Genomic DNA, 100,699 nt, shown 5'->3' on the forward strand with positions numbered 1-100,699 from the left:
AAGTATTAATATCGCGCATAAGAACGCCGGTTTGTTAGATGTGTTTGCTCGCACGAACATCATCAATCAAATCGGCGTTCTTGTTTCTGTGTTTCCCAGGATTCCGTGATGAACCAAAAAAAAGGGGCGGTTCGACCCGCCCACTTTTTTCCCTATTCCCTGTATTCCCTTTTCATCATCCTGATGAATCGCTTCCTGCGATGTTCCTTCCCCCTCGTCCGTGAAGGGCGTGTCAGTCCGTAGACACAACCTCGATACTAGAGTGTTTACCGTCAGGAGCAATCGCTCGTCTGGCACCAAATGGCTTGTCACATCCTCTTCATATAGAAAAATCCGCCAGCTATTCAGATAGATAGATTTAACCTCTGACGAATATGGACGACTGCCAACCTGTAAAAATAGTGAACACTTACGAAAAGAGTAAGCGATGACTTACACCGTGAAGCTACAAAGCTGCGCTATCGCCCAAAAACGAAAAGCCCCGAACCAGTCGGGGCTTTTCAGTGAGCGCTAACGAATGGCTTATTGGAACAGCGACTCGCTGGACAGCCCATTTTTCTCCAGGATCTCCCGCAGGCGTTTCAGACCTTCAACCTGAATCTGTCTGACTCGCTCGCGGGTCAGGCCAATTTCCAGGCCTACATCTTCCAGGGTGCTGCTCTCGTGGCCGCGCAGGCCGAAGCGGCGTACAACCACCTCGCGCTGCTTGTCGGTCAACTCCGAGAGCCACTGGTCGATGCTTTGAGACAGGTCATCATCCTGCAGCAGCTCGCATGGATCGGTTGGGCGATCGTCGGTCAGGGTGTCCAGCAGGGTTTTATCCGAATCCGGACCCAGCGAGACGTCGACCGAAGAAACCCGCTCGTTGAGGCCGAGCATGCGCTTGACCTCCGCTACCGGTTTTTCCAGCAGGTTGGCGATCTCTTCGGGGGAGGGTTCATGATCGAGTTTTTGCGTCAGCTCCCGTGCAGCCCGAAGGTACACGTTGAGCTCCTTGACCACATGGATCGGCAACCGGATGGTCCGGGTCTGATTCATGATCGCGCGCTCGATGGTCTGACGGATCCACCAGGTTGCGTAGGTCGAGAAGCGGAAGCCACGTTCAGGGTCGAACTTCTCCACCGCCCGGATCAAGCCGAGGTTGCCCTCTTCGATCAGATCGAGCAGCGAAAGACCCCGATTGACGTAACGCCGGGCGATTTTCACGACCAGCCGCAGGTTACTTTCAATCATGCGTTTGCGCCCGGCCGGATCACCACTTTGCGACAGGCGCGCGAAATGGACTTCTTCTTCGGGGGACAGTAGAGGGGAAAAGCCGATTTCATTGAGGTACAGCTGCGTGGCATCAAGTGCCCGCGTGTAATCGATGTACTTGTGTTGCTTCAATGTCGCGGAGTGTTTGGATTTGGCACGAACGGAAGGTGGAGCCGCCCCTTCATCATTCGACATCGAATCCGTGCCGATGCCGGTCTCCATCAGGAGAACCTCATCGTCGATGTCAAACTCCGGCACTTCTTTACTGAGAGCCATTGTTATAGTCCTTTGGTGAGTTCGACCTCAAGCTCAAGCGGCGCCCTTATCCTTGGCAACGCTGGAGCCTGTCCCCTCTACGTGACGGAACAGGCTGGAAGCGATCAACGACGTGGCAGGAATTGCAGTGGATCTACAGGTTTACCTTGGCGGCGAATCTCAAAATGCAGTTTCACCCGGTCTGTACCCGTTGACCCCATTTCGGCAATTGTCTGTCCGACCTTGACCTGCTGCCCCTCCCGAACCAACAGCCTGCGGTTATGTCCGTAGGCACTGACGTAGGTTTCACTGTGCTTGATGATGACTAATTCGCCGTAGCCCCTTAAGCCACTCCCGGCGTATACCACCGTCCCATCAGACGCAGCTAAAACAGGCTGTCCCAAATCCCCTGCGATATCAATTCCTTTATTCAAACTACCGTTTGATGAGAATTTGCCAATTAAAATGCCATTAGATGGCCACCCCCAGCCGGTCGGGGCTGGGCCCGGTGGAGGCAGTGGAGCGGGTGCCGGCTTGTTGGCGACGGACGGTACAACCACCGGTGTGGTCGTGGTCGTACCGTCCGCAGAGCGACGGATGACCGTGGTTTTACTCGAGGATGAAGGCGAGGAACTGGACGAGCTGACCACTGCGGTCGGCGTTGAACCGCTGCGTCCATCGAAGCGAATCGTCTGACCTGGATGGATGGTGTACGGCGGCGCAATGTTGTTGCGCGCCGCCAGCGCCTTGTAGTCCCAGCCATAGCGAAAGGCGATGGAGAACAGGGTGTCTTTGGGTCGAACGACGTACTGCCCCGTGGTCACGGCCGGACGCTGGGCGGCTGCATTGTTACGATCGACAACGCGGACATCGCTGGATTTGTTACTGGAGCAACCAACCAGCAAGGTGCTCATGACAAGGCCAGTCACCAGGCGCTGAAAGCTCGTTGTACCCATACGCTGCGCTATGACTGTGAGACTCACCCGCCGCTCCCTTTGTGGTGGCTGAAAATGTGATTTGCCGTGTTTCGGCACGAAGTGTCGCAAGTATAACGGGCCGTGCCGGCTTTACCCTTAATGAAGCGAAATGGCTTGGCGCACACGTTTGCTGTCTGACAAAACTTCCCGTTTATTCAATCGACGCCGCTGTAAGACAGAGGCAATCGAAGAGAATTCAGCGGTTTAAAACAAATGCTCAGGCCAGTGGACCATTGAGTAACGGAACGAAACGCACCGACCCCAGGACGCGCCTGGAAAAGCCATGTTCTTCACGGATGATCAGCATCAGTTGTTGCACTTCGCCGGAGCCCACCGGGATCACCAGACGCCCTCCTGGGGCCAGTTGATCGAGCAGCGCCTGGGGTACGTCGGTTGCCACTGCCGTCACGATAATGCCGTTGTAGGGCGCCAGTGCTGGCCATCCCTCCCAGCCATCGCCCCAGCGAAATACCACGTTGCGCAGGTTCAGCTCGACCAGGCGCTCCTTGGCCCGATCTTGCAGTACCTTGATACGCTCCACGGAAAAAACCCGCTCGACCAGTTGCGACAGCACCGCCGTCTGATAGCCCGAGCCCGTGCCTATTTCCATGACCTTGTCCAGCGGCCCGGCTTCGAGCAGCAACTCGCTCATGCGAGCCACCATATAAGGCTGGGAGATGGTCTGGTTATGGCCGATGGGCAGCGCCGTGTCTTCGTACGCACGGTGCGCCAGCGCCTCGTCGACGAACAGGTGACGCGGTGTTCGACGAATGACTTCCAGCACCTTGGCGTTGGAAATCCCCTCTTCGTACAGACGCTGAATCAACCGCTCGCGGGTCCGCTGCGAGGTCATGCCGATGCCTCGATGCAACATGTCGTCTTGTCCACGGGTCATGGGTGCAACCCCTCCAGCCAGCCGTCGAGGCTTCTGAAGGCATCATTGAAGGTGCGATCCAGTTGCAACGGGGTGATGGAAACATAGCCCTGCATCACCGCATGGAAATCGGTACCGGGTCCGCCATCCTCAGCGTCTCCCGCCGCCGCGATCCAGTACCCGGACCGGCCTCGCGGGTCGACCACTTTCACCGGTGCTGCGGCGCGGGCACGATGCCCGAGGCGGGTCAACTGGATGCCGCGGATGTGCTCCAGCGGCAAATTGGGAATGTTCACGTTCAGTACCGTACGCGGTGGCAGTTCGAGATCCGCATGGGCCTCGACCAGTTTGCGCGCAAAGTAGGCTGCCGTGGCCAGGTTGTCGACCTGTCGCGAGACCAGCGAAAAGGCAAACGCGGGACGCGCCAGGAACCGACCTTCGAGTGCCGCCGCCACGGTACCCGAGTACAGCACGTCGTCCCCCAGGTTGGCGCCCAGGTTGATGCCGGACACCACCATGTCCGCCTCACGTTCCAGCAGGCCGTTGAGGCCCAGGTGCACGCAATCGGTCGGCGTACCATTGACGCTGATAAAGCCGTTGGCAAGCGTGTGCGGATGTAACGGACGGTCGAGCGTGAGCGAACTGCTCGCGCCGCTTTTGTCCTGGTCCGGGGCAATCACCACGCACTCGGTGTAATCCGCCAGCGCAGCATAAAGCGCGGCAAGTCCGGGTGCGGTTACCCCGTCGTCGTTAGAAATCAGAATACGCATGGGCTGTCCGTCTGCCCCACCGGCACCAGATCAACAAGCTCGCGCACCAATACGGTGGCGAAGCATCCGGCCGGCAGGACGAATTCCAGTTGCAGAATGTCAGGCTCGGGATAATGCCACGTCAACCCGGCAATGGGCAGCCGCAGGATGCGACGTTCGTGGCTCATTCCGGCGTTGATCAACCAATCGCGAAGGTCGGCTTCGCGTGCGGCGATCGCCTGCTCCAGTTCATGGACAGCGCCCGTGGCCGGCGAGTCACCTTCGCCCCACTGCGGACCGGTCGGGTGCAGATCGAGAATCGCCAGTCGCGGGTCGCTGCATTCGGCCTCTCCGGCCGGAAAGAAGCTGCGGCTATCGGTGAACGCCAGCAGATCGCCGACCAGTGCGTGCTGCCAGGAACCGTCGGCGACACGCGCGGCCAACACCTGGTTGAACAGGAAACTGCGAGCGGTCGAGAGTAGGCGCGAACGCACGTTGCGCTGCTCCGGCAAGGCCTTGCGCGCGGCCCAGGCACGGGCGTCGACGACGTTGCCGCCGTCATGTCCGAAACGCTGGGCGCCGAAATAGTTGGGGATGCCTTGTATGGCGATCAGCTGCAGGCGCTCTTCGATCGCCGCCTTGTCGCCAGCGAATTGCGTCAGGCGCAATGTGAAGCCATTGGCCGAATGCGCACCGCGTTGCAGCTTGCGTTTGTGCCGGCTGGTCTTGAGGATTTTCAGCGTATCGTTTTCTGCCGCCGACAGATCCGGATCGGCCTTGCCCGGCAGCTGCACGCTGAACCACTGGCGCGTCAGCGCCTGACGATCCTTGAGCCCGGCATAGCTGACAGTACGCAATGACACGCCCGCCGCCTTGGCGATCCGGCGTGCTGCCTCTTCAGTATTCAGACCGCGTTTTTCCACCCAGATCCACAGGTGTTCGCCGTCACCGCTCAAGGGAATATCCAGGACCTCGTCGACCTGGAAATCTTCGGCGATGGCTTTCAGTACAGCGGTGCCGAGTGCTTCACCATAGGCCCGCGGGCCGAGCAATTGCAGTTCGTTCATGCGCGCAGCAACAAGGCAACGGAATGCACGGCGATGCCCTCTTCTCGACCGACAAAGCCTAGCTTTTCGGTGGTGGTAGCTTTCACGTTCACTTGATCCAACTCAACTTGAAGATCCGCGGCGATCAGCGCGCGCATCGATTCGATATGCGGCGCCATTTTCGGTGCCTGGGCAACGATAGTGTTGTCGACGTTACCGACTTTCCAGCCTTTGGCATGGATTAATGCGACGACATGACGCAACAGCATACGGCTGTCGGCGCCCTTGAATTGCGGGTCGGTGTCCGGGAAATGCTTGCCGATGTCACCCAGCGCGGCAGCGCCGAGCAAGGCATCGCTCAAGGCGTGCAGCAGGACGTCACCGTCGGAGTGAGCGAGCAGCCCGAAGCCGTGTGCAATGCGCACGCCGCCCAGAGTGATGAAATCGCCTTCAGCGAAACGGTGCACATCATAGCCGTGGCCAATACGCATAAAAAAACGCCCCGAATTTTGTCAGGGCGTGATTCTACCTGCATTAGGCATCTAGAGCATGCGCGTGATGCCGCAAGTGGTCTTCGATGAAACTGGCGATGAAGAAATAGCTGTGGTCGTAACCCGGTTGCAGGCGCAACGTCAGCGGATGACCGGCCAGTTTGGTCGCCTGTTGCAAGGCTTCAGGCTTGAGCTGGGTGGCGAGGAAATCGTCACGATCGCCTTGGTCGACCAGCAGCGGCAGCTTTTCGTCAGCCTCGGCAATCAACGCGCAGGCATCCCATTCGCGCCATTTCGAGCGGTCCTCTCCCAAGTAGCGGGAGAACGCTTTCTGGCCCCACGGGCAGTCCATCGGATTGTTGATCGGCGAGAACGCCGACACCGACCGATATCGCCCCGGATTGCGCAAGGCACAGACCAGCGCGCCGTGGCCACCCATGGAGTGACCGCTGATGCCGCGCTTGTCCGACGCCGGGAAATGCGCTTCGACCAATGCCGGCAATTCCTGCACGACATAATCATGCATCCGATAGTGCCGCGACCAGGGTTCCTGGGTGGCGTTCAGGTAAAACCCGGCGCCAAGGCCGAAGTCCCAGGCACCGTCTGGATCGCCCGGCACGTCGGGACCACGGGGGCTGGTGTCCGGCGCGACGATGATCAATCCAAGTTCGGCGGCCATGCGCATGGCGCCGGCCTTCTGCATGAAGTTCTCGTCAGTGCAGGTCAGGCCGGACAACCAGTACAGCACCGGCAACTTGCCGCCCTGCTCCGCTTGCGGCGGCAGGTACACCGCGAACACCATGTCGCAGCCGAGCGTTTGCGAGCGATGGCGATAACGCTTGTGCCAGCCGCCGAAGCTTTTCTGGCAGGAGATGTTTTCCAGGCTCATGGCGGACCTCAGAAATGAATGACGGAACGGATGCTTTTTCCTTCATGCATCAGGTCGAACGCCTTGTTGATATCTTCCAGGCCCATGGTGTGGGTGATGAAGGTATCCAGTGGGATTTCGCCGGTCTCGGCCATTTCCACATAGCTTGGCAATTCGGTACGGCCACGCACGCCACCGAACGCCGAACCGCGCCAGACGCGACCGGTGACCAGCTGGAACGGACGGGTGGAGATTTCCTGGCCAGCCCCGGCGACGCCGATGATCACCGACTCGCCCCAACCCTTGTGGCAGCACTCAAGGGCAGCACGCATCAATTGCACGTTGCCGATGCATTCGAAGGAGAAGTCGACGCCGCCATCGGTCATGTCGATGATGACTTCCTGGATCGGGCGATCGAAATCTTTCGGGTTGACGCAATCGGTTGCACCCAGCTGCTTGGCGATCTCGAATTTGGCCGGGTTGATGTCGATGGCAATGATACGACCAGCCTTGGCTTTGACCGCACCGATGATCGCCGACAGACCGATGCCGCCGAGGCCGAAAATGGCCACGGTATCACCAGGTTTCACCTTGGCGGTATTGAGCACCGCACCGATGCCGGTGGTGACACCACAACCGAGCAGGCAGACTTTTTCCAGTGGCGCCTCTTTGGCGATCTTGGCCACGGAGATTTCCGGCAGCACGGTGTACTCCGAAAAAGTGGAGGTACCCATGTAGTGGAAAATCGGCTGACCCTTGTAGGAAAAACGCGAAGTGCCATCCGGCATCAGGCCTTTGCCCTGGGTCGCACGAATCGCCTGGCAGAGGTTGGTTTTGCCCGAAAGGCAGAATTTGCACTGACGGCATTCCGGGGTGTACAGCGGGATCACATGATCGCCCACCGCCACCGAGGTCACACCTTCGCCGATGGCTTCAACGATCGCGCCACCCTCGTGCCCGAGGATCGACGGGAAAATACCTTCCGGGTCAGCGCCCGACAGGGTGTAGGCATCGGTATGGCAGACACCGGAAGCCACCACGCGCAGCAACACTTCACCGGCCTTGGGCATGGCGACATCGACTTCAACGATCTCAAGCGGTTTCTTGGCCTCGAAGGCAACGGCGGCGCGCGACTTGATCATGGTGGTTCTCCAGTGAATAAAAACGAGTCAAGGAGTGTAATACATGCCTCAACGATGAATAATCGAGGCAAATGCAAAATATTATTGCTGTACAGGGATAATCCTTCATGTCTGAAAATCGCTGGGAAGGGATCGACGAATTCGTTGCCGTCGCCGAGTGCAGCCAGTTCACCGCTGCCGCTGAACGCCTTGGGGTTTCGTCCTCACATATCAGTCGACAAATCGTACGCCTGGAAGAGCGCCTGCAAACCCGCCTGCTCTATCGCAGTACTCGCCGGGTCACGCTGACCGAGGCCGGGCAAACTTTCCTGCAACATTGCCAGCGCTTGCAGGATGGCCGCGAAGAGGCGCTGCGGGCGGTCGGCGACTTGACCAGCGAACCCAAGGGCATGCTGCGCATGACCTGTGCCGTGGCGTACGGCGAACGTTTCATAGTACCCCTGGTGACTCGCTACATGGGGCTTTATCCACAACTGCGGATCGACATCGAACTGAGCAACCGCCAACTCGACCTGGTGCACGAAGGCCTGGACCTGGCGATCCGCCTGGGTCGCCTGCAGGACTCACGGCTGGTGGCCACGCGCCTGGCGCCTCGGCGCATGTACCTGTGCGCGTCGCCTTCCTACCTGGAGCGGTATGGTCGGCCACACAGCTTGTCGGAATTGAGCCAGCACAATTGTCTCGTTGGCAGTTCGGACCTTTGGCAACTGGAACAGAACGGGCGGGAATTTTCCCAGCGGGTGCAGGGAAATTGGCGCTGCAACAGCGGGCAAGCGGTGCTGGATGCGGCGCTACAGGGCGTGGGGTTGTGTCAGCTGCCGGATTATTACGTGCTGGAGCATCTGAAAAGTGGCGCGCTGATTTCGCTGCTGGAGGCGCATCAACCGCCCAATACGGCGGTTTGGGCGTTGTATCCGCAGCAGCGGCATTTGTCGCCCAAGGTGCGCAAGCTGGTGGATTATTTGAAGGAGGGGTTGGCCGAGTGGCCTGAATACCGAAGCTAGAAGATCGCAGGAGTGTCAGCAAAATGTCGGCTGCCTGGGCCACCGCATTCGCGAGCAAGCCCGCACACACTTGGTCAGCGGCGCACACCGATTTGATATGTATCGCAGATCCCCTGTGGGAGCGGGCTTGCTCGCGACAGCAATCTGACAGTCAGCGCAGCAGTCAGCGGCGGTTGGCCCAGCGCAGGCGCAACCATTCAAGGTCTTCGGGGCGCGTAACCTTGAGATTATCCGCCCGCCCTTCAATCAGGCGCGGCGCGATCCCGGACCATTCCATGGCCGATGCTTCATCGGTGATGACAGCGTCTGCGACCAGGCTGTCCGCCAACGCCCGATGCAGTGCACCGAGGCGAAACATCTGTGGTGTGTAGGCCTGCCAGATCACACTGCGATCCACGGTCTCAACGACACGACCCTGTTTGTCGACCCGTTTAAGCGTATCCCGCGCCGGAACCGCCAACAGCCCGCCCACCGGGTCATCCGCCAGTTCGCCCAACAACTTGTCCAGGTCATCGCGACTCAGGTTGGGCCGGGCGGCATCGTGTACCAGCACCCAATCCTCATCGTCCGCGCCCAACGCATGCAAGTGCAGCAACGCATTGAGCACCGATCCGGAACGCTCGGCGCCGCCGTCAACGCGTTGAATGCGTTTATCGCCAGCACACACCAGGCTCGGCCAATAAGGATCATCAACAGCAAGACTGACCACCAGGCCCTTCAGGCAAGGATGATCGAGGAAACAGCCGAGGCTGTGTTCGAGAATAGTGCGCCCGCCCAATTGCAGGTATTGCTTGGGACGGTCCGCGGCCATACGGGCACCGACGCCCGCGGCAGGAATCACGGCCCAGAAGGCCGGCAGAGACAGGTTCATTGTGCCAACTGGTAAAGGGTTTCACCGTCCTTGACCATGCCCAATTCATGGCGAGCCCGCTCTTCAACGGTCTCCATGCCCTTTTTCAACTCACTGACTTCAGCGTCCATCACCCGATTGCGCTCCAGCAACGTCTGGTTCTCGGCTTGCTGATCGGCAATCTGCTGAGTCAGCTCGGCCACTTGCGCCAGACTGCCATTTCCCACCCACAGGCGGTACTGCAGGCCAGCCAGCAGCAGGAGCAAGACGAGGAACAACCAATTGGGACTGCGCATCGAATATCAGGTATCCAGTGAAAAAAGACAGCCACACCAAAACATGAAGCTACTGATAGCACGAAGCCTGGAAGAACCAGGCTTGTGCTTGTAAGGCATCAGATTAGTGGCAAAAACGTCGCTGTAGCGATTTTTCCGACACAATCCGGTGTCTTTTTACCAGCAATTGCTCAACCGCGGAATTCGCCGCGACCGTTGTACTTGGCCTTGCCATTCAACTGCTCTTCGATACGCAGCAGTTGGTTGTACTTGGAAACGCGATCGGAACGGCACAGCGAGCCAGTCTTGATCTGGCCAGCCGCAGTGCCCACCGCCAGGTCGGCAATGGTCGAATCTTCGGTTTCCCCGGAGCGGTGCGAGATCACGGCGGTGTAACCAGCGGCCTTGGCCATCTGGATGGCTTCCAGGGTTTCGGTCAGGGTGCCGATCTGGTTGAACTTGATCAGGATCGAGTTGGCGATCTTTTTATCGATGCCTTCTTTCAGGATCTTGGTGTTGGTCACGAACAGGTCGTCGCCTACCAGCTGGGTCTTCTCGCCGATCTTGTCAGTGAGGATTTTCCAGCCAGCCCAGTCGGATTCGTCCAGGCCATCTTCGATGGAGATGATCGGGTAGCGCTCGGTCAGGCCTTTCAGGTAGTCAGCGAAACCTTCAGCGGTGAACACCTGGCCTTCGCCGGACAGGTTGTACTTGCCGTCTTCGTAGAATTCGCTGGCTGCGCAGTCCAGGGCCAGGGTCACGTCGGTGCCCAGCTTGTAACCGGCGTTGGCCACCGCTTCGGAGATCACTTTCAAAGCATCTTCGTTGGAAGCCAGGTTCGGCGCGAAACCACCTTCGTCACCGACAGCAGTGCTCAGGCCACGAGCCTTCAGCACAGCTTTGAGGTGATGGAATATTTCGGTGCCCATGCGCAGGCCTTCCGAGAAAGACTTGGCGCCAACCGGCTGCACCATGAATTCCTGGATGTCGACGTTGTTATCGGCGTGCTCGCCACCGTTGATGATGTTCATCATCGGAACCGGCATCGAGTAGACACCCGGGGTGCCGTTCAAGTTGGCGATGTGAGCGTACAGCGGCAGGTCCTGGTCCTGTGCTGCTGCCTTGGCCGCGGCCAGGGAAACAGCGAGGATCGCGTTGGCGCCCAGGGTTGCCTTGTTTTCGGTACCGTCGAGCTTGATCATCGCGTGATCCAGCGCTTTCTGGTCGCTTGGGTCCATGCCTTTCAACAGGTCGCGGATCGGACCGTTGATGTTGGCGACGGCTTTCAGAACGCCCTTGCCCAGGTAACGGCTCTTGTCGCCATCACGCAGCTCGAGCGCTTCACGCGAGCCAGTGGAAGCACCGGACGGCGCGCAAGCGCTGCCGATGATGCCGTTGTCGAGAAGCACGTCCGCTTCCACGGTGGGATTGCCACGGGAGTCGAGAACTTCACGACCTTTGATGTCGACGATTTTAGCCATTGTTGTAAACACTCCAAAGTTGACGAAAACGCTGTACCGCTCGATTTATAACTTTCGCATTACTTTGTGGGAGCCGGCTTGCTGGCGATGGCGTCCTTTCGGGCCCCTTCGCTGGCAAGCCAGCTCCTACAGGTCACATTTGTGGGAGCCGGCTTGCTGGCGATGGCGTCCTTTCGGGCCTATTCGCTGGCAAGCCAGCTCCTACACAGGTCGGGGTTGCCGATATTACGCGGTTTCTATGGCAGGAAAACTCTTCACCAGTTCGTCCAGGGCTTTGAGCTGGGCCAGGAATGGCTCCAGTTTGTCCAGACGCAAGGCGCAAGGGCCGTCGCATTTGGCGTTGTCCGGATCCGGGTGGGCTTCCAGGAACAGGCCCGCCAGGGACTGGCTCATGCCGGCTTTAGCCAGGTCGAGGACTTGGGCACGACGGCCGCCGGCGGAATCGGCGCGACCGCCAGGCATTTGCAGCGCATGGGTCACGTCGAAGAACACCGGGTATTCGAACTGCTTCATGATGCCGAAGCCCAGCATGTCGACGACCAGGTTGTTGTAGCCGAAGCTCGAACCGCGCTCGCAGAGAATCAACTGGTCGTTACCCGCTTCCACGCATTTGTTCAGGATGTGTTTCATTTCCTGAGGGGCGAGGAACTGGGCTTTCTTGATGTTGATCACCGCACCGGTCTTGGCCATCGCGACAACGAGGTCGGTCTGGCGCGACAGGAAGGCCGGCAGCTGGATGATGTCGCAGACTTCAGCGACGACCGCGGCCTGCTCAGGCTCGTGGACGTCGGTGATGATCGGCACGCCGAAGGCTTGCTTGATGTCCTGGAAAATCCGCATGCCCTCTTCCAGGCCGGGGCCACGGTAAGAGGTCACGGAAGAGCGGTTGGCTTTGTCGAAGCTGGCCTTGAACACGTAAGGGATACCCAGTTTCTGGGTAACCTTCACGTACTCTTCGCAGACCTGCATCGCCATGTCGCGGCTTTCCAGCACGTTCATGCCACCGAACAGCACCATTGGCTTGTCGTTGGCAATCTCGATATCGCCTACGCGGATGATCTTCTGCGCCATGAGGTTCAAGCCTTCTTCTGGTGTTGAGCCAAAGCGGCCTTGACGAAACCGCTGAACAACGGGTGACCGTCGCGAGGCGTCGAGGTGAATTCAGGGTGGAACTGGCAAGCGACGAACCAAGGATGATCCGGTGCTTCTACCACTTCAACCAGCGCGCCATCACCGGAACGACCGGAGATTTTCAGGCCGGCTTCGATGATTTGCGGCAGCAGGTTGTTGTTCACTTCGTAACGATGACGGTGACGTTCAACGATCACGTCCTTGCCGTAGCAGTCGTGAACCAGGGAACCCGGCTCCAGCAGGCAATCCTGCGCGCCGAGGCGCATGGTGCCGCCCAGGTCGGACGCTTCGGTACGGGTTTCGACGGCGCCGGTGGCATCTTCCCACTCGGTGATCAGGCCCACGACCGGGTGACCGCTGGCACGATCGAACTCGGTGGAGTTGGCGTCTTTCCAGCCCAGCACGTTACGCGCAAACTCGATCACGGCCACTTGCATGCCCAGGCAGATGCCCAGGTATGGAACCTTGTTTTCGCGAGCGTATTGAACGGCGGTGATCTTGCCTTCCACGCCTCGCAGACCGAAGCCGCCCGGCACCAGGATAGCGTCGACACCTTCCAGCAGCGCGGTACCCTGGTTTTCGATGTCTTCGGAATCGATGTAGCGCAGGTTGACCTTGGTACGGTTGCTGATGCCGGCGTGACTCATTGCTTCGATCAGCGACTTGTAGGCGTCCAGCAGCTCCATGTACTTGCCGACCATGGCGATGGTGACTTCGTGCTCAGGGTTGAGCTTGGCATCGACCACGGCTTCCCATTCAGACAGGTCGGCACCGCCGCATTGCAGGCCGAAACGCTCGACGACGAAATCGTCCAGACCCTGGGAGTGCAGGATGCCCGGGATCTTGTAGATGGTGTCGGCATCTTCCAGCGCAATTACCGCACGTTCTTCAACGTTGGTGAACTGCGCGATCTTGCGACGCGAGGACACATCGATCGGGTGGTCGGAGCGGCAGACCAGCACGTCCGGCTGCAGGCCGATGGAACGCAATTCCTTGACCGAGTGCTGGGTTGGCTTGGTCTTGGTTTCGCCGGCAGTGGCGATGTACGGCACCAGTGTCAGGTGCATCAGCATCGCGCGCTTGGCGCCGACTTCGAAACGCAGCTGGCGGATGGCCTCGAGGAACGGTTGCGATTCGATGTCACCCACGGTGCCACCGATCTCGACCATCGCCACGTCGGCATCGCCGGCGCCCTTGATGATGCGGCGCTTGATTTCATCGGTGATGTGCGGAATCACCTGGATGGTTGCACCCAGGTAGTCACCACGGCGCTCTTTGCGCAGCACATGTTCATAGACACGGCCGGTGGTGAAGTTGTTGTTCTGGGTCATGGTCGTGCGGATGAACCGCTCGTAGTGGCCCAGGTCCAGGTCGGTCTCGGCGCCGTCGTGGGTGACGAACACCTCACCGTGCTGGAACGGGCTCATGGTGCCCGGGTCGACGTTGATGTACGGGTCCAGCTTCAGCATGGTGACCTTAAGTCCCCGCGCCTCCAGGATGGCCGCCAATGATGCCGATGCAATGCCTTTCCCCAATGAAGAAACAACACCGCCCGTGACGAATATGTAGCGCGTCATGAAAAACCCTAGAAGTCTGCGTTAAAGCGGTCCGAGCCGCCGGGGAAAGCGAAGGAAGGCCGAAGCCCCCGATCACCTGCATTAATCACAGTGCACCTTTCAAAAAAACCGCCGCGTTGGGACAGACCGGGAGATGAAACACCGGTTCGTTGCTCGCTACACATTTTTTGGAATCGCCCAGCAAAGACTGCTTGGTAATCGGCAACTCCTGCAATTCAGGCGAATCCACAGAAGTTGTATCAAGAAGGGAGCGTAGTCTACCGGAAAGCCCCTTTCAGCTCAAACCTTGATCTTCGCCTGGCGGATGCCAATGTAATTTCCAGCCTCCCGCCGCTTCGCCATCCAGCCCCGCTAGGTTAGCCACTGCCAGCAAATGCTCGCCCTTGTACAGCAGCGGCAATCTGCCGCGCACGAACAGCGGCACCTCCCGTTCGTTGAGCAAACGCTTGAGGTCGCGATGGCCGCGGCCCGGTAGTTCCATCACTTCTCCCCCTTCACGATAGCGGATCTGCAAGGGGCCATCGGGGATTTGCCCACTGAGCGTGAGCACGCCGTTGTCGGGTAACGCCAGCGGCTGCGCGGGTTCCAGCCATGCACCCACTACTGGCGCTGCGCGCAGCCAGCTAGCGGATAACCACCAGATACGCCCGCCCGCCCGGTGCAGTTCGCCGTCAGCCAGGCACCAGATCGGCCGGGCGTCGCCGGTGGCATCGCGTAAATCGAGCCAACCCGACCAATGGTCGCTGTCTGGCAGTCGAGTCAGGGGTTCGAGCCAGTGGCTGAGGGCATTGCGCTGGCGAGCATCGGAGAGTTTTTCCAGCGATGCCAATTTCAGAGATGGCAATTTCAGCCAATCGAATTCGCTGGCGGCGCTGGCCTGGCTCAAGTCAATTTGCGCCAGCTCATCGAGCAGCCCCTGCGCCTCGCTCAAGTGCGCGGCACTGCGAGCCATGGTCGCCATCGCCTGCGGCCAGCGTTGGGTCAATGTCGGGAACACCTGGTGACGCAGGTAATTGCGTGAGAATTGCCGATCCTGGTTGGAAGGGTCCTCGATCCACTTCAATTGATGCTCCGCCGCATACGCCTCAAGCTCGGCCCGGGTAACATCGAGCAAGGGCCGCAGCAGGTATCCCTTGCCCAGCGGGCGCTGGCGTGGCATCCCTGACAACCCTCTTACGCCCGCCCCACGCAACAGGCGAAACAGCAAGGTTTCCGCCTGATCGTCACGGTGCTGGGCGGTCAGCAGGACTTCATTGGCTTGAGTGGCCTCGATGAACGCCGCGTAGCGCGCATCGCGGGCGGCCCGCTCGAGACTGGCGCCGGGTTGCACCTGAACGCGAACGACTTGCAGCGGTACTCCCAACACACTACAGATCGACTGACAGTGATCCGGCCACGTGTCAGCCGCAGCCTGGAGGCCGTGATGTACATGGATGGCGCTCAGCGCTGGCAGGGACTGGGATTTAGCGAGCGTTGCGAGAAGGTGCAGGAGGACGGTGGAGTCGAGGCCACCGGAGAAAGCGATGTGCCAGGCTGTGGCGTTGCGCCAGGGCTGAAGATTGAGCAACAGCCTGCCAGGAAGATTCATCATGGGATGACTCATATCGATCACCTAGCGCAAATCAAATGTGGGAGCGGGCTTGCTCGAAGGCGGCTTAACATCCAACAAATTTGTCGATTGTCATACCGCTTTCGCGAGCAAGCCCGCTCCCACATGGTTACCGCGAGGTCGGTTAGAGACCGTAGCTCATCAGACGCTCGTAACGACGATCCAGCAGCGCCTTGTGGTCGAGCTTCTTCAGCATCGCCAGCTGCGTGCTCAGCTCGGCACGGATCGACGCGGCAGCAGCCGCTGGATCACGGTGCGCGCCGCCCAGAGGTTCGCCGATCACCTTGTCCACGATGCCCAGACCTTTGAGGCGCTCGGCGGTGATGCCCATGGCTTCAGCGGCGTCCGGTGCTTTCTCGGCGGTTTTCCACAGGATCGAAGCGCAACCTTCCGGCGAGATCACCGCGTAGGTCGAGTACTGCAGCATGTTCAGCTGATCGCAAACACCGATGGCCAGTGCACCACCGGAACCACCCTCACCGATCACGGTGGCGATGATTGGGGTTTTCAGGCGAGCCATGACGCGCAGGTTCCAGGCAATCGCTTCGCTCTGGTTGCGCTCTTCAGCGTCGATGCCAGGGTAAGCGCCCGGGGTGTCGATGAAGGTCAGGATCGGCATCTTGAAACGCTCGGCCATCTCCATCAAGCGACAGGCCTTGCGGTAGCCTTCCGGACGCGGCATGCCGAAGTTGCGGCGAACCTTTTCGCGCACTTCGCGGCCTTTCTGGTGACCGATGACCATCACTGGCGCATCGTCCAGACGGGCAATACCGCCGACGATGGCGGCGTCGTCGGAGAAGTGACGGTCACCATGCAGCTCATCGAACTCGGTGAAGATGTGTTCGATGTAGTCCAGGGTATACGGACGCTTCGGGTGACGCGCCAGGCGCGCGATCTGCCAGCTGGTCAGCTTGCCGAAGATGTCCTCGGTCAGCGTGCTGCTCTTGTCCTGCAGGCGGGAAATCTCATCGCCGATATTCAGCGAATTGTCATTACCGACCAAGCGCAACTCTTCGATCTTGGCTTGCAGGTCGGCGATCGGCTGTTCGAAATCTAGAAAATTCGGGTTCATAGGCGTCCGTCTTGGGTCGACGTCCAAGAGAGCTTGGGCCGGCCGGTTGTCTATTCGCGCCCTACCTTAAGGGACAGGCGCGTTCAGGTCGAGATTAAATTCTGGTCAAGCTCAGGGTCCTGCTCAAGTTAAAAAGCAGAACCCTGACCGTTAACGGTATTGGAGGAAGACGTTGTCTCGCCCGAACTGGTCACGCAGGGCTTGAATCAACGCATCCGCCGGGTCGATTCGCCAGCCTTCGCCGAACTGCAGCAAGGCTTTCGCATCGGGACTGGTGTAGTCCATGGTGATCGGGCACGCACCGCGGTGACGCTTCAACAGCTCACCCAGCCAGCGTAGCTGATCGCCCTTGAGATCCTTGGCATGCAACTTCAGGCGCAGGCTTTCGGCCAGGTTGGTGCGCGCATCTTCCATGCTCATCACCCGCTTGACCCGCAAGCGCAGGCCGCCGGAGAAGTCGTCGTTGCTGACTTCGCCTTCGACCACCACCATCGCATCGGTCTGCAACAGCGATTGCGCGGAATGGAACGCATCGGCGAACAGCGATGCTTCGATTCGCCCCGAACGGTCGTCGAGAGTGATGAAGCCCATCTTGTCGCCCTTTTTGTTCTTCATCACCCGCAGGGCGATGATCATGCCGGCAACGGTCTGGGTGTCACGCGCCGGTTTCAGGTCGATGATGCGCTGACGGGCGAAACGGCGGATCTCACCTTCGTATTCGTCGATCGGGTGACCGGTCAGGTAGAGGCCCAGGGTGTCCTTCTCGCCCTTGAGCCGTTCCTTGAGGGTCAGTTCCTTGGCCTTGCGATGGTTGGCGTAGACGTCGGCGTCTTCTTCGACGAACAGCCCGCCAAACAGGTCGGCATGGCCGCTGTCGTGGGTCCGGGCGGTTTGCTCGGCAGCCTTGATCGCCTCCTCCATCGCGGTCAGCAGGACTGCGCGATTGCGGTCGATATTGGCCTGATAGGCCTTGGCTTCGTCGTGGAAATACGGGCCCAGGCGATCCAGCGCACCGCTGCGGATCAAGCCGTCGAGGGTGCGCTTGTTGATGCGCTTGAGGTCGACCCGGGCGCAGAAATCGAACAAGTCCTTGAACGGACCGGCCAGACGCGCCTCGGTAATCGCTTCCACTGGGCCCTCGCCCACGCCCTTGATCGCGCCCAGGCCATAAATGATCCGGCCTTCGTCGTTCACCGTGAACTTGAACTCGGAAGTGTTCACGTCCGGCGCATCGAGACGCAGCTTCATCGTGCGCACTTCTTCGATCAAGGTCACGACCTTGTCGGTGTTGTGCATGTCCGCCGAGAGTACCGCGGCCATGAACGGTGCCGGGTAGTGCGCTTTCAGCCACGCGGTCTGGTACGACACCAGGCCATAGGCGGCGGAGTGGGATTTGTTGAAGCCGTAACCGGCGAATTTTTCCACCAGGTCGAAGATGTTACCGGCCAGGTCCGCATCGATGTTGTTGGTCGCACAACCTTCGATGAAACCGCCGCGCTGCTTGGCCATTTCCTCGGGTTTTTTCTTACCCATGGCCCGACGCAGCATGTCCGCACCGCCGAGGGTATAGCCGGCCATGACCTGGGCGATCTGCATCACCTGTTCTTGATACAGGATGATGCCGTAGGTTGGGGCCAATACTGGCTTGAGGCCTTCGTACTGGTAGTCCGAGTGCGGATACGCCAGTTCGGCGCGACCGTGCTTACGGTTGATGAAGTCATCCACCATGCCCGATTGCAGCGGGCCGGGACGGAACAGTGCTACCAGTGCGATCAAGTCTTCCAGGCAGTCGGGCTTGAGCTTCTTGATCAGCTCTTTCATGCCGCGTGATTCAAGCTGGAACACGGCCGTGGTTTCGGCTTTTTGCAGCAGCGAATAGGTCGGCTTGTCATCCAGCGGGATGAACGCGATGTCCAGCGGCGGCTCGTTGACCTTGGCGCGGTCGCGGTTGATGGTTTTCAGCGCCCAGTCGATGATCGTCAGGGTCCGCAGGCCCAGGAAGTCGAACTTCACCAGGCCGGCCGCTTCAACGTCGTCCTTGTCGAACTGGGTTACCAGGCCATCGCCTGCTTCGTCGCAATAGATGGGCGAGAAGTCAGTCAGTTTGGTCGGCGCGATTACCACGCCACCGGCGTGCTTGCCGACGTTACGCACAACGCCCTCGAGCTTGCGGGCCATCTCCCAGATTTCCGCGGCTTCTTCATCGACCTTGATGAAGTCACGCAGGATTTCTTCCTGCTCGTAGGCCTTTTCCAGGGTCATGCCGACTTCGAACGGAATCATCTTCGACAGGCGATCCGCCAGGCCGTAGGACTTGCCCTGCACCCGTGCCACGTCACGGACCACCGCCTTGGCGGCCATGGAACCGAAAGTGATGATCTGGCTTACCGCGTTGCGGCCGTATTTCTCGGCCACATAGTCGATCACCCGGTCACGACCGTCCATGCAGAAGTCAACGTCGAAGTCGGGCATGGAGACCCGTTCCGGGTTGAGGAAACGTTCGAACAGCAGGTCATATTCCAGTGGGTCGAGGTCGGTGATCTTCTGCACATAGGCCACCAGCGACCCGGCACCCGACCCCCGGCCAGGACCTACCGGCACGCCGTTGCTCTTGGCCCACTGGATAAAGTCCATCACGATCAGGAAGTAACCGGGGAACCCCATCTGGATGATGATATCCAGCTCGAAATTCAAACGATCAACGTAAACCTGGCGCTTGGCTTCATAGTCTTCGGTGGTGTCCTTGGGCAGCAGCACGGACAGCCGTTCTTCCAGGCCATCGAAGGACACTTTGCGGAAGTACTCGTCGATGGTCATGCCATCAGGGATCGGGAAGTTGGGCAGGAAGTGCGTGCCCAGCTTGACTTCGATGTTGCAGCGCTTGGCGATCTCGACGGTGTTTTCCAGCGCCTCGGGAATGTCGCTGAACAGCTCGGCCATTTCCTCGGCGCTTTTGAGGTACTGCTGATCGCTGTAGTTCTTCGAACGCCGCGGGTCATCGAGGGCCCGGCCCTCGCCGATGCACACGCGAGTTTCGTGGGCGGCGAAATCTTCCTGCTTGATGAAGCGCACGTCGTTGGTCGCGACCAGCGGTGCGCCGATTTTCTCGGCCAGCGCCACGGCGCCGTGCAGTTGCTCTTCATCGTTGGGGCGGTTGGTGCGCTGGATTTCCAGGTAGAAACGATCCGGGAACACCGCCATCCACTCACGCGCCAGGTTTTCCGCTTCGTCGGGGTTGCCGCTGAGCATGGCCTGGCCGATCTCGCCCTCTTTGGCCGCCGACAGCATGATCAGGCCGTCGCTGGCTTCGGCCACCCATTCGCGCTCGATGATGATCGAGCCATTGCGCTGACCATCGATGAAACCGCGGGAGATCAATTCGGTGAGGTTGCGATAACCCGCGGCATTCATCACCAGCAGGCTGATCCGGCTCAGGGGGTTGTCCGGATCCTTGTTCGACAGCCACAGGTCGGCGCCGCAGATCGGCTTGATCCCGGCACCCATGGCGTTTTTGTAGAATTTGACCAGGGAACACATGTTGTTCTGGTCAGTGACCGCGACGGCAGGCATGTTCATGCCAACCAGGGTCTTGACCAGCGGCTTGATCCGCACCAGACCGTCGACCAGGGAGTATTCAGTGTGCAGGCGTAGGTGAACGAATGAAGCCGGCATAGTGATCCTGCGTTGAGTCATGAAAACAACAAGGCCCGGATTGTACCGGGCCTTGGTAAAAAAAATCAGCCTTGAAACTAACTCTCGATGAGACTCTCCCGAGCCTCATAGGCCAGGCGCACCGGGGCAAACGAGCGCCGGTGAATCGGGGTCGGCCCCAGGCGTGCCAGCGCTTCCAGATGAACGGGCGTCGGGTAGCCCTTGTGCCCACCGATCCCGTAACCTGGGTAGATCAATTCGAAAGCAGCCATTTCACGGTCGCGACTGACCTTGGCCAGAATCGATGCCGCGGCGATCGCCGGGACCTTGCCATCGCCCTGCACCACCGCTTCGGCACGCATCGACAGCTTCGGGCAACGGTTGCCGTCGATCATCGCCAGTTTCGGCTGGATGTGCAGCCCGGCGACGGCGCGTTGCATGGCCAGCATGGTGGCGTGGAGGATGTTCAGTTCATCGATCTCTTCGACTTCCGCCCGGGCTATGCACCAGCTCAGGGCTTTTTCGCAGATTTCGTCGTAGAGCTTTTCGCGACGGGCCTCGGTGAGTTTCTTCGAGTCGTTCAGGCCGAGGATCGGACGGTTCGGATCAAGAATCACAGCCGCTGTCACCACGGCGCCGCATAGCGGGCCGCGACCGACTTCATCGACACCGGCAACCAATTCTTCCACTTCAGCGACCAAGGTGAAATCCAGCCCCATCTGCATGCTTGTCTTACTCATTTTACTTGGCCGATCAGGTTCAGCACTGCATCCGCAGCCTGGTTGGAGGCATCCAGACGAAGGGTCCGGTGAATTTCATCAAAACCGCGGGTTTGCTCCTGGCCACCTTCGATCAGAGGCGACAAGGTCTGGGCCAGGGCTTCGACCGTGGCATCGTCTTGCAACAATTCAGGCACCAACAGGCGCTGGGCCAGCAGGTTCGGCAAGGAGACGTAAGGACTTTTCACCATGCGCTTGAGAATCCAGAACGTCAGCGGTGCCAGGCGATAGGCAACCACCATCGGCCGCTTGTACAACAGGGCTTCAAGTGTCGCCGTACCGGAGGCGATCAGCACGGCATTACAGGCCGCCAAGGCCAGATGAGACTTGCCGTCGAGCAAGGTCAGCGGCAAATCGCGACCGGCCAACAGCTCTTCAAGCTGTGCCCGGCGCTGTGGGTTGGCACAAGGCACGACAAACCGCACACCGGGGCGCAGGGCCCGCAGGCGTTGGGCGGTATCGAGAAACAAGGCGCCCAGACGGCCGACTTCGCCGCCACGACTGCCGGGCATCAGTGCCACCAACGGCCCGTCAGGCAATCCCAGTTCGGCCCGCGCTGCTGCGCGGTCGGCTTCGAGCGGAATGGCATCGGCCAGGGTGTGTCCGACAAACCGCACCGGCACACCCTTCTCTTCGTAGAATTTCGCTTCGAACGGGAACAGCGTAAGCATCAGGTCGCAACCTTCGCGAATCTTCAGCACCCGCTTCTGCCGCCAGGCCCAGACCGACGGGCTTACGTAATGCACGGTCTTGATCCCGGCCTGACGCAGCTTGAGTTCGATGTTGAGGTTGAAGTCCGGGGCATCGATACCGATGAACACGTCCGGCTTCTCGGCGATCAGGTCGGCCACCAGCTTTTTGCGGCGCGCCAGTAATTCCCGCAAACGTCCCAGCACTTCCACCAGGCCCATGACCGACAGCCGTTCCATGGGAAAGTAGGACGTCAGGCCTTCTGCCTGCATCAAGGGGCCGCCGACTCCGATGAACTCGACCGCCGGATGGCGAGCCTTGAGCGCGCGCATCAGACCCGCGCCCAGAATGTCGCCGGAAGCCTCGCCCGCCACCAGCGCAATACGCAAATTGGCCATGATTAGCGGGTGATGCCGCGGGTCGAGGACTGTATGGAGTCGCGGAACACCGCCACTTCCGGGAACTGGGCAGAGGATTCGGCCAGCTCGGCAAGCGCCTGCTCAACCGTCAGGCCCTGGCGATAGACCACCTTGTAGGCACGACGCAGGGCATGGATCGCGTCTTCGCTGAAACCGCGACGGCGCATGCCTTCGAAGTTCATGCTGCGGGCTTCGGCCGGGTTGCCGAACACCGTGACATACGCTGGTACGTCCTTGCCAATCGCCGTACCCATGCCGGAAAAGCTGTGGGCACCGATGTGGCAATACTGGTGAACCAGGGTAAAACCGGACAGGATCGCCCAGTCTTCCACATGCACATGGCCAGCCAATGCCGTGTTGTTGACCAGGATGCAGTGGTTGCCAATGACACTGTCGTGACCGATGTGGGCGTAGGCCATGATCAGGTTGTGATCGCCCAGGGTGGTTTCCGAACGGTCCTGAATGGTCCCACGGTGAATCGTCACGCCTTCACGGATGACGTTGTGGTCGCCCATCACCAGGCGGGTTTCCTCGCCTTTGTATTTCAGATCGGGCGTGTCCTCACCTACCGAAGAAAACTGGTAGATACGGTTGTGCTTACCGATTCGGGTTGGCCCCTTGAGAATCACATGCGGCCCGATCACGGTCCCCTCGCCGATTTCCACACCTGCGCCGATGATCGACCACGGGCCGACCTCGACACCGTCAGCCAGGACGGCCGTCGGATCGATGATTGCGCGAGGGTCGATCAAACTCATAGTTTGCGTTCCGCGCAGATGATTTCAGCGGAGCAGACCGGCTTGCCATCGACCGAAGCCTGGCACTCGAACTTCCAGATCTGACGCTTGCAGCTGATGAACTTGGCTTCCAGGATCAGCTGGTCGCCCGGCAGTACAGGCTGGCGGAAGCGCAGCTTGTCGGAGCCGACGAAGTAATAAAGAGTGCCATCGGCGGGTTTCACGTCGAGCATTTTGAAACCAAGGATCCCTGCAGCCTGAGCCATCGCTTCGATGATCAGTACGCCCGGCATGATTGGATGCGCAGGAAAGTGACCATTGAAGAACGGTTCGTTGATGCTGACATTCTTGTAGGCGCGAATGCGCTTGCCTTCCACATCCAGATCCACGACCCGATCCACCAGCAGGAACGGGTAACGGTGAGGCAGGTATTCGCGAATCTCGTTGATGTCCATCATTTCGGGGGGAAGCCTATGTAAAGATTGGGAGCGCGCGACTGATGCACACTCCTCTAGCAAATCAAGGACGCAGTCTAGCGGCTGTGCACACTTGATATGGAAATGGTATCAGCCATCTGATGAAGCATTACCGCCAGGGGTCACTTCCCCTGCTTGCTTTTCCAGCTGTCGCAGACGCCGCGCGATGTCATCGAGCTGACGAATACGGGCCGCGCTTTTGCGCCACTCGGCGGCTGGCTGCATCGCCGTACCGGAAGAATAGGCACCCGGCTCGGTGATCGAGTGGGTCACCATGGTCATCCCGGTGATGAAAACGTTGTCGCAAATATCGATATGCCCCACCAGCCCTACGCCACCGGCGAGCATGCAATGCTTGCCGATTTTGGTGCTGCCGGAGATGCCCACGCAGGCCGCCATGGCGGTGTGATCACCGACCTGGACGTTGTGGGCGATCTGGATCTGGTTGTCGAGCTTCACACCATTACCAATCACGGTATCGGCCAGCGCGCCACGGTCAATGGCCGTATTCACGCCGATTTCCACGTCGTCGCCGACCAGGACACCACCGATCTGGGCGATCTTCTGCCAGACGCCTTTCTCGTTGGCAAAGCCGAAGCCTTCACCACCGAGCACCGCACCGGACTGAATCACCACCCGCTTGCCGACGCGCACGTCGTGATACAGCGTGACGCGCGGTGCCAGCCAGCCACCTTCGCCCACGACGCTACGGGCGCCGATGAAGCAATGCGCGCCAATGGTCGTACCGCCAGCAATATGCGCCCCACTTTCGATGACCGCAAATGCACCGATACTCGCCGCCGGATCGACCACCGCATCCGCGGCAATCACTGCCGTCGGATGAACACCGGCTGCCGCCTTGGGCTTGGGGTCGAACAGGTGGGAAATACGCGCGTACGCGGCGTACGGATCAGGCACCACCAGGCAATCCCCGGCAAAACCTTCGGCGTCAGCGGCTTTTAGCAACAACGCTGCCGCCTGACTGCCTGCCAGGTATTTGCGGTATTGGGGGTTTGCGAGAAAGCTCAACTGAGCTGGGCCAGCCTCCTGCAAGGTGGCTAGCCCAGTAATTGCTTTCTCCGGGTCACCACGTAGCGTGGCGCCGAGGAACTCGGCCAACTGGCCGAGCTTAATGGTCACTGTCATGGATTACTTCAGCTGATTCATGCGCTCGATAACCTGGCGCGTGATGTCGTACTGAGGCTTGACATCAATCACTGCACCACGCTCGAAGACCAGGTCAAAAGCACCTTTCTTGATGACTTCTTCCACAGCGCTGTCCAGTTTCGGCTTGAGCTGCTTCAGCATTTCACGGTCGGCAACGGCTTTGGCTTCGTTCAGCTCCTTGGACTGGAACTGGAAGTCACGAGCCTTTTGCTTGAATTCAAGCTCCAGACGTTCACGCTCGCCTTGCTGCATTTTGTCGCCACCGGCCATCAGGCGATCCTGGATGCCCTTGGCGCTGCTTTCCAGCGTCTTGAGCTTGGTCAGTTGAGGACCGAATTTCTTCTCGGCGTCCACGGCGTATTTCTTGGCCGCATCGGATTCCAGCAGGGCCATCTGATAGTTCAGGACGGCGATTTTCATGTCGGCAAATGCCGGACCTGCAACCAGTACGGAAGCCAGGAGAACCAATTGAGTCAACTTACGCACGATGCACTCCTACAAAATCCATTGTCGTTATCTTGGGTCAGACGCTTAGAACGTCTGGCCGAGGGAGAATTGGAACACTTGAGTTTCAGCGTCATCCGGTTTCTTGACTGGCATGGCCAGCGCGAAACTCAGAGGACCCAGTGCGGTGACCCAGGTCACACCCACACCGACGGAACTGGCCATATTGCTCAGACTGATGTCATTGCACTTGGTGTTGGACTTCGTGCCATCGGCGTTCACAGTATCGGAGCACGATGAATCGAATACGTTACCCACATCCCAGAATACCGAAGTGCGCAGGGAACGCTGGTCCTTGACGAACGGCAGAGGGAACAGGACTTCCACACCACCCTGGATCAGCACGTTACCACCGAACGGCAGCGGATCCTGGTCCGGATCACGCGCAGTGCCGGGGTTATTGCCGGTACTTGGCGTACTGCGAGGACCCAGGGTGCTGTCCTTGAAGCCACGAACCGAGTTGAAACCACCAGCATAGTAGTTTTCATAGAATGGCAAGCCATCGGTCGAACCGTAACCATCGCCATAACCCAATTCGGTATGCAGGCGCATGGTGTAGTTGTCGCTCAACGGCTGGAACAACTGGCCACGGTAGTCGAGCTTGAAGAACGACAGGTCGCTGCCTGGAACCGTGGACTCCAGCACGAGGCTCTGGGAATGACCACGAGTCGCCAGTACGCCCTTGTTCAGGGTGGACTCGGACCAACCGGCCGAAGCCTTGAAGTTCAGGTACTTGTCGCCTTCCTTGTTAACGAAGTCGAAGATCTCGTCGACGGTATACACGCCGGTCTTGATCTCGTCCTGCTGGGCCGTCAGGCCGAAGGTCAGGCGCGAAGTCTCGCTGATCGGATAACCGACACTCACGCCGGCGCCCAGGCTGTCCACGGCATAGCTGGCTACGTCGACGTCGAGGTCATCGTAGTCAGTTGTACGGTAGAACGCGTTGTAGCCCAGGCTCACGCCATCGGCAGTCCAGTAGGGGTCGACGTAACCAAAGTTGTAGCGGCTCTGGTATTCGCTGCGGGTCAAGCCGATGCTGACCTTGTTACCGGTACCGAGGAAGTTGTTCTGGGTGATCGAACCACCGAGGATCAGGCCCGCGCTCTGGGCGAAACCGACGCTGGCGGTAATCGAACCGGATGCTTGTTCTTCGACGCTGTAGTTGACGTCGACCTGGTCATCGACACCCGGTACGGCCGGGGTTTCAACGTTGACTTCCTTGAAGAAGCCCAGACGTTCCAGACGGGTCTTGGACTGGTCGATCAGGTAGGTCGAAGCCCAGCCACCTTCCATCTGACGCATTTCACGACGCAGCACTTCGTCTTCGGACTTGGTGTTGCCACGGAAGTTGATACGGTTCACGTAGGCACGCTTGCCTGGATCGACGGCGAAGGTGATGTCTACCGTGTGGTCGTCATCGTGGGGCTGAGGCACGCCGTTGACGTTGGCGAAAGTGTAGCCCTCGTTACCCAGGCGACGGGTGATCAGTTCGGACGTGGTGGTCATCAGCTTGCGCGAGAACACCTGGCCTTTCTGGACCAGCAGCAGGGACTTGACCTGGTCTTCAGGGACTTTCAGGTCACCGCTGAGCTTCACGTCGCGAACGGTGTACTTGTCACCTTCGTTGATGTTGACGGTGATGTAGACGTGCTTCTTGTCCGGCGTAATGGACACCTGGGTCGAAGCGATGTCCATGTTGATGTAGCCACGGTCCAGGTAGTAGGAACGCAGGCGCTCAAGGTCACCGGAGAGTTTTTCACGGGCGTACTTGTCATCGTTCTTGAAGAACGACAGCCAGTTGGTGGTCTTGAGTTCGAACAGGTCGATCAGGTCTTCATCAGGGAAGACCGTGTTGCCCACCACGTTGATGTGCTGGATAGCGGCAACGGTGCCTTCGTTGATGTTGACCTTCAAGCCGACGCGGTTGCGCGGCTGCGGGATCACTTCAGTGTCGACGGTAGCCGAGTAGCGACCCTGGGCGACGTACTGGCGTTGCAGTTCGTTACGCACGCCTTCAAGGGTGGCGCGCTGGAAGATCTCGCCTTCGGCCAGACCGGATTGCTTGAGGCCCTTCATCAGGTCTTCGGTGGAGATCGCCTTGTTACCTTCGATCTCGATACTGGCAACCGATGGACGCTCGACTACCGTGATAACCAGGACGTTACCATCGCGGCCCAGCTGGATATCTTGAAAGAAGCCGGTTTTGAACAGCGCACGAGTGGATTCCACCAGGCGTCGATCATCCGCCTGTTCACCGACGTTCAACGGCAAAGCACCAAAGACGCTACCCGCGGAGACCCGCTGGAGGCCATTGACGCGAATATCAGAGATAGTGAAGGACTCGGCGTGAACTTCGGCGATCATCAATACGGTGAGAACCGCAGTTAGCAGCAGACGTTTCATGAAGTCCTTTCTTATTCCAACTGGCAATAAAAACTGCCGCAAAATGCGGCAGATTCGCAATTCAGCGAAGCGTTACAGTCGACCCAGATCATTAACCAGAGCAAGCAACATCACCCCGATCACCAAACTGATGCCGATCTGTATCCCCCAACCTTGCACCCGATCCGACAAGGGACGACCACGCGCCCACTCGATCAGATAAAACAACAAATGCCCCCCATCCAGCACAGGAATGGGCAGCAAATTCAGAACCCCCAGGCTAATACTCAGATAAGCAAGGAAATTCAGGAAATCAGCGACACCCGACTGGGCCGAAGCGCCCGCCACTTTAGCAATGGTTATCGGTCCACTCAAGTTTTTTACCGAGAGCTCGCCGAACAACATTTTCTTCAGCGAATCGAGGGTCAGCACGCTCATCGTCCAGGTGCGTCGAGCCCCTTCCCCCACGGCTGCCAACGGCCCGAAACTGACCTCGCGAATCATCTCTGGTGGCCAGTCGACTGCTTTTACCCCCGCCCCCAGGTAACCACTGGGTGCCTTTTTTTCGCCACGGGCAGCCAACATCACCGGGACATCGATTTGAGCACCGTCTCGTTCGACTCGCAGCATGATTTTGGTATCAGGATGCATACGGACCGTATCGACAACCTGCTGCCAGTCATCCAGCGCCTTGCCATCGAGCGCCAACAGCCGGTCACCGGTCTTCAGGCCGGCAGCCTGGGCCGGGCCTTTGGAATCCAGTTCAGCCAGGACGGGCGGCAATGCCGGGCGCCACGGGCGAATACCCAGGGAATGAATCGGATCCGGCTCATCGGCACCCTTGAGCCACTCGTCCAGCACCAGCTCACGAGGCGAATCCACAGTGGAGCCCTGCTCACGAACCAGAAGCTGCAGGGAACCGCTTTCACCCAGGCGACGGACCAATTGCAAATTGACCGCAGCCCAACCGGAAGTGGGCTCGCCGTCGATGGCAATGATTTCCTGACCCGCGTTCAGGCCAGCCTTGGCAGCCAGGCTGCCGGACTCGACAGCACCGATGACCGGACGAACCTGCTCGGTCCCCAGCATCGCCAGCGCCCAGAAAAACACCATCGCCAACAAGAAGTTGGCAATCGGCCCCGCCGCCACGATGGCAATGCGCTGGCGCACGGATTTGCGGTTGAAGGATTGATCGAGCTGATCGGCCGGCACTTCGCCTTCACGTTCGTCGAGCATCTTCACGTAGCCACCCAGCGGAATGGCAGCCACCACGAATTCGGTACCCTTCTTGTCGTGCCAGCGCAGCAGCGGCATGCCGAAGCCCACGGAGAAACGCAGCACCTTGACCCCACAGCGACGCGCGACCCAGAAATGGCCGAACTCGTGGAAGGTAACCAGCACGCCCAAAGCGACCAGGGTGCCGACAATCATATAGAGCGCGCTCATCTATCTTCTCCGCATTCCTATTCAGTGCTGCATCAGTGCTGCATGGCCCAGCGCATTGCAACACTTACCGCCCGTGACGACTCAACCATTGCTCGGCCAGCAGACGCGCCTTGGCGTCCGCCGTGAACACCGCCTCAAGATCATTCACCGCAACCACAGGCTCGAGACTGAGTACTTCCTCGATGATACTCGCGATTTCCAGGTAACGAACCCGTCCGTCGAGAAAGGCCGCGACAGCGACTTCATTTGCCGCATTCAACATCGCCGGAGCGCTGTTGCCCGCCTCGGCTGCCTGGCGGGCCAGGCGCAGGCACGGGAATCGTTCTTCGTCCGGGGCCTGGAAGTCCAGGCGCGCAACGGCAAACAGGTCCAATGGCGGCACACCCGAGTCAATTCGCTCGGGCCAGGCCAGCGCGTTGGCGATCGGCGTGCGCATGTCCGGATTACCCAACTGGGCCAACACCGAGCCATCGATATAGTCGACCAGCGAATGAATCACGCTTTGCGGGTGGATCACCACTTCAACCTGGGACGGCTTGGCATCGAACAGCCAGCAAGCCTCGATCAGCTCAAGCCCTTTATTCATCATGCTGGCAGAATCAACCGAGATCTTGCGCCCCATGGACCAATTAGGGTGGGCACAGGCCTGCTCGGGCGAAACATGCGCCAGCTCTGCCATGGGCGTCTGCCGGAACGGACCGCCAGAGGCGGTCAGCAGGATCCGGCGCACGCCGACCGCGTCCAGGCCTCGGGCAATATCCCGGGGCATGCACTGGAAAATCGCGTTGTGCTCACTGTCGATCGGCAGCAATACCGAGCCGCTTTTGCGCACGGCCTGCATGAACAAGGCGCCGGACATGACCAGCGCTTCCTTGTTGGCCAGGAGGATCTTCTTGCCAGCCTCGACGGCCGCCAGCGTCGGGCGCAAGCCTGCCGCGCCGACAATGGCCGCCATGACCGCATCGACCTCAGGGTCGGCAGCCACCTGGCACAACCCCTCCTCCCCCACCAGCACGCGGGTCGAAAGACCGGCGGCGTGCAGATCATCCTGCAAGCCACGGGCAGCAGCGGCTTCAGGCACCACGGCAAACCGCGGGGTATGACGCACGCACAGCGCCAGCAGCTCGCTCAGGCGACTGAAACCGCTCAAGGCGAAGACCTGATAGCGCTCCGGGTGGCGGGCGATGACATCCAGGGTGCTTAATCCGATCGAACCGGTCGCCCCCAGGACAGTAATCTGCTGAGGGCGGCTCACGGTGCAGCCATCCACAACAGCACCGCAAACACCGGGATCGCCGCGGTCAGACTGTCGATGCGATCCAGCACGCCGCCATGCCCCGGCAGCAGGTTGCTGCTGTCCTTGATCCCGGACTGGCGCTTGAACATGCTTTCGGTGAGGTCACCCACCACCGAGACGAACACGATCAGCGCGGCGCCGATCAAACCCTTGAACAATTGGGCCACCGTCCAGTCGCGCACCAGCGCAACCAGGGTGGTGATTACCAGGCTCAGGGCCAGGCCGCCGTACACGCCTTCCCAGCTTTTGCCCGGACTGACCTGCGGCGCCAGCTTGCGCTTGCCGAACGCACGCCCGGAGAAATAGGCACCGATATCGGCGCCCCAGACCAGCACCATCACCGCCATGATCAACCAGTTGCCCAGTGGGTACTGCTTGATCTGCACCAGGCCTTGCCAGGCCGGCAACAGGATCAGCAGGCCGATCAGCAGCTTGCAGGCGGCGCTCGCCCAATGCTCACTGGAGCGCGGATAGGTCAGCACCAGGTAGGTCGCCAGCGCCCACCAGAGCACCGAAGCCCCCAACACCCAGGGCGCAAGGCCAGGCAGGATGTACATGACGAACAGCATCAATGCGACGACGGCGGCATAGCCGGCACGAAACGCTTGCGCAGTGAAACCGGCCAGCCGCGCCCATTCCCAGGCGCCCAGAGTCACGACCAGGCCGATGAACAGCGCAAAAGCGGAACCCTCCAGCAGAAAAAACCCACCCAGGGCAATCGGCAGCAGGATCAGCGCGGTGATGATTCGTTGTTTAAGCATTAAACCCGGGCTCCAGCCTCGACCTGCTCGCTCGTTTTACCGAAGCGGCGCTGGCGAGATGCGAAATCGGCCAGCGCATTGCGCATGGCATCGTGTTTGAAGTCCGGCCAGAACAGGTCGGAGAAATACAACTCGGCGTAGGCCAGCTGCCACAGCAGGAAGTTACTGATGCGATGTTCGCCACCGGTACGGATGCACAAGTCAGGCAACGGCAGATCGCCGGTGGCCAGACAGGTTTGCAGCAGTTCCGGAGTAATGTCTTCCGGACGCAGATGCCCAGCCTGGACTTCACGCGCCAGGCGCTGTGCGGCTTGTGCGATATCCCACTGACCGCCGTAGTTGGCGGCGATCTGCAGGACAAAGCGATTGGCGCCAGCTGTCATTGCCTCGGCTTCACGCATGGCAGCCTGAAGCTCCGGATGGAAGCGCGAACGGTCGCCAATGATGCGCAAGCTGATGTTGTTGTCGTTGAGGCGCTTGGCCTCTCGACGCAATGCCCTGAAGAACAGATCCATCAAGGCACTGACTTCATCGGCAGGACGCTGCCAGTTCTCGCTGGAGAACGCGAACAGGGTCAGCACTTCCACCTTGGCTTCAGCACACACCTCGATGACCGCCCGAACCGCATCCACACCCGCTTTATGCCCGGCGACACCCGGCATAAAGCGTTTTTTCGCCCAGCGATTATTACCATCCATGATGATCGCGACATGGCGCGGCACCGTGGAAGGTGCAATCTGCTTGGTCTTTTCCATGAAAACGCGACCCTTATACGGCCATCAGGTCTTTTTCTTTCTGCGCCAGGTTCGCGTCGATTTGAGCCACATACTTCTTGGTCAGATCATCGATTTCGCCGGTTGCACGACGTTCTTCGTCTTCGCTGATTTCCTTTTCCTTGACCAGATCCTTGAGTTGGCTGTTGGCATCGCGACGAATGTTGCGCACGGCAACACGAGCATCTTCTGCCACGTCACGAGCCTGCTTGGTGAAGCCCTTGCGGGTTTCCTCGGTCAGGGCCGGCATGGAGATCAGCAGCAACTCGCCCAGGTTGGTCGGGTTGAGGTTCAGGCCCGCACTGCCGATGGCCTTGTCGACGGCGCCCAGCATGTTGCGCTCAAAGGCAACGACTTGCAGGGTACGCGCGTCCTTGACGGTGATGTTCGCCACCTGCTTGATCGGGGTATCGGCACCGTAATACGGAACCATCACACCTTCCAGGATGCTTGGGTGCGCCTGGCCGGTACGGATCCGACCGAAGTTGTGCGCCAGCGATTCCACGGACTTCTGCATGCGCTCTTGAGCGTCTTTCTTGATTTCGTTGATCATTGTTGGCCTTCCTCGATCAGGGTCCCTTCAGCGCCACCATGCACGATGTTCAGCAGGGCGCCGGGCTTGTTCATGTTAAATACGCGCAGCGGCATCTTGTGGTCGCGGCACAGGCAAATGGCCGTCAGATCCATCACGCCCAGCTTGCGATCCAGTACTTCATCGTAGGTCAGATGATCGAACTTCTCGGCATGCGGGTCTTTGAATGGGTCAGCGGTGTAGACGCCATCGACCTTGGTAGCCTTGAGCACGACATCGGCGTCGATTTCGATTGCACGCAGGCAAGCTGCCGAATCCGTGGTGAAGAACGGGTTGCCGGTGCCGGCCGCGAAAATCACCACGTCCTTGGAGTTCAGGTGGCGCATGGCCTTGCGGCGATCGTAGTGATCAGTCACGCCAACCATGGAAATGGCCGACATCACGATGGCCGAGATATTGGCGCGCTCCAGCGCGTCGCGCATGGCCAAGGCGTTCATCACAGTGGCCAGCATGCCCATGTGGTCGCCGGTGACCCGATCCATGCCGGCCTTGCTCAGCGCTTCGCCGCGGAACAGGTTGCCGCCGCCGATCACCAGGCCGACCTGGACACCGATACCGACCAGTTGGCCGACTTCCAGTGCCATGCGATCCAGAACCTTCGGGTCGATCCCGAACTCTTCCGAGCCCATCAGGGCTTCGCCGCTAAGCTTGAGTAGAATGCGTTTATAGCGAGCCTGATAACCACTGCCCTGCTGAGCCATTGCGAATCTCTCCTGCGGCGTATTTTAAAAATTCTTTGCGAGCTGTTTTCAGCTGGCGTTCACTCTAGCGTGGCGCTGCTTCAGCGCCATCGGAACATGGCTTTGTAAGCCAGTTCCAAAGGGAAGCCAATTAAAATTTGGCACCCCATCTGAAAAGAGGCTGCGCGCGTGAGCGGGCAGCCTCTTCAGGGCGACAGTTAAAAAAACCGTCTTATTGCTTGGCGGCAGCCAGTTGTGCGGCAACTTCTTCTGCGAAGTTGTCTACTGGCTTCTCGATGCCTTCGCCAACCTTGAAGTAGGTGAAGGAAACGATTTCAGCGCCGGCTTTCTTGGCCAGGGCACCTACGGTGACTTCCGGGTTCATCACGAAAGCTTGCTCAACCAGGCTCGCTTCGGCCAGGAACTTGGTGATACGGCCAGCAATCATCTTCTCGACGATTTCAGCTGGCTTGCCTTTCATCTTGTCTTCGTTCAAGGACAGGAAAACGCCCTTTTCACGCTCGATGGCTTCTGGCGAAACCTGCGATGGCAGCAGGAACTCAGGGTTGCTTGCCGCCACGTGCATGGCGATCTCTTTGGCCAGCTGAACATCGCCGCCCTTGAGGACAACAGCAACACCGATCTTGTTACCGTGCAGGTAAGTACCGACCACGTCACCTTCAACGCGAACCAGGCGACGGATGTTGACGTTTTCGCCAACTTTGGCCACCAGGGCTTCACGAGCCGATTCCTGAGCGGCGATCAGCGGAGCTGCATCGGTCAGTTTTTCAGCAAAGGCTTTTTCTACGCTGGCAGCAACGAAGTTCTTGAAGTCGTCTTGCAGGGCCAGGAAGTCGGTCTGCGAGTTCACTTCCAGCAGTACGGCGCACTTGTCGTCAGCCTTGATGGCGATGGCGCCTTCAGCGGCAACGTTGCCCGCTTTCTTGGCAGCCTTGATGGCGCCCGAAGCACGCATGTCATCAATGGCTTTCTCGATGTCGCCGCCAGCCTTGGTCAAGGCCTTTTTGCAGTCCATCATGCCTTCGCCAGTACGCTCGCGCAGTTCTTTGACCAACGCTGCAGTAATCTCTGCCATTTCAAAATTCCTCTTGGATAGGTTATCAACCATTCCACCCGATCGAACGGGCGTTCAATTCGTCCCGAACCACCCTTGTTAGCTGCCGCACGTTACAGATAGAGCAGTGGGCGCCGACAAATGGTTTTCGAGGTGGCAAAAAGGGGGCCAAGCCCCCTTTTTGCTTACTGAGTCAACGCCAGGGCGTCAATTACTCAGCTGCAGCCTGAGTTTCTTCAGCTGCGAACTCTACGGTGCCGCCGGCAACGTTGTTGCGACCACGGATCACAGCGTCAGCCATCGAACCCATGTACAGCTGGATAGCGCGGATTGCGTCATCGTTGCCTGGGATGATGTAGTCAACGCCTTCCGGGCTGCTGTTGGTATCGACTACGCCGATAACCGGGATGCCCAGCTTGTTGGCTTCGGTGATCGCGATGCGCTCGTGATCAACGTCGATAACGAACAGAGCGTCTGGCAGACCGCCCATGTCCTTGATACCACCCAGGGAACGATCCAGCTTTTCCAGGTCACGGGAGCGCATCAGCGCTTCTTTCTTGGTCAGCTTGGCGAAAGTACCGTCTTCGGCTTGAACTTCAAGGTCACGCAGACGCTTGATGGAAGCACGGATGGTCTTGAAGTTGGTCAGCATGCCGCCCAACCAGCGGTGATCGACGTACGGCGAACCGCAACGTGCTGCTTCTTCAGCAACGATCTTGCCAGCGGAACGCTTGGTGCCGACGAACAGAATCTTGTTTTTGCCCTGGGCCAGACGCTCTACGAAAGTCAGAGCTTCGTTGAACATTGGCAGGGTTTTTTCAAGGTTGATGATGTGGATCTTGTTACGCGCGCCGAAAATGTATTTACCCATTTTCGGGTTCCAGTAACGGGTCTGGTGACCGAAGTGCACACCGGCCTTCAGCATATCGCGCATGTTGACTTGGGACATGATAGTTCCTTAATAAGTCGGGTTTGGCCTCCACGTATCCCAATGACCAACCACCAGCATTTCGCTTGCGGCACCCAGGTCATCGTGTCGACACGTGTGTGGATTTAGGCTTTTCGGGGCATCCCCGGAAAGCGGCGCATTTTATATCACAAGGAAGGGAAAAACGGAACCCGGATTCTCAAATCGAGGCGAACGCACATCGCGCGCCCTTGGAATCCGCCCAGAATGCACCATTCTATAAGGAGAAGCGATGCACAGAGCCACGGATTTGCGCTGATCGTCTGATAGAATCGCGTTTTTCAGGGCTGCGAAGAACAATCGCGCAACGCCCTTTTCGTCAAGAAAGCGCCATCGAGCGCAGAGAGAGCCTGTATGACCGTCACCCTCAAAACCCCCGAGGACATCGCAAAAATGCGCGTCGCCGGCAAACTGGCCGCCGATGTGCTGGAAATGATTGCTGAACATGTCAAACCGGGCGTTACCACCGATCAACTGAACCAGATCTGTCACGACTATATCGTCAACGAACAGAAGGCCATCCCTGCCCCGCTGAACTACAAGGGTTATCCCAAGTCGATCTGCACCTCGATCAACCATGTGGTCTGCCACGGCATCCCGAACGACAAGCCGCTCAAGGATGGCGACACCTTGAACATCGACGTCACCGTCATCAAGGACGGCTACCACGGCGACACCAGCCGCATGTTCCACGTCGGTACCGTGCCGGTCTGGGCCGAGCGCCTGTCGCAAGTGACCCAGGAATGCATGTACAAGGCGATTGAAATCGTCAAGCCTGGCTGCCGCCTGGGCGACATCGGGGAAATCATCCAGAAGCACGCCGAGAAAAACGGCTTCTCGGTGGTTCGCGAGTTCTGCGGCCACGGCATCGGCAAGGTGTTCCATGAAGAGCCGCAGATCCTGCACTACGGCCGTGCCGGCACCGGCATGGAACTGAAGGCCGGCATGACCTTCACCATCGAGCCGATGATCAACCAGGGCAAGGCCGACACCAAGGTGTTGGGCGACGGCTGGACCGCGATCACCAAGGACCGCAAGCTGTCGGCACAGTGGGAGCACACCCTGCTGGTGACCGAAACCGGCTACGAGATCTTCACCCTGCGCGCCGATGACACCATCCCCCGCGTTTCGGCCTGATCCCGTCACCGAACCCAGCCTATAGAAAGGAAAGCCAATCAATGCCGCAGGTGGATCCCGAACTCTTCGATCGTGGCCAGTTCCAGGCTGAACTGGCCCTGAAGGCCAGCCCGATCGCGGCCTTCAAGAAGGCAATCCGCCAGGCTCGCGAAGTGCTCGACGGGCGCTTTCGCAGCGGCCGGGACATTCGCCGATTGATCGAGGACCGTGCCTGGTTCGTCGATAACCTGCTGCAAAAGGCCTGGGAGCAGTTCGACTGGAGTGAAGACGCCGACATCGCGCTGGTCGCGGTCGGCGGCTACGGTCGTGGCGAGCTGCACCCCTATTCCGACATCGACCTGTTGATCCTCCTTGACAGCGCCGACCACGAGGTTTTCCGCGATTCAATAGAGCGTTTCCTGACCCTGCTGTGGGACATCGGCCTGGAAGTCGGCCAGAGCGTGCGCTCGGTCGAGGAGTGTGCCATCGAAGCCCGCGCCGACCTGACGGTGGTCACCAACCTGATGGAAAGCCGCACCATCTGCGGCCCGGAGCACTTGCGCCAGCGCATGCTGGATGTCACCAGCACCGCGCACATGTGGCCGAGCAAGGACTTCTTCCTGGCCAAGCGCGCCGAGCAGAAAGCCCGCCACCACAAGTACAACGACACCGAGTACAACCTGGAACCCAACGTCAAGGGCTCGCCCGGCGGCCTGCGGGATATCCAGACGATTCTCTGGGTGGCCCGTCGCGAATACGGCACCTTGAACCTGCGGGCACTGGCCGGCGAAGGTTTCCTGGTCGAAAGCGAGAACGCCTTGCTGGCCTCCTCCCAGGAGTTCCTGTGGAAAGTGCGCTATGCGTTGCACATGCTCGCCGGGCGCGCCGAGGACCGCCTGCTGTTCGATCACCAGCGCGCCATTGCCGGGCTGCTGGGCTTTGAAGGGGACGACGCCAAGCAGGCCGTCGAGAACTTCATGCAGCAGTATTTCCGCGTGGTCATGAGCATTGCCCAGCTCAGCGACCTGATCATCCAGCATTTCGAGGAAGTCATCCTCGCGCCGGAGGATGCCGCACCGCCACAGCCGGTCAATTCGCGCTTCCAGCTGCACGACGGCTACATCGAGGCGCGCAACGACAATGTGTTCCGGCGCACGCCGTTCGCCATGCTCGAGATCTTCGTGCTGATGGCCCAGCAACCGGAAATCAAGGGAGTGCGCGCCGACACCATTCGTCTGCTGCGCGAAAATCGCCACTTGATCGACGACAACTTTCGCAACGACATTCGCAACACCAGCCTGTTCATCGAGCTGTTCAAATGCAAGATCGGCATCCATCGCAACCTGCGCCGGATGAACCGTTACGGCATTCTCGGGCGCTATCTGCCGGAATTTGGTTTCATCGTCGGCCAGATGCAGCACGACCTGTTCCACATCTATACGGTCGACGCCCACACCCTGAACCTGATCAAGCACCTGCGTAAGTTGCAGTACACCCAGGTCTCGGAAAAATTCCCGCTGGCCGCCAAGCTCATGGCCAAGCTGCCCAAGCCAGAACTGATCTACATGGCGGGCCTGTACCACGACATCGGCAAGGGCCGGCATGGCGATCACTCGGAAATCGGCGCGGTGGACGCCGCTGCCTTCTGCCAGCGCCATCAACTACCGGTGTGGGATAGCCGCCTGATCGTCTGGCTGGTGCAAAACCATCTGGTGATGTCGACCACGGCCCAGCGCAAGGATCTGTCCGATCCGCAGGTGATCCATGACTTCGCCCTGGCGGTGGGCGATGAAACCCGCCTCGACTACCTGTACGTGCTGACGGTCGCCGACATCAACGCCACCAACCCGACGCTGTGGAATTCCTGGCGGGCCAGCCTGCTGCGCCAGCTCTACACCGAAACCAAGCGCGCCCTGCGTCGCGGCCTGGAAAACCCGGTGGACCGCGAAGAACAGATCCGCCAGACCCAGAGCGCCGCGCTGGACATCCTCGTGCGCGGTGGCACCGACCCGGACGACGTCGAGCAATTGTGGGCGCAGTTGGGTGATGACTATTTCCTGCGCCACACCGCCGGCGACGTCGCCTGGCACAGCGATGCGATCCTCCAGCAGCCGGCCGATGGAGGGCCGCTGGTGCTGATCAAGGAGACCACCCAACGCGAATTCGAGGGCGGCACACAGATCTTCATCTACGCGCCGGACCAGCATGACTTCTTCGCCGTGACCGTGGCCGCGATGGACCAGCTCAACCTGAACATCCATGACGCCCGCGTCATCACCTCCAGCAGTCAGTTCACCCTCGACACCTACATTGTGCTCGACACCGATGGCGACTCGATCGGCGATAATCCGGCCCGGGTCAAGAAGATCCGTGACGGTCTGACCGAAGCCCTGCGCAATCCGGACGATTACCCGACCATCATCCAGCGTCGGGTGCCGCGTCAGCTCAAGCATTTCGCCTTTGCGCCGCAGGTGACGATCCACAACGACGCCCAGCGTCCGGTGACCGTACTGGAACTGACCGCCCCCGACCGCCCCGGCCTGCTGGCGCGGGTGGGCACGATCTTTCTGGAGTTCGACCTGTCGCTGCAGAACGCCAAGATCGCCACCCTCGGCGAGCGCGTGGAAGACGTGTTCTTCATTACCGACGCGAACAACCAACCGTTGTCCGACCCGTTACTGTGCAGTCGTTTGCAGGATGCAATCGTCGAACAATTGAGCGTCAACCAGGAGCCTGATATCAAGCTGTCGCGCATCAGCATTTGAATCAAAAAACCGCCCCCTGTAGGAGCTGGCTTGCCAGCGATGGACTAATAGGCGCCGCGTTTACCCTGTAAAAACGCGCTTTCGTTAACGACCATCGCTGGCAAGCCAGCTCCTACAAAGGGCCGGCCAGCCGCCACACCGAACGAGATCCATCAATGAACAACGCCCTGTCCCAGCTCCAGCCCTACCCGTTCGAAAAGCTCCGCGCCCTGCTCGGCAGCGTCACGCCCAACCCGGACAAGCGCCCTATCGCGCTGTCGATCGGCGAACCCAAGCACCGCTCGCCAAGCTTCGTCGCCGAGGCCCTGGCCAGCAACCTGGATAAGATGGCCGTGTACCCGACCACCCTTGGCATCCCGGCACTGCGCGAAGCCATCGCCGCCTGGTGCGAGCGTCGTTTCGGCGTACCGAATGGCTGGATCGACCCGGCGCGCAACGTGCTGCCGGTCAACGGTACCCGTGAAGCGCTGTTCGCCTTCACCCAGACCGTGGTCAATCGTGGCGACGACGCCCTGGTGGTCAGCCCGAACCCGTTCTACCAGATCTACGAAGGTGCGGCGTTCCTCGCCGGGGCCAAGCCGCACTACCTGCCGTGCCTGGACGAAAACGGCTTCAACCCGGATTTCGATGCCGTTTCCCCCGACATCTGGAAACGCTGCCAGATCCTGTTCCTGTGCTCGCCAGGTAACCCGACCGGCGCACTGATCCCGGTAGATGTACTGAAAAAACTGATCGCCCTGGCCGACGAATATGACTTCGTGATCGCCGCCGACGAGTGCTACAGCGAGCTGTACTTCGACGAACAGTCTCCGCCACCGGGCCTGCTCACTGCCTGCGTCGAACTGGGCCGCAAGGATTTCAAGCGCTGCGTGGTGTTCCACAGCCTGTCCAAACGTTCCAACCTGCCGGGCCTGCGTTCGGGCTTCGTGGCCGGTGACGCCGAAATCCTCAAGGGCTTCCTGCTCTATCGCACCTACCACGGCTGCGCGATGCCGGTTCAGACCCAACTGGCCAGCGTCGCCGCGTGGAACGACGAAGTGCACGTGCGCGCCAACCGTGCGCTGTATCGCGAGAAATTCGATGCCGTACTGGAAATCCTCAGCCCCGTGATGGATGTGCAGCGTCCGGATGGCAGCTTCTATCTGTGGCCAAATGTCCAGGGTGATGACGCCGCGTTCTGCCGCGATCTGTTTGCCGAAGAACACGTCACCGTGGTGCCGGGCTCCTACCTGTCCCGCGATGTGGACGGGGTCAATCCGGGAGCCGGCCGTGTGCGCATGGCACTGGTTGCACCATTGGCCGAATGCGTAGAAGCCGCAGAACGAATTCGCGACTTCATTATTCGCCACAAGTAAGAGCCCAGTACCCGCGCCAGGCAATCTGGCGCGTCGGCTTAATTGCCGAGTTACATATCCAATTATTTCCCGCCTTTATCCTCCCCCCCGCCAGAAGCTAGCCTGAAGTTGAGGTTTACCCCACCCAACAAACCCTCCAAGCGGCAGCCCGCCAGTTCGATTTACACAGTTTCACCCAATAAGGACATTGGAAATGCACAACTATCCTTTCGTAAAAATGCAAAAACAGAACACAACTACCGAACCGAAGACTAATGACGACAGCAACAGATCCGCTACCCGTACTAAACGTTCGGTTGGCAAACCCAGCGCGTACTGGGACAACGCCAGCACCATTACCTTCTCTTTCATGGAGCAATTACCTGACTCCGTGGCATATCGGATCGAGGTTGCCATCCGCCGCTGGGAGCCGTTTGTCAACCTGGCATTCGAACTGGTCGAGAATGGAAAAGGTCAGATCCGCATCGCTCTCGGCGGTGCTGATAATCATTCGGCGGTCGGCACCGATGCTTTAATGTTAGATCCCGACGAGCCAACCCTGGTAGTGAGTGTAGAGCCGGACAACCCCTACTTTGAATACGTACTGACGCACGAATTCGGACATGCCCTGGGGTTTCATCACGCGCACCTTCATCCTGATGCTGAAATCCCATGGGACAAAGAAGCGGTGTACGAGTACTACATCAACCACCTTGGCTGGAACGAAGAGGAGGTCGATGCCAACCTCTTCACCTTCGACAGCGAAAAACACACGCTCTTTTTCCCCTACGACAAACTGTCCATCATGCATTACTCGATTCCTGGCTTTCTGACCCTGAATAAAGTCGAGATCGGCATCAACATGAGGATCAGCGAAGGGGACCAGCTCTTTGCCAGAGCGATCTACCCTCCCATCAATTAACGCGCAGTACCTATTTGACCTGCCCCAGCTTGGCCTCACTCAAATCAAGGTCTGCCAGTACTTCCCTGAGCACGTCATCGCCGACCTGGTGATGACGGCTCAGACTGTAAAGCTCCAGGCGCTGCGCCCGCAGCGCCTTCAATCGCAAGCGACGCTCAAGCAGATCCATCTGGAACGCCAGCGCCTGGGCTTCGGCGGAGTCGTTGAAGACATCGAGCTGATGGCGATATTCGGACATGATCCGCGCCTTGAGTTCCGCCGCCAGCGCCGCTTGCGCCGCATCCTGCGGGGCGACTTCTTCGGTTTCCAATGCGTGAATCGCCGCCTCGGCAGTTTTGCGCCAGGCGTCACGCACTTCCTGGCGACGTTTGTCGTCCGGGCTTTTCTCGATGCCGCGCAGCAGCAACGGCAACGCGACACATGCCGATATCAGCGAAAGCAGAATCACCCCGGCGGCAATGAAGATCAGCAGGTCGCGCTCGGGAAATTCATCCGCACCCATCAACATCGGAACCGACATCACACCCGCCAGCGTCACCGCCCCGCGCACGCCACCGACGGTCAGCAGCCAGCAGGAGCGCGCGGTCGGCACCTGCGTCAGGTCGCCTTTACCGCGTAAACGCCGCAGCAAAACCGACAAACGCCAGATGCTCTGCACCCAGACAAAACGCAAGAGCACCAACGCGAGGAAAATCGCGACCACATCAAGGCAGCGATACAGCAATGTCGGCCACAACGTCGGTTCGTGGCTGACCACGGCCTTGATGATGTCTGGCAACTGCAAGCCCAGCAGCAGGAAAATCAAGCCATTGAAGGCGAACTCGAGCAATGACCAGACGCTACGGTTGAGCAGCCGCGTGTTGGTCTGGCGCGGCAGCAGATCGAGCCAGCTCTGCATCATCCCCGCCGCGACCGCCGACAGGATGCCCGACGCCCCCACGCGCTCCGCCAGCACGTAGGCGGCAAACGGCAGCAACAACATGAAGACGACGTGGGTGGCCGGGTCATCCCAGCCACGGGCGATCATCCACGAGCGCAGCCGTCCCACCAGCCAGCTCAACGCCACGCCGATGGCCAGGCCGCCGACCGCCACCAGTACGAACGTGACACTGGCGTTGGCCAGCGAGAACGCCCCAGTGATTGCCGCCACAAGAGCGAACTTGAACGTCACAAGACCCGAGGCATCGTTCATCAAGGCCTCGCCCTGGAGGATGTGCATCAAGGGCGTCGGCAAGCGATTCTGCGAGATCGCCGAGACCGCCACGGCGTCCGTGGGCGACAGCACCGCCGCCAAGGCAAACGCCACCGGCAGTGGAATGCTCGGTAATAACCAGTGAATGAAATACCCGGCGCCGACCACGGTAAACAGCACCAGACCCACGGCCAGTGTCAGGATCGGGCCACGCAGGTGCCAGAATTCCCGCTTGGGCATACGCCAACCGTCGGAAAACAACAACGGTGGCAGGAACAGGAACAGAAACAGTTCAGGGTCCAGCGCCACATGCAGGCCGAGGGTCGGCCAGGCCAGCAAGGCGCCCGCGGCAATTTGCACCAAGGGCAATGGCAGCGGGATCACCCGGCCGAGCAAGCGCGAAACGCCCACCAGCATCAACAGGATCAGGACGGTGTAGGCGGTTTGCATAAAACGGGGTTCCCGGACAATCGACAGCATTGAAGTGCCATATTAGCCGCTTAGACTGCGCACATGCCCTTGTACCTATGTCGCACCCCCCTCGTGGGAGCCAGCCTGCTGGCGATGGCGGCGCCAAATTCGATACCGATGCCGGCAGATCCGACGCTATCGCCAGCAGGCTGGCTCCCACAGGTTTTGCGGTGGGAAATCGACCTCAAGCGCCGCGAAACCGTCCGGTCATGGCATAATCCGACACCTTTTATTTCCGACACCTGTAAAGGGGGCGATTCCTTGACCGTTTCAAGTAAAACGTTGCACCTTTTCGGCATCAAGGCCTGCGACACCATGAAAAAGGCGCGCACCTGGCTCGATGAACACGCTGTCAGCTATGACTTCCATGATTACAAAGCGGTTGGTATCGACCGTGAACACCTGACCCAATGGTGCAACGAGCACGGCTGGGAAGTGGTGTTGAACCGTGCAGGCACGACCTTTCGCAAGCTCGACGACGAACGCAAAGCCGATCTCGACCAGCGCAAAGCCATCGAACTGATGCTCGCACAACCTTCGATGATCAAGCGCCCGGTGCTCGATCTCGGTGACCGAACCCTGATTGGCTTCAAGCCAGATATCTACGCGGCCGCACTCAAGTAAGCAGCCCGTTTCAATTTTGTTAGAGGTATCAACATGTCCACTACCCCGTTCAGCCTGGCCTTTGGTGTCGGCACTCAAAATCGTCAAGGTGCCTGGCTGGAAGTATTTTACGCACAGCCACTGCTCAACCCATCGGCCGAACTGGTCGCTGCCATCGCGCCGATCCTCGGCTACAGCGAAGGCAACCAGGCCATCACCTTCACCACCGCGCAAGCCTCGCAACTGGCTGAAGCCGTGAAAGGCGTCGACGCTGCCCAAGCCGCCCTGCTGACCCGCCTGGCCGAGAGCCACAAGCCGCTGGTTGCCACCATCCTGGCCGAAGACGCGCAACTGACCTCCACGCCTGAGGCCTACCTCAAGCTGCACCTGCTGTCCCACCGCCTGGTCAAGCCCCACGGCCTGAACCTGGCTGGCGTGTTCCCGCTGCTGCCAAACGTAGCCTGGACCAGCCAGGGCGCCATCGACCTGGCCGAACTGGCCGAGCACCAACTCGAAGCCCGCCTGCGCGGCGAGCTGCTGGAAGTGTTCTCGGTGGACAAGTTCCCGAAAATGACCGACTACGTCGTACCGGCCGGCGTGCGTATCGCTGACGCGGCACGTCTGCGCCTGGGCGCCTACGTGGGCGAAGGCACCACCGTGATGCACGAAGGCTTCATCAACTTCAATGCCGGCACCGAAGGCCCGGGCATGATCGAAGGCCGCGTCTCCGCTGGCGTATTCGTCGGCAAGGGTTCGGACCTGGGCGGCGGTTGCTCGACCATGGGCACCCTGTCGGGCGGCGGCAACATCGTGATCAAGGTTGGCGAAGGCTGCCTGATCGGCGCCAACGCCGGTATCGGCATCCCGTTGGGCGACCGCAACACCGTTGAGTCGGGCCTGTACGTGACGGCCGGTACCAAGGTCGCGCTGTTGGATGAGAACAACAAGCTGGTCAAGGTCGTGAAGGCCCGTGAACTGGCCGGCCAGACCGACCTGCTGTTCCGTCGCAATTCGGAGACCGGTGCCGTGGAATGCAAAACCCACAAATCGGCCATCGAACTGAACGAAGCGCTGCACGCTCACAACTAAGCCTGTGGGAGCGAGCCTGCTCGCGATGGACGTCAACGATAACGCGCGGCACCAGACAGTCCGCGTTATCCTTGCGTTCTTCGCGAGCAAGCTCGCTCCTACACAGGGGGCTGGCGTACACCCCGCCCATGTTCACCAGGGCCCGATAGCATGATGATTCTCTCTCCCTGGCGCGCCGACTTTCCGGCCATCGCCGCCCTGCAACGGCAAGGCCAGACGTATCTGGACAACGCCGCCACCACGCAAAAACCCCAAGCCCTGCTGGATGCCCTGGCGCATTACTACGCCAACGGCGCGGCCAACGTGCATCGCGCGCAACACCTGCCCGGCGCCCACGCCACCCAGGCGTTCGAGGACAGCCGGCGCAAAGCCGCGCAATGGCTCAATGCCGGCGACAGCGGTCAGATTGTCTTTACCCACGGTGCGACTAGCGCACTGAACCTCCTGGCCTATGGCCTGGAGCATCATTTCATTCCAGGCGACGAGATTGTCATCAGCGCTCTGGAACACCACGCCAACCTCCTGCCGTGGCAACAACTGGCGCGCCGTCGCGACCTGAAGCTGGTGATTCTGCCGCTGGATGCGGACGGAGTGATCGACCTTGAAGCCGCCGGACGCTTGATCGGCCCTCGCACACGTCTGCTGGCAGTCAGCCAGTTGTCCAACGTCATCGGTGCCTGGCAGCCACTACCCGCGCTGCTGGCGCTAGCCAAGGCACACAACGCGCTTACCGTGATCGACGGCGCCCAGGGCGTGGTCCATGGCCGCCACGACGTGCAGGCGCTGGGCTGCGACTTCTATGTATTTTCCAGCCACAAGCTCTACGGCCCCGATGGCCTGGGCGTGCTGTTCGGGCGCAACGAGGCGCTCACGCAACTGCGCCATTGGCAGTTCGGCGGCGAAATGGTGCTGGACGCGGATTACCTCAGCGCCCGTTTCCGCCCTGCCCCGCTGGGCTTCGAAGCCGGAACGCCCCCCATTTCCAGTGTCATCGGGCTGGGCGCAACCCTGGATTACCTCGCCGGCCTCGACCAGGACGCGGTCTCGGCCCATGAGGCGGCGTTGCATGCCTGCCTGCTGAAAGGCCTTGGGGCACGCACTGGCATTCGGTTGCTGGGCAGGCCGCAAGTGGCACTGGCCAGTTTTATCGTCGAAGGGGTGCATAACTCGGATCTGGCGCACCTGCTGACCGAACAGGGCATCGCCGTGCGCGCCGGTCATCACTGCGCCATGCCGTTGCTCAAAAGCTACAAATTGGCCGGTGCGATTCGGGTGTCGTTGGCGTTGTACAACGATTCCGAGGATCTGCAACGGTTCTTTGAAGCGCTGGACCAGGCACTGGAGTTGCTGCGATGAACTTGCCCGCCGATGCCGTAACCGCACTCGCAACCTTTCAGGCTGCCGCTGGCTGGGAACAACGCGCGCGCCTGCTGATGCAATGGGGCGAGCGCCTGCCCGCCTTGAGCGACGCGCACATGTGCGACGCCAACCGGGTGCACGGCTGTGAAAGCCAGGTGTGGCTGGTGGGTGAGTTGCAGGGCGGTCACTGGCAGTTCAGCGCCAACAGCGATGCGCGGTTGATTCGCGGGTTGGTGGCGTTGCTGCTGGCGCGGGTCAACGGGTTGTCAGCGGCTGAGTTGCGGCAGGTTGATTTGCCGGACTGGTTCAATCAGTTGGGGTTGGGGCGACAGTTGTCGCAGTCGCGTAGTAACGGCTTGAATGCGGTGCTTCAGCGGATGCGGGAGCTGGCCGGTTAATCGCCTTCGCGAGCAAGCCCGCTCCCACAGGGGATTTGTGTTCGGCTCATTTCCAATGTGGGAGCGGGCTTGCTCGCGAAGAGGCCATCAGCAACAACCTCAGGCTTGAGGTTTAATGCGCTCCGCCGGCCGCCGCACGCCTGCTACGATCTTGTCCACCGCCTTGGTCGCCGCGACCATGCCGAAGGTCGCCGTCACCATCATCACCGCGCCAAAACCACCGGCACAGTCGAGCTTCACGCCGTCACCGACAAAACTCTTCTGCAAACAAATGCTGCCGTCCGGTTTCGGATAGCGCAGTTGCTCGGTGGAGAACACGCACGGCACGCTGTAATGACGAGTCACCGTGCGCGAGAAGCCATAGTCGCGGCGCAAGGTGGAGCGCACTTTCGACGCCAGCGGGTCATTGAACGTGCGGTTGAGGTCGCAGACCTGGATCAGCGTCGGGTCGATCTGCCCGCCCGCGCCGCCAGTGGTGATGATCTGGATCTTGCGCCGCTTGCACCAGGCGATCAGCGCCGCTTTGGCGTTGACGCTGTCGATGCAGTCGATCACGCAGTCGATGTTCGGCGTGATGTACTCAGCCATGGTCTCGCGGGTGACGAAATCCGGCACCGCGTGCACCGTGCAATCCGGGTTGATCCCGCGCAGGCGCTCGGCCATCACCTCGACCTTGGGTTTGCCGACGGTACTGTCCAGCGCATGCAACTGGCGGTTGGCGTTGCTGACGCAGATATCGTCCAGGTCGAACAACGAAATCTCGCCGACCCCGCAACGGGCCATGGCTTCCGCCGCCCAGGACCCAACGCCACCGACGCCGACGATCGCCACATGCGCAGCTTTCAAGCGCTCAAGGCCTTCGATGCCATACAATCGGGCGATGCCTGCAAACCGCGGATCTTCTGTACTCATGACCATAACCCCAAAAACCGGCGCGCATTATAGGGCGATATGAAGACAAAATCAGTTACATGAAAAACTGAAAGAACTTTAACGGAATCAGATTGCCCAAAGTCCGGTATTTCCCTGTCCGCTGTACGAGCAGTGAACCGCCAGTGTAGGAAGCGCGCCCTTTCGCGGCCGCCGAATGTCCCCTCGTTCCACAGCCTTTGGAACCCGAAATAGCTATGTCATCGCGTAAATTTGGACTCAACCTGGTGGTGGTGCTCGCCATCGCTGCCTTGTTTACCGGCTTCTGGGCGCTGATCAACCGCCCGGTGACCGCCCCCAACTGGCCCGAACAGATCTCCGGCTTCTCGTACTCACCTTTCCAGCAGGGTCAATTCCCACAGAAGGAGCAGTACCCGACCGACGATCAAATGCGTCGTGACCTGGAGATCATGAGCAAGTTGACGGACAACATCCGTACTTACTCGGTCGACGGTACGCTGGAGAACATTCCCAAGCTGGCGGAAGAGTTTGGCCTGCGAGTGACGCTGGGGATCTGGATCAGCCCGGACCAGGAGCGCAACGAGCGCGAAATCACCCGCGCCATCGACATCGCCAACTCCTCGCGCAGCGTGGTTCGCGTGGTGGTCGGTAACGAAGCGCTCTTTCGCAAGGAAATCACTGCCCAGGAACTCAGCGTCCTGCTCGACCGCGTCCGCGCTGCCGTGAAGGTACCGGTGACCACGTCCGAACAGTGGCACGTCTGGGAAGAACACCCTGAACTGGCCAAGCACGTCGACCTGATCGCCGCCCACGTACTGCCGTACTGGGAATTCATCCCGATGGACAAGGCCGGGCAGTTTGTCCTCGATCGCGCCCGCGACCTGAAAAAGATGTTCCCGAAAAAACCGCTGCTGCTCTCCGAGGTGGGCTGGCCGAGCAACGGCCGCATGCGCGGGGGCGCCGATGCGTCGCCGGCAGACCAGGCCATCTACCTGCGAACCCTGGTCAACAAGCTCAATCGCCAAGGCTTCAACTACTTCGTGATCGAAGCGTTCGACCAGCCGTGGAAGGCCAGTGACGAAGGCTCGGTGGGTGCTTATTGGGGCGTGTTCAACGCCGCGCGCCAACAGAAATTCAACTTCGAAGGCCCGGTGGTCGCCATTCCGCAATGGCGCGTGCTGGCCATCGGCTCGGTGGTGCTGGCCTTGCTGTCACTGACCCTGTTGATGATCGACGGTTCGGCCCTGCGTCAACGCGGCCGGACCTTCCTGACCTTCATCGCGTTTCTCTGCGGTTCGGTGCTGGTGTGGATCGGTTATGACTACAGCCAGCAATACAGCACCTGGTTCAGCCTGACAGTGGGGTTCCTGCTCGCCCTTGGTGCGCTCGGGGTGTTCATCGTGTTGCTGACCGAGGCCCATGAACTGGCCGAAGCCGTGTGGGTGCACAAGCGCCGGCGCGAGTTCCTGCCGGTGGAGGGCGACTCGAGCTACCGTCCGAAAGTGTCGATCCACGTGCCTTGCTACAACGAACCGCCGGAGATGGTCAAACAGACCCTCAACGCCCTGGCCAAACTCGACTATCCCGACTTCGAAGTCCTGATCATCGACAACAACACCAAGGACCCTGCGGTCTGGGAACCGGTGCGCGATTACTGCGAAACCCTCGGCCCGCGCTTCAAGTTCTTCCACGTCGCGCCCTTGGCCGGTTTCAAGGGCGGTGCGCTGAACTACCTGATTCCGCACACCGCCAAGGACGCCGAAGTGATCGCGGTGATCGACTCCGACTACTGCGTGCACCCCAACTGGCTCAAGCACATGGTGCCGCATTTCGCCGATCCGAAGATCGCCGTGGTGCAGTCGCCGCAGGACTACCGCGACCAGAACGAAAGTACCTTCAAGAGGCTCTGCTACGCCGAGTACAAAGGTTTCTTCCACATCGGCATGGTCACCCGCAACGACCGTGACGCGATCATCCAGCATGGCACCATGACCATGACCCGCCGCTCGGTGCTCGAAGAACTGGGTTGGGCCGACTGGTGCATCTGCGAAGACGCCGAACTCGGTCTGCGGGTGTTTGAAAAAGGCCTGTCGGCGGCGTATTACCACGACAGCTACGGCAAGGGCTTGATGCCCGACACCTTCATCGACTTCAAGAAACAGCGTTTCCGCTGGGCCTACGGCGCGATCCAGATCATCAAGCGCCACACCGCCAGCCTGCTGCGCGGCAAGGACACCGAGCTGACGCGCGGCCAGCGCTACCACTTCCTCGCGGGCTGGTTGCCGTGGGTAGCCGATGGCATGAACATCTTCTTCACCGTCGGCGCGCTGTTGTGGTCGGCGGCGATGATCATCGTGCCACAACGGGTCGACCCGCCGCTGCTGATTTTCGCCATCCCGCCCCTGGCGCTGTTCGTGTTCAAGGTCGGCAAGATCATCTTCCTCTACCGTCGTGCGGTGGGCGTGAACCTCAAGGATGCATTCTGCGCGGCGCTGGCCGGGCTGGCGTTGTCGCACACCATCGCCAAGGCGGTGCTGTACGGTTTCTTCACCAGCAGCATTCCGTTCTTCCGCACGCCCAAGAACGCCGATAACCACGGCTTCTGGGTGGCGATTTCCGAGGCTCGCGAAGAGCTGTTCATCATGCTGCTGTTGTGGGGCGCAGCCCTGGGGATCTACCTGGTGAACGGCATGCCGAGCAACGACATGCGCTTCTGGGTGACCATGTTGCTGGTGCAGTCGCTGCCATACCTGGCCGCGCTGATAATGGCGTTCCTGTCGTCTCTGCCCAAGCCGTCGGTCGAGGCGCAAACGGCACCCGTGGTTTAAATCAGCCCGGATGCACTAAACGGCGGCCAATGGTCGCCGTTTTGCTTTAAGATAACCGCCATTTTGCGGGGCTGGTTCAAGGGCCAAGCCCAATACCTGTAGGAGCGAGCCTGCTCGCGAGAAACGTAAGGGCAACGCGGTCATCCAAATCGCACGCGTAATCGTTAACGTCCATCGCGAGCAAGCTCGCTCCTACACATTTACAGCTTCCGGAGTTTTCCATGACGGCCCACGCCGACCTTTCGCCGACCCTTCAACTCGCCATCGACCTGATCCGCCGTCCGTCCGTGACCCCGGTCGACGCCGATTGCCAGAAGCAGATGATGCAGCGCCTGGGCGATGCCGGCTTTGCCCTGGAACCGATGCGCATCGAAGATGTGGATAACTTCTGGGCCACCCACGGCAAACACGATGGCCCGGTGCTGTGCTTCGCCGGCCACACCGACGTGGTACCGACCGGCCCGGTGACGGCCTGGCAGATCGACCCGTTCAACGCGGTGATCGACGAGCACGGCATGCTCTGTGGCCGTGGCGCGGCGGACATGAAAGGCAGCCTGGCGTCGATGACCGTGGCCGCCGAGCGTTTCGTCGCCGACTACCCGGATCACAAGGGCAAGGTTGCCTTCCTGATCACCAGCGATGAAGAAGGCCCGGCGCATCACGGCACCAAGGCGGTGATTGAACGCCTGGCTGCGCGCAAGGAGCGCCTGGACTGGTGCATCGTCGGGGAACCGTCGAGCACCACCCTGGTCGGTGACGTGGTCAAGAACGGTCGTCGCGGCTCCCTCGGCGCCAAGCTGACCGTGCGCGGTGTGCAGGGCCATGTGGCCTATCCGCACCTGGCGAAGAACCCGATCCACCTCGCCGCTCCGGCGCTGGCGGAACTGGCCGCCGAGCATTGGGACCACGGCAACGACTTCTTCCCGCCAACCAGTTTCCAGATTTCCAATGTCAACTCCGGCACCGGTGCGACCAACGTGATCCCGGGTGACCTGGTTGCCGTGTTCAACTTCCGCTTCTCCACCGAGTCCACCGTCGAAGGCCTGCAAAAGCGCGTCGCCGACATCCTCGACAAGCACGGCCTGGACTGGCACATCGACTGGGCATTGTCGGGCCTGCCGTTCCTCACCGAACCGGGCGCGCTGCTCGATGCGGTGTCTTCGAGCATCAAGGACATCACCGGTCGGGAAACCAAGGCGTCCACCAGCGGCGGTACTTCCGATGGCCGCTTCATCGCGACCATGGGCACGCAAGTGGTTGAACTGGGGCCGGTCAACGCGACCATCCACCAGGTCAACGAACGCGTACTGGCCGCAGACCTCGACGTGCTAACCGAGATCTACTACCAGACCCTGATCAAGTTGCTCGCCTGATGCTCGCGTGTCCGATCTGCAGCGAACCGCTGGGCGCGGTGGACAATGGCGTGGCCTGCCCCGCCGGGCATCGTTTCGACCGCGCGCGCCAGGGTTACCTGAACCTGTTGCCGGTGCAGCACAAGAACAGCCGTGACCCTGGGGATAACCAGGCAATGGTCCAAGCCCGCCGTGACTTCCTCAACGCCGGCCATTACGCGCCGGTGGCCAAGCGCCTGGCGGAGCTGGCAGCCGGTTACGCGCCACAGCGCTGGGTCGACATCGGCTGCGGCGAGGGCTACTACACCGCGCAAATCGCCGACGCCTTGCCCAACGCCGACGGCTACGCCCTGGACATCTCCCGGGAAGCGGTCAAGCGTGCCTGCAAACGCAACCCCGGGCTCACCTGGTTGATCGCCAGCATGGCCCGCGTGCCACTGGCGTCGGGCAGCTGTCAGTTCCTCGCCAGCGTCTTCAGCCCGCTGGATTGGGACGAAGCCAAGCGCCTGCTCAGCCCCGGCGGCGGCCTGATGAAAGTCGGACCGACCAGCGGCCACCTGATGGAACTGCGCGAGCGGCTGTACGACGAAGTCCGCGAGTACATCGACGACAAGCACCTGGATCTGGTGCCCGAAGGCATGGCGCTGGCGCACAGCGAAACCCTGACATTCAAACTGACGCTTGCCAGCGGCCAGGACCGGGCGAACCTGTTGGCCATGACGCCCCACGGCTGGCGCGCCAGTGCCGAACGCCGGGCTGCGGTCATCGAGCAGGTCGAACCCTTCGAGGTCACCGTGTCGATGCGCTACGATTATTTCGTACTTCAATAACTTCAAACATTTTTGGTCTCGGGCAACGGCCCGGGGCCGGCTAAATCCGCGAATGGATTTTTCAGACACGCAGTGAGGACATCCATGCGCCAACCCGATATCGAGATTTACCTCAAAGACGCCGACGTCGACCACAAGGCCATCTCGGCCTGGCTCGGCACGGCACTGGGCCCTTGCACCGACTGGGTACAGAAAGGCCAGACCTACAAGTGCAAGGCGGGCAACGTGCCAGTGACCTGGTTGCCCAAGGCCGTAGGAAAGTGGAACAGTCTGTACCTGGAAAGCGATCAGACGCCGTGGGACGACGACATCGCCTGCGCCCGCGCCGCGTTCGCCGCGCTGAACGTCGAAGTGCGCTGCGCACCGGGTAGCTGGGTCGAGGAAGAAGGTGAAGAGACGGCGGATCGCTGGATTCGCATCAGCGCCGATGGTGAAGAAGAGATCACCTGGAAGACCGCATAACGTGTAGGAGCGAGCTTGCTCGCGAAGGTCGTCAACGATGACGCGCGAATACGGGAAAGCGCGGTGTCCCTGAGTTCTGTAGGAGCCGGCTTGCGGGCGAATCAGACGACGCGGTTTTTCAGGCACACCGCCTTCGCTGGCAAGCCAGCTCCTACAGGGTCCGTTTACAAACCAATCACATCCTCAGCCTGCAAGCCCTTCTCGCCGGTCACCACCCCATATTCAACCTGCTGGCCTTCGGTCAGCGAACGATGCCCTTCGCCGCGAATCGCGCGGTAATGCACGAACACGTCCACCCCGTCCTCGCGTTGAATGAAGCCGTAGCCCTTGGCATCGTTGAACCACTTCACACTGCCGGTTTCGCGCGTAGCCATTTCAGTACCCCCATTGTTTTTATTTTGAGCGGCCGAGTATATGACAGGCACAGAAACTCTCAACTACAGATTGGTTGACTGCTTTTTTGCCGATTTTCAGCGAATCCGGCACACTATCGACCACCCGAGCAATTGCTCGGTTTTATTCACTCACGCAGAAGCCGTATGACCCGCTCCCCGTTCCGCCGTCTTGTGTTTGGCACCCTGCGCCGACTGTTGTACCTCTGGGTTCGCTCGGAGACGATCAACCAGTCGTCGTTCACCCTCAACCTCGACCGCAGTCGTCCGGTGTTCTACGTCCTGCAAAACCCTTCGCTGACTGACCTTGCCGTGGTCGACACCGAATGCACCAAGGCCGGCCTGCCGCGCCCGGTGTTGCCGGTATCGGTGGGCAACCTGCTGGAGCCGGCGGCGTTCTTCTACCTGACCCCGGACCCTGACTGGCTCGGCCGCCAGGACAAGCGCGGCGCGCCACCCACCCTGACCCGCCTGGTCAGCGCCTTGAGCCAGAACGCCGCCGAAGACGCGCAGATCATTCCGGTCAGCGTGTTCTGGGGCCAGTCGCCGGACAGCGAAAACAGTCCATGGAAACTGTTGTTCGCCGACAGCTGGGCAGTCACCGGACGCCTGCGTCGCTTGCTCAGCATCATCGTGCTGGGACGCAAGACCCGCGTGCAGTTCTCCGCGCCGATTCACCTGCGCGAACTGATCGAGCACAACAAGGGCCACGAGCGCACCGTGCGCATGGCCCAGCGCATCCTTCGAGTGCATTTCCGCAACCTCAAAGCCGCAGTGATCGGCCCGGACATTTCCCACCGCCGCAACCTGGTCAAGGGCCTGGTCAATCAGCCCCTGGTCAGGCAAGCGATCCTCGACGAAGCCGAGCGCGAGAACATCTCGCCGGAGAAAGCCAAGGCCCAGGCCCTACGCTACGGCAACGAGATCGCCTCGGACTACACCTACACCGCGATCCGTTTCCTGGAAGTGGTGCTGAGCTGGTTCTGGAACAAGATCTACGACGGCATCAAGGTCAACCACATCGAAGGCGTGCAGAAAGTCGCCCAGGGTCACGAAGTGATCTACGTACCCTGCCACCGCAGCCATATCGACTACCTGTTGCTGTCGTACCTGCTGTTTCGCAACGGTTTGACCCCGCCGCACATCGCCGCCGGCATCAACCTGAACATGCCGGTGATCGGCAGCCTGCTGCGCCGTGGCGGCGCGTTCTTCATGCGCCGCACGTTCAAGGGCAACCCGCTGTACACCTCGGTGTTCAACGAATACCTGCACACCCTGTTCACCAAGGGCTTCCCGGTGGAGTACTTCGTCGAGGGCGGTCGGTCGCGCACCGGGCGCATGCTGCAGCCGAAGACCGGGATGCTGGCGATCACCCTGCGCAGCTTCCTGCGTTCGTCGCGCATGCCCATCGTCTTCGTGCCGGTGTACATCGGCTACGAGCGCGTGCTGGAAGGCCGCACTTACCTGGGCGAGTTGCGTGGCGCGACCAAGAAGAAAGAATCGATCTTCGACATCTTCAAAGTCATCGGCGCGCTCAAGCAGCGCTTCGGTCAAGTCGCGGTGAACTTCGGGGAGCCGATCAAACTCGCGGAATTTCTCGACAGCGAGCAGCCGGACTGGCGCAAGCAGGAACTGGGCCCGCAGTTCAAACCGGCCTGGCTCAATGAAACCACCAACCGCCTCGGTGAAAAAGTCGCCCAGCACTTGAACGAAGCGGCGGCGATCAACCCGGTCAACCTGGTCGCGCTGGCACTGCTGTCCACCAGCCGCCTGGCCCTGGACGACCGCGCCATGGCACGGGTCCTCGACCTGTACCTGGCGTTGTTGCGCAAGGTTCCGTACTCGCCGCACACCACGCTACCGGACGGTGACGGTCGAGCGTTGATCGAGCATGTGAAGGACATGGACTTGCTCTCGGAGCAAAGCGACGCCCTGGGCAAAATTCTCTATCTGGACGAGCAGAACGCCGTCCTGATGACCTACTATCGCAACAACGTACTGCACATCTTTGCGCTGCCGGCGCTGCTGGCGAGTTTCTTCCAGAGCGCATCGCGCATGAGCCGCGAACAGATCCTGCGCTACACCCGTGCGCTGTACCCCTACCTGCAAGCGGAGTTGTTCATTCGCTGGTCGCTGGACGAACTCGATGCGGTGATCGACCAATGGCTGCAAGCCTTCGTCGAGCAAGGCCTGCTGCGCTTCGAAAATGACGTCTACTTGCGCCCGGCGCCAAGCTCACGACACTTCGTGCTGCTGACGCTATTGTCGAAAAGCATCGCCCAGACCTTGCAGCGCTTCTACATGACCGTGTCCCTGCTGCTCAACAGCGGCCAGAACAGCATCAGCGCCGAAGAACTGGAAGACCTGTGCACGGTCATGGCCCAGCGTCTGTCGATCCTGCATGGCCTGAACGCCCCGGAATTCTTCGACAAGAGCCTGTTCCGCCACTTCATCCAGACGATGCTCGACCTTGAAGTATTCAAGCGCGACGAGACGGGCAAGCTGAGCTATCACGAGCTGCTCGGCGAATTGGCAGAAGGCGCGGCGAAGCGGGTGTTGCCGGCGGAGATTCGCTTGTCGATCCGTCAGGTGGCGTTGCATCGCAGTGAAGATGCGGCGGATCAACTGCCATCCACTGCACCCTGATATCCCTGAGGCCCCTGAACACGGATGTTCAGGAAGATTCGTCGCGGATTTGCAGAAATTACCTACAAGAGTTTGCCTACCTCAACCCCTATGCTTGGCGCTCGTCATCTTCGACGAATCATTGGATAAGGAAATCATGATGAGTAACGAAAACACCAAGAGCATCAGCGGTACCGTTCACTACCTGCGAAAGATCGGGCTGGCACCGAACTCCACACTTCAAGTCAGCCTGCAGGATGTCTCTGTGGCTGATGCCCCGGCCAAGCAACTTGCCACCCAGGTTATCCGCAATGCTGAAACCGCCGGGTTGAGTTTCAACCTGGAATACAGCACCGCGGATATCCAGGCAGGTCACACCTATGCAATCAGTGCACAAATCGAAAGCGAAGGACGGCTGATCTTTATCAACACTGAACACTTCCCGGTAGAGTTGGGTGTCGACTATCTGCAACCACTGGACATACGGGTCGATAACATCGCCGCGATTGCGCAACCGGATGCCTGACGTGATGCCAGGTGCCTGAAACAGTTTGCGAGGCGATATTGCTGGCAAAATCCGTTAAATTGTCGTTGGCGCCGCTCTTCTTCAGGCGCCAATGACAAGGATCCGCCTCATGAAAAAACTCCGTTTTACCGCCCTGTGCGCAGGTTTGATGATTTCTGCCAGCGCCTTCGCGCTGTCCCTCAGCGACCTGTCGCAGAAAGACGCCACCGGCGGACTCAAGGACGCCCTGACCCAAGGCGCGCAACTGGCCGTGAAACAACTCGGCACCCCGGGCGGCTTCAGCAACAACCCGGACGTAAAGATCGAACTGCCGGGCAAACTGGGCAAAGTCGCCAGCAAAATGAAACAGTTCGGCATGGGTGATCAAGTCGATCAACTGGAAACCAGCATGAACAAAGCGGCGGAAACCGCCGTGACCCAGGCCCAGCCGATCCTCGTCGACGCAGTGAAGAAAATGTCCGTTGCAGACGCCAAGGGCATTCTCAGCGGCGGCAATGACTCAGCCACCCAATACCTGAACAAGACCAGCCGCGAACAAATCCGCGCCAAGTTCTTGCCAATCGTCAAGCAAGCCACCGACCAGGTTGGCCTGGCCCAACAATACAACTCGTTCGCCGGCCAAGCCGCGACCATGGGCGTGATCGACGCAAAGAACGCCAACGTCGAAAACTATGTGACCGAACAGGCGTTGAACGGCTTGTTCGAGATGATCGGCAAACAGGAAGAAACCATCCGCCAGAACCCGGCGGCTGCGGCGACCAGTTTGGCCAAGAAGGTGTTTGGTACTTTGTAATTTTTAGCTGACGGCTACACCAGAAAAGCCCGCTGAACCTGTGAAGGTCAGCGGGTTATTTCGTTGTCTATTGCTGCGGGTCAAGGTGATCCAGCACGTCAGGCCGGTTCTTTCTTGATCCGGAACCAGGCCGCATACAATGCCGGCAGGAACAACAGCGTCAACGCCGTCGCCACAATCAAGCCGCCCATGATCGCCACCGCCATCGGCCCGAAGAACACACTGCGCGACAGCGGAATCATGGCCAGAACAGCCGCCAGTGCCGTCAACACAATCGGCCGGAACCGCCGCACCGTAGCCTCGATGATTGCCTGCCAGGGCTTCAACCCGGCAGCGATGTCCTGCTCGATCTGATCCACCAGGATCACCGAGTTACGCATGATCATCCCCGACAACGCGATGGTCCCGAGCATGGCCACGAAGCCGAACGGCTGGCGGAACACCATCAGGAACAGCGTCACCCCGATCAAGCCCAAGGGCGCCGTCAGGAACACCATTGCCGTGCGTGAGAAACTGCGCAACTGCAGCATCAGCAAGGTCAACACCACAACGATGAACAACGGCACGCCAGCCTTCACCGAGTTCTGCCCGCGTGCAGAGTCTTCCACGGTACCGCCGACATCCAGCAAGTAGCCGTCGGGCAGTTCAGCGCGGATCGGATCAAGTGTCGGCATGATCTGCTGCACCAAAGTCGCCGGTTGCTCCTTGCCATAGATGTCGGCACGTACAGTGACATTGGGCAGGCGATTGCGGTGCCAGATCACGCCTTCTTCGAAGCCGTATTCCAGCGTCGCAATCTGCGACAGGGCCACGCTGCGACCATTGTCGGTCGGCACCGCCAGGCTTGGCAGCAGCGACAGCTCGGTGCGCTCATGCAAGGTGCCGCGCAACAGGATCTCGATCAACTCGTTGTCTTCGCGGTACTGGCTGACGCTGGAACCGGTCAGCGAGCTCTGCAAGAACTTAGACAGGTTCGCCGTGCTCACACCCAGTGCCCGCGCACGGTCCTGATCGATGTTCAGGTACACCACCTTGCTAGGCTCTTCCCAGTCCAGGTGGACGTTGACCACATGGGGATTTTCGCGAACCTTGGCCGCGACCTTGCGGGCCAGTGCGCGGACTTCCTCGATGTGCTCACCGGTCACCCGGAATTGCACCGGATAGCCAACCGGCGGGCCGTTTTCCAGGCGCGTGACCCGCGAGCGCAAGGCCGGGAATTGTTCGTTGAGGGTGGTGATCAGCCAGGTGCGCAGGGGTTCGCGATCCTCGATGGTTTTCGCCAGGACGACAAACTGGGCGAAGCTCGCGGCGGGCAGCTGCTGATCCAACGGCAGGTAAAAACGCGGCGAACCGGTGCCGACGTAGGCCACGTAGTTGTCGATTCCGGCTTTGTCCTTGAGCAACGCTTCGAGGCGCTTGACCTCTTCGGCCGTATTGCTCAGGGATGCGCCTTCGGCCAGCTTCAGGTCGACCATCAACTCCAAACGGCCGGAGGCCGGGAAGAACTGTTGCGGCACGAAGCGGAACAGCACGATGGAGGCAATGAACAGCACCACGGTCGCGGTGATCACGGTTTTACGCCAGCGCACGCACCATTCCACCAGGTGCCGAACGCGCTGATAAAACGGCGTAGCGTAGGGATCGGGTTGGCCGGCTCCGTGTTTGGCTGCATGAATTTTCGCCAGGTCCGGCAGGAGTTTTTCCCCCAGGTACGGCACGAAGAGCACCGCCGCCACCCAGGATGCCAGCAGCGCAATGGTCACCACTTCGAAAATCGAACGGGTGTATTCGCCGGTGCCCGATTGCGCGGTGGCGATCGGCAGGAAACCGGCGGCGGTGATCAGCGTGCCGGTGAGCATCGGGAAGGCGGTACTGGTCCAGGCATAGCTCGCCGCCTTGATCCGGTCGAAGCCCTGCTCCATTTTGATCGCCATCATTTCCACGGCGATGATGGCGTCGTCCACCAGCAAGCCCAGCGCCAACACCAGTGCGCCGAGGGAAATCTTGTGCAGGCCAATCCCCAGGTAATACATGCAGGCGAACGTCATCGCCAGCACCAGCGGAATGGCCAGGGCCACCACCATGCCGGTGCGCACACCGAGGGAGAAGAAGCTCACCAGCAACACGATGGCCAGCGCTTCGACCAACACCTGGACGAACTCGCCGACCCCGGTTTTCACCGCGGCCGGTTGGTCGGAGACCTTGCGCAATTGCATGCCGGCCGGGAGATTCTTCTGGATGCGGGCAAACTCGATTTCCAGGGCCTTGCCCAGCACCAGGATGTCACCACCGTCCTTCATCGCCACGGCAAGGCCGATGGCGTCTTCAGCCATGAAGCGCATGCGCGGTGCCGGTGGATCGTTGAAGCCGCGACGCACGTTGGCGACATCCGAAATGCGGAACGTCCGATCGCCGACGCGAATCGGGAAGTTCTTGATCTCTTCGACCGTCTGAAAATTCCCCGAGACCCGTAGCTGCAATCGCTCGCTGGTGGTTTCAAAGAAGCCGGCGGTGGACACCGCATTCTGTTCTTCAAGGGCTTGTTGCACCGCCGCCAAGGGCAGCCCGAGGGTGGCGAGCTTGACGTTGGACAACTCGATCCAGATCTTTTCGTCCTGCAAGCCGAGCAGGTCGACCTTGCCCACGTCCTTGACCCGCTGCAGCTGGATCTGGATGCGGTCGGCGTAGTCCTTGAGCACGGCGTAATCGAAACCCTCGCCGGTCAGCGCGTAGATATTGCCGAAGGTGGTGCCGAATTCATCGTTGAAGAACGGCCCTTGAATGCCCGGCGGCAAAGTATGACGAATGTCGCTGACCTTCTTGCGCACCTGATACCAAAGTTCCGGGATCTCCACCGAGTGCATGGAGTCACGGGCGATGAACGTCACCTGGGATTCACCCGGGCGGGAGAACGACACGATGCGCTCGTACTCGCCGGTTTCCATCAGCTTCTTTTCAATGCGTTCGGTGACCTGCCGCGAGACTTCCTGCGCGGTCGCTCCCGGCCAGTTGGTGCGGATGACCATGGCCTTGAAGGTGAATGGAGGGTCTTCGCTTTGACCCAGCTTGGTGTAGGACAGTGCGCCGACGATCGCCAGCAAAAGCATCAGGAACAGGACGATCTGGCGATTGCGCAGTGCCCAGGCGGAAAGATTGAAACCCATCGGGGATTACTCCTTGTCCGCCAGATTGACCACGCGGTTGGAGCGATCCACCGGGCGTACGGCCTGCCCGTCGAGAAGCACATGGACGCCGGCGGCCACCACCCAGTCGCTGGCATTGAGGCCTTCGAGCACCGGAACGGTTTTCTCACCGAAGGCGCCGACCCGCACCGGGGTCTTCTTCAAGGTGTTGTTGGCGCTGACGACCCAGACGTAGGTCACGCCGTTTTCCGCAGTCAGCGCTGACAGTGGCACCGACAACGCCACGGCTTCGGCCGTCTGCACGAAGACACGGGCGCTCTGGCCGAGTTCGGCCGGCACCTTGCCGGCATTGAAGGCGATACGTGCAGCGAAGGTGCGGGACTTGGGATCAGCGGCCGGCGACAGCTCGCGGATGTGTCCGGCGAAGCGTTGATCAGGTTGCGTCCACAACTCCACCGCCACCGGCTGGCCGACCTTGAAGCGGCCGAAGCTTTGCTCCGGCAGGCTGATCAACACTTCACGCTCGCCATCGGTGGCCAGGGTGAACACCGTTTGCCCGGCCGCGACCACTTGCCCGACTTCCACCGCACGCTTGGCAACGATGCCATCCTGCGGCGCGCGCAATACCGCGTAACTGGCCTGATTGGTCGAGACGTTGAATTCGGCCTTGATCTGTTTAAGGCGCGCTTCACCGGAGCGGTACAGGTTTTCATGATTGTCGTACTGCGAGCGGCTGACCAGCTGACGTTCCATCAGGGTTTTGTAACGATCACGTTCGGCGCGCACCATGTTCAGGTTGGCCTCGGCGGCCGCGACCTGGGCGCGGGTGGCTTCCAGTTGCAGGCGCACGTCCTGGGGGTCGAGTTCCGCCAGCGGTTGATCGGCCTTGACCCGCTGCCCTTCGTCGACCAGTCGTCGGCTGACTTTGCCGCCTATGCGGAAGGCCAGGTCCGGTTCAAAACGGGCGCGCACTTCACCTGGATAACTTTCCATCACCTGGGTCGAAGGCTCTGGCTGGACCACCATGGCCGGGCGCACGCTGACCGCAGGCGCCTCCTCGTGACCACACGCGGTCAATAAGAACGCCAGGCTGACTGGCAACGCGAGGGGCAAGGCATAGCGGAACATGGTGAAGGACCTTTCGCCAATGGTGCTTGGAATAATTATACTGACGAGTATGTTATTAATAGCAAACTCACCAGTCCAGTAATAAAAGCGAATATGCCGAACAATCTTTCAGCACCCAATGGCCCGGGCCGCCCCAAGGATCTGGCCAAGCGCCAGGCAATTCTCGATGCAGCGAAAACGCTGTTTCTGACCAAGGGCTACGCCAACACCAGCATGGATGCCGTTGCAGCGCAGGCCGGGGTGTCGAAGCTGACGGTCTACAGCCACTTCAACGACAAGGAGACGCTGTTCTCCGCTGCCGTGGTGGCCAAGTGCGAGGAGCAATTGCCGTCGCTGTTCTTTGAATTGCCCGAAGGCGTGGCCGTGCAAACGGTGCTGCTGAACATCGCCCGCGGCTTTCACCAGCTGATCAACAGCGACGAGTCGGTGAACCTGCACCGGTTGATCATGGCCCTGGGCAGCCAGGACCCGAAACTCTCGCTGATCTTCTTCGAGGCCGGACCACAGCGCATGCTGCATGGCATGGAGCGGTTGCTGGCGCGGATCGACGAAATTGGCGTGTTGAGTATCGATAAACCGCGCAACGCGGCGGAACACTTCTTCTGCCTGCTCAAGGGCGCGGCGAATTTTCGGCTGCTTTATGGCTGCGGTGAGCCGCTGACCGGCGATGCGGCCGAGAGCCATGTGCAGGAAGTGGTGGGGTTGTTCATGCGGGCTTATCGGCCTGAGTCAGCCTGATGGATTTGCAGTGACTGCACCGACGCATTCGCGAGCAAGCCCGCTCCCACAGGGGTTCGAGGCGTTACACAAATCCCTGTGGGAGCGGGCTTGCTCGCGAAGCAGGCGACTCGGTCTTAGGGCTTGAGCGCTTTCTTAGGATAGATGTCATACCGGCTGGACTTGCCATCCAGCGCATGACTGGGCTTCGGCCCTTCGATGCACGGTGCCTTGCGCGGGCGCTTGACCACAACCCGGTGGGTGGCCAGGGCCAGTGCCGCGTCGAGCAATGCCGGCGCATCCGGATCATCCCCCACCAGCGGCCGGAACAGGCGCATTTCCTTCTTCACCAGTGCGGTTTTCTCACGATGGGGGAACATCGGGTCGAGGTAGATCACCTGCGGCGGCTCGCCCTGCCAATTGCGCATCACCTCGATCGAGTTGCCCTTGAGCAAGCGCATGCGCGCCACGATGGGCGCCACGTCGAAATCTTCCGCGCCCCGGGCCAGGCCATCTTCGAGCAAGGCACCGATCAAGGGCTGACGCTCAATCAGGCTCATCTCGCAGCCCAGGCTGGCCAGCACGAACGCATCCTTGCCCAGCCCTGCGGTGGCATCCAGCACACGCGGGCGCACGCCTTGGGCAATGCCGACGGCCTTGGCGATCATCTGCCCGCTGCCGCCACCGTACAACCGGCGATGCGCCGCGCCACCCTCGACGAAATCGACCCGCACCGGGCCGGGCGCATCCGGCCCCAGCTGTTGCAGCTGCAAACCCTGGTCACCCACCTGCAACGCGAACTCGCCATCCGCCACTTGCAGCGGCAGGCCCAGGCGCTCGGCCCATTGCTCGGCCTGGGGCTCGAAGGCCGCGCCCAGCGCCTCGACATGGATGCGGCAGGCCGCTGGTTGATCAATCATCGGAAAACACGCTCAAAAAATTAATGATCGGCAAAAACGGCCGATAACAAAACTATCGAGCATTTTGCCAGAGCTGAGCGTCGACCGAGAGAAATGTCAGACATTCAACCCACAATCACAGGTTTTATCTCGCCCTACGGCGACTACAACCTGCGCAACACCCAGGCGCTGAGCGGCGTCAGTCACCTCTGGCAGGATTTCTTTGCCCGTGCGCTGGCCGAACAGTCGGGTGAAGCCGTGCTGCCTGAGTCGTTGAATTTTCCCCCGGTCGATCTCGACAGCGCGGTTGAGCCCACCGTTGGCAGCGACTTGCTGGCGCACATCGTTTCCCAGCGTGAATGCGATGTGAAGGACACCGAAGTCCGCCCGCCTGAGCCATTGTTCCTGCCGATCGCCGAATTCGAAATGGACCTGGCCGACAAGCCGTTCCCGCCCTTCCCGCCTGAAGAAATCGTTGCCCAGCAAAAACAGCAGGACTTCGAGAGCGGTTGGGTGCGTCCGATCGTCCTCACCGCCGGCCAGCCGCTGCCAGAAACAGGTCCGGCGCCGCAACCGCGTGCGCTGCACCTGCCCATTGCCGAGTTCGAACTCGAGCTGCTGGACAAGCCCTTCCCGCCGTTCTCGCCTGAAGAACTGGTGGAGCAACAGAAGCAGCTCGATTTCGACAGTCGCTGGGCACGTCCGATCGTTCTGCAGAACCTGCGCTTGGCCGCCTGAGCCTCAACGACAGACCCACCACGGCCCGACATCCACGTGAAAGTGATTGCGATGGGCGGCGTTGTAGTCCGGGCTCAACACCACACTGAACAGGCCACAAGCACCATCGCGGACCTGCCTTAGAAACGCGGCGTCCTGGTTATCCTTCGGCCAATCCTTGAGCACGCTGATGGTCCGACCCTCAGCCAGGCGAAACCCGGCGATATCCAGGGCATTGGCCGACGCATGCTGGCTACGCCTTCCATTCTCGCGACCGTAGACATTGCGACAGGCAAAGCTGCCGAGGTGATCGACCCGCGTGACCGCTTGCCCGTAGACCGCCTGCGCCGCGGGCTGCAGCGCGTGATGCTCGAACAGGGCGAACGACACCGCCAAGCGGCAACTGGCGAGGAAACTGCTGCTCAGGGCCACGTCACCGCCCAGGACACGCAGGGTATCGGTCAGCGGACATTTGCCGTCCGGGCTGTCGGCCTGACGGGTCACACGTAAACCAGAGCTGCTCAACGCCTGCCTGCACAGCTGTGGGTCATCGCGCAGTCGCATCAGTTTGTAGCGGGTCAACAGGTTAGGCGCGGCCTTCACGTCCAGCGGTGCCCAGGGGTTCCACTGCGACGGCAGCGAGATCCAGCCGCGCCACACGCCCGCTCCTGCTGCTGCGATGACCAATAGCAGCATCAGCAGCCAGCTGCGAAACCGCATCGTCAGCCTTTGAAAAACTGATTGGCCTGGGCGTACGGCATGGAGCGCGTCGTGAAGTCGAACGTGCCCGACGTCTTGATCTCCTCGGCGGCACGATAGAACTCGCCTAACGCCGCCAGGGCCAGCGCCGAGCCGACACTGATGCGCTTGACGCCCATTTCGCCCAGTTGCTCGACCGTCAGCTTCAGGCCGCCGGACATCAACACGTTGACCGGTTTCGGCGCCACCGCGCGGACCACCGCCAGTACCTCTTCAGCGCTACGCAACCCCGGTGCATACAACACGTCGGCACCGGCTTCGGCGAACGCCTGCAAGCGGCGAATGGTGTCGGGCAAATCCGGATTACCGTGCAGGAAATTCTCGGCCCGGGCGGTCAGCGTAAAGTCGAAAGGCAAGCTGCGGGCCGCCGCGACGGCGGCCTCGATACGCGCCACGGCATGTTCGAAGCAATAGATCGGACCTTCCGCACGGCCGGTGAAGTCTTCGATCGAACCGCCGACGGCACCGGCCGCCGCGGCCGCCAGAATGCTTTGTGCACACTCGGCGGGATCATCGGCAAAGCCGTTTTCCAGATCGACCGCTACCGGCAGGTCGGTGGCGGCGACAATCGCCCGAACGTTGGCCAGGGTGTCGTCCAGCGTCAGGCCGCCATCGGCGCGCCCCTGGGAAAAAGCGTAACCGGCACTGGTGGTCGCCAGCGCCTCGAAACCCAGGCTGGCGAGCATTTTCGCCGAACCGGCATCCCACGGATTGGGAATCACAAATGCCCCTTGGCGTTCGTGCAGTGCTCTGAACGCTTGGGCTCGACGGGTTTGCGCATCCATTGGCAGGCTCCTGTGAAGGGAAACGAGTCCGCTGTCAGAGCAAGCCAAGTTGCTCGGCCGCGGGCTCTCTGTATAGCTCAGGCAGCGCCGGCAAGCCAGGCAGTCGCCGCATCAGGCGAGTGTGAAATCGTTGCGCCAGTTTCGCCGCGAGCACATTGTCGGCGGTGTGCAGGAAGATGTAGGGCGAACGGCCCTCTTCGATCCACAGGGCGATTTTTTCCACCCACGGCTCCAGGAACGGTTCGTTGACTTCAAGCTGCGGATGACCGATGAAACGTACCTGCGGAAATTGCGTGAACGCTGCCGGACGTGGCGGCACACGGGGTTTCTTCGCTTGGGCGCGAAGTACCGAGGGCTCGGTCGAGGTACAGCTGAACAGCGCTCGCGGATCGAGGCATATACGTTCAACGCCGCGATCGAGCAGAAGGCGATTGAGTTCGCGCTCACTATCCCCCTTGGCGAAGAAGTCGTCATGGCGCACTTCTACGGCCAGCGGTCGTTGCAGGCCATCGATAAAACCGGCCAGTTCGGGCAAACGCTGTGGCGTGAAGCTTTTCGACAACTGCAACCACAGCGGCGAAACTCGCTCACCGAGTGGGCTGAGCAATCGGGTGAAGGTTTCGGCGGCGGTCAGTTGTTCGCGAAGGTCACCGCCATGGCTGATGTCACCGGGGAATTTGGCGGTGAAGCGAAAATGCTCGGGCATGGTTTCAGCCCAGCGCTGCACCGTGCTGGCAGCCGGGCTCGCGTAGAAGGTCGTATTGCCTTCCACGGCGTTGAACACCTGGGAATACAGATCGAGAAATTCCGCGGGCCTGGCATCTGCTGGATACAAATAATCGCGCCAGGCGCTTTCACTCCAGGACGGACAACCAAGGTAGTAAGGCAGCATCAGATGTACAGGTCGAGGCCCAGCACTTGCGCATCCCAATCGACGAAACTGGCGGTGCTCAGGTAACTGGCCAGCGCCGTTGCCACGCTCTTGCTCATCGCGCGGTGATAAAGCATGTCCTGCTGACGGGCGGGAAGATTGCTCAGCTTTTGCGCGGCGGCCTTGGCGGCACGGGAAGCCAGTTGTTCTTCGCTGGCAAACTCCAGCTCACCCTCGATATCGACGGACTCGTCATGCACTACCTGGTCTTTGCGAGGCTTGCGCTTGATGGGGTAGGACTGAGAGGAAACGCCGTCTATACGCATAGGTGCATGCTCGGTATCAGTAATGGCAGTCTAGTGGCACCTAAGCCACATCGCAAACCGCCCAGTGATAACTAGAACACATAAAAGGCAAAAGGTTTAAAAGCTGGAGTTACAAACTGACGATTGGCTTTGTCAGATAGATCGCCTTCGCGAGCAAGCCCGCTTCCACAGGGTGAGTGGGGATCCTGTGGGAGCGGGCTTGCTCGCGAATGGGACGACACGGTTTCGAGTATTAACGCGCCTTCGGCGTCGCTACCTTGTCCCGCAAATAAACCGGCTGCGCCTCATCCGCCACGATCGCCTCGCCACGCGCCCAGGCAAATTGCGCCAGGGTCAGCAAATCTTCGGCATGGGGCAACATGCCCGCGTCCTGGCCACTCAGGCTAACGGCGATGCGCTCGGCATAACCCCAGCCGGTGCCTGCACCGAACCATTGGCCACTGGCATCGGCCGGCAAGGCAGCCGACTCCGGTGGCAACACCGCTTCAGCGCCAACCAGGCGCATCTCCCCCGCCGTTTCGCGGTAGCAGCCCCAATACACCTCGTCCATGCGCGCATCGATGGCCGCCGCGACCTGACTGGCACCGTGTTCGCGGTAGGCGCGTTGGGCCAGCACGGCCAGGTTCGACACCGGCAATACCGGGCGATCGAGTGCAAACGCCAGGCCTTGCACCACACCGATGGCAATGCGTACGCCGGTGAACGCGCCCGGCCCGCGACCGAAGGCAATGGCGTCGACCGCTTGCAGGGTGGTGCCGGCATCGGCGAGCAACTGCTGGATCATCGGCAGCAGCTTTTGCGCATGCAGGCGCGGAATCACCTCGTAATGGCTCGTCACTTTGCCGTCATGCAGCAAGGCAACGGAGCAAGCTTCAGTCGCGGTGTCCAGGGCCAGCAAGGTGCTCATCGATGTATCCACAAGAGTGATCGGAAAAAGTGCGTCAGTATAAACAACTACGGCCCGCAAGCGGGCCGTAGAAGATCAAGCGATTTTTCAGCTCAGCGCTGCAAGCACCTTGGCGGTGATTGCTTCAACCGAACCGACACCTTCGATATGGCTGTACTTCGGCTTGCCATTGGCAGCCGACAGCTCCTGGTAGAAGGCCACCAGCGGCTTGGTCTGCGAATGGTAGACCGACAGGCGATGACGCACGGTTTCTTCGGTGTCGTCCTTGCGCTGTACCAGCTCTTCACCGGTGATGTCGTCCTTGCCGGCAGTTTTCGGCGGGTTGTAGACGATGTGGTACACGCGGCCGCTAGCCTCGTGAACACGGCGACCGGCGATACGCTGCACGATCTCTTCGTCTTCAACGGCGATTTCAACCACCGCATCCAGCTCGACACCGGCAGTCACCAGGGCTTCAGCCTGGGGAATGGTGCGCGGGAAGCCGTCGAACAGGAAACCGTTGGCGCAGTCGGACTGGGCGATACGGTCCTTGACCAGGGCGATGATCAAGTCATCGGACACCAGGCCGCCGGCATCCATGATGCTCTTGGCCTTGATGCCCAGCTCGGTGCCGGCCTTGACCGCAGCACGCAGCATGTCGCCGGTGGAGATTTGTGGAATGCCGAATTTTTCGGTGATGAACTTAGCCTGAGTACCTTTACCGGCCCCGGGAGCTCCCAGCAGAATGACGCGCATCGATGTGCTCCTCAATTTTTTATTTAGATAACGTCAGATTCGCCTCGTGGGGCCAATCTCAAAAATAGGGTCGTGACCGCCCAAAACGGCCAAAGGCTGCTCAAGATACACAGCAGGCTGCGCCCACACAAGCCGCCAAAAGTCGGAGAAACCGCTGCCTGTCGTGACCCCGAAGCCTGGTTCCCCAAGTCGCAACCCCATCATTAACTGTCGCCTGGCAGCACTTTTTAACCCGCCATTGCAGCGCATCCGACGCCCGCGCCGGATGCCCCAGACCACGGCAAAACACCTCAGCCGGTGTTGCGCAAACCGGCGGCAATCCCCGCCACAGACACCAGCAACGCCTGTTCTACCGGGCTGTCCTGTGCCACATCCGGTTGCCGCGAGCGTGCCAGCAACTCGGCCTGCAATAGATGAAGCGGGTCGAGGTACGTGTTGCGCAAACGGATGAATTCAAGGGTGGCTGGGCTATGTGCCAGCAGCTGCGACTGTCCGGTCAGCCCGAGAACGATGGTGCATGCCTGCGACAATAGGTCGCGTAAATGCGCACCCAAAGGCAGCAAGTCTGGCTCAACCAGCCGCTCGTCGTAGGACCGGGCAATATCCGCGTCGGCCTTGGCCAGGACCATTTCCAGCATGTCGATGCGGGTGCGGAAGAACGGCCATTGCTCGCGCATCTGCGCAAGCAAGGCGCCTTCACCGCGTTCAAGTGCCTTGCTCAGGGCCGCTTCCCAGCCGAGCCAGGCCGGTAGCATCAGCCGTGTCTGGGTCCAGCCGAAGATCCACGGGATGGCCCGCAGGCTTTCGATCCCGCCGGCACGGCGCTTGGCCGGACGACTGCCCAGCGGCAGGCGCCCCAGTTCCTGTTCCGGGGTGGACTGGCGGAAATACTCCACGAACTGCGGATTTTCCCGCACCACGGCGCGGTAGGCGCTGACACCGTCGGCGGCCAGTTCGTCCATCAAGTGGCGCCACTGCGGCGTGGGCGGTGGCGGCGGCAGCAAGGTCGCTTCGAGTACCGCGGCCAGGTACAGGTTGAGGTTTTGCTCGGCGATGTCGGGCAGGCCGAACTTGAATCGAATCATTTCTCCCTGCTCGGTGGTGCGAAAACGCCCGGCGACCGAGCCTGGTGGCTGCGACAGGATCGCCGCGTGGGCCGGGCCGCCGCCACGTCCCACGGTGCCACCACGACCATGGAACAACAGCAGTTCCACTTGTTGCTCGCGGCAGATATCCACCAAGCGCTCCTGCGCCCGGTACTGTGCCCAGGCGGCCGCCGTGGTCCCGGCGTCCTTGGCCGAGTCGGAATAACCGATCATCACTTCCTGCGGGCCTTGCAGGCGCGAGCGATAGCCCGGCAGCAGCAACAGCTTCTCGATCACCGGGCCGGCGTTGTCGAGGTCGGCGAGGGTCTCGAACAGCGGCACCACGCGCATCGGCCGCAGTACCCCGGACTCTTTGAGCAGCAATTGCACAGCCAGCACATCAGAAGCGGCACCAGCCATGGAGATCACGTACGAGCCCAGCGACGCCGCTGGCGCAGCGGCGATTTCCCGGCAGGTCGCCAGCACTTCGGCGGTGTCGGCCGAGGGCTTGTAGTGGGCCGGCAGCAAGGGCCGCCGGTTATTCTGTTCACGCGTCAGGAAGGTGATGCGCTCTTCTTCGCTCCAGTCTTCATAGCGACCCAGGCCAAGGTAATCGGTGATTTCGGTCATGGCCGCGGTATGGCGCGACGAGTCCTGACGCACATCGAGACGCACCAGGAACAGACCGAACGTCACAGCCCGGCGCAGGCAATCGAGCAACGGACCGTCGGCAATCACGCCCATGCCGCACTCATGCAGCGAGTGATAGCACAGCTCCAGCGGATCGAGCAGGTCTCGGTTGTTCTGCAACACATCGGCCGGTGCAGGCGTCGGGGTCGACAACGCGGTGTGCGCCCAGTTTCTGGTCGCGCGCAGGCGCTCGCGCAGCTGCTTGAGCACGGCACGATAAGGTTCGGCGCTGTCGCCGGCCTTGGCCTTCAATGCTTCACTGGCCTGCTGCATCGACAACTCGGCAGCCAGGTGATCGACATCGCGCAGGTACAGATCGGCCGCCATCCAGCGCGCCAGCAGCAGCACTTCCCGGGTCACCGCCGCTGTCACGTTGGGGTTGCCGTCGCGGTCGCCACCCATCCACGAGGCAAAGCGAATCGGTGCCGCTTGCAGTGGCAAATGCAGGCCGGTAGCAGCGTACAGGGCCTGGTCGGCCTTGCGCAGGTAATTGGGGATCGCTTGCCACAGCGAATGCTCGATCACCGCGAAGCCCCATTTGGCTTCGTCGACCGGGGTCGGGCGTGTGCGGCGGATTTCTTCGGTGTGCCAGGCTTCGGCGATCAGGCGCTGCAACGTCGACTTGATCTGCTCGCGCTCGGCGCTGGTCAGGTCGCGATGGTCCTGGGCCGCCAGTTGCGCGGCGATGGCGTCGTATTTCTGGATCAGCGTGCGGCGCGCGACTTCGGTTGGGTGCGCGGTCAGCACCAGCTCGATTTCCAGCCGTCCCAGTTGCCGGGCCAGGGCCTCGGCGCCATGACCTTCGGCGCGCAGGCGTGCGAGCAACTCCGGCAGCACCCGCGCCTCGAAGGGCGCGGCCTGGGATTCTTCGCGGCGGTGAATCAGCTGGTACTGCTCGGCGATATTGGCCAGGTTGAGAAACTGGTTGAACGCCCGCGCCACCGGCAGCAACTCGTCCTCCGCCAGCTGGTTGAGGCTCGCGCTCAGCTCGGCGTCCATGGAGCCGCGACGGTCAGCCTTGGCGCCCTTGCGGATCTGCTCGATCTTGTCGAGAAAGCCGTCCCCGTACTGTTCACGAATGGTGTTGCCCAACAACTCACCCAGCAGGTGAACGTCTTCGCGCAAGCGTGCATCAATATCGGTCATCAACAGTTCTCCAGCGAAAAATCCGGTCGACCAGGAACCTTAAGAGTGCCGCTCCAGACCGGTTCTTACAAGCAAGACGACGAAGGGCCTTTAAACCTTTGGCGTTGAAGCTAGTCTCAAGAGTACGCCGTACAACGGCTGTCGCCGGCGACTGCCGGACATTCCCCGCCTGCCTGGAGCAGGAGCGCAATGAGGTCATTATGAAAATCCGCGAGCTTGCCAACCACTGGGAAGAAAACGCCAAAGGTCGCCTGACCGACACAGGCTATTCGATTCATCTGGACGTGGAGGCTGCCGCACGGCTTGCGGCGATCATCGAAATGTACCCCAAGCGGCATCCCGAAGAACTGTTGGGCGAACTGATCGGTGCTGCCCTGGAAGAACTGGAAAAAAGCTTCCCCTATGTGAAAGGTACGACCGTGGTCGCCACTGACGAAGAAGGTGATCCGCTGTACGAAGACATCGGTCCTACCCCACGTTTTCTGGCGTTGTCGCGCCGTCATCTGCACGACTTGTCGACCGGTAACGACAAGCAGAAACACTGACTTACCCCCTTCTGAAAACTACTGTTCGCGCCCCCTTCGAGGGGCGTGATCAGCAGTACTCATCGCCACGATCCTCGATATAGAGCCCTGCCCATTGCGTCGAAGTTTTTTTCGGTAGCAGGCTAATTTCTCTGAACTTTCAAAAAACGCCTCGGGTCAACCCAGTAACCACGCCTGGGACGGCCGTATCAAAACGTCCCCAAAACGCAAGCTCACGGCTCCTTGCCCAGGATGGATGTTCACGTTTCTCAGGAGTTAGCCCCATGGAGTTGAAAACGATGAAAACCCGAACTGGCAAATCCTCTTCCCTGCACGGCCTGAAAATGGCGGCACTGGCTATAGGCGGCAGCCTCGTATTGGCCGGTTGCGCCGGCAACCCACCCAGCGAGCAATTCGCCGTCACCGAGTCCGCGGTCAACGATGCCGTCAGCGCCGGCGGTACCGAATTCGCTGCGGTGGAAATGAAGGCTGCGCAGGACAAGCTCAAGCAAGCCGAAATTGCCATGCACGACAAAAAGTACGATCAAGCCAGGACCCTGGCCGAACAGGCTGAATGGGATGCTCGCGTCGCCGAGCGCAAGGCCCAGGCGATGAAAGCCGAACAGACTGTGAAGGACTCTCAGAAAGGGGTTCAGGAACTGCGTCAGGAAAGCCAGCGCACCGTTCAGTAACGGCGCGGCCCGACGTATTTCTTTTCGACTAAAAGGACGAAACCATGATTTCCAAACAAGTGATGATCCCTGCCCTGCTGGCCGCAAGCGTCGCCCTGGCTGCGTGCTCCACGCCTCCGAACCCCAGCTTGGAACAGGCCCGCACCAACTATTCCGGCCTGCAAGCCAACCCGCAGGCGAGCAAAGTCGCGGCGCTGGAAACCAAGGAAGCCAGCGATTACCTGGACAAGGCTGACAAAGCCTATCTGGACAAGGAAGACGCGGCCAAGGTCGACCAGTTGGCCTACCTGACCAACCAGCGAGTGGAAGTGGCGAAACAGACCATCGCCCTGCGCACCGCCGAAGCCAACCTGAAAAACGCTTCCGCGCAACGGGCCCAGGCCCGTCTGGACGCTCGCGACCAGCAGATCAAACAGCTGCAGGACAGCCTCAACGCCAAGCAAACCGATCGCGGCACGCTGGTGACCTTCGGTGATGTGCTGTTCGCCACCGACAAGGCCGAGCTGAAATCCAACGGCATGATGAACATCAACAAACTGGCGCAGTACCTCCAGGAAAACCCGGACCGCAAGGTGATCGTCGAGGGTTACACCGACAGCACCGGCACCGCCTCGCACAACCAGTCGCTGTCGGAACGCCGCGCCAGCTCCGTGCGCACGGCGCTGGTGAAGATGGGTGTCGATCCGACGCGCATCGTCGCCCAGGGTTATGGCAAGGAGTATCCGGTGGCGGATAACACCAGCGTCTCGGGCCGGGCCCAGAACCGTCGGGTGGAAGTGACGATTTCCAATGACAACCAGCCGGTGATCCCGCGCTCGGCGGTGAGTGCCAACACTCAATAATTGGCCATAGCGCAAAAACCTGTGGGAGCCAGCCTGCTGGCGATAGCGGTGTATCAATCAACATCAATGTTGAATGTTCAATCGCAATCGCCAGCAGGCTGGCTCCCACAGTTGATTTCTGTTTACTGCTCTAGCTTCTGCGGGGTTTCCTGGCCCATGCAACGCACGGCTTTTTTCCGGTCGTTGATCAATACGCCGGTCAGGCCTTTCTGCTCGGTATCAAATAACACCAACACCCCATCAATGCACTGCGCCACTTGCGCCGCCGGCTCCAGGGAGACTTTGTAGTCTTCGCCAGGCACGGTCTTGAGCATGGTGAATTCATTGAGCAGCAACGCATCCTCAGGCTTGGCGAAGTGCAGGTAGCCGTACCACCACAAGGCAGCGACGGTGCCCAGGATGCTGCAGATACCGGTGATGATCAGCGGAATGGCGTTGCGTTCTTCACTCATTGCGGGCTCTCATGTTCAGAATGTTCGGGCGCCGGGTAATTGGGGATTTCGCCCAGCCGGCGCAGGCCGTTGAAATGCTGCGGGTCTTCAAGAAAACGCAGCATGACCTTGCGCCAGACCGGGTCGGCGAATGTCTGCACGTGGCCGCCACGGGTCAGTTGCAGCACTCTCGGCGGCGGCGCAGCTTGATACAGTCGGATGCCGTTGGAAAGAGGCACGATCGGATCGTCGATGCTGTGATAGATCAGTTTCGGCACGCCGTTGAGCTGCGCCATGGAGTTGATCGCGCTGTCGCCATCGGGCACCAGCCACGACAACGGCACCTGGAACGCCCAGAACACCCATGAATTGCTCAGCGCATAACGACCGACACTGCGGTAACTGGCCGGTACGCCATCGAGCACAAACGCCTTGAGCTGTTTTTGCCGCTCGGGGTGTTGCACCAGGTAGTGGACGGCCATCGACCCACCGAGGCTCTGGCCTAGCAGGACCAGCGGCTTGCCCTTGACCTCGGGGGCCTGGTCGAGCCATTTGAACGCGGCGTCGATGTCCTGATAGATCGCCGGCAGGCTCGGCTCGCCCTCGGACAAGCCGTAGCCGCGATAGTCCACCAGCAGTACCTGGTAACCCTCTTTGGGTAACCACCAGCTCCCGCCCAGGTGCATGGGCAGGTTACCTCCGTTGCCGTGCAGGTGCAGCACGGTGCCCTTGACCTCGACACCCTTCTTCGCCGGCAGCCACCAGGCGTTCAGCTTGAGGCCGTCGGCGGTGATCAGGGTGACCTCGCGGTATTCGAGCTTGGCTTTTTCCGGAGTGAACAGCTGGCCGGGTTCGGGGTAGAACAGCAGGGAGCTGCAACCACCCAGGGCCAGGAGAAGGCAGAAGATGCCGAGGATTCTCATCCGTTGAAACCTCGCAGAGCGTGAGTGGATTTGCCGCACAAACCTGTAGGAGCTGGTTTGCCAGCGATTGCCCCACCGCGGTGTGTCAGATGCACCGCGTTATCGTTCTTCGCTGGCAAGCCAGCTCCTACAGGGGTTCTTCGCTCACAAAATATTGGAGTAATCCGCCTCGATCCGGTCCAGGCTCAGGTGGTTAAGGAAGTTGGAAAAGCACATCCACGCTGACAACGCGTTCATGTCTCGGAACTGTTCCGGCAGGTACTTGGGCGGCACCACCAGCCCTTCGTCCACCAGCAGGCGCAAGGTGCGCATGTCTTCCAGGGTGGTCTTGCCGCAGAACAGCAACGGAATCTGCTCCAGCTTGCCCTTGCGCACCGCCAGCTGAATGTAGTTGTAGATCATGATGAAGCCCTTGAGGTAGGACAAGTCTTTGGTAAAGGGCAGACCTGTCGGCACCGAGCCACGGAAAACGCGACTGGCGTTGCTGTAGCTCTCGGGCATCTCGAAACCTTGTTCGCGGAAGAACTCGAACACCTGCAGGAAGTCCGCGCCCTCCTCCACCATGTGAATGGCACGAGTGCGGTTGGTCAGTTTGCGCAGGCGGCTCGGGTAGGAGGCGAAGGTGATGATCTCCATCAGGATCGCCAGGCCTTCCTGTGTCACTGTCGACGAGGGTGGGCCTTTGGCCAGGAAGGTGCAGATCGGCTGGTTCAGGCCGTTGAGCGTGGTGCCGACGTGCACCAGCCCTTCGTGGACTTCCAGAGCACGCACGTCGCGCTGGTTGAACATCGCGTCGGAGCGAATCTTGATGTAGTCGGCGCCGGCCGCCGCATCGGCGACGATCCCGTCGGACTCGAACACCCGGATGGTTTCCTCCGCTTCGCCAAACACCTTGTTCAGGCGATGCTGCAACATGTCGACTGCATCCTTGGCCGTCAGCGTCTTCGGTTCATCTTTCAGATCGCCACGACCGTCGATGTTATTCAGGTATTCGGACAACATCATGCCCAGGTCGGACAACGTCGGGTCGCCAGCGTGGAACGCGTCGGACGCAGCGCCATACAACTCCTGGGATATCAGGCCGAAATCCTCGGTGCCGCGCGCTTCGAGCATGCGCACCACCATGCGGTATTCCTTGCACATGCGGCGCATGATCTGCCCGACCGGGTTGAACTGGCCAAGCTGGCGGGTGATGTCGCGCTCGATGTTCTGGAACTCCAGCTTCACCTTGCTGGAATCGAAGGCCAACGGACGGTTGAGATAGTAGTCGCGGTCCACCGCCGGCATTTCCTTGCCCTTGGCCTTGAGGAAGCCCTTGCGGATGCTGTCGTCCCATTTGACCGCATCGAGGACGCGGATCGGCGTCTGTGCCAGCACAATGCGATCGGACAAAATGCGTATCGACTGCTGGTAATCGTCCACCCGAAACTCCTGTAGAAATCTTCTGTGCTGGATTACTTGGCTTTGGCCTGGCGCTGGTAACGCACCACTTCGACGAACACATCGGAATTGGCCGGGTCGTCGAGGTAGGCGAATACCTGGTCCATCTGGCTGTTGATCAACACGCCATCGCCGTCGTCGGTCTGAAAGCTCTCGCCGCTCAAGACGTTCTGTCCCAGGGCCTGTTTGATCTGTTCGAGGTCGAGGTTGTACACCACCAGTTCGTGTTTGTCGGTGAGTTCGAACCCGCCAATGGTGTAATGTCCGCCGAACCGGGCCGGCACTTTCGCCGAAAGATACCAGCGGCTGCCATGGCGCGACACGGTGAAGGGATAGGCTTCGCGCTCCTTGGGTTTGGCCCTGAAGTAGCTCACCGCCTGATAGCGATTGTCGCCGATGCGCGTCAGCTCCAGGTTGACCGGCTCGCCCCAGGCGTTGGTGCTGGTCCATTTGCCGAGCAACCCTTTGGGCACGGGCTCACTCGTGGGCAGCGGCTCCTTGAAGGTCACCAGGCAGCCACTGAGCAGCAGGAACGACAAGGCGATCACTACGACGCGCCAGACTCTCATTCAACACTCCCTTGAAGATCACTGCGCCTTTGTAGGGGATCGCGTTATACCGACGCCAGCACCAGGTGCATATAACGCGTCAGGATACCGAGCATTTCCTCCTCGGCGCCCGGTTGGGCGTCGTTGAGCAGGCCCTGATATTCCATCCGTCCGATTATCGCCGTCAACACTTTGGCATCCTGTTGCGGTTCGCGCGAACCCAGCACCTGGAAAAGCTGGCAGGAGCCCTGCAGCAGGATCTGCTGATGGGAGCGCACCAACTCGGCCAGGCGCGGATTCAGCAGCGCTTCCTGACGGAACGCCTGCTCGGCCATCAAGTGCTCGCGACGGGTTACCAATTGCCGATGAACATACTCTGTCATCAACCGCGCAATGTCGTCCGCCAGTTTCGAACGCGCCTGGGGGCTGCCATCGCCACTGGCGATCATGTCCCGCAGCAGGCCCTCATTGTTCACCCACAGCTTGGCCATGTACGCCGCGCTGCGTTCCACGTATTGGGCGAAGGTATCGGTGAGGAGGTCATCGATATCCTTGAAATAGTAAGTGGTCGCCGATAATGGCACTTCAGCCTCGGCGGCCACCGCACGGTGGCGCACAGCACGTACGCCATCACGCACGACGATGCGCATCGCGGCGTCGAGAATGTCCTGTCGACGCTGCTCGCTGCCCTGCCGGCTGGCCTTGCGACCCTGGTACTGAACACTTTCAGCGACCGCAGTGGCGATACCCGCTGCACCTTCTTGAGCTATTGCAGAGTTCACGACAGGTATTCCTCTCTACTTCAAAAGTAACTATTTGATACGTTTGTACCAGACAGGCAATAAAAAGCCGCCTATTTCAGGCGGCTTTTTTATTGAAACACTTACGCTTGCGGCCGCATGTGCGGGAACAGGATCACGTCGCGGATCGACGGGGAGTTGGTCAGCAGCATCACCAGGCGGTCGATGCCGATGCCTTCACCCGCCGTCGGCGGCATGCCGTACTCCAGCGCGCGAACGAAGTCGGCGTCGTAGTGCATGGCTTCGTCATCGCCGGCATCCTTGTCGGCCACCTGCGCCATGAAGCGCTCGGCCTGGTCTTCCGCGTCGTTCAACTCGGAGTAGGCGTTGGCGATTTCACGACCACCGATGAACAGCTCGAAACGGTCGGTGACGTTCGGGTTCTCGTCGTTGCGACGGGCCAGCGGCGACACTTCGAACGGGTACTGGGTGATGAAGTGCGGCTGTTCCAGCTTGTGCTCGACCAGCTCTTCGAAAATCATCACTTGCAGTTTGCCCAGGCCTTCGAAGCCCAGCACCTTGGCGCCGGCCTTCTTGGCGATGTCGCGAGCCTTGTCGATGTCGTTCAGGTCGTCGGCGGTCAGCTCAGGGTTGTACTTGAGGATCGAGTCGAATACCGACAGGCGCACGAACGGCTCGCCGAAATGGAACACCTTGTCGCCGTACGGCACGTCGGTGCTGCCCAGGACCAGCTGCGCCAGTTCACGGAACAGTTCTTCGGTCAGGTCCATGTTGTCTTCGTAGTCGGCGTAGGCCTGGTAGAACTCCAACATGGTGAATTCAGGGTTGTGACGAGTCGAAACGCCTTCGTTACGGAAGTTGCGGTTGATCTCGAACACTTTCTCGAAACCGCCAACCACCAAGCGCTTGAGGTACAGCTCTGGCGCGATACGCAGGAACATTTCCATGTCCAGCGCGTTGTGGTGGGTTTCGAACGGCTTGGCTGCCGCGCCACCCGGGATGGTCTGCAGCATCGGCGTTTCCACTTCCAGGAAGTCACGCTTCATCAGGAAGCTGCGGATGTGGGCGATGACTTGCGAACGCACGCGGAAGGTCTGGCGTACGTCTTCGTTGACGATCAGGTCAACGTAACGCTGGCGATAGCGCTGTTCGGTGTCGGTCAGGCCATGGTGCTTGTCCGGCAGCGGGCGCAGGGATTTGGTCAGCAGGCGCACGTTGGTCATTTCAACGTACAGGTCGCCCTTGCCGGAACGGGCCAGGGTGCCTTCGGCGGCGATGATGTCGCCCATGTCCCAGGTTTTCACCGCAGCCAGGGTGTCTTCGGACAGGGTCTTGCGGTTGACGTAGACCTGGATGCGACCGGTCATGTCCTGGATCACCATGAACGAGCCACGGTTGAGCATGATGCGACCGGCAACCTTGACCGGGATTGCAGCCTCTGCCAGCTCTTCCTTGGTCTTGTCCGCGTACTGTTTCTGCAGGTCATTGCAGTAGTTTTCGCGGCGGAAGTCGTTCGGGAAGGCATTGCCCTTGGCGCGCTCGGCAGCAAGCTTTTCCTTGCGCAGGGCGATCAGGGAGTTTTCTTCCTGTTGCAGGGCTTGCGGGTCGAGTTCTAGGTCGCTCATGTCTTTAAATATTCCATCTGGTTCGTTGTCCCCGGCCTGCGGCCGGGGATCGCCGGCAAGCCGGCTCCTACAGGGGATCGCGGTGTGTCAGTGTATTACAGACCGGATTTCAGGCTGGCTTCCAGGTATTCGTCGATATCGCCGTCGAGTACCTTGTCGCAGTCGCTGCGCTCGATGTTGGTCCGCAGGTCCTTGATGCGCGAGGCATCGAGGACGTAGGAACGGATCTGGTGACCCCAGCCGATGTCCGACTTGGTGTCTTCCAGCGCCTGGGACGCGGCGTTGCGTTTCTGCATTTCCTGCTCGTACAACTTGGCCCGCAGCATTTTCATGGCGGTGTCCTTGTTGGCGTGCTGGGAACGTTCGTTCTGGCAGCTGACCACGGTGTTGGTCGGTACGTGGGTGATACGTACGGCCGAGTCGGTGGTGTTTACGTGCTGACCACCGGCACCGGAGGAACGATAGGTGTCGATCCGCAGGTCTGCCGGGTTGATCTCGATTTCCACCTTGTCATCGATCTCGGGGGAAACGAACACAGCAGAGAACGAGGTGTGGCGACGGTTGCCGGAGTCGAACGGACTCTTGCGCACCAGGCGGTGCACGCCGATTTCGGTACGCAGCCAGCCAAAGGCGTATTCGCCCTTGATGTGCACGGTCGCGCCCTTGATACCGGCGACTTCACCGGCCGACAGCTCCATGATGGTCGCGTCGAAACCGCGTTTATCGGCCCAGCGCAGGTACATGCGCAACAGGATGTTGGCCCAGTCCTGTGCTTCGGTGCCGCCGGAACCGGCCTGGATGTCCAGGTACGCGTTGTTCGGGTCCATTTCATGGCTGAACATGCGGCGGAATTCCAGCTTGGCCAGACTTTCCTCGAGACGGGCCAGCTCGGCGACGACATCGCCCACTGCGCCTTCGTCGTTTTCTTCGACGGCCATGTCCAGCAGGTCTCGGCAATCGGCCAGACCGGTGTTCAATTCGTCGAGGGTGTCGACGATCTGCGCCAGCGCAGCGCGCTCGCGCCCCAACTCCTGGGCGTATTCAGGCTTGTTCCAGACACTCGGATCTTCAAGCTCGCGATTGACTTCAGTCAGACGCTCATGCTTTTGATCGTAGTCAAAGATACCCCCGAATGGTTTCGGAGCGCTCGGACAGGTCCTTGATGGTGTTAAGGATCGGGTTGATTTCCATGGCGGGCAGCACTCGTTGGCGAACTTTTGAAAGCCGGCGAGTATACCGTAATCAGGCTGCCACGGCAGCCCGCCTGGCGGCTATGAGTGGAAAACCGTTCGGTCAGAGCGGGACAGCCACGATCGTTACCCGTGCACAGAGGCGAGGCAGGACTGTAACTCCGACCCGGGGTGTACCAGCGACACCGACAGAAAGTCTATCCACTGCGTGTTGAACACCACGAAACTTTTGTAGGAAATAACATCAATAAATACGGACCGATCCTACTAAGTAAGTGATTGCTTAATGGAAGAAGCTTTCCTATAAATACACAACGAAGACCAAGCACAGTTAATCGACCCACGACAACACTCTCTACGACACAACACCAACCGTTCGAGCCAACCCTAGAAAAAGAAGACCATCAAAAAAAACAAAAAAATTAAAGGACCACCATGAAAACCACCAGCAGAATAATAATCATAGGCTTTGGCAGTATTGGCCAAGCGTTACTCCCACTGTTAGCGGAAAACTTTAACGCAGAGATAATCATCTTCGACAAAGAAACAGACAGACTCCGTCTAGACATTGCAAAAGAGTTCTCTGCGACGCTAACAAACAAATCTATAGATCAAAATAACCACACCGAAATTTTATCCCCACTTCTCAACAACAACAGCTTTCTTTTGAACCTGGCAGTATCAGTGTCGAGTATAGCCCTAATAGATCTATGCCAACGCTTCGATACGCTTTATTTGGATACATGCATAGAGCCTTGGGACTACGACAACAAAGATCACGGACTGACAAGCAATTATCAGCTAAGGAAAGAGCTAAAAGAATACGCACAATCCCAAAAGTTGAATACGACGGCAATAGTTGCACACGGAGCTAACCCTGGCTTTATTTCCATACTTCTCAAAAAAGCGTTACTTGAGATGGCAATCACCAACAACATAAAGGACGAACCAACCACCCAGCATGAGTGGGCCAAACTATCAGAAAAACTCGAGATACAGGTCATTCAAATTTCAGAACGAGACACGCAAGTCACATCAAAACAACGTGAGCCGAGTGATTTTTTATGCACCTGGTCTGTTGATGGCCTTATAACCGAATGTTTACAGCCTGCAGAGTTAGGATGGGGATCCCATGAAGAGCTAGTGCCTCACGGAGCCAAAATCAATGGCCACTCTTTAGAACTTCTCGAACAAGGGCGTGATGTCAAAGTTAAAAGTTGGTCCCCCAACCATTTAGAGTTTGATGGATTTTTGTTAACACATAATGAGTCCCTTTCAATTGCTGAATACTTGACCGTAGGCACTCCTACCTCCTTTAAATATCGACCTACAGTTTATTATGCTTACCACCCTTGCGACCAAGCCATAGACTCTATGCAGCTACTTAACAATGGGAACGAAAGTAAAATCACATTAAAAGAAGTACTGAAAGACGATATAGTATCTGGCATTGACGAACTCGGGATATTTTTGATCAGCAAAAAATATAAATCCTTCTGGCTCGGCTCTAACCTTTCCATAGGGAAGGCGAGAAAAATGGCGAAGTACAACAGCGCCACAAGCCTACAAGTGACTTCAAGCATAATAGCTGGGATGAAGTGGGCTGAACAGCACTCCGAAGCAGGGATACTAGAATCTGAAGATCTTGACTGGCAGTATATCTTCGACTTCACAGAAAAATATTGGCAACCACTAGTCACACAAGAAACTGATTGGCGGCCCAGCCTTTTCAGCGACACCTTGTTTTTTCATAACTTCCGCACGCTCTAAAAAAACAAATAAACGCAAAGGAGTTACAGAATCATGGATATGACAAAAACAGCCAATAGTTTCGGAATCCGCTCAACACCTGATGCTTCGGTGATCCTAGCCGACTTCAAATTCCCTCATACCGAATTAAGTGAAACTGAGCGCTTCGAATGGAAAGAGGTATTATTTGATTCAATAATCACCGAGTACGATGCTCGACGTTTGTATTGGCATCTAAAATCCAAAAATCAAGACTATTTCTCAAAGATGGTAGATGTCCTCAACCCATGGCTGAGGGACGAGATTGATCATGCTTACGGCTTCGCCCTGATTTACTCATCCTTCACAGGCATTTCACTCGATGAGGTTGTACTGCAGGCTGAAATTAGAAATTCTAACTTCAATGCGATTAATTCAATCATCAGCGACGCATTCAAACTACTCGTGACAATGGCATATGACGAGATAATCACCACACACGTTTATCATCGCAGCATAATAAAATACGACAGCTTTAACTCCAAACAGTTGTCTTCCTGGATTAGAAAAGCAAAAAAAGATGAAGCCACACATTTCTTTTCTTTTGTGCAAAAAGCCAAAGACCTATTCCCCCACCGAAATAATGAAATACCATCGATACTCGAAGAGATCTTCCGTATAGATTTTGAAAAGCAAAACTATTCTGGAACATTTGTCTTAGACCACAACACGTCAGACTTCCCGATCTCCAAACAAGAAATTAAAGACCTGATCATTCCTGCCATTATAAAAAAATTCAGCGCGTAAAATTCACCCTTTCAGGAATAAAGAAAATGGACCAACCCTTTTTAACCAAGAGAAATTGGAGTTCGCGAGCTCTTTTCAAAGAGATTTTTGACAGCGGATGGGAAAACCCAGGAATCGATCAAAAATACAGAGATTTTTTCATGGCAGATTTATTCTCAGAATATGACTCCATAAACCTTTATCATCACCTACATTCCCGCAGGTCGAAATTCTCACCGTACTTCGTTCAGTATTTAGACTTATGGTTTGCAGATGAAAGAAACCATACCGAGGGTTTCTTCGAACTCAATCGTCTTTTATATGGTACAAGTGAAGAAGAGCTAACTGACCAACTAAAGATCAGAACACCTAACTTTGAACATTTAGAAGAAGTACTGAGCAGCGAGCTCAGCCTGCTGCTGATGTTCGCTTATGATGAATTTGCTTCTGTCAAAACATACAAAAAAGACATATTTTACAGCGAGTTCGGACACCCGCTCTTCGAAAAATGGATTGCGAATCTTATTTCAGACGAAGCCATACATTTTGGAAATGCGATTAAAATACTCAGACGCCATCACTTACCAGCGTTGAACAAGGCTGAAGAGATACTTCACAGCATCGTTAAACTCGAAGAAAACGCCTACCAAAACACCTTTCTCCTTGACCATGACGGCCCTCACTTTTCGCTCGAACCCAACGAGCTCGGCAACACTATAACAGAAGCAATCCTATCAACCCTGGCCAAAGGTAAAACATGAAAAACCATTACTATATGGCAGCAGCACTAATACTCATGATCTTCGGCGAAATACTCACTATCTATAGCGAAGTTTACGCCTCGAAGCTACCTGGTCGCCCATTGGAAGACCCATTGATATTTATCAAACCTATAATACTTATCTGCATCGCAGGCATTAGTTTGATTTTTGCTTATTGGCTTGGCTATCAGGCAACCGGAAACATCTGGGTAGTGACAGTAGCATCCCTCACGCTGCTACTTATACTGGAGCCAATAGTGATATATGCGATGCTAAAGGAACTACCTGAAAGAGGCGCACTAATCGGATTTATTCTCGGAGCTACCGGACTTATTGCCACAGTCACGCTATGACATAATCTCGAGGCGAACAACGATGTCAAACCTGGAAAAGGTAATGATCTGCACTATCTGCGGCTATCAATACAACCCGACGCTAGGCGACCCTGAAAATGGAATACCAGCGGGCACCCCTTGGGAAAATATCGATGAGAACTGGCTATGCCCGGATTGCCAGATGCCCAAAGAAGACTTTGAGGAAGTGACAACTTAAAAGCAAGCCGAACGATTAACCAAGGACTCTTATTATATTGACAGGTTGTATCTTCAGCCTTCGACAATACAACCTGTACAAATACATTATTCAATCCCCACCTGATTCCGCCCATTGTGCTTCGCCAGATACAGCCCCTTGTCCGCCGCCGAGATCAATTCCCGGCAATTGCTGCCTGCCGTCGGGGTGATGGTCGAGAGGCCGATGCTGATGGTCAGGCTCGAGCCTTCGGTCGGGGCTATATGCGGGATCTTCAGCGCTGCCACGGTCATCCGTAGTTTTTCCGCCACCAGGCGCGCGCCGCCGAGTGAGGTGTTGGGCAGTACCAGGGCGAACTCTTCGCCGCCGTAGCGGGCCGGCAGGTCGGAAGGTCGGGCGCAGGCGTCACGGATCGCCGCGGCGACCTGGCGCAGGGCTTCGTCGCCTTCCAGGTGGCCGAAGGTGTCGTTGTAGGTCTTGAAATAGTCCACATCGATCATCAGCAGCGACAATTGGCTCTGTTCGCGCAGCGAGCGGCGCCATTCCAGCTCCAGGTATTCATCGAAATGCCGACGGTTCGACAGCCCGGTCAGGCCGTCGGAGTTCATCAGGCGTTGCAGCACCAGGTTGGTGTCGAGCAACTGCTGCTGGCTGACCCGCAAGGCGCGGTACGCCGCATCACGCTGCAGCAGCGTCATGTAGGAGCGCGAGTGGTAGCGAATGCGCGCGACCAGTTCGATGTTGTCGGGCAGCTTGACCAGATAATCGTTGGCCCCGGCCGCGAACGCCGCGCTCTTGATCAGCGGGTCTTCCTTGGTCGACAGGACGATGATCGGAATGTCCTTGGTCGCGGGGTGTTTGCGGTATTCGCGCACCAGGCTCAGGCCGTCGAGGCCGGGCATCACCAGGTCCTGCAGGATCACCGTCGGCTTGATGCGCACGGCATGGGCAATGGCCTGGTGCGGGTCGGCGCAGAAGTGGAAGTCGATGTTGTCTTCGTTCGACAACCCGCGTCGAACTGCCTCGCCGATCATGGCCTGATCGTCCACCAACAGCACCATGGCGGCATTTTCGTCAGTCTTGAAGTCGTCGAGCTGTAATTCATTCATGTGCGTTCACCTGAAACTACTTGGGCCAGGATTGCTGTTGAGAGGGTCATTTGGGGAAAAGCTCCAGCAACCGAGGCGCTATCTTTTCCAGCGGGCGTATTTCCACGGCGGCATCGATGGCCGCGGCCACCTTGGGCATGCCGTACACCGCACTGCTCTGTTGGTCCTGCGCGATGGTCAGGTAACCCTGCTGGCGCATGAGTTTAAGCCCTTGCGCCCCATCACGCCCCATGCCGGTCAACAAAATGCCAACCGCATCGCCATTCCAGTAACTGGCCACGCTCTCGAAAAACACATCGATGGAAGGCCGGTAGATCTCGTTGACCGGTTCGGCCGTGTAGGCCAGTGTGCCGTTTTTCAACAAACGAATATGGTGATTGGTGCCTGCCAGCAGCACGGTGCCGCCTTGCGGCGGTTCGCCCTCCTGGGCCAACCGCACGTTCAGGCCGCTGGCACTGCCGAGCCATTCGGCCATGCCGGCGGCGAAGACCTGGTCGACGTGTTGCACCAACACGATGGCTGGGGAAAAGTCCCGGGGCAGGCCCTTGAGCAGGATTTCCAGCGCCGCCGGCCCGCCCGCAGATGAACCGATGGCGATCAGGCTCTGGCGTGGGCCCGGACTGCGCGTCGGACTCGGCGCGGATCGCTCCCGATTGCCCTTGTCGCCGATCAGCCAGCCGATGTTCATGATCTTGCGTAACAGCGGTGCCGCCGCTTCCTGGGCATTGCCCGCGCCGAGAGCCGGCGTGTCGACCACATCCAGCGCGCCATGGCCCATGGCCTCGAACACCCGATGCACGTTTTGCTGGCGATCGACGGTGACGATGACGATCGCGCACGGCGTTTGGGCCATGATGCGCCGGGTGGCTTCCACACCGTCCATCACCGGCATGATCAAATCCATCAGGATCAGGTCCGGCGTCTGTTCGGCACACTTTTGCACCGCCTCCCGGCCATCGCCCGCCACCCAGATCACCTGGTGCGCCGGCTCGAAGGCCAATGCCCGGCGCAAGGCCTCCACGGCCATGGGCATATCGTTGACAATTGCGATCTTCATGCCCGTGCTCCTCCAATGAGCTCAACCACTGCATCGAGCAGGGCGTCGTCGTGAAAACTGGCTTTGGCTAGATAATAGTCGGCCCCGGCATCCAGTCCACGACGACGGTCTTCTTCACGATCCTTGTAGGACACCACCATCACTGGCAGCGATTGCAGGCGATTGTCCCGGCGCAACAACGACACCAGCTCGATGCCGTCCATGCGCGGCATATCGATGTCGGTGATCAGCAGGTCGAAATCCTCCGAACGCAAGGCGTTCCAGCCATCCATGCCATCGACCGCCACGGCCACGTCGTAACCTCGATTGAGCAATAGTTTGCGCTGCAGCTCGCGCACGGTCAGGGAGTCGTCGACCACCAGGATCCGCTTGCGGGCCGCTTCGACGGCCTGGTTGCTGTGGCGCGCGATGCGCTCCAGGCGCCCGGTGTTGAGCAGTTTGTCCACCGAACGCAGCATGTCCTCGACGTCGACAATCAACACCACCGAACCGTCGTCGAGCAAGGCCCCGGCGGAGATATCCTGGACCTTGCCCAGACGTTCATCCAGGGGCAGCACCACCAATGTCCGCTCACCGATAAAACGCTCGACCGCAATGCCATAAATCGTATCGCGCTCACGGATCACCACGACCTTCAGGGTTTGCTGAGCCACCTGATTCGCCGGGCGCTGCAGCAACTGGCTGGCCGCCACCAGCCCGACATGCCGGCCTTCGTGCCAGAAATGCTGGCGCCCCTCGACCTGGACGATATCCGCCGGCTGCAGATCGCACATGCGTTCGATGTGGGCCAGCGGGAAGGCATACGCCTCGTCGCCAACTTCCACCACCAGGCTGCGAACAACGGACAGGGTCAGCGGCACCTCGAGATGGAAGTGGCTGCCCTCGCCCGCCGTCTGCTCCAGCACCACCGCACCTCGCAACTGGCGGACCATGTGCTGCACCGCATCCAGGCCGACGCCGCGCCCGGAGACTTCGGTGACCGTGTCGCGCAGGCTGAAGCCAGGCAGGAACAGGAACGTCAGCAGCTCCTCTTCACTCAGTTGCGCGGCGGTATCGGCCGGGGACAACTGGCGCTCGACGATGCTACGCCGGACCTTCTCCAGATCGACGCCATTACCATCATCGCTCAGCTCCAGCACCAGCAAGCCGGCTTGATGGGAGGCGCGCAGACGGATCAGGCCTTCCTCCGGCTTGCCGGCTAGCAGTCTTTGCTCCGCAGTTTCGATACCGTGATCCACGGCGTTGCGCAGCAGGTGCGTCAGTGGCGCTTCGAGTTTTTCCAGTACGTCACGGTCAACCTGGGTTTTCTCGCCCTCGATTTCCAACCGCACTTGCTTGCCAAGGCTGCGACCGAGGTCGCGGACCATCCGTACCTGCCCCGTCAGGACATCGGCGAACGGCCGCATGCGACAAGCCAGGGCTGTGTCGTACAACACCTGCGCGCGCTGGCTGGCCTGCCAGGCGAACTCGTCCAGCTCGGCGTTCTTTTCTGCCAGTAATTGCTGGGATTCGGCGAGCAATCGACGGGCATCTTCGAGGGCTTCCCGGGCTTCGAGGCTCAGGGCCTGGTCCTTGAGATGGACGTTGAGATTTTCCAGGGCCCGCAGGCTGTTGCTCTGCATGCGTTTGAGCCGCTGCATGGTGGCCAGGTGCGGTTTGAGCCGCAGGGTTTCCACCAGGGATTTGCTCGACAGGTCGAGCAGGCTGTTGAGGCGTTCGGCCGTGACCCGCAGCACGCGCTCACCGTTTTCGGTGGTGCGCCGGGTCTGTTTCGGCGCAACCGGCAGCGGCTCGACGGGCGCCGCCGGTTCTTCGATCACGGGTGCGGGCGCTTCGAGTTGCAGCTCTGCCATCAGCGGCGCGGCGGGTGCCAGGTTCGGCACCGCGGCGGCCATCGGATCGAGCAAATGCCCCATCAACGCGACATAGGCGTCGATTTCCGCAGGCCCCGACACACTGTTCGGCGTCGCGATGCGCATCAGCAAATCGGTGCCTTGCAGCAACGCATCGATGTGTTCCGGGCGCAGGTACAGGCGCCCTTCCTGGGCGCTGACCAGGCAATCTTCCATGACATGCGCGACGCTGACGCCGGCATCGACGCCAACGATTCGAGCCGCGCCTTTGAGCGAATGGGCCGCACGCATGCACGATTCGAGATGATCGGCCTGGGTCGGATCACGTTCCAGCGCCAACAGACCTGCGCTGAGCACTTGGGTCTGGGCCTCGGCTTCCAGGCTGAACAGTTCCAGCAAGGAGGAGTCGCGCATTTGCTCGGGGGTCATGTGAGGCTCCGGGTCACGGCGGACAACAACTGCTCTTCGTCCAGCCAACGCAGGCTGCGACCTTTGAATTGCATCACTCCACGGGTGTACTTGGCACTGGCTTGCGCGCCAGAGCGGGACGCCGCCTCGAGGATGCGCTCGTCGATGGCATGAATCCCGTCCACTTCGTCTACCGGCACCACTACGGGACCGCCGTGAGCGGCGATGATCAGCATCCGCGGCATGACCCGCGCCCCGGTGGCCACGCTGCTGGCGCTATCGAGTCCCAGCAACTCGACCAACGAGAGGCACGCCACCAGCGCGCCCCGCACATTCGCCACCCCGAGCAAGGCCCGGGAGCGCTGATGCGGCAGAGAGTGAATGGTTTGCAAAGGTGCCACTTCCACCAGGCTGCGAGTGGCCAGCCCCAGCCATTCTTCGCCGAGGCGAAACATCAGCAGCGAGCGGGTTTTGACTTCGCTCTCGACCTCAACGGACACTGAGCCGCGGTCTTCCTGCTGCAGCGCGTAGCGATCCAGCAGACGCGTTGCGGCCGCCGAATACACCGCGCAATTGCGGCAATGGATGTGGTCGATCAGCAACGGGCAGGACTTGTCGCCATGGATACCGATACGGTTCCAGCAATCATCGATGGCCTGCGCATCTTCATGGGTGACGCTCAAGGAATCGGAGGCGATCATCGTTTACGCTCACTGTCAGCGGCGCGCTCGCTGCGGGCGGCGCGGTCCTGCAATCGTCTGGCTCCTGCTGTATCGCCCTGGGATTGCAGCAAGGCGGCCAGGTGCATCAACGCGTCGGCATGTTGCGGTTCCAGGTACAACGCCTTGCGATAAAAACCCTGGGCTTCGAGGACACTGCCGGCGACGTCGCTGAGCAATCCCAGCCAGTAAAACACCTGGGCCACCGGCTCGTGGTGGCGTAGATAATGATCACAGGCGGCGCGGGCTTCAGCGCTTTTGCCTTCATTGGCCAGCGCGGCGACGTTCGCCAGCAGCGCGGCGGCGTCAGAATTGTTCGGTTTAACCGGGTGCGACGGCTGTGTAACGCTGGCGAACGGGCGCCGTTGAGTCGGTACCGGTGCAATCCTGCGCACCGGTTGCGGCATCGGCAACGATGTGGGGACGAATGTCGGCAAAGGCTCGGGCTCTGGCGCGCTATGGCGACTGAAGGCAAAGGATTGCGCGATGCCAATCGAGCGCATGCCCAGTCGCCCCAGCAGGCTGCCTTCGGCCGGACCGATAAACAGCACGCCATCGACGTGGGTCAAACGCTTGAGCACCTCGAACACCTGTATTTGCGTCGGCAGATCGAAGTAGATCAGCAGATTGCGGCAGAACACGAAGTCAAAGGGCGGCTCGCTGGCAAGCAAGGTTGGATCGAGCAGATTGCCGACCTGCAGGCGCACCTGGTCGAGGACCCGGGCGCCGAGTCGATAGCCGTCGTTCTCGGCGCTGAAATAGCGGTCGCGAAAGGTTATGTCCTGACCGCGAAATGAATTCTTGCCGTACAACGCACGTCGCGCCTTGTCCACCGACAGCGGGCTGACGTCCATGCCGTCGACCTTGAACTGGTGCGGCTTGAGCCCGGCATCCAGCAGCGCCATGGCGATCGAATAAGGTTCTTCGCCGGTGGAGCATGGCAGGCTGAGAATGCGCAGGGCGCGCATGTTGTTGAGGTCGATCAGGCGTCTGCTCGCCAGTTTCGCCAGGGTGGCGAAGGATTCCGGGTAACGGAAAAACCAGGTCTCGGGGACGATCACCGCTTCGATCAGCGCCTGCTGCTCGTCGCTTGAACCCTGCAAGGTGCGCCAGTACTCGTCGGCCGTCTGCGCCTGGGACGCGGCGCAGCGTTGCCGCACCGCACGCTCGATGATCGCCGGGCCGACAGACGTCACGTCGAGGCCGATGCGCTCCTTGAGGAAATCGAAAAACCGCTGGTCGCTGCTCATCGCTGCTCCTCCAGCCCGGTCAGGTCCAGGGGTGGCGTGGGGTACAACAGCGCGCGCACCTGATCGTCCAGTAGATCGGCCACCCTCACCCATTGCAACAAGCCCTGGGCATCTTCTCGCACGGGCCCCAGGTACCGCGCCTGGGGATTGTCCAGGCCATAGGGCTGAAAATCCGCCGGATCGCAACGCAAAGTGTCGGTGGCCCGTTCCAGGATCAGCCCGAGCAATTGCGCCTCGGTGATTGCCTCCGGGCGGTAATGCACCAGCACCAGTCGCGTGCTGGTACGCGCCTGCGCGGGTGTACCAAAGGTCAATGCGCTGAGGTCTATAACCGGCACCACCGCGCCGCGATAGGCCAACACCCCGGCCACCCAGCGCGGCGCCTGGGCAATCGGCTTCAATGGCAGGCGCGGCAGCACTTCCGCCACCTCGATCGCCTGCAAGGCATAACGTTCATGACCGATGCGGAACACCAGGAACAATGCCTGCGCCGCCTGTTTCACGACGGCGCGCTTGGCCGTGAGTTCGCTCATCAGACTTTGAATCGCGAGACGCCGCTACGCAGCCCTACAGCCACCTGACTCAGCTCGTCGATGGCGAAACTGGCCTGGCGCAGGGATTCGACGGTCTGGCTGCTGGCATCGCCCAATTGCACCAACGCGTGGTTGATCTGCTCGGCGCCGGTGGCCTGGGCCTGCATGCCTTCGTTGACCATCAACACCCGCGGCGCCAGCGCCTGGACCTGATGGATGATCTGCGACAGTTGCTCGCCAACCTGTTGCACCTCGAACATGCCGCGGCGCACTTCCTCGGAAAATTTGTCCATGCCCATCACACCGGCCGACACCGCCGATTGAATCTCGCGCACCATCTGTTCGATGTCGTAGGTGGCGACGGCGGTCTGGTCCGCCAGGCGCCGGACTTCGGTGGCGACCACAGCAAAACCGCGACCGTATTCTCCAGCCTTCTCGGCCTCGATAGCCGCGTTGAGCGACAACAGGTTGGTCTGGTCGGCGACCTTGACGATGGTCACCACCACCTGGTTGATGTTGCCGGCCTTCTCGTTGAGGATCGCCAGCTTGGCGTTGACCAGGTCGGCCGCGCCCATCACCGAATGCATGGTCTCTTCCATGCGCGCCAGGCCCTGTTGCCCGGAGCCGGCGGCCACCGAGGCCTGGTCGGCGGCGGTGGACACTTCGGTCATGGTGCGCACCAGGTCACGGGAGGTGGCCGCGATTTCACGGGAAGTCGCGCCGATTTCAGTGGTGGTGGCAGCCGTTTCGGTGGCGGTGGCCTGCTGTTGCTTGGACGTCGCGGCGATCTCCGTGACCGATGTGGTCACTTGCACCGATGAGCGCTGGGCCTGGGACACCAGGGAAGTCAGCTCCGTCATCATGTCGTTGAAACCGGTTTCCACGGCACCGAATTCGTCCTTGCGCTCAAGATTCAGGCGCGTGCTGAGATCGCCCGTGCGCATGATTTCGAGGATTTGCACGATGCGATTCATCGGCGCCATGATCGCGCGCATCAACAGCAGGCCGCAGAGGCCAGCGGCCAGCACTGCCAACACCAGGGAAATGCCCATGATGACTTTCGCGGTGATGACTGCATCATCGATGGCCGCAACAGCCTGATCGGCCACTGTTTTGTTGTGACGCAGAATTTCGCTGAGTTTCATGCGGCCGGCCGTCCAGGTCGGGGTCAGCTCTTCGTTGAACATCCTGACGGCTTCGGCGTCCTGATTGCGTTTATGCAACTCGGCAACGGCAAGCAGGATCCGGTGGTAGTCCGCGTGGAGCTTTTCAAACGCGGCATACTCGACCTTGTCTTCATCCGTCGTGACCGTCTGGCGATAAAGCTCCATCTGCTCTTGCAGTCGCACGGAGAAGTCCTTGAAGTCCGACGCATCCTTGGCGGTGAAGCCCTGCCCCTGCTCCAGTCCCAGCATCTCCAGCATCCGCAGATAACTGTCGGACCAGGCGCCGCGCACCATCGAGCTGTAGTACAACCCTGGTAGCGCATCCTCGCGAACGCTGGCTTCGCTGCTCTCGATCTTCAACAGCCGCGAATACGAGACGACCACCATCAGCAACATGATGGCGATAATTACCGCAAAGCTCGCCAAAATGCGTTGGCGCAACGTCCAGTTCTTCACAGTCAATCCTCGGGGGCATTTCGAAATGCGGGGAGTATAGCCGAGGGCGCTGTTTCATTTATAAGACGGTTGCGCCACTACTCATCTCTTGGCAAAAAATGGAAGTGGGCGGTTTAAAGTCAAAAGATCGCGGCCCGCAGCAGCTCCTACAGAATCGCGGATGGACGCCAATCCTGTAGGAGCTGCCGAAGGCTGCGATCTTTCGGGGCGAACGGTTAAATCGAAGCCTGGCGAACCTGCTTCTCCAGCTCGGCCTTCAATCCCGGCTCCAGTTTGAGTTGCCGCGCCAGTTCATCGAGGTAGGACTTCTCCATGAAGCTCTCCTCATCCACCAGCATCACGCTGGCAATGTACATTTCCGCGGCCATTTCCGGAGTGCTGGCAGCACGGGCGACATCGCTCGGATCCAGCGGCTTGTTCAGTTCGGCATGCAGCCAGTGCTGCAATTGCTGATCGTTGTCGAGCTTGCTGAACTCACCTTCGATCAGCTCGCGTTCGCGCGCATCGATGTGACCGTCGGCCTTGGCCGCCGCCACCAGGGCCTTGAGAATCGCCTGGCTGTGCTGCTCGACTTGCGCCGCCGGCAAGCGATCAAGGGTTTGCGGTTCAGTCCTCGGCGCCGTGCCCTGCTGGGCCTGCCAATTGCCGTAGGCTTTATAGGCCAGCACGCCCAAGGCGGCGAGGCCACCATAGACCGCGACCTTACCCCCGACCTTGCGCGCCTTCTTGTTACCCAGCAGCAGGCCCATGGCCCCGGCGGCCAAGGCACCGCCACCCGCCCCGGAGAGCAGGCTGCCAATGCCACCACTCGCCCCCTTGCCCTGCGTTGCGCCGGTCTTTTTTTGCAACAAATCCTGGCCAGACTTGAGCAGTTGGTCGAGCAATCCACGGGTGATCATTTTCCGCCTCCAAAAAAGGGTTCATCCGGACACTAAGGCCATCAGCCTAATTCGAAAGTGCCCGGCGACTCCCGGCGGGTTTGCTTCCAGATGTTGCTGGGCGGCAGATTCCCGGGGGCGATGCTTCTCATGGATAGGACAGGGTTACCCGATAGTTTCCCAAGTTGATCGGTCTGGATGCAGCGTCCAGCAACCTGTACTGCCGGGGCAGCAGGTCGTCAGTGACCTGCAATCTGGGGGGAGCGGCCGAAGCGTCGAGCGAACTGACAGTCACCACCGGTTCCATGCCTGGCGCACTGCTGCCTTCAGGCGCGGCCCCCGGACAGCCATGCAAGGCCAGTCCCGGGCCGGTAACAGATACCTTGCACGGCGCCTCCACGATCGCACCCTGGAAATGGATGTCACCTCGCCCTGCGGGAGCAGACGCCAGACAACTCCCGGCCAAGCCAAGTAAAAGCCCCCATCCCAATGACATTTTTCTGATGCTCATCGCGCCACCTCTCAGAAGGATCCTGCAGTCTCAAGCGTGTCGGCAGAAAACCGGAAATGATTAGAACCCTGGTAGGCGCCTGCGGGGTGTTTGCCGGAAACCCGGGCTGAGACTCCCATCGAAAAAAAAGATATACACTCGATAAAATATATAAAAACCACCCACTGGGTACGCTCTTCATGATGACCCTGCGTCAAATCCGTCATTTCATTGCCGTGGCCGAGACGGGCTCGATCTCCGCCGCCGCGCAAACCGCTTTCATTTCCCAGTCCACCCTGACCCTGGCGATCCAGCAACTGGAGCAGGAAATCGGCGTCGGTCTTTTCAATCGCCACGCCAAGGGCATGACCCTGACCCATCAGGGGCACCAGTTCCTGCGTCAGGCGCATTTGATCCTGGCCACCGTGGACAACGCCAAGCGCAGCCTGCAACAAAGCACCGACCAGGTGGCCGGGCAATTGATCGTCGGGGTGACCAGCCTGGTGGCCGGTTACTACCTGGCGGACCTGCTCACGCGTTTCCAGCGCGCCTACCCCAACGTCGAAATCCGCGTGATGGAAGACGAGCGCCCTTACATTGAACACTTGCTGGTCAGCGGCGAGATCGATGTCGGCGTGTTGATCCTCTCCAACCTTGAAGACCGCCACGCCCTGCAGACCGAGGTGCTGACCCATTCGCCCCATCGACTGTGGCTACCGGCCCAGCATCCCCTGCTGGAACACGACAGCATCAACCTCGCCGACGTGACCCGCGAGCCGCTGATTCAATTGAACGTCGATGAAATGGATCGTAACGCTCAGCGCATGTGGACGGCCGCCACCCTGCAACCGCGCATTACCCTGCGCACCGCCTCGACCGAAGCGGTGCGTAGCCTGGTGGCTGCCGGCCTGGGCGTGTCGATCCAGCCCGACATGACTTACCGCCCCTGGTCACTGGAGGGCGACATTATCGAAGCGCGGCCGATTGCCGACCTCAGCCAGACCCTCGATGTCGGCCTGGCCTGGCGCCGGGGAACCGCGCGCCCGGCCTTGGTGGACCCGTTCCTGACCGTCGCCCGCGAGCAGCCCCACGGCGGGCGCAAGCCATCTATTTAATCGAACGCCACCTTCAGTATTTAGAATTTGTCGACCTCGGGTCTGCGCACTAGTCTTGTTGCATCCATATAAGACGGCCAGCCCCAGTCACAGGGAGCAGCATGGCCACACAGGAAAAGAGAACCCGTAAAATGACTGGCGCGCAGACCCCGTTGTTCACCGCATTGTTGATCGATGGTGAATTAGTCGCCGGGCAAGGCCGTGTCGAACCAATTCTGAACCCGGCCACAGGCGAAGTCCTGACGCACATCGCCGAAGCCAGCACCGAGCAAGTCGAAGCCGCCATCCTCGCCGCCCACCGCGCCTTTGCCGGCTGGTCGCGGACCACGCCGCAGCAGCGCTCGAACCTGTTGCTCGATATCGCCAACGCCATCGAAAAAAACGCCGACCTGCTCGCCCGCCTCGAATCCCTGAACTGCGGCAAGCCGTTGCACCTGGCCCGTCAGGACGACCTGAGCGCCACGGTCGATGTGTTCCGCTTTTTCGCTGGCGCCGTGCGCTGCCAGACCGGCCAGCTCAGCGGCGAGTACCTGCCGGGGTACACCAGCATGGTGCGTCGCGATCCTATCGGGGTCGTTGCGTCCATCGCGCCGTGGAACTACCCGATCATGATGGCGGCGTGGAAAATCGCCCCGGCCCTGGCCGCCGGCAACACCCTGGTGTTCAAGCCATCGGAGCACACGCCCCTGTCGATCCTGGCATTGGCCCCGGCGCTGGCCGAGATCCTGCCACCCGGCGTGATCAACATTGTCTGCGGTGGCGGCGAAGGCGTCGGCAGCCATCTGGTCAGCCACCCCAAAGTGCGCATGGTGTCGCTGACCGGGGATATCGTCACCGGGCAGAAAATCCTCCAGGCCGCGGCAAAAACCCTTAAGCGTACGCACCTCGAACTGGGCGGCAAAGCACCAGTGATCGTCTGCAACGATGCCGACATCCAGGCGGTGGTCGAAGGCGTGCGCACCTATGGCTACTACAACGCCGGGCAGGATTGCACCGCCGCTTGCCGGGTGTATGCACAGGCCGGCATTCACGACCGCCTGGTGGCCGAACTCGGCGCGGCGGTCAGCAGCCTGCGGTTCGCCAGCAAACGCGATGCCGACAACGAAATCGGCCCGCTGATCAGCACCCGCCAGCGCGACCGCGTGGCCAGTTTCGTCGAGCGCGCCCTCGGCCAGCCTCATATCGAACGGGTAACGGGTGCGGCAGTGCATTCCGGTGCCGGCTTCTATTACCAGCCGACGTTGCTTGCCGGTTGCAAGCAAGGCGATGAAATCGTCCAGCGCGAAGTGTTCGGGCCGGTGGTCACCGTGACCCGATTCGATCAGCTCGAACAGGCCGTGGACTGGGCAAACGACTCGGAATACGGCCTCGCCTCCTCGGTCTGGACGCAGAACCTCGACAAGGCGATGCAGGTCGCCGCGCGGTTGCAGTATGGCTGCACCTGGATCAACAGCCATTTCATGCTGGTCAGCGAGATGCCCCACGGCGGGCTCAAGCGTTCGGGCTACGGCAAGGACCTGTCCAGCGATTCGCTCCAGGACTACAGCGTGGTGCGGCACATCATGGCCCGCCACGGGCAGCATCTCTGACTACGCTAATAACAAGCCGATAACGGCGTGCTTCACCACGTTCACAACTGCCCCGACCATAATTTGAAGAAGAGGGAAATCCCATGTTCGTGCACAAGACCGCACTGCTCAGTGCAATCACCACAGCGCTGCTGGCCAGTGCCAGTGTCCAGGCCGCCGAGCCGCTGAAGGCTGTCGGTGCCGGCGAAGGCCAACTGGATATCGTGGCGTGGCCCGGCTACATCGAACGTGGTGAAAGCGACAAGGCCTACGACTGGGTGACCGGTTTCGAGAAGGAAACCGGCTGCAAGGTGAATGTGAAAACTGCGGCGACCTCCGATGAGATGGTCAGCCTGATGGCCAAGGGGGGTTATGACCTGGTGACCGCGTCCGGCGATGCTTCCTTGCGCCTGATCGTCGGCAAGCGTGTGCAGCCGATCAACACGGCGTTGATCCCGAACTGGAAGAACATCGATCCGCGCCTCAAGGATGGCCCCTGGTACGTCGTCAATAAACAGACCTACGGCACCCCCTACCAGTGGGGCCCGAACGTGTTGATGTACAACACCAACGTATTCAAGACCGCACCTGACAGCTGGAGCGTGGTGTTCGAGGAACAGACCCTGCCGGATGGCAAGTCCAACAAGGGTCGCGTGCAGGCCTACGATGGCCCGATCTATATCGCCGACGCGGCGCTTTACCTCAAGTCGACCAAGCCGGAATTGGGCATCAAGAACCCCTACGAGCTTAACGAAGAGCAGTACAAGGCGGCGCTGGATCTGCTTCGCAAGCAACAGCCGCTGATCCACCGCTACTGGCATGACGCAACCGTGCAGATGAGTGACGTCAAGAACGAAGGTGTGGTGGCGTCCAGCACCTGGGGCTACATGGTCAACGGGCTGGTGGCGGACAAGCAGCCCGTGGCCTCGGTCATTCCAAAGGAAGGCGCGACGGGCTGGGTAGACACCACCATGATGCACGTCGAAGCCAAGCACCCCAACTGTGCCTATAAGTGGATGGATTGGTCGCTGCAGCCGAAGGTACAAGGTGACGTTTCGGCCTGGTTCGGCGCACTGCCAGCCGTGCCTGAAGGTTGCAAGGCCAGTGAGCTGCTAGGCGCACAAGGCTGTGCGGCCAATGGTTATGACCAGTTCGCCAATCTCGCCTTCTGGAAAACCCCACAGGCCGAAGGCGGCAAGTTCGTGCCGTACAGCCGCTGGACCCAGGACTACATTGCGATCATGGGCGGTCGTTAAAGCAAACCTCCCTTTGTAGGAGCGAGCTTGCTCGCGATGGTCGTCAACGATCACGCGGGCATCCTGAATGAACGCATCGACCTGGCGTTCTTCGCGAGCAAGCTCGCTCCTACAACAGATTCCCCGTTTTTCAGAAGTCCAGGCAGGGCCGCTGCGACGGCCCTCGCCTTTTCGGAGCACCGTACCATGACGCTTGCAGTCCAGTTCACCAACGTTTCCCGTCAGTTCGGCGAAGTGAAAGCCGTTGACCGGGTTTCCATCGACATCCAGGACGGCGAGTTCTTCTCCATGCTCGGGCCTTCGGGCTCGGGCAAAACCACCTGCCTGCGCCTGATCGCCGGTTTTGAACAACCGAGCGCGGGCTCGATCCGCATTCATGGCGAGGAAGCCGCCGGCCTGCCGCCGTACCAGCGTGATGTGAACACCGTGTTCCAGGATTACGCACTGTTCCCGCACATGAACGTACTCGACAACGTCGCCTACGGCTTGAAAGTCAAAGGCGTCGGCAAGGCCGAACGCCTGAAGCGCGCAGCCGAAGCCCTCGATATGGTCGCCCTCGGCGGCTACGGCGAACGCAAGCCGGTACAGCTCTCCGGTGGCCAGCGCCAGCGCGTGGCCCTGGCCCGCGCCCTGGTCAATCGTCCACGGGTGCTGTTGCTCGACGAACCGCTCGGGGCGCTGGATTTGAAACTGCGCGAGCAAATGCAAGGCGAATTGAAGAAGTTGCAACGCCAGCTCGGCATCACCTTCATTTTCGTCACCCATGACCAGACCGAAGCGCTGTCGATGTCTGACCGCGTCGCCGTATTCAACAAGGGTCGCATCGAACAGGTCGATTCGCCGCGCAACCTGTACATGAAACCGGCGACCACTTTCGTAGCGGAGTTCGTCGGTACTTCCAACGTGATTCGCGGCGATCTGGCGAAACAATTGAGCGGCAATCCACAGCCGTTTTCGATTCGCCCGGAACATGTGCGTTTCGCCGAAGGTCCGCTGGCCGCACACGAGATCGAAGTCAGCGGTTTGCTCCATGACATCCAGTACCAGGGCAGCGCCACCCGCTACGAACTGAAGCTGGAAAACGGCCAGACCCTGAACATCAGCCAGGCCAACAACCAGTGGATCGACAGCAGCGCGCAGCATCAGACCGGGCAACGCCTCAGTGCACGTTGGGCGCGCGAAGCGATGATCCCGTTGCACGACACCATCGTGGGTGGGGTGTGAAATGACCAGCGTGGCTCTCCCTCAAACCCCGGCCAGTGGCTCGCCGCTGCGCAAGTTTTCCAACCTGCTGTATCGCCGGCCGAACCTGTACCTGTCGATGCTGCTGGTGCCGCCGCTGCTGTGGTTCGGCGCGATCTATCTGGGTTCGTTGCTGACCTTGTTATGGCAAGGCTTCTACACCTTCGATGACTTCACCATGGCGGTCACGCCTGACCTGACCCTGGCGAACTTCGCTGCCCTGTTCCAGCCGTCGAACTTCGACATCATCCTGCGCACCTTGAGCATGGCGGTCGTCGTCTCGATCGCCAGCGCCATCGTCGCGTTCCCGATTGCCTACTACATGGCGCGCTACACCACCGGCAAGACCAAGGCGTTTTTCTACATCGCGGTGATGATGCCGATGTGGGCCAGCTACATCGTCAAGGCGTATGCCTGGACCTTGTTGCTGGCCAAGGGTGGCGTGGCGCAGTGGTTCGTTCAGCACCTGGGGTTGGAGCCGGTTCTGCAGCTTATCCTGGGCATTCCGGGCGTGGGTGGCAGCACCTTGTCGACCTCGCACCTGGGCCGCTTCATGGTGTTCGTCTACATCTGGCTGCCGTTCATGATCCTACCGATCCAGGCCTCGCTGGAACGCCTGCCACCATCGCTGCTGCAGGCCTCGGCCGACCTCGGCGCCAAGCCACGCCAGACCTTCATGCAAGTGACACTTCCGCTGTCGATTCCGGGCATTGCGGCCGGTTCGATCTTCACCTTTTCGCTGACCCTGGGCGATTTCATCGTGCCGCAATTGGTGGGCCCGCCCGGCTACTTCGTCGGCAGCATGGTTTACGCCCAGCAAGGTGCGATCGGCAATATGCCGATGGCTGCCGCATTCACCCTGGTGCCGATCGTGCTGATCGCCATTTACCTGTCTATCGTCAAACGACTGGGGGCCTTCGATGCACTCTGAGAAAGCTTCTATTGGCCTACGAATCGCAGCCTGGGGCGGGCTGGTGTTCCTGCACTTCCCGATCCTGATCATCTTCCTGTACGCCTTCAACACCGAAGACGCGGCGTTCAGCTTCCCGCCCAAGGGCTTCACCCTGAAGTGGATCGGCGTGGCGTTCTCGCGGCCCGACGTACTGGAAGCGATCAAGTTGTCGCTGCAGATCGCCGCCATTGCCACGGCGATTGCCATGGTGCTTGGCACGCTGGCATCGGCGGCCTTGTACCGCCGGGACTTCTTTGGCAAGCAAGGCATTTCGCTGATGCTGATCCTGCCGATTGCGTTGCCAGGCATCATCACCGGGATCGCACTGCTGGCGACGTTCAAGACGCTGGGCATCGAGCCGGGGATGTTCACCATCATTGTCGGCCACGCGACCTTTTGTGTGGTGATCGTCTACAACAACGTCATCGCCCGCTTGCGCCGCACCTCCCACAGCCTGATCGAAGCCTCGATGGACCTCGGTGCCGACGGCTGGCAGACCTTCCGCTACATCATTCTGCCCAACCTCGGCTCGGCGCTGCTGGCCGGCGGCATGTTGGCGTTCGCGCTGTCGTTCGACGAAATCATCGTCACCACCTTCACCGCCGGCCACGAACGCACCCTGCCGCTGTGGCTGCTCAACCAGCTCAGCCGCCCCCGGGACGTGCCGGTGACCAACGTCGTGGCGATGCTGGTGATGATGGTGACCATGCTGCCGATCCTCGGCGCGTATTACCTGACCCGTGGGGGTGAAAGCGTGGCGGGTAGCGGCGGGAAATAACCAGGGGGCCGGTTTCTACAGATAAAAATAAACAGCTTCGAAGAGGACAATGCCATGCAAACCCAATTGCTGATCAACGGCCAACTGCAAAACGGCGAAGGCCCCGCCCAACCAGTGTTCAACCCGGCGCTGGGAAGCGTGCTGGTGGAAATCAACGAAGCCAGCGAAGCCCAGGTCGAT

91 protein-coding genes are annotated in these 100,699 nt (G+C 59.9%); 32 read left to right on the top strand and 59 right to left on the bottom strand.

The genetic code is table 11. The features are described 5' to 3' along the window. Positions 1–522: 522 nt before the first annotated feature. The 8 genes from rpoS to ACYP2Q_RS28410 form a co-directional block, all read right to left on the bottom strand. Positions 523–1,530, bottom strand: a complete 1,008-nt coding sequence (gene rpoS, locus ACYP2Q_RS28375; protein ID WP_046816537.1) for an RNA polymerase sigma factor RpoS — start codon at positions 1,528–1,530, stop codon at positions 523–525. 104 nt (positions 1,531–1,634) lie between these two features. Then, on the bottom strand, positions 1,635–2,492 hold the full coding sequence (locus ACYP2Q_RS28380; RefSeq protein WP_459733494.1) for a peptidoglycan DD-metalloendopeptidase family protein: 858 nt from the start codon (positions 2,490–2,492) through the stop codon (positions 1,635–1,637). 211 nt (positions 2,493–2,703) lie between these two features. Then, positions 2,704–3,339, bottom strand: a complete 636-nt coding sequence (locus ACYP2Q_RS28385; RefSeq protein ID WP_459733566.1) for a protein-L-isoaspartate(D-aspartate) O-methyltransferase — start codon at positions 3,337–3,339, stop codon at positions 2,704–2,706. A gap of 38 nt (positions 3,340–3,377) precedes the next feature. Then, a complete protein-coding gene (surE, locus tag ACYP2Q_RS28390) occupies positions 3,378–4,130 on the bottom strand; it encodes a 5'/3'-nucleotidase SurE (RefSeq protein ID WP_459733495.1) in 753 nt (250 codons plus the stop codon). Next, positions 4,118–5,176: a tRNA pseudouridine(13) synthase TruD gene (truD, locus tag ACYP2Q_RS28395; protein WP_459733496.1), complete on the bottom strand. Its 1,059-nt coding sequence runs from the start codon at positions 5,174–5,176 to the stop codon at positions 4,118–4,120. Before truD ends, surE begins: the two co-directional genes overlap by 13 nt. Then, complete coding sequence (gene ispF, locus ACYP2Q_RS28400) at positions 5,173–5,646, bottom strand: 2-C-methyl-D-erythritol 2,4-cyclodiphosphate synthase (RefSeq protein ID WP_459733497.1); 474 nt, start codon at positions 5,644–5,646, stop codon at positions 5,173–5,175. The genes truD and ispF overlap by 4 nt, the downstream gene beginning before the upstream one ends. Positions 5,647–5,689: 43 nt before the next feature. After that, on the bottom strand, positions 5,690–6,535 hold the full coding sequence (gene fghA, locus ACYP2Q_RS28405; RefSeq protein WP_459733498.1) for an S-formylglutathione hydrolase: 846 nt from the start codon (positions 6,533–6,535) through the stop codon (positions 5,690–5,692). An 8-nt stretch (positions 6,536–6,543) separates the two neighbouring features. Then, entirely contained in the window at positions 6,544–7,656 is a 1,113-nt protein-coding gene (locus ACYP2Q_RS28410; RefSeq protein WP_459733499.1) for an S-(hydroxymethyl)glutathione dehydrogenase/class III alcohol dehydrogenase, read from the bottom strand. Between the two features lie 107 nt (positions 7,657–7,763). Between ACYP2Q_RS28410 and ACYP2Q_RS28415 the strand changes: the two genes are divergently transcribed. Beyond that, positions 7,764–8,660 carry a LysR family transcriptional regulator gene (locus ACYP2Q_RS28415; RefSeq protein WP_459733500.1) on the top strand — a complete coding sequence of 299 codons (897 nt, stop codon included), beginning with the start codon at positions 7,764–7,766 and terminating at the stop codon, positions 8,658–8,660. A gap of 163 nt (positions 8,661–8,823) precedes the next feature. Here the strand turns inward: ACYP2Q_RS28415 and ispD are convergent, their stop codons facing one another. The 23 genes from ispD to rpsB all read right to left on the bottom strand — a co-directional run bounded on the left by ispD (position 8,824) and on the right by rpsB (position 35,033). Further along, positions 8,824–9,531, bottom strand: a complete 708-nt coding sequence (ispD, locus tag ACYP2Q_RS28420; RefSeq protein ID WP_459733501.1) for a 2-C-methyl-D-erythritol 4-phosphate cytidylyltransferase — start codon at positions 9,529–9,531, stop codon at positions 8,824–8,826. Further along, complete coding sequence (gene ftsB / locus ACYP2Q_RS28425; protein ID WP_008057335.1) at positions 9,528–9,806, bottom strand: cell division protein FtsB; 279 nt, start codon at positions 9,804–9,806, stop codon at positions 9,528–9,530. The genes ispD and ftsB overlap by 4 nt, the downstream gene beginning before the upstream one ends. Positions 9,807–9,976: 170 nt before the next feature. Further along, positions 9,977–11,266, bottom strand: coding sequence for a phosphopyruvate hydratase (gene eno / locus ACYP2Q_RS28430; RefSeq protein ID WP_459733502.1), 1,290 nt, complete (start codon positions 11,264–11,266; stop codon positions 9,977–9,979). Between the two features lie 225 nt (positions 11,267–11,491). Further along, complete coding sequence (kdsA, locus tag ACYP2Q_RS28435) at positions 11,492–12,337, bottom strand: 3-deoxy-8-phosphooctulonate synthase (protein ID WP_459733503.1); 846 nt, start codon at positions 12,335–12,337, stop codon at positions 11,492–11,494. Between the two features lie 5 nt (positions 12,338–12,342). Next, positions 12,343–13,974: a CTP synthase gene (locus ACYP2Q_RS28440; protein ID WP_020795983.1), complete on the bottom strand. Its 1,632-nt coding sequence runs from the start codon at positions 13,972–13,974 to the stop codon at positions 12,343–12,345. Between the two features lie 274 nt (positions 13,975–14,248). Next, positions 14,249–15,565 carry a tRNA lysidine(34) synthetase TilS gene (tilS, locus tag ACYP2Q_RS28445; protein ID WP_459733504.1) on the bottom strand — a complete coding sequence of 439 codons (1,317 nt, stop codon included), beginning with the start codon at positions 15,563–15,565 and terminating at the stop codon, positions 14,249–14,251. 142 nt (positions 15,566–15,707) lie between these two features. Continuing rightward, positions 15,708–16,655, bottom strand: a complete 948-nt coding sequence (locus tag ACYP2Q_RS28450) for an acetyl-CoA carboxylase carboxyltransferase subunit alpha (protein ID WP_459733505.1) — start codon at positions 16,653–16,655, stop codon at positions 15,708–15,710. Between the two features lie 150 nt (positions 16,656–16,805). Beyond that, positions 16,806–20,327, bottom strand: a complete 3,522-nt coding sequence (gene dnaE / locus ACYP2Q_RS28455; protein WP_459733506.1) for a DNA polymerase III subunit alpha — start codon at positions 20,325–20,327, stop codon at positions 16,806–16,808. A gap of 77 nt (positions 20,328–20,404) precedes the next feature. Beyond that, the gene (rnhB, locus tag ACYP2Q_RS28460) at positions 20,405–21,031 is read right to left on the bottom strand and encodes a ribonuclease HII (RefSeq protein WP_459733568.1); all 627 of its coding nucleotides are present in this window, start codon (positions 21,029–21,031) and stop codon (positions 20,405–20,407) included. A gap of 11 nt (positions 21,032–21,042) precedes the next feature. Continuing rightward, positions 21,043–22,173: a lipid-A-disaccharide synthase gene (gene lpxB, locus ACYP2Q_RS28465; RefSeq protein ID WP_459733507.1), complete on the bottom strand. Its 1,131-nt coding sequence runs from the start codon at positions 22,171–22,173 to the stop codon at positions 21,043–21,045. A gap of 2 nt (positions 22,174–22,175) precedes the next feature. After that, a complete protein-coding gene (gene lpxA, locus ACYP2Q_RS28470) occupies positions 22,176–22,952 on the bottom strand; it encodes an acyl-ACP--UDP-N-acetylglucosamine O-acyltransferase (protein WP_274077162.1) in 777 nt (258 codons plus the stop codon). Beyond that, on the bottom strand, positions 22,949–23,389 hold the full coding sequence (fabZ, locus tag ACYP2Q_RS28475) for a 3-hydroxyacyl-ACP dehydratase FabZ (protein ID WP_007940511.1): 441 nt from the start codon (positions 23,387–23,389) through the stop codon (positions 22,949–22,951). The genes lpxA and fabZ overlap by 4 nt, the downstream gene beginning before the upstream one ends. Before the next feature lie 108 nt (positions 23,390–23,497). Beyond that, the gene (lpxD, locus tag ACYP2Q_RS28480; protein ID WP_459733508.1) at positions 23,498–24,553 is read right to left on the bottom strand and encodes a UDP-3-O-(3-hydroxymyristoyl)glucosamine N-acyltransferase; all 1,056 of its coding nucleotides are present in this window, start codon (positions 24,551–24,553) and stop codon (positions 23,498–23,500) included. A 3-nt stretch (positions 24,554–24,556) separates the two neighbouring features. Then, the gene (locus ACYP2Q_RS28485) at positions 24,557–25,060 is read right to left on the bottom strand and encodes an OmpH/Skp family outer membrane protein (protein ID WP_007990260.1); all 504 of its coding nucleotides are present in this window, start codon (positions 25,058–25,060) and stop codon (positions 24,557–24,559) included. Between the two features lie 45 nt (positions 25,061–25,105). Then, complete coding sequence (bamA, locus tag ACYP2Q_RS28490) at positions 25,106–27,481, bottom strand: outer membrane protein assembly factor BamA (protein WP_459733509.1); 2,376 nt, start codon at positions 27,479–27,481, stop codon at positions 25,106–25,108. A gap of 72 nt (positions 27,482–27,553) precedes the next feature. Then, positions 27,554–28,906, bottom strand: coding sequence for an RIP metalloprotease RseP (rseP, locus tag ACYP2Q_RS28495; protein WP_459733510.1), 1,353 nt, complete (start codon positions 28,904–28,906; stop codon positions 27,554–27,556). 64 nt (positions 28,907–28,970) lie between these two features. Beyond that, the gene (gene ispC, locus ACYP2Q_RS28500) at positions 28,971–30,161 is read right to left on the bottom strand and encodes a 1-deoxy-D-xylulose-5-phosphate reductoisomerase (protein WP_459733511.1); all 1,191 of its coding nucleotides are present in this window, start codon (positions 30,159–30,161) and stop codon (positions 28,971–28,973) included. Continuing rightward, positions 30,158–30,964, bottom strand: coding sequence for a phosphatidate cytidylyltransferase (locus tag ACYP2Q_RS28505; protein ID WP_459733512.1), 807 nt, complete (start codon positions 30,962–30,964; stop codon positions 30,158–30,160). The genes ispC and ACYP2Q_RS28505 overlap by 4 nt, the downstream gene beginning before the upstream one ends. Next, positions 30,964–31,719, bottom strand: coding sequence for a polyprenyl diphosphate synthase (gene uppS / locus ACYP2Q_RS28510; protein WP_459733513.1), 756 nt, complete (start codon positions 31,717–31,719; stop codon positions 30,964–30,966). The genes ACYP2Q_RS28505 and uppS overlap by 1 nt, the downstream gene beginning before the upstream one ends. 13 nt (positions 31,720–31,732) lie before the next feature. Next, positions 31,733–32,290: a ribosome recycling factor gene (gene frr / locus ACYP2Q_RS28515; RefSeq protein WP_008057309.1), complete on the bottom strand. Its 558-nt coding sequence runs from the start codon at positions 32,288–32,290 to the stop codon at positions 31,733–31,735. Further along, positions 32,287–33,030, bottom strand: a complete 744-nt coding sequence (gene pyrH / locus ACYP2Q_RS28520; RefSeq protein WP_003222124.1) for a UMP kinase — start codon at positions 33,028–33,030, stop codon at positions 32,287–32,289. The genes frr and pyrH overlap by 4 nt, the downstream gene beginning before the upstream one ends. 211 nt (positions 33,031–33,241) lie before the next feature. Then, a complete protein-coding gene (tsf, locus tag ACYP2Q_RS28525; protein WP_459733514.1) occupies positions 33,242–34,105 on the bottom strand; it encodes a translation elongation factor Ts in 864 nt (287 codons plus the stop codon). A 190-nt stretch (positions 34,106–34,295) separates the two neighbouring features. After that, positions 34,296–35,033: a 30S ribosomal protein S2 gene (gene rpsB / locus ACYP2Q_RS28530; RefSeq protein ID WP_003222119.1), complete on the bottom strand. Its 738-nt coding sequence runs from the start codon at positions 35,031–35,033 to the stop codon at positions 34,296–34,298. A gap of 372 nt (positions 35,034–35,405) precedes the next feature. Between rpsB and map the strand changes: the two genes are divergently transcribed. The 4 genes from map (at position 35,406) to ACYP2Q_RS28550 (ending at position 41,188) form a co-directional block, all read left to right on the top strand. Then, positions 35,406–36,188: a type I methionyl aminopeptidase gene (map, locus tag ACYP2Q_RS28535; RefSeq protein WP_459733515.1), complete on the top strand. Its 783-nt coding sequence runs from the start codon at positions 35,406–35,408 to the stop codon at positions 36,186–36,188. Positions 36,189–36,229: 41 nt separating this feature from the next. Then, positions 36,230–38,932, top strand: coding sequence for a [protein-PII] uridylyltransferase (locus ACYP2Q_RS28540; protein ID WP_459733516.1), 2,703 nt, complete (start codon positions 36,230–36,232; stop codon positions 38,930–38,932). Between the two features lie 155 nt (positions 38,933–39,087). Further along, positions 39,088–40,287: a succinyldiaminopimelate transaminase gene (gene dapC / locus ACYP2Q_RS28545; RefSeq protein WP_459733517.1), complete on the top strand. Its 1,200-nt coding sequence runs from the start codon at positions 39,088–39,090 to the stop codon at positions 40,285–40,287. Between the two features lie 193 nt (positions 40,288–40,480). After that, positions 40,481–41,188 (top strand): M12 family metallopeptidase, encoded by a 708-nt coding sequence (locus tag ACYP2Q_RS28550; RefSeq protein ID WP_459733518.1) that lies wholly within the window; start codon positions 40,481–40,483, stop codon positions 41,186–41,188. 10 nt (positions 41,189–41,198) lie between these two features. Here ACYP2Q_RS28550 and ACYP2Q_RS28555 read toward each other — a convergent pair whose 3' ends face one another. Then, the gene (locus tag ACYP2Q_RS28555) at positions 41,199–42,830 is read right to left on the bottom strand and encodes a Na+/H+ antiporter (RefSeq protein ID WP_459733519.1); all 1,632 of its coding nucleotides are present in this window, start codon (positions 42,828–42,830) and stop codon (positions 41,199–41,201) included. Positions 42,831–43,112: 282 nt separating this feature from the next. Here ACYP2Q_RS28555 and ACYP2Q_RS28560 point away from each other — a divergent pair, with 282 nt between their 5' ends. From ACYP2Q_RS28560 to ACYP2Q_RS28575, 4 genes are all read left to right on the top strand, one after another. Continuing rightward, positions 43,113–43,475, top strand: a complete 363-nt coding sequence (locus ACYP2Q_RS28560) for an ArsC family reductase (RefSeq protein ID WP_459733570.1) — start codon at positions 43,113–43,115, stop codon at positions 43,473–43,475. A gap of 33 nt (positions 43,476–43,508) precedes the next feature. Continuing rightward, on the top strand, positions 43,509–44,543 hold the full coding sequence (gene dapD / locus ACYP2Q_RS28565) for a 2,3,4,5-tetrahydropyridine-2,6-dicarboxylate N-succinyltransferase (protein ID WP_459733520.1): 1,035 nt from the start codon (positions 43,509–43,511) through the stop codon (positions 44,541–44,543). 150 nt (positions 44,544–44,693) lie between these two features. Next, the gene (locus tag ACYP2Q_RS28570; protein ID WP_459733521.1) at positions 44,694–45,899 is read left to right on the top strand and encodes an aminotransferase class V-fold PLP-dependent enzyme; all 1,206 of its coding nucleotides are present in this window, start codon (positions 44,694–44,696) and stop codon (positions 45,897–45,899) included. Beyond that, positions 45,896–46,300, top strand: a complete 405-nt coding sequence (locus ACYP2Q_RS28575; RefSeq protein ID WP_459733522.1) for a SufE family protein — start codon at positions 45,896–45,898, stop codon at positions 46,298–46,300. The genes ACYP2Q_RS28570 and ACYP2Q_RS28575 overlap by 4 nt, the downstream gene beginning before the upstream one ends. Before the next feature lie 99 nt (positions 46,301–46,399). On the opposite strand, the gene tcdA is transcribed toward ACYP2Q_RS28575, so the two are convergent. After that, the gene (gene tcdA / locus ACYP2Q_RS28580; protein WP_459733523.1) at positions 46,400–47,218 is read right to left on the bottom strand and encodes a tRNA cyclic N6-threonylcarbamoyladenosine(37) synthase TcdA; all 819 of its coding nucleotides are present in this window, start codon (positions 47,216–47,218) and stop codon (positions 46,400–46,402) included. Between the two features lie 209 nt (positions 47,219–47,427). Between tcdA and ACYP2Q_RS28585 the strand changes: the two genes are divergently transcribed. The 4 genes from ACYP2Q_RS28585 to ACYP2Q_RS28600 all read left to right on the top strand — a co-directional run bounded on the left by ACYP2Q_RS28585 (position 47,428) and on the right by ACYP2Q_RS28600 (position 52,663). After that, on the top strand, positions 47,428–50,019 hold the full coding sequence (locus tag ACYP2Q_RS28585; RefSeq protein WP_459733524.1) for a glycosyltransferase: 2,592 nt from the start codon (positions 47,428–47,430) through the stop codon (positions 50,017–50,019). A 221-nt stretch (positions 50,020–50,240) separates the two neighbouring features. Continuing rightward, positions 50,241–51,392: a succinyl-diaminopimelate desuccinylase gene (gene dapE, locus ACYP2Q_RS28590; protein WP_459733525.1), complete on the top strand. Its 1,152-nt coding sequence runs from the start codon at positions 50,241–50,243 to the stop codon at positions 51,390–51,392. Continuing rightward, a complete protein-coding gene (locus tag ACYP2Q_RS28595) occupies positions 51,392–52,201 on the top strand; it encodes a putative RNA methyltransferase (protein ID WP_459733526.1) in 810 nt (269 codons plus the stop codon). The genes dapE and ACYP2Q_RS28595 overlap by 1 nt, the downstream gene beginning before the upstream one ends. Before the next feature lie 84 nt (positions 52,202–52,285). Next, positions 52,286–52,663 carry a hypothetical protein gene (locus tag ACYP2Q_RS28600; protein ID WP_046816499.1) on the top strand — a complete coding sequence of 126 codons (378 nt, stop codon included), beginning with the start codon at positions 52,286–52,288 and terminating at the stop codon, positions 52,661–52,663. A 164-nt stretch (positions 52,664–52,827) separates the two neighbouring features. On the opposite strand, the gene ACYP2Q_RS28605 is transcribed toward ACYP2Q_RS28600, so the two are convergent. Continuing rightward, a complete protein-coding gene (locus ACYP2Q_RS28605) occupies positions 52,828–53,037 on the bottom strand; it encodes a cold-shock protein (protein WP_459733527.1) in 210 nt (69 codons plus the stop codon). Between the two features lie 165 nt (positions 53,038–53,202). On the opposite strand from ACYP2Q_RS28605, the gene plsB reads away from it, so the two are divergent. From plsB to ACYP2Q_RS28620, 3 genes are all read left to right on the top strand, one after another. Further along, positions 53,203–55,701: a glycerol-3-phosphate 1-O-acyltransferase PlsB gene (gene plsB / locus ACYP2Q_RS28610; RefSeq protein ID WP_459733528.1), complete on the top strand. Its 2,499-nt coding sequence runs from the start codon at positions 53,203–53,205 to the stop codon at positions 55,699–55,701. Between the two features lie 139 nt (positions 55,702–55,840). Next, positions 55,841–56,206, top strand: coding sequence for a YbaY family lipoprotein (locus ACYP2Q_RS28615; protein ID WP_459733529.1), 366 nt, complete (start codon positions 55,841–55,843; stop codon positions 56,204–56,206). A gap of 109 nt (positions 56,207–56,315) precedes the next feature. Next, positions 56,316–56,999 (top strand): DUF4197 domain-containing protein, encoded by a 684-nt coding sequence (locus ACYP2Q_RS28620; protein WP_459733530.1) that lies wholly within the window; start codon positions 56,316–56,318, stop codon positions 56,997–56,999. 98 nt (positions 57,000–57,097) lie between these two features. Here the strand turns inward: ACYP2Q_RS28620 and ACYP2Q_RS28625 are convergent, their stop codons facing one another. Together ACYP2Q_RS28625 and ACYP2Q_RS28630 are read right to left on the bottom strand one after the other, a co-directional pair. Beyond that, a complete protein-coding gene (locus ACYP2Q_RS28625) occupies positions 57,098–60,163 on the bottom strand; it encodes an efflux RND transporter permease subunit (protein ID WP_459733531.1) in 3,066 nt (1,021 codons plus the stop codon). Positions 60,164–60,169: 6 nt separating this feature from the next. Next, the gene (locus tag ACYP2Q_RS28630; protein WP_459733532.1) at positions 60,170–61,270 is read right to left on the bottom strand and encodes an efflux RND transporter periplasmic adaptor subunit; all 1,101 of its coding nucleotides are present in this window, start codon (positions 61,268–61,270) and stop codon (positions 60,170–60,172) included. Positions 61,271–61,363: 93 nt separating this feature from the next. Here ACYP2Q_RS28630 and ACYP2Q_RS28635 point away from each other — a divergent pair, with 93 nt between their 5' ends. Beyond that, positions 61,364–62,008 carry a TetR/AcrR family transcriptional regulator gene (locus tag ACYP2Q_RS28635; protein WP_459733533.1) on the top strand — a complete coding sequence of 215 codons (645 nt, stop codon included), beginning with the start codon at positions 61,364–61,366 and terminating at the stop codon, positions 62,006–62,008. A gap of 116 nt (positions 62,009–62,124) precedes the next feature. Here the strand turns inward: ACYP2Q_RS28635 and ACYP2Q_RS28640 are convergent, their stop codons facing one another. Continuing rightward, positions 62,125–62,907, bottom strand: coding sequence for a class I SAM-dependent methyltransferase (locus ACYP2Q_RS28640; protein ID WP_459733534.1), 783 nt, complete (start codon positions 62,905–62,907; stop codon positions 62,125–62,127). Positions 62,908–63,000: 93 nt separating this feature from the next. On the opposite strand from ACYP2Q_RS28640, the gene ACYP2Q_RS28645 reads away from it, so the two are divergent. Then, positions 63,001–63,624: an energy transducer TonB gene (locus ACYP2Q_RS28645; protein WP_459733535.1), complete on the top strand. Its 624-nt coding sequence runs from the start codon at positions 63,001–63,003 to the stop codon at positions 63,622–63,624. Between the two features lie 3 nt (positions 63,625–63,627). Here ACYP2Q_RS28645 and ACYP2Q_RS28650 read toward each other — a convergent pair whose 3' ends face one another. The 7 genes from ACYP2Q_RS28650 to ppc form a co-directional block, all read right to left on the bottom strand. Beyond that, positions 63,628–64,323, bottom strand: a complete 696-nt coding sequence (locus ACYP2Q_RS28650; protein WP_459733536.1) for an extensin-like domain-containing protein — start codon at positions 64,321–64,323, stop codon at positions 63,628–63,630. Between the two features lie 2 nt (positions 64,324–64,325). Beyond that, entirely contained in the window at positions 64,326–65,147 is an 822-nt protein-coding gene (locus ACYP2Q_RS28655) for an isocitrate lyase/PEP mutase family protein (protein WP_459733537.1), read from the bottom strand. A 34-nt stretch (positions 65,148–65,181) separates the two neighbouring features. Next, entirely contained in the window at positions 65,182–66,042 is an 861-nt protein-coding gene (locus ACYP2Q_RS28660) for a DUF72 domain-containing protein (protein WP_459733571.1), read from the bottom strand. Continuing rightward, complete coding sequence (locus tag ACYP2Q_RS28665) at positions 66,039–66,344, bottom strand: hypothetical protein (RefSeq protein ID WP_274077188.1); 306 nt, start codon at positions 66,342–66,344, stop codon at positions 66,039–66,041. Before ACYP2Q_RS28665 ends, ACYP2Q_RS28660 begins: the two co-directional genes overlap by 4 nt. Positions 66,345–66,576: 232 nt before the next feature. Next, positions 66,577–67,251 (bottom strand): tRNA (adenosine(37)-N6)-threonylcarbamoyltransferase complex dimerization subunit type 1 TsaB, encoded by a 675-nt coding sequence (tsaB, locus tag ACYP2Q_RS28670; protein ID WP_459733538.1) that lies wholly within the window; start codon positions 67,249–67,251, stop codon positions 66,577–66,579. An 87-nt stretch (positions 67,252–67,338) separates the two neighbouring features. Further along, positions 67,339–67,986, bottom strand: coding sequence for an adenylate kinase (adk, locus tag ACYP2Q_RS28675; protein WP_459733539.1), 648 nt, complete (start codon positions 67,984–67,986; stop codon positions 67,339–67,341). A gap of 290 nt (positions 67,987–68,276) precedes the next feature. Next, a complete protein-coding gene (gene ppc / locus ACYP2Q_RS28680) occupies positions 68,277–70,907 on the bottom strand; it encodes a phosphoenolpyruvate carboxylase (protein ID WP_459733540.1) in 2,631 nt (876 codons plus the stop codon). Between the two features lie 200 nt (positions 70,908–71,107). Here ppc and ACYP2Q_RS28685 point away from each other — a divergent pair, with 200 nt between their 5' ends. The 3 genes from ACYP2Q_RS28685 (at position 71,108) to ACYP2Q_RS28695 (ending at position 72,965) form a co-directional block, all read left to right on the top strand. Next, positions 71,108–71,452, top strand: coding sequence for a pilin assembly protein (locus tag ACYP2Q_RS28685; RefSeq protein ID WP_459733541.1), 345 nt, complete (start codon positions 71,108–71,110; stop codon positions 71,450–71,452). A gap of 263 nt (positions 71,453–71,715) precedes the next feature. Further along, positions 71,716–72,123: a DUF4398 domain-containing protein gene (locus ACYP2Q_RS28690; RefSeq protein ID WP_459733542.1), complete on the top strand. Its 408-nt coding sequence runs from the start codon at positions 71,716–71,718 to the stop codon at positions 72,121–72,123. 47 nt (positions 72,124–72,170) lie between these two features. Continuing rightward, positions 72,171–72,965, top strand: a complete 795-nt coding sequence (locus tag ACYP2Q_RS28695; protein ID WP_459733573.1) for an OmpA family protein — start codon at positions 72,171–72,173, stop codon at positions 72,963–72,965. A 122-nt stretch (positions 72,966–73,087) separates the two neighbouring features. On the opposite strand, the gene ACYP2Q_RS28700 is transcribed toward ACYP2Q_RS28695, so the two are convergent. From ACYP2Q_RS28700 to prfB, 7 genes are all read right to left on the bottom strand, one after another. Further along, a complete protein-coding gene (locus ACYP2Q_RS28700) occupies positions 73,088–73,417 on the bottom strand; it encodes a hypothetical protein (RefSeq protein ID WP_459733543.1) in 330 nt (109 codons plus the stop codon). Further along, entirely contained in the window at positions 73,414–74,319 is a 906-nt protein-coding gene (locus tag ACYP2Q_RS28705) for an alpha/beta hydrolase (RefSeq protein ID WP_459733544.1), read from the bottom strand. The genes ACYP2Q_RS28700 and ACYP2Q_RS28705 overlap by 4 nt, the downstream gene beginning before the upstream one ends. Positions 74,320–74,463: 144 nt before the next feature. Beyond that, positions 74,464–75,741, bottom strand: a complete 1,278-nt coding sequence (locus ACYP2Q_RS28710) for a flavohemoglobin expression-modulating QEGLA motif protein (protein WP_459733545.1) — start codon at positions 75,739–75,741, stop codon at positions 74,464–74,466. Positions 75,742–75,773: 32 nt separating this feature from the next. Then, entirely contained in the window at positions 75,774–76,328 is a 555-nt protein-coding gene (locus tag ACYP2Q_RS28715) for a hypothetical protein (RefSeq protein ID WP_459733546.1), read from the bottom strand. 44 nt (positions 76,329–76,372) lie between these two features. Further along, positions 76,373–77,089, bottom strand: coding sequence for a TetR/AcrR family transcriptional regulator (locus tag ACYP2Q_RS28720; protein ID WP_459733547.1), 717 nt, complete (start codon positions 77,087–77,089; stop codon positions 76,373–76,375). A 101-nt stretch (positions 77,090–77,190) separates the two neighbouring features. Continuing rightward, positions 77,191–78,693, bottom strand: coding sequence for a lysine--tRNA ligase (lysS, locus tag ACYP2Q_RS28725; protein WP_274077199.1), 1,503 nt, complete (start codon positions 78,691–78,693; stop codon positions 77,191–77,193). Between the two features lie 95 nt (positions 78,694–78,788). Further along, positions 78,789–79,884 (bottom strand): peptide chain release factor 2 gene (gene prfB / locus ACYP2Q_RS28730; RefSeq protein ID WP_109790603.1). Its coding sequence is split into 2 segments (ribosomal slippage): positions 78,789–79,811 and positions 79,813–79,884, totalling 1,095 coding nucleotides; the frame shifts between segments, so codons are not numbered across the junction. Between the two features lie 434 nt (positions 79,885–80,318). On the opposite strand from prfB, the gene ACYP2Q_RS28735 reads away from it, so the two are divergent. The 5 genes from ACYP2Q_RS28735 to ACYP2Q_RS28755 are packed head-to-tail and all read left to right on the top strand — an operon-like array spanning position 80,319 to position 83,710. Continuing rightward, positions 80,319–81,653, top strand: a complete 1,335-nt coding sequence (locus ACYP2Q_RS28735) for a saccharopine dehydrogenase NADP-binding domain-containing protein (protein WP_459733548.1) — start codon at positions 80,319–80,321, stop codon at positions 81,651–81,653. A gap of 33 nt (positions 81,654–81,686) precedes the next feature. Next, entirely contained in the window at positions 81,687–82,418 is a 732-nt protein-coding gene (locus ACYP2Q_RS28740) for a hypothetical protein (RefSeq protein ID WP_459733549.1), read from the top strand. 26 nt (positions 82,419–82,444) lie between these two features. After that, on the top strand, positions 82,445–83,158 hold the full coding sequence (locus ACYP2Q_RS28745; protein WP_459733550.1) for a hypothetical protein: 714 nt from the start codon (positions 82,445–82,447) through the stop codon (positions 83,156–83,158). Next, on the top strand, positions 83,155–83,511 hold the full coding sequence (locus ACYP2Q_RS28750) for a hypothetical protein (protein WP_459733551.1): 357 nt from the start codon (positions 83,155–83,157) through the stop codon (positions 83,509–83,511). Before ACYP2Q_RS28745 ends, ACYP2Q_RS28750 begins: the two co-directional genes overlap by 4 nt. 22 nt (positions 83,512–83,533) lie before the next feature. Continuing rightward, positions 83,534–83,710 (top strand): rubredoxin, encoded by a 177-nt coding sequence (locus ACYP2Q_RS28755; protein ID WP_459733552.1) that lies wholly within the window; start codon positions 83,534–83,536, stop codon positions 83,708–83,710. An 86-nt stretch (positions 83,711–83,796) separates the two neighbouring features. On the opposite strand, the gene ACYP2Q_RS28760 is transcribed toward ACYP2Q_RS28755, so the two are convergent. The 8 genes from ACYP2Q_RS28760 to ACYP2Q_RS28795 all read right to left on the bottom strand — a co-directional run bounded on the left by ACYP2Q_RS28760 (position 83,797) and on the right by ACYP2Q_RS28795 (position 93,139). Continuing rightward, positions 83,797–84,798, bottom strand: a complete 1,002-nt coding sequence (locus tag ACYP2Q_RS28760) for a PleD family two-component system response regulator (protein ID WP_323608729.1) — start codon at positions 84,796–84,798, stop codon at positions 83,797–83,799. Between the two features lie 46 nt (positions 84,799–84,844). Continuing rightward, positions 84,845–85,855 carry a chemotaxis-specific protein-glutamate methyltransferase CheB gene (gene cheB / locus ACYP2Q_RS28765; protein WP_459733553.1) on the bottom strand — a complete coding sequence of 337 codons (1,011 nt, stop codon included), beginning with the start codon at positions 85,853–85,855 and terminating at the stop codon, positions 84,845–84,847. Beyond that, positions 85,852–88,137, bottom strand: coding sequence for a response regulator (locus ACYP2Q_RS28770; RefSeq protein WP_459733554.1), 2,286 nt, complete (start codon positions 88,135–88,137; stop codon positions 85,852–85,854). Before ACYP2Q_RS28770 ends, cheB begins: the two co-directional genes overlap by 4 nt. Further along, a complete protein-coding gene (locus tag ACYP2Q_RS28775; RefSeq protein WP_459733555.1) occupies positions 88,134–88,817 on the bottom strand; it encodes a chemotaxis protein CheW in 684 nt (227 codons plus the stop codon). Before ACYP2Q_RS28775 ends, ACYP2Q_RS28770 begins: the two co-directional genes overlap by 4 nt. After that, positions 88,814–90,085, bottom strand: coding sequence for a CheR family methyltransferase (locus ACYP2Q_RS28780; protein WP_459733556.1), 1,272 nt, complete (start codon positions 90,083–90,085; stop codon positions 88,814–88,816). The genes ACYP2Q_RS28775 and ACYP2Q_RS28780 overlap by 4 nt, the downstream gene beginning before the upstream one ends. Continuing rightward, positions 90,082–90,618, bottom strand: a complete 537-nt coding sequence (locus ACYP2Q_RS28785; RefSeq protein ID WP_459733557.1) for a chemotaxis protein CheW — start codon at positions 90,616–90,618, stop codon at positions 90,082–90,084. Before ACYP2Q_RS28785 ends, ACYP2Q_RS28780 begins: the two co-directional genes overlap by 4 nt. Next, positions 90,618–92,240 (bottom strand): methyl-accepting chemotaxis protein, encoded by a 1,623-nt coding sequence (locus ACYP2Q_RS28790; RefSeq protein ID WP_459733558.1) that lies wholly within the window; start codon positions 92,238–92,240, stop codon positions 90,618–90,620. Before ACYP2Q_RS28790 ends, ACYP2Q_RS28785 begins: the two co-directional genes overlap by 1 nt. 215 nt (positions 92,241–92,455) lie before the next feature. Next, positions 92,456–93,139 (bottom strand): tellurite resistance TerB family protein, encoded by a 684-nt coding sequence (locus ACYP2Q_RS28795; protein ID WP_459733559.1) that lies wholly within the window; start codon positions 93,137–93,139, stop codon positions 92,456–92,458. A gap of 669 nt (positions 93,140–93,808) precedes the next feature. Between ACYP2Q_RS28795 and ACYP2Q_RS28800 the strand changes: the two genes are divergently transcribed. From ACYP2Q_RS28800 to ACYP2Q_RS28825, 6 genes are all read left to right on the top strand, one after another. Beyond that, positions 93,809–94,723 carry a LysR family transcriptional regulator gene (locus ACYP2Q_RS28800; protein ID WP_459733560.1) on the top strand — a complete coding sequence of 305 codons (915 nt, stop codon included), beginning with the start codon at positions 93,809–93,811 and terminating at the stop codon, positions 94,721–94,723. A gap of 131 nt (positions 94,724–94,854) precedes the next feature. Further along, a complete protein-coding gene (locus ACYP2Q_RS28805; protein ID WP_459733561.1) occupies positions 94,855–96,312 on the top strand; it encodes a gamma-aminobutyraldehyde dehydrogenase in 1,458 nt (485 codons plus the stop codon). Between the two features lie 83 nt (positions 96,313–96,395). Then, on the top strand, positions 96,396–97,547 hold the full coding sequence (ydcS, locus tag ACYP2Q_RS28810; protein WP_459733562.1) for a putative ABC transporter substrate-binding protein YdcS: 1,152 nt from the start codon (positions 96,396–96,398) through the stop codon (positions 97,545–97,547). Positions 97,548–97,733: 186 nt separating this feature from the next. After that, the gene (locus ACYP2Q_RS28815; protein ID WP_459733563.1) at positions 97,734–98,771 is read left to right on the top strand and encodes an ABC transporter ATP-binding protein; all 1,038 of its coding nucleotides are present in this window, start codon (positions 97,734–97,736) and stop codon (positions 98,769–98,771) included. 1 nt (position 98,772) lies between these two features. After that, positions 98,773–99,720 (top strand): ABC transporter permease, encoded by a 948-nt coding sequence (locus ACYP2Q_RS28820; RefSeq protein ID WP_459733564.1) that lies wholly within the window; start codon positions 98,773–98,775, stop codon positions 99,718–99,720. Then, positions 99,710–100,519, top strand: a complete 810-nt coding sequence (locus ACYP2Q_RS28825) for an ABC transporter permease (protein ID WP_459733565.1) — start codon at positions 99,710–99,712, stop codon at positions 100,517–100,519. The genes ACYP2Q_RS28820 and ACYP2Q_RS28825 overlap by 11 nt, the downstream gene beginning before the upstream one ends. Positions 100,520–100,699 lie beyond the last annotated feature (180 nt).

This window comes from Pseudomonas sp. MHK4, from assembly GCF_054600775.1.

What these genes read in the sequence shown, in the direction of transcription:
- surE (WP_459733495.1), bottom strand. Translation starts at nt 4,130, where the DNA reads ATGCGTATTCTGATTTCTAACGACGACGGGGTAACCGCACCCGGACTT.
- map (WP_459733515.1), top strand. Translation starts at nt 35,406, where the DNA reads ATGACCGTCACCCTCAAAACCCCCGAGGACATCGCAAAAATGCGCGTC.
- ACYP2Q_RS28820 (WP_459733564.1), top strand. Translation starts at nt 98,773, where the DNA reads ATGACCAGCGTGGCTCTCCCTCAAACCCCGGCCAGTGGCTCGCCGCTG.
- ACYP2Q_RS28410 (WP_459733499.1), bottom strand. Translation starts at nt 7,656, where the DNA reads ATGATCAAGTCGCGCGCCGCCGTTGCCTTCGAGGCCAAGAAACCGCTT.
- ACYP2Q_RS28650 (WP_459733536.1), bottom strand. Translation starts at nt 64,323, where the DNA reads ATGCGGTTTCGCAGCTGGCTGCTGATGCTGCTATTGGTCATCGCAGCA.
- ispF (WP_459733497.1), bottom strand. Translation starts at nt 5,646, where the DNA reads ATGCGTATTGGCCACGGCTATGATGTGCACCGTTTCGCTGAAGGCGAT.
- ACYP2Q_RS28645 (WP_459733535.1), top strand. Translation starts at nt 63,001, where the DNA reads ATGTCAGACATTCAACCCACAATCACAGGTTTTATCTCGCCCTACGGC.
- fabZ (WP_007940511.1), bottom strand. Translation starts at nt 23,389, where the DNA reads ATGATGGACATCAACGAGATTCGCGAATACCTGCCTCACCGTTACCCG.
- lysS (WP_274077199.1), bottom strand. Translation starts at nt 78,693, where the DNA reads ATGAGCGACCTAGAACTCGACCCGCAAGCCCTGCAACAGGAAGAAAAC.
- rseP (WP_459733510.1), bottom strand. Translation starts at nt 28,906, where the DNA reads ATGAGCGCGCTCTATATGATTGTCGGCACCCTGGTCGCTTTGGGCGTG.
- kdsA (WP_459733503.1), bottom strand. Translation starts at nt 12,337, where the DNA reads ATGGCGCAGAAGATCATCCGCGTAGGCGATATCGAGATTGCCAACGAC.
- ACYP2Q_RS28805 (WP_459733561.1), top strand. Translation starts at nt 94,855, where the DNA reads ATGACTGGCGCGCAGACCCCGTTGTTCACCGCATTGTTGATCGATGGT.
- tsf (WP_459733514.1), bottom strand. Translation starts at nt 34,105, where the DNA reads ATGGCAGAGATTACTGCAGCGTTGGTCAAAGAACTGCGCGAGCGTACT.
- tcdA (WP_459733523.1), bottom strand. Translation starts at nt 47,218, where the DNA reads ATGGTCATGAGTACAGAAGATCCGCGGTTTGCAGGCATCGCCCGATTG.
- ACYP2Q_RS28785 (WP_459733557.1), bottom strand. Translation starts at nt 90,618, where the DNA reads ATGAGCGAACTCACGGCCAAGCGCGCCGTCGTGAAACAGGCGGCGCAG.
- ACYP2Q_RS28740 (WP_459733549.1), top strand. Translation starts at nt 81,687, where the DNA reads ATGGATATGACAAAAACAGCCAATAGTTTCGGAATCCGCTCAACACCT.
- ACYP2Q_RS28540 (WP_459733516.1), top strand. Translation starts at nt 36,230, where the DNA reads ATGCCGCAGGTGGATCCCGAACTCTTCGATCGTGGCCAGTTCCAGGCT.
- ftsB (WP_008057335.1), bottom strand. Translation starts at nt 9,806, where the DNA reads ATGCGCAGTCCCAATTGGTTGTTCCTCGTCTTGCTCCTGCTGCTGGCT.
- ACYP2Q_RS28690 (WP_459733542.1), top strand. Translation starts at nt 71,716, where the DNA reads ATGGAGTTGAAAACGATGAAAACCCGAACTGGCAAATCCTCTTCCCTG.
- ACYP2Q_RS28620 (WP_459733530.1), top strand. Translation starts at nt 56,316, where the DNA reads ATGAAAAAACTCCGTTTTACCGCCCTGTGCGCAGGTTTGATGATTTCT.
- truD (WP_459733496.1), bottom strand. Translation starts at nt 5,176, where the DNA reads ATGAACGAACTGCAATTGCTCGGCCCGCGGGCCTATGGTGAAGCACTC.
- ACYP2Q_RS28760 (WP_323608729.1), bottom strand. Translation starts at nt 84,798, where the DNA reads ATGAATGAATTACAGCTCGACGACTTCAAGACTGACGAAAATGCCGCC.
- adk (WP_459733539.1), bottom strand. Translation starts at nt 67,986, where the DNA reads ATGCGCGTCATTCTGCTGGGAGCTCCCGGGGCCGGTAAAGGTACTCAG.
- ACYP2Q_RS28700 (WP_459733543.1), bottom strand. Translation starts at nt 73,417, where the DNA reads ATGAGTGAAGAACGCAACGCCATTCCGCTGATCATCACCGGTATCTGC.
- ACYP2Q_RS28780 (WP_459733556.1), bottom strand. Translation starts at nt 90,085, where the DNA reads ATGAGCAGCGACCAGCGGTTTTTCGATTTCCTCAAGGAGCGCATCGGC.
- ACYP2Q_RS28685 (WP_459733541.1), top strand. Translation starts at nt 71,108, where the DNA reads ATGAAAATCCGCGAGCTTGCCAACCACTGGGAAGAAAACGCCAAAGGT.
- dapC (WP_459733517.1), top strand. Translation starts at nt 39,088, where the DNA reads ATGAACAACGCCCTGTCCCAGCTCCAGCCCTACCCGTTCGAAAAGCTC.
- ACYP2Q_RS28735 (WP_459733548.1), top strand. Translation starts at nt 80,319, where the DNA reads ATGAAAACCACCAGCAGAATAATAATCATAGGCTTTGGCAGTATTGGC.
- bamA (WP_459733509.1), bottom strand. Translation starts at nt 27,481, where the DNA reads ATGAAACGTCTGCTGCTAACTGCGGTTCTCACCGTATTGATGATCGCC.
- ACYP2Q_RS28635 (WP_459733533.1), top strand. Translation starts at nt 61,364, where the DNA reads ATGCCGAACAATCTTTCAGCACCCAATGGCCCGGGCCGCCCCAAGGAT.
- tilS (WP_459733504.1), bottom strand. Translation starts at nt 15,565, where the DNA reads ATGATGAATCTTCCTGGCAGGCTGTTGCTCAATCTTCAGCCCTGGCGC.
- rpsB (WP_003222119.1), bottom strand. Translation starts at nt 35,033, where the DNA reads ATGTCCCAAGTCAACATGCGCGATATGCTGAAGGCCGGTGTGCACTTC.
- lpxB (WP_459733507.1), bottom strand. Translation starts at nt 22,173, where the DNA reads ATGGCCAATTTGCGTATTGCGCTGGTGGCGGGCGAGGCTTCCGGCGAC.
- ydcS (WP_459733562.1), top strand. Translation starts at nt 96,396, where the DNA reads ATGTTCGTGCACAAGACCGCACTGCTCAGTGCAATCACCACAGCGCTG.
- fghA (WP_459733498.1), bottom strand. Translation starts at nt 6,535, where the DNA reads ATGAGCCTGGAAAACATCTCCTGCCAGAAAAGCTTCGGCGGCTGGCAC.
- ACYP2Q_RS28800 (WP_459733560.1), top strand. Translation starts at nt 93,809, where the DNA reads ATGATGACCCTGCGTCAAATCCGTCATTTCATTGCCGTGGCCGAGACG.
- ACYP2Q_RS28385 (WP_459733566.1), bottom strand. Translation starts at nt 3,339, where the DNA reads ATGACCTCGCAGCGGACCCGCGAGCGGTTGATTCAGCGTCTGTACGAA.
- frr (WP_008057309.1), bottom strand. Translation starts at nt 32,290, where the DNA reads ATGATCAACGAAATCAAGAAAGACGCTCAAGAGCGCATGCAGAAGTCC.
- ACYP2Q_RS28555 (WP_459733519.1), bottom strand. Translation starts at nt 42,830, where the DNA reads ATGCAAACCGCCTACACCGTCCTGATCCTGTTGATGCTGGTGGGCGTT.
- ACYP2Q_RS28770 (WP_459733554.1), bottom strand. Translation starts at nt 88,137, where the DNA reads ATGACCCCCGAGCAAATGCGCGACTCCTCCTTGCTGGAACTGTTCAGC.
- ACYP2Q_RS28640 (WP_459733534.1), bottom strand. Translation starts at nt 62,907, where the DNA reads ATGATTGATCAACCAGCGGCCTGCCGCATCCATGTCGAGGCGCTGGGC.
- ACYP2Q_RS28825 (WP_459733565.1), top strand. Translation starts at nt 99,710, where the DNA reads ATGCACTCTGAGAAAGCTTCTATTGGCCTACGAATCGCAGCCTGGGGC.
- ACYP2Q_RS28595 (WP_459733526.1), top strand. Translation starts at nt 51,392, where the DNA reads ATGCTCGCGTGTCCGATCTGCAGCGAACCGCTGGGCGCGGTGGACAAT.
- ACYP2Q_RS28775 (WP_459733555.1), bottom strand. Translation starts at nt 88,817, where the DNA reads ATGATCGCCTCCGATTCCTTGAGCGTCACCCATGAAGATGCGCAGGCC.
- rpoS (WP_046816537.1), bottom strand. Translation starts at nt 1,530, where the DNA reads ATGGCTCTCAGTAAAGAAGTGCCGGAGTTTGACATCGACGATGAGGTT.
- eno (WP_459733502.1), bottom strand. Translation starts at nt 11,266, where the DNA reads ATGGCTAAAATCGTCGACATCAAAGGTCGTGAAGTTCTCGACTCCCGT.
- ACYP2Q_RS28745 (WP_459733550.1), top strand. Translation starts at nt 82,445, where the DNA reads ATGGACCAACCCTTTTTAACCAAGAGAAATTGGAGTTCGCGAGCTCTT.
- lpxD (WP_459733508.1), bottom strand. Translation starts at nt 24,553, where the DNA reads ATGACAGTGACCATTAAGCTCGGCCAGTTGGCCGAGTTCCTCGGCGCC.
- rnhB (WP_459733568.1), bottom strand. Translation starts at nt 21,031, where the DNA reads ATGCAGATGGGGCTGGATTTCACCTTGGTCGCTGAAGTGGAAGAATTG.
- pyrH (WP_003222124.1), bottom strand. Translation starts at nt 33,030, where the DNA reads ATGGCTCAGCAGGGCAGTGGTTATCAGGCTCGCTATAAACGCATTCTA.
- ispD (WP_459733501.1), bottom strand. Translation starts at nt 9,531, where the DNA reads ATGAACCTGTCTCTGCCGGCCTTCTGGGCCGTGATTCCTGCCGCGGGC.
- tsaB (WP_459733538.1), bottom strand. Translation starts at nt 67,251, where the DNA reads ATGAGCACCTTGCTGGCCCTGGACACCGCGACTGAAGCTTGCTCCGTT.
- ACYP2Q_RS28570 (WP_459733521.1), top strand. Translation starts at nt 44,694, where the DNA reads ATGATGATTCTCTCTCCCTGGCGCGCCGACTTTCCGGCCATCGCCGCC.
- cheB (WP_459733553.1), bottom strand. Translation starts at nt 85,855, where the DNA reads ATGAAGATCGCAATTGTCAACGATATGCCCATGGCCGTGGAGGCCTTG.
- uppS (WP_459733513.1), bottom strand. Translation starts at nt 31,719, where the DNA reads ATGGAAAAGACCAAGCAGATTGCACCTTCCACGGTGCCGCGCCATGTC.
- ACYP2Q_RS28755 (WP_459733552.1), top strand. Translation starts at nt 83,534, where the DNA reads ATGTCAAACCTGGAAAAGGTAATGATCTGCACTATCTGCGGCTATCAA.
- dapD (WP_459733520.1), top strand. Translation starts at nt 43,509, where the DNA reads ATGTCCACTACCCCGTTCAGCCTGGCCTTTGGTGTCGGCACTCAAAAT.
- ACYP2Q_RS28715 (WP_459733546.1), bottom strand. Translation starts at nt 76,328, where the DNA reads ATGAGAGTCTGGCGCGTCGTAGTGATCGCCTTGTCGTTCCTGCTGCTC.
- lpxA (WP_274077162.1), bottom strand. Translation starts at nt 22,952, where the DNA reads ATGAGTTTGATCGACCCTCGCGCAATCATCGATCCGACGGCCGTCCTG.
- ACYP2Q_RS28705 (WP_459733544.1), bottom strand. Translation starts at nt 74,319, where the DNA reads ATGAGAATCCTCGGCATCTTCTGCCTTCTCCTGGCCCTGGGTGGTTGC.
- ACYP2Q_RS28625 (WP_459733531.1), bottom strand. Translation starts at nt 60,163, where the DNA reads ATGGGTTTCAATCTTTCCGCCTGGGCACTGCGCAATCGCCAGATCGTC.
- ACYP2Q_RS28585 (WP_459733524.1), top strand. Translation starts at nt 47,428, where the DNA reads ATGTCATCGCGTAAATTTGGACTCAACCTGGTGGTGGTGCTCGCCATC.
- ACYP2Q_RS28630 (WP_459733532.1), bottom strand. Translation starts at nt 61,270, where the DNA reads ATGTTCCGCTATGCCTTGCCCCTCGCGTTGCCAGTCAGCCTGGCGTTC.
- ACYP2Q_RS28450 (WP_459733505.1), bottom strand. Translation starts at nt 16,655, where the DNA reads ATGAACCCGAATTTTCTAGATTTCGAACAGCCGATCGCCGACCTGCAA.
- dapE (WP_459733525.1), top strand. Translation starts at nt 50,241, where the DNA reads ATGACGGCCCACGCCGACCTTTCGCCGACCCTTCAACTCGCCATCGAC.
- ACYP2Q_RS28440 (WP_020795983.1), bottom strand. Translation starts at nt 13,974, where the DNA reads ATGACGCGCTACATATTCGTCACGGGCGGTGTTGTTTCTTCATTGGGG.
- plsB (WP_459733528.1), top strand. Translation starts at nt 53,203, where the DNA reads ATGACCCGCTCCCCGTTCCGCCGTCTTGTGTTTGGCACCCTGCGCCGA.
- ACYP2Q_RS28750 (WP_459733551.1), top strand. Translation starts at nt 83,155, where the DNA reads ATGAAAAACCATTACTATATGGCAGCAGCACTAATACTCATGATCTTC.
- ACYP2Q_RS28600 (WP_046816499.1), top strand. Translation starts at nt 52,286, where the DNA reads ATGCGCCAACCCGATATCGAGATTTACCTCAAAGACGCCGACGTCGAC.
- ACYP2Q_RS28615 (WP_459733529.1), top strand. Translation starts at nt 55,841, where the DNA reads ATGAGTAACGAAAACACCAAGAGCATCAGCGGTACCGTTCACTACCTG.
- ACYP2Q_RS28655 (WP_459733537.1), bottom strand. Translation starts at nt 65,147, where the DNA reads ATGGATGCGCAAACCCGTCGAGCCCAAGCGTTCAGAGCACTGCACGAA.
- ACYP2Q_RS28795 (WP_459733559.1), bottom strand. Translation starts at nt 93,139, where the DNA reads ATGATCACCCGTGGATTGCTCGACCAACTGCTCAAGTCTGGCCAGGAT.
- ACYP2Q_RS28665 (WP_274077188.1), bottom strand. Translation starts at nt 66,344, where the DNA reads ATGCGTATAGACGGCGTTTCCTCTCAGTCCTACCCCATCAAGCGCAAG.
- dnaE (WP_459733506.1), bottom strand. Translation starts at nt 20,327, where the DNA reads ATGCCGGCTTCATTCGTTCACCTACGCCTGCACACTGAATACTCCCTG.
- ACYP2Q_RS28550 (WP_459733518.1), top strand. Translation starts at nt 40,481, where the DNA reads ATGCACAACTATCCTTTCGTAAAAATGCAAAAACAGAACACAACTACC.
- ACYP2Q_RS28415 (WP_459733500.1), top strand. Translation starts at nt 7,764, where the DNA reads ATGTCTGAAAATCGCTGGGAAGGGATCGACGAATTCGTTGCCGTCGCC.
- ACYP2Q_RS28575 (WP_459733522.1), top strand. Translation starts at nt 45,896, where the DNA reads ATGAACTTGCCCGCCGATGCCGTAACCGCACTCGCAACCTTTCAGGCT.
- ACYP2Q_RS28505 (WP_459733512.1), bottom strand. Translation starts at nt 30,964, where the DNA reads ATGCTTAAACAACGAATCATCACCGCGCTGATCCTGCTGCCGATTGCC.
- ACYP2Q_RS28815 (WP_459733563.1), top strand. Translation starts at nt 97,734, where the DNA reads ATGACGCTTGCAGTCCAGTTCACCAACGTTTCCCGTCAGTTCGGCGAA.
- ppc (WP_459733540.1), bottom strand. Translation starts at nt 70,907, where the DNA reads ATGACCGATATTGATGCACGCTTGCGCGAAGACGTTCACCTGCTGGGT.
- ACYP2Q_RS28605 (WP_459733527.1), bottom strand. Translation starts at nt 53,037, where the DNA reads ATGGCTACGCGCGAAACCGGCAGTGTGAAGTGGTTCAACGATGCCAAG.